Annotated in this window: 112 protein-coding genes (2 of these 112 running past the window's edge); 75 read left to right on the top strand and 37 right to left on the bottom strand. The window is 45.8% G+C overall.

Annotated elements, in window-relative coordinates; genetic code table 11:
- The 9 genes from OH459_RS01050 to OH459_RS01010 form a co-directional block, all read left to right on the top strand.
- Positions 1-918: the 3' portion of a LysR family transcriptional regulator gene (locus OH459_RS01050; protein WP_009699803.1), read on the top strand. Its footprint begins 3 nt before the window's first position; 918 of the gene's 921 nt are visible here — the last part of the coding sequence; the start codon falls outside the window, past its left edge; its stop codon occupies positions 916-918.
- An 84-nt stretch (positions 919-1,002) separates the two neighbouring features.
- Complete coding sequence (locus tag OH459_RS01045; RefSeq protein ID WP_017189795.1) at positions 1,003-1,671, top strand: hypothetical protein; 669 nt, start codon at positions 1,003-1,005, stop codon at positions 1,669-1,671.
- Positions 1,672-1,680: 9 nt separating this feature from the next.
- Positions 1,681-2,379 carry an ABC transporter ATP-binding protein gene (locus OH459_RS01040; protein ID WP_005374479.1) on the top strand — a complete coding sequence of 233 codons (699 nt, stop codon included), beginning with the start codon at positions 1,681-1,683 and terminating at the stop codon, positions 2,377-2,379.
- On the top strand, positions 2,367-3,635 hold the full coding sequence (locus OH459_RS01035) for an ABC transporter permease (RefSeq protein WP_252045492.1): 1,269 nt from the start codon (positions 2,367-2,369) through the stop codon (positions 3,633-3,635). Before OH459_RS01040 ends, OH459_RS01035 begins: the two co-directional genes overlap by 13 nt.
- Positions 3,628-4,413 carry an outer membrane lipoprotein-sorting protein gene (locus tag OH459_RS01030; RefSeq protein ID WP_269984671.1) on the top strand — a complete coding sequence of 262 codons (786 nt, stop codon included), beginning with the start codon at positions 3,628-3,630 and terminating at the stop codon, positions 4,411-4,413. Before OH459_RS01035 ends, OH459_RS01030 begins: the two co-directional genes overlap by 8 nt.
- A gap of 45 nt (positions 4,414-4,458) precedes the next feature.
- Positions 4,459-5,805, top strand: coding sequence for a hypothetical protein (locus OH459_RS01025; RefSeq protein ID WP_269984670.1), 1,347 nt, complete (start codon positions 4,459-4,461; stop codon positions 5,803-5,805).
- Positions 5,806-6,828 (top strand): sensor histidine kinase, encoded by a 1,023-nt coding sequence (locus tag OH459_RS01020; RefSeq protein WP_269984669.1) that lies wholly within the window; start codon positions 5,806-5,808, stop codon positions 6,826-6,828.
- A 15-nt stretch (positions 6,829-6,843) separates the two neighbouring features.
- A complete protein-coding gene (locus OH459_RS01015; RefSeq protein ID WP_269984668.1) occupies positions 6,844-7,635 on the top strand; it encodes a LytR/AlgR family response regulator transcription factor in 792 nt (263 codons plus the stop codon).
- 68 nt (positions 7,636-7,703) lie between these two features.
- Positions 7,704-8,369 (top strand): DUF2268 domain-containing putative Zn-dependent protease, encoded by a 666-nt coding sequence (locus tag OH459_RS01010; protein ID WP_269984667.1) that lies wholly within the window; start codon positions 7,704-7,706, stop codon positions 8,367-8,369.
- A gap of 117 nt (positions 8,370-8,486) precedes the next feature.
- Here OH459_RS01010 and OH459_RS01005 read toward each other — a convergent pair whose 3' ends face one another.
- From OH459_RS01005 to OH459_RS00990, 4 genes are all read right to left on the bottom strand, one after another.
- Positions 8,487-8,981, bottom strand: a complete 495-nt coding sequence (locus OH459_RS01005) for a peptidylprolyl isomerase (RefSeq protein ID WP_005448882.1) — start codon at positions 8,979-8,981, stop codon at positions 8,487-8,489.
- Positions 8,982-9,103: 122 nt separating this feature from the next.
- Positions 9,104-10,765 (bottom strand): methyl-accepting chemotaxis protein, encoded by a 1,662-nt coding sequence (locus tag OH459_RS01000; RefSeq protein WP_045485989.1) that lies wholly within the window; start codon positions 10,763-10,765, stop codon positions 9,104-9,106.
- A gap of 175 nt (positions 10,766-10,940) precedes the next feature.
- Positions 10,941-11,327, bottom strand: coding sequence for a thiol-disulfide oxidoreductase DCC family protein (locus OH459_RS00995; RefSeq protein ID WP_269984666.1), 387 nt, complete (start codon positions 11,325-11,327; stop codon positions 10,941-10,943).
- A gap of 41 nt (positions 11,328-11,368) precedes the next feature.
- A complete protein-coding gene (locus OH459_RS00990) occupies positions 11,369-12,142 on the bottom strand; it encodes a DUF4344 domain-containing metallopeptidase (protein ID WP_269984665.1) in 774 nt (257 codons plus the stop codon).
- Between the two features lie 198 nt (positions 12,143-12,340).
- Between OH459_RS00990 and OH459_RS00985 the strand changes: the two genes are divergently transcribed.
- Positions 12,341-12,973 (top strand): CatB-related O-acetyltransferase, encoded by a 633-nt coding sequence (locus OH459_RS00985; RefSeq protein ID WP_009696547.1) that lies wholly within the window; start codon positions 12,341-12,343, stop codon positions 12,971-12,973.
- 560 nt (positions 12,974-13,533) lie between these two features.
- On the top strand, positions 13,534-14,769 hold the full coding sequence (gene gltS, locus OH459_RS00980) for a sodium/glutamate symporter (RefSeq protein WP_005428854.1): 1,236 nt from the start codon (positions 13,534-13,536) through the stop codon (positions 14,767-14,769).
- Positions 14,770-14,859: 90 nt separating this feature from the next.
- Here the strand turns inward: gltS (OH459_RS00980) and OH459_RS00975 are convergent, their stop codons facing one another.
- From OH459_RS00975 to OH459_RS00960, 4 genes are all read right to left on the bottom strand, one after another.
- Positions 14,860-15,378 carry an RNA methyltransferase gene (locus OH459_RS00975; RefSeq protein WP_154203008.1) on the bottom strand — a complete coding sequence of 173 codons (519 nt, stop codon included), beginning with the start codon at positions 15,376-15,378 and terminating at the stop codon, positions 14,860-14,862.
- Between the two features lie 192 nt (positions 15,379-15,570).
- Positions 15,571-16,401 (bottom strand): membrane protein, encoded by an 831-nt coding sequence (locus OH459_RS00970; RefSeq protein WP_009696549.1) that lies wholly within the window; start codon positions 16,399-16,401, stop codon positions 15,571-15,573.
- A complete protein-coding gene (locus tag OH459_RS00965; RefSeq protein ID WP_045396413.1) occupies positions 16,401-17,258 on the bottom strand; it encodes an ABC transporter ATP-binding protein in 858 nt (285 codons plus the stop codon). The genes OH459_RS00970 and OH459_RS00965 overlap by 1 nt, the downstream gene beginning before the upstream one ends.
- Entirely contained in the window at positions 17,255-17,626 is a 372-nt protein-coding gene (locus OH459_RS00960) for a GntR family transcriptional regulator (RefSeq protein WP_269984664.1), read from the bottom strand. The genes OH459_RS00965 and OH459_RS00960 overlap by 4 nt, the downstream gene beginning before the upstream one ends.
- Before the next feature lie 447 nt (positions 17,627-18,073).
- On the opposite strand from OH459_RS00960, the gene gltS (OH459_RS00955) reads away from it, so the two are divergent.
- On the top strand, positions 18,074-19,300 hold the full coding sequence (gene gltS, locus OH459_RS00955) for a sodium/glutamate symporter (RefSeq protein ID WP_020195065.1): 1,227 nt from the start codon (positions 18,074-18,076) through the stop codon (positions 19,298-19,300).
- 244 nt (positions 19,301-19,544) lie between these two features.
- Positions 19,545-20,300, top strand: coding sequence for a hypothetical protein (locus OH459_RS00950; protein ID WP_269984663.1), 756 nt, complete (start codon positions 19,545-19,547; stop codon positions 20,298-20,300).
- Between the two features lie 51 nt (positions 20,301-20,351).
- Here OH459_RS00950 and OH459_RS00945 read toward each other — a convergent pair whose 3' ends face one another.
- Positions 20,352-21,128, bottom strand: coding sequence for a hypothetical protein (locus OH459_RS00945; RefSeq protein ID WP_269984662.1), 777 nt, complete (start codon positions 21,126-21,128; stop codon positions 20,352-20,354).
- A gap of 659 nt (positions 21,129-21,787) precedes the next feature.
- Here OH459_RS00945 and OH459_RS00940 point away from each other — a divergent pair.
- From OH459_RS00940 to OH459_RS00885, 12 genes are all read left to right on the top strand, one after another.
- Complete coding sequence (locus OH459_RS00940) at positions 21,788-22,480, top strand: helix-turn-helix domain-containing protein (protein WP_269984661.1); 693 nt, start codon at positions 21,788-21,790, stop codon at positions 22,478-22,480.
- Between the two features lie 602 nt (positions 22,481-23,082).
- Complete coding sequence (locus tag OH459_RS00935; RefSeq protein WP_269984660.1) at positions 23,083-24,528, top strand: TrkH family potassium uptake protein; 1,446 nt, start codon at positions 23,083-23,085, stop codon at positions 24,526-24,528.
- A 69-nt stretch (positions 24,529-24,597) separates the two neighbouring features.
- Positions 24,598-25,698 (top strand): hypothetical protein, encoded by a 1,101-nt coding sequence (locus OH459_RS00930; RefSeq protein WP_269984659.1) that lies wholly within the window; start codon positions 24,598-24,600, stop codon positions 25,696-25,698.
- A gap of 170 nt (positions 25,699-25,868) precedes the next feature.
- On the top strand, positions 25,869-26,702 hold the full coding sequence (locus tag OH459_RS00925) for a helix-turn-helix transcriptional regulator (RefSeq protein WP_269984658.1): 834 nt from the start codon (positions 25,869-25,871) through the stop codon (positions 26,700-26,702).
- A gap of 460 nt (positions 26,703-27,162) precedes the next feature.
- Positions 27,163-28,071, top strand: coding sequence for an urease accessory protein UreD (locus OH459_RS00920; protein ID WP_045455679.1), 909 nt, complete (start codon positions 27,163-27,165; stop codon positions 28,069-28,071).
- A gap of 77 nt (positions 28,072-28,148) precedes the next feature.
- Positions 28,149-28,451, top strand: coding sequence for an urease subunit gamma (ureA, locus tag OH459_RS00915; protein WP_269984657.1), 303 nt, complete (start codon positions 28,149-28,151; stop codon positions 28,449-28,451).
- 10 nt (positions 28,452-28,461) lie between these two features.
- Positions 28,462-28,782, top strand: a complete 321-nt coding sequence (locus OH459_RS00910; RefSeq protein WP_017189778.1) for an urease subunit beta — start codon at positions 28,462-28,464, stop codon at positions 28,780-28,782.
- A gap of 11 nt (positions 28,783-28,793) precedes the next feature.
- On the top strand, positions 28,794-30,497 hold the full coding sequence (ureC, locus tag OH459_RS00905; protein ID WP_010453624.1) for an urease subunit alpha: 1,704 nt from the start codon (positions 28,794-28,796) through the stop codon (positions 30,495-30,497).
- A 19-nt stretch (positions 30,498-30,516) separates the two neighbouring features.
- Positions 30,517-31,026, top strand: coding sequence for an urease accessory protein UreE (gene ureE / locus OH459_RS00900; protein WP_009696562.1), 510 nt, complete (start codon positions 30,517-30,519; stop codon positions 31,024-31,026).
- Positions 30,977-31,723 (top strand): urease accessory protein UreF, encoded by a 747-nt coding sequence (locus OH459_RS00895; RefSeq protein WP_226982136.1) that lies wholly within the window; start codon positions 30,977-30,979, stop codon positions 31,721-31,723. Before ureE ends, OH459_RS00895 begins: the two co-directional genes overlap by 50 nt.
- Before the next feature lie 30 nt (positions 31,724-31,753).
- On the top strand, positions 31,754-32,368 hold the full coding sequence (ureG, locus tag OH459_RS00890) for an urease accessory protein UreG (protein WP_009696564.1): 615 nt from the start codon (positions 31,754-31,756) through the stop codon (positions 32,366-32,368).
- 198 nt (positions 32,369-32,566) lie between these two features.
- On the top strand, positions 32,567-33,619 hold the full coding sequence (locus OH459_RS00885) for a DMT family transporter (protein ID WP_269984656.1): 1,053 nt from the start codon (positions 32,567-32,569) through the stop codon (positions 33,617-33,619).
- A 113-nt stretch (positions 33,620-33,732) separates the two neighbouring features.
- Here OH459_RS00885 and OH459_RS00880 read toward each other — a convergent pair whose 3' ends face one another.
- Positions 33,733-34,509 carry an AraC family transcriptional regulator gene (locus OH459_RS00880; protein ID WP_260847471.1) on the bottom strand — a complete coding sequence of 259 codons (777 nt, stop codon included), beginning with the start codon at positions 34,507-34,509 and terminating at the stop codon, positions 33,733-33,735.
- 272 nt (positions 34,510-34,781) lie between these two features.
- On the opposite strand from OH459_RS00880, the gene OH459_RS00875 reads away from it, so the two are divergent.
- Genes OH459_RS00875 through OH459_RS00865 form a run of 3 tightly spaced genes read left to right on the top strand, consistent with a single transcriptional unit; the run spans position 34,782 to position 37,539 of the window.
- Complete coding sequence (locus tag OH459_RS00875) at positions 34,782-35,543, top strand: ABC transporter ATP-binding protein (protein WP_059678352.1); 762 nt, start codon at positions 34,782-34,784, stop codon at positions 35,541-35,543.
- A gap of 9 nt (positions 35,544-35,552) precedes the next feature.
- Positions 35,553-36,542, top strand: a complete 990-nt coding sequence (locus OH459_RS00870; protein ID WP_269984655.1) for an ABC transporter substrate-binding protein — start codon at positions 35,553-35,555, stop codon at positions 36,540-36,542.
- A complete protein-coding gene (locus OH459_RS00865) occupies positions 36,535-37,539 on the top strand; it encodes a FecCD family ABC transporter permease (protein ID WP_269984654.1) in 1,005 nt (334 codons plus the stop codon). The genes OH459_RS00870 and OH459_RS00865 overlap by 8 nt, the downstream gene beginning before the upstream one ends.
- 127 nt (positions 37,540-37,666) lie before the next feature.
- On the opposite strand, the gene OH459_RS00860 is transcribed toward OH459_RS00865, so the two are convergent.
- Positions 37,667-37,894, bottom strand: coding sequence for a PAS factor family protein (locus tag OH459_RS00860; protein ID WP_053052565.1), 228 nt, complete (start codon positions 37,892-37,894; stop codon positions 37,667-37,669).
- A 1,164-nt stretch (positions 37,895-39,058) separates the two neighbouring features.
- Between OH459_RS00860 and OH459_RS00855 the strand changes: the two genes are divergently transcribed.
- Together OH459_RS00855 and OH459_RS00850 are read left to right on the top strand one after the other, a co-directional pair.
- Positions 39,059-39,241 carry a hypothetical protein gene (locus tag OH459_RS00855; RefSeq protein ID WP_053052533.1) on the top strand — a complete coding sequence of 61 codons (183 nt, stop codon included), beginning with the start codon at positions 39,059-39,061 and terminating at the stop codon, positions 39,239-39,241.
- A gap of 117 nt (positions 39,242-39,358) precedes the next feature.
- Complete coding sequence (locus OH459_RS00850; RefSeq protein WP_152163959.1) at positions 39,359-40,624, top strand: RidA family protein; 1,266 nt, start codon at positions 39,359-39,361, stop codon at positions 40,622-40,624.
- A gap of 68 nt (positions 40,625-40,692) precedes the next feature.
- Here the strand turns inward: OH459_RS00850 and rnk are convergent, their stop codons facing one another.
- Together rnk and OH459_RS00840 are read right to left on the bottom strand one after the other, a co-directional pair.
- Positions 40,693-41,085: a nucleoside diphosphate kinase regulator gene (gene rnk, locus OH459_RS00845; protein ID WP_009696573.1), complete on the bottom strand. Its 393-nt coding sequence runs from the start codon at positions 41,083-41,085 to the stop codon at positions 40,693-40,695.
- A 224-nt stretch (positions 41,086-41,309) separates the two neighbouring features.
- Positions 41,310-42,134: an AraC family transcriptional regulator gene (locus tag OH459_RS00840; RefSeq protein ID WP_269984653.1), complete on the bottom strand. Its 825-nt coding sequence runs from the start codon at positions 42,132-42,134 to the stop codon at positions 41,310-41,312.
- Positions 42,135-42,933: 799 nt separating this feature from the next.
- Here OH459_RS00840 and ureG (OH459_RS00835) point away from each other — a divergent pair.
- Both ureG (OH459_RS00835) and OH459_RS00830 read left to right on the top strand, forming a co-directional pair.
- On the top strand, positions 42,934-43,557 hold the full coding sequence (gene ureG, locus OH459_RS00835) for an urease accessory protein UreG (RefSeq protein WP_033008130.1): 624 nt from the start codon (positions 42,934-42,936) through the stop codon (positions 43,555-43,557).
- Between the two features lie 867 nt (positions 43,558-44,424).
- The gene (locus OH459_RS00830; RefSeq protein WP_269984652.1) at positions 44,425-45,129 is read left to right on the top strand and encodes a carbonic anhydrase; all 705 of its coding nucleotides are present in this window, start codon (positions 44,425-44,427) and stop codon (positions 45,127-45,129) included.
- 565 nt (positions 45,130-45,694) lie between these two features.
- On the opposite strand, the gene ulaG is transcribed toward OH459_RS00830, so the two are convergent.
- Together ulaG and ulaR are read right to left on the bottom strand one after the other, a co-directional pair.
- Positions 45,695-46,762, bottom strand: coding sequence for an L-ascorbate 6-phosphate lactonase (ulaG, locus tag OH459_RS00825; RefSeq protein WP_005448892.1), 1,068 nt, complete (start codon positions 46,760-46,762; stop codon positions 45,695-45,697).
- A gap of 124 nt (positions 46,763-46,886) precedes the next feature.
- On the bottom strand, positions 46,887-47,642 hold the full coding sequence (gene ulaR, locus OH459_RS00820) for an HTH-type transcriptional regulator UlaR (protein WP_269984651.1): 756 nt from the start codon (positions 47,640-47,642) through the stop codon (positions 46,887-46,889).
- Between the two features lie 386 nt (positions 47,643-48,028).
- Between ulaR and OH459_RS00815 the strand changes: the two genes are divergently transcribed.
- The 8 genes from OH459_RS00815 to OH459_RS00780 all read left to right on the top strand — a co-directional run bounded on the left by OH459_RS00815 (position 48,029) and on the right by OH459_RS00780 (position 55,090).
- Positions 48,029-49,789, top strand: coding sequence for a PTS ascorbate-specific subunit IIBC (locus OH459_RS00815; RefSeq protein WP_005434683.1), 1,761 nt, complete (start codon positions 48,029-48,031; stop codon positions 49,787-49,789).
- A gap of 123 nt (positions 49,790-49,912) precedes the next feature.
- Positions 49,913-50,389, top strand: a complete 477-nt coding sequence (locus OH459_RS00810; protein WP_009702554.1) for a PTS sugar transporter subunit IIA — start codon at positions 49,913-49,915, stop codon at positions 50,387-50,389.
- Positions 50,390-50,398: 9 nt separating this feature from the next.
- Complete coding sequence (locus tag OH459_RS00805) at positions 50,399-51,091, top strand: L-ribulose-5-phosphate 4-epimerase (protein ID WP_269984650.1); 693 nt, start codon at positions 50,399-50,401, stop codon at positions 51,089-51,091.
- A 4-nt stretch (positions 51,092-51,095) separates the two neighbouring features.
- Positions 51,096-51,917 (top strand): Cof-type HAD-IIB family hydrolase, encoded by an 822-nt coding sequence (locus OH459_RS00800; protein WP_269984649.1) that lies wholly within the window; start codon positions 51,096-51,098, stop codon positions 51,915-51,917.
- A 5-nt stretch (positions 51,918-51,922) separates the two neighbouring features.
- Entirely contained in the window at positions 51,923-52,570 is a 648-nt protein-coding gene (locus OH459_RS00795) for a 3-keto-L-gulonate-6-phosphate decarboxylase UlaD (protein ID WP_005434690.1), read from the top strand.
- Between the two features lie 8 nt (positions 52,571-52,578).
- Positions 52,579-53,460: an L-ribulose-5-phosphate 3-epimerase gene (locus OH459_RS00790; protein WP_269984648.1), complete on the top strand. Its 882-nt coding sequence runs from the start codon at positions 52,579-52,581 to the stop codon at positions 53,458-53,460.
- 183 nt (positions 53,461-53,643) lie between these two features.
- A complete protein-coding gene (locus OH459_RS00785) occupies positions 53,644-54,072 on the top strand; it encodes a hypothetical protein (protein WP_005434695.1) in 429 nt (142 codons plus the stop codon).
- A 151-nt stretch (positions 54,073-54,223) separates the two neighbouring features.
- Positions 54,224-55,090, top strand: coding sequence for a phage antirepressor KilAC domain protein (locus tag OH459_RS00780; RefSeq protein ID WP_009706731.1), 867 nt, complete (start codon positions 54,224-54,226; stop codon positions 55,088-55,090).
- A gap of 126 nt (positions 55,091-55,216) precedes the next feature.
- Here the strand turns inward: OH459_RS00780 and nagB are convergent, their stop codons facing one another.
- A complete protein-coding gene (gene nagB, locus OH459_RS00775) occupies positions 55,217-56,017 on the bottom strand; it encodes a glucosamine-6-phosphate deaminase (protein ID WP_005448902.1) in 801 nt (266 codons plus the stop codon).
- Positions 56,018-56,391: 374 nt separating this feature from the next.
- On the opposite strand from nagB, the gene OH459_RS00770 reads away from it, so the two are divergent.
- A complete protein-coding gene (locus OH459_RS00770; protein WP_005448903.1) occupies positions 56,392-56,643 on the top strand; it encodes a DUF3081 domain-containing protein in 252 nt (83 codons plus the stop codon).
- Between the two features lie 150 nt (positions 56,644-56,793).
- Here the strand turns inward: OH459_RS00770 and OH459_RS00765 are convergent, their stop codons facing one another.
- Complete coding sequence (locus tag OH459_RS00765; RefSeq protein WP_005434702.1) at positions 56,794-57,147, bottom strand: DUF413 domain-containing protein; 354 nt, start codon at positions 57,145-57,147, stop codon at positions 56,794-56,796.
- 148 nt (positions 57,148-57,295) lie between these two features.
- Between OH459_RS00765 and OH459_RS00760 the strand changes: the two genes are divergently transcribed.
- Entirely contained in the window at positions 57,296-58,189 is an 894-nt protein-coding gene (locus OH459_RS00760; RefSeq protein ID WP_005448905.1) for a LysR family transcriptional regulator, read from the top strand.
- Between the two features lie 159 nt (positions 58,190-58,348).
- Here OH459_RS00760 and OH459_RS00755 read toward each other — a convergent pair whose 3' ends face one another.
- On the bottom strand, positions 58,349-58,792 hold the full coding sequence (locus OH459_RS00755; protein ID WP_269984647.1) for a DoxX family protein: 444 nt from the start codon (positions 58,790-58,792) through the stop codon (positions 58,349-58,351).
- A 348-nt stretch (positions 58,793-59,140) separates the two neighbouring features.
- Positions 59,141-59,344 carry a hypothetical protein gene (locus OH459_RS00750; RefSeq protein WP_005448910.1) on the bottom strand — a complete coding sequence of 68 codons (204 nt, stop codon included), beginning with the start codon at positions 59,342-59,344 and terminating at the stop codon, positions 59,141-59,143.
- A 203-nt stretch (positions 59,345-59,547) separates the two neighbouring features.
- On the opposite strand from OH459_RS00750, the gene OH459_RS00745 reads away from it, so the two are divergent.
- From OH459_RS00745 to OH459_RS00735, 3 genes are all read left to right on the top strand, one after another.
- The gene (locus OH459_RS00745; protein ID WP_269984646.1) at positions 59,548-60,915 is read left to right on the top strand and encodes an AlkA N-terminal domain-containing protein; all 1,368 of its coding nucleotides are present in this window, start codon (positions 59,548-59,550) and stop codon (positions 60,913-60,915) included.
- Positions 60,912-61,394, top strand: coding sequence for a methylated-DNA--[protein]-cysteine S-methyltransferase (locus tag OH459_RS00740; RefSeq protein WP_009696589.1), 483 nt, complete (start codon positions 60,912-60,914; stop codon positions 61,392-61,394). Before OH459_RS00745 ends, OH459_RS00740 begins: the two co-directional genes overlap by 4 nt.
- Positions 61,395-61,502: 108 nt before the next feature.
- On the top strand, positions 61,503-62,324 hold the full coding sequence (locus OH459_RS00735; RefSeq protein WP_009696590.1) for a hypothetical protein: 822 nt from the start codon (positions 61,503-61,505) through the stop codon (positions 62,322-62,324).
- 189 nt (positions 62,325-62,513) lie between these two features.
- Here the strand turns inward: OH459_RS00735 and OH459_RS00730 are convergent, their stop codons facing one another.
- The 7 genes from OH459_RS00730 to OH459_RS00700 form a co-directional block, all read right to left on the bottom strand.
- Entirely contained in the window at positions 62,514-62,780 is a 267-nt protein-coding gene (locus OH459_RS00730) for a DUF2999 family protein (protein ID WP_005448923.1), read from the bottom strand.
- A 66-nt stretch (positions 62,781-62,846) separates the two neighbouring features.
- Positions 62,847-64,199 carry an MATE family efflux transporter gene (locus OH459_RS00725; RefSeq protein WP_114320345.1) on the bottom strand — a complete coding sequence of 451 codons (1,353 nt, stop codon included), beginning with the start codon at positions 64,197-64,199 and terminating at the stop codon, positions 62,847-62,849.
- 86 nt (positions 64,200-64,285) lie between these two features.
- A complete protein-coding gene (locus tag OH459_RS00720; protein ID WP_080767298.1) occupies positions 64,286-65,137 on the bottom strand; it encodes a helix-turn-helix domain-containing protein in 852 nt (283 codons plus the stop codon).
- 82 nt (positions 65,138-65,219) lie between these two features.
- The gene (locus OH459_RS00715) at positions 65,220-66,353 is read right to left on the bottom strand and encodes a lipocalin-like domain-containing protein (protein WP_269984645.1); all 1,134 of its coding nucleotides are present in this window, start codon (positions 66,351-66,353) and stop codon (positions 65,220-65,222) included.
- Positions 66,353-68,878, bottom strand: coding sequence for an ABC transporter permease (locus OH459_RS00710; RefSeq protein ID WP_269984950.1), 2,526 nt, complete (start codon positions 68,876-68,878; stop codon positions 66,353-66,355). Before OH459_RS00710 ends, OH459_RS00715 begins: the two co-directional genes overlap by 1 nt.
- The gene (locus OH459_RS00705) at positions 68,865-69,575 is read right to left on the bottom strand and encodes an ABC transporter ATP-binding protein (RefSeq protein ID WP_269984644.1); all 711 of its coding nucleotides are present in this window, start codon (positions 69,573-69,575) and stop codon (positions 68,865-68,867) included. The genes OH459_RS00710 and OH459_RS00705 overlap by 14 nt, the downstream gene beginning before the upstream one ends.
- 225 nt (positions 69,576-69,800) lie before the next feature.
- Entirely contained in the window at positions 69,801-70,046 is a 246-nt protein-coding gene (locus tag OH459_RS00700; RefSeq protein ID WP_005448935.1) for a DUF3297 family protein, read from the bottom strand.
- Between the two features lie 235 nt (positions 70,047-70,281).
- On the opposite strand from OH459_RS00700, the gene agaR (OH459_RS00695) reads away from it, so the two are divergent.
- From agaR (OH459_RS00695) to OH459_RS00650, 10 genes are all read left to right on the top strand, one after another.
- Positions 70,282-71,052 (top strand): transcriptional repressor AgaR, encoded by a 771-nt coding sequence (agaR, locus tag OH459_RS00695; RefSeq protein ID WP_269984643.1) that lies wholly within the window; start codon positions 70,282-70,284, stop codon positions 71,050-71,052.
- A 447-nt stretch (positions 71,053-71,499) separates the two neighbouring features.
- Positions 71,500-72,276 carry a transcriptional repressor AgaR gene (agaR, locus tag OH459_RS00690; protein ID WP_005448941.1) on the top strand — a complete coding sequence of 259 codons (777 nt, stop codon included), beginning with the start codon at positions 71,500-71,502 and terminating at the stop codon, positions 72,274-72,276.
- Between the two features lie 8 nt (positions 72,277-72,284).
- A complete protein-coding gene (locus OH459_RS00685) occupies positions 72,285-73,595 on the top strand; it encodes a D-tagatose-bisphosphate aldolase, class II, non-catalytic subunit (protein WP_009702880.1) in 1,311 nt (436 codons plus the stop codon).
- Complete coding sequence (locus tag OH459_RS00680) at positions 73,592-74,749, top strand: SIS domain-containing protein (protein WP_047514507.1); 1,158 nt, start codon at positions 73,592-73,594, stop codon at positions 74,747-74,749. Before OH459_RS00685 ends, OH459_RS00680 begins: the two co-directional genes overlap by 4 nt.
- Positions 74,750-74,771: 22 nt before the next feature.
- A complete protein-coding gene (gene agaV, locus OH459_RS00675) occupies positions 74,772-75,245 on the top strand; it encodes a PTS N-acetylgalactosamine transporter subunit IIB (RefSeq protein ID WP_269984642.1) in 474 nt (157 codons plus the stop codon).
- A 16-nt stretch (positions 75,246-75,261) separates the two neighbouring features.
- A complete protein-coding gene (agaW, locus tag OH459_RS00670) occupies positions 75,262-76,038 on the top strand; it encodes a PTS N-acetylgalactosamine transporter subunit IIC (protein WP_269984641.1) in 777 nt (258 codons plus the stop codon).
- A complete protein-coding gene (agaE, locus tag OH459_RS00665) occupies positions 76,028-76,912 on the top strand; it encodes a PTS N-acetylgalactosamine transporter subunit IID (RefSeq protein ID WP_005448950.1) in 885 nt (294 codons plus the stop codon). Before agaW ends, agaE begins: the two co-directional genes overlap by 11 nt.
- 59 nt (positions 76,913-76,971) lie before the next feature.
- A complete protein-coding gene (gene agaF, locus OH459_RS00660; RefSeq protein WP_005448952.1) occupies positions 76,972-77,412 on the top strand; it encodes a PTS galactosamine/N-acetylgalactosamine transporter subunit IIA in 441 nt (146 codons plus the stop codon).
- Positions 77,402-78,607, top strand: a complete 1,206-nt coding sequence (gene nagA / locus OH459_RS00655) for an N-acetylglucosamine-6-phosphate deacetylase (RefSeq protein ID WP_053049931.1) — start codon at positions 77,402-77,404, stop codon at positions 78,605-78,607. The genes agaF and nagA overlap by 11 nt, the downstream gene beginning before the upstream one ends.
- Positions 78,598-79,452, top strand: a complete 855-nt coding sequence (locus tag OH459_RS00650) for a tagatose bisphosphate family class II aldolase (RefSeq protein ID WP_269984640.1) — start codon at positions 78,598-78,600, stop codon at positions 79,450-79,452. The genes nagA and OH459_RS00650 overlap by 10 nt, the downstream gene beginning before the upstream one ends.
- 123 nt (positions 79,453-79,575) lie before the next feature.
- Here OH459_RS00650 and OH459_RS00645 read toward each other — a convergent pair whose 3' ends face one another.
- On the bottom strand, positions 79,576-79,971 hold the full coding sequence (locus OH459_RS00645) for a hypothetical protein (RefSeq protein ID WP_333482888.1): 396 nt from the start codon (positions 79,969-79,971) through the stop codon (positions 79,576-79,578).
- A gap of 32 nt (positions 79,972-80,003) precedes the next feature.
- On the bottom strand, positions 80,004-81,995 hold the full coding sequence (locus OH459_RS00640; RefSeq protein ID WP_269984638.1) for a peptidase U32 family protein: 1,992 nt from the start codon (positions 81,993-81,995) through the stop codon (positions 80,004-80,006).
- Between the two features lie 212 nt (positions 81,996-82,207).
- On the opposite strand from OH459_RS00640, the gene OH459_RS00635 reads away from it, so the two are divergent.
- The gene (locus OH459_RS00635) at positions 82,208-82,657 is read left to right on the top strand and encodes a DUF302 domain-containing protein (protein ID WP_269984637.1); all 450 of its coding nucleotides are present in this window, start codon (positions 82,208-82,210) and stop codon (positions 82,655-82,657) included.
- A 151-nt stretch (positions 82,658-82,808) separates the two neighbouring features.
- Here OH459_RS00635 and OH459_RS00630 read toward each other — a convergent pair whose 3' ends face one another.
- On the bottom strand, positions 82,809-83,417 hold the full coding sequence (locus OH459_RS00630; protein WP_005448966.1) for a YitT family protein: 609 nt from the start codon (positions 83,415-83,417) through the stop codon (positions 82,809-82,811).
- A 541-nt stretch (positions 83,418-83,958) separates the two neighbouring features.
- Between OH459_RS00630 and OH459_RS00625 the strand changes: the two genes are divergently transcribed.
- The 3 genes from OH459_RS00625 to OH459_RS00615 all read left to right on the top strand — a co-directional run bounded on the left by OH459_RS00625 (position 83,959) and on the right by OH459_RS00615 (position 87,126).
- Entirely contained in the window at positions 83,959-84,423 is a 465-nt protein-coding gene (locus tag OH459_RS00625; protein WP_005448968.1) for a CesT family type III secretion system chaperone, read from the top strand.
- A gap of 9 nt (positions 84,424-84,432) precedes the next feature.
- Complete coding sequence (locus tag OH459_RS00620; RefSeq protein WP_252045472.1) at positions 84,433-86,166, top strand: hypothetical protein; 1,734 nt, start codon at positions 84,433-84,435, stop codon at positions 86,164-86,166.
- A gap of 564 nt (positions 86,167-86,730) precedes the next feature.
- A complete protein-coding gene (locus OH459_RS00615) occupies positions 86,731-87,126 on the top strand; it encodes a GFA family protein (protein WP_005448972.1) in 396 nt (131 codons plus the stop codon).
- A gap of 26 nt (positions 87,127-87,152) precedes the next feature.
- Here OH459_RS00615 and nhaD read toward each other — a convergent pair whose 3' ends face one another.
- Both nhaD and OH459_RS00605 read right to left on the bottom strand, forming a co-directional pair.
- Positions 87,153-88,583: a sodium:proton antiporter NhaD gene (nhaD, locus tag OH459_RS00610; protein WP_009696610.1), complete on the bottom strand. Its 1,431-nt coding sequence runs from the start codon at positions 88,581-88,583 to the stop codon at positions 87,153-87,155.
- A 420-nt stretch (positions 88,584-89,003) separates the two neighbouring features.
- Positions 89,004-90,029, bottom strand: coding sequence for an acyltransferase (locus OH459_RS00605; RefSeq protein WP_269984636.1), 1,026 nt, complete (start codon positions 90,027-90,029; stop codon positions 89,004-89,006).
- A 253-nt stretch (positions 90,030-90,282) separates the two neighbouring features.
- Here OH459_RS00605 and OH459_RS00600 point away from each other — a divergent pair, with 253 nt between their 5' ends.
- Together OH459_RS00600 and OH459_RS00595 are read left to right on the top strand one after the other, a co-directional pair.
- Positions 90,283-90,873 (top strand): TetR/AcrR family transcriptional regulator, encoded by a 591-nt coding sequence (locus OH459_RS00600; protein ID WP_005448982.1) that lies wholly within the window; start codon positions 90,283-90,285, stop codon positions 90,871-90,873.
- A gap of 122 nt (positions 90,874-90,995) precedes the next feature.
- On the top strand, positions 90,996-91,850 hold the full coding sequence (locus OH459_RS00595; RefSeq protein WP_009700204.1) for an alpha/beta fold hydrolase: 855 nt from the start codon (positions 90,996-90,998) through the stop codon (positions 91,848-91,850).
- 119 nt (positions 91,851-91,969) lie between these two features.
- Here the strand turns inward: OH459_RS00595 and OH459_RS00590 are convergent, their stop codons facing one another.
- Complete coding sequence (locus OH459_RS00590; RefSeq protein WP_026138283.1) at positions 91,970-94,510, bottom strand: glycosyl hydrolase family 18 protein; 2,541 nt, start codon at positions 94,508-94,510, stop codon at positions 91,970-91,972.
- 348 nt (positions 94,511-94,858) lie between these two features.
- Positions 94,859-95,362: a DUF2850 domain-containing protein gene (locus OH459_RS00585; protein WP_045486038.1), complete on the bottom strand. Its 504-nt coding sequence runs from the start codon at positions 95,360-95,362 to the stop codon at positions 94,859-94,861.
- 220 nt (positions 95,363-95,582) lie between these two features.
- On the opposite strand from OH459_RS00585, the gene ppnP reads away from it, so the two are divergent.
- The gene (gene ppnP / locus OH459_RS00580) at positions 95,583-95,867 is read left to right on the top strand and encodes a pyrimidine/purine nucleoside phosphorylase (protein WP_005448986.1); all 285 of its coding nucleotides are present in this window, start codon (positions 95,583-95,585) and stop codon (positions 95,865-95,867) included.
- Positions 95,868-96,008: 141 nt separating this feature from the next.
- Positions 96,009-96,290, top strand: a complete 282-nt coding sequence (locus OH459_RS00575) for a hypothetical protein (RefSeq protein ID WP_005448987.1) — start codon at positions 96,009-96,011, stop codon at positions 96,288-96,290.
- 51 nt (positions 96,291-96,341) lie between these two features.
- Here OH459_RS00575 and OH459_RS00570 read toward each other — a convergent pair whose 3' ends face one another.
- Positions 96,342-97,532: a GGDEF domain-containing protein gene (locus OH459_RS00570; protein WP_005448988.1), complete on the bottom strand. Its 1,191-nt coding sequence runs from the start codon at positions 97,530-97,532 to the stop codon at positions 96,342-96,344.
- A 446-nt stretch (positions 97,533-97,978) separates the two neighbouring features.
- Here OH459_RS00570 and OH459_RS00565 point away from each other — a divergent pair, with 446 nt between their 5' ends.
- The 9 genes from OH459_RS00565 to OH459_RS00525 all read left to right on the top strand — a co-directional run bounded on the left by OH459_RS00565 (position 97,979) and on the right by OH459_RS00525 (position 109,172).
- Positions 97,979-99,304, top strand: a complete 1,326-nt coding sequence (locus OH459_RS00565; protein WP_005448989.1) for a carbohydrate porin — start codon at positions 97,979-97,981, stop codon at positions 99,302-99,304.
- A 482-nt stretch (positions 99,305-99,786) separates the two neighbouring features.
- The gene (locus tag OH459_RS00560) at positions 99,787-100,791 is read left to right on the top strand and encodes a LacI family DNA-binding transcriptional regulator (protein ID WP_269984635.1); all 1,005 of its coding nucleotides are present in this window, start codon (positions 99,787-99,789) and stop codon (positions 100,789-100,791) included.
- Between the two features lie 22 nt (positions 100,792-100,813).
- Complete coding sequence (locus OH459_RS00555; RefSeq protein WP_005448993.1) at positions 100,814-102,061, top strand: ABC transporter substrate-binding protein; 1,248 nt, start codon at positions 100,814-100,816, stop codon at positions 102,059-102,061.
- A gap of 60 nt (positions 102,062-102,121) precedes the next feature.
- Positions 102,122-103,111, top strand: a complete 990-nt coding sequence (locus OH459_RS00550) for a carbohydrate ABC transporter permease (RefSeq protein WP_269984634.1) — start codon at positions 102,122-102,124, stop codon at positions 103,109-103,111.
- A gap of 1 nt (position 103,112) precedes the next feature.
- On the top strand, positions 103,113-103,997 hold the full coding sequence (locus OH459_RS00545) for a carbohydrate ABC transporter permease (protein WP_005448996.1): 885 nt from the start codon (positions 103,113-103,115) through the stop codon (positions 103,995-103,997).
- Between the two features lie 23 nt (positions 103,998-104,020).
- On the top strand, positions 104,021-105,370 hold the full coding sequence (locus OH459_RS00540) for a GH1 family beta-glucosidase (protein ID WP_269984633.1): 1,350 nt from the start codon (positions 104,021-104,023) through the stop codon (positions 105,368-105,370).
- On the top strand, positions 105,370-106,464 hold the full coding sequence (locus OH459_RS00535) for an ABC transporter ATP-binding protein (protein ID WP_005448999.1): 1,095 nt from the start codon (positions 105,370-105,372) through the stop codon (positions 106,462-106,464). The genes OH459_RS00540 and OH459_RS00535 overlap by 1 nt, the downstream gene beginning before the upstream one ends.
- Before the next feature lie 134 nt (positions 106,465-106,598).
- A complete protein-coding gene (locus tag OH459_RS00530) occupies positions 106,599-107,621 on the top strand; it encodes a LacI family DNA-binding transcriptional regulator (protein WP_009696617.1) in 1,023 nt (340 codons plus the stop codon).
- 210 nt (positions 107,622-107,831) lie between these two features.
- On the top strand, positions 107,832-109,172 hold the full coding sequence (locus OH459_RS00525) for an MATE family efflux transporter (protein WP_269984632.1): 1,341 nt from the start codon (positions 107,832-107,834) through the stop codon (positions 109,170-109,172).
- Positions 109,173-109,385: 213 nt separating this feature from the next.
- Here the strand turns inward: OH459_RS00525 and OH459_RS00520 are convergent, their stop codons facing one another.
- Positions 109,386-111,065 carry an RluA family pseudouridine synthase gene (locus OH459_RS00520; RefSeq protein ID WP_047514471.1) on the bottom strand — a complete coding sequence of 560 codons (1,680 nt, stop codon included), beginning with the start codon at positions 111,063-111,065 and terminating at the stop codon, positions 109,386-109,388.
- A gap of 511 nt (positions 111,066-111,576) precedes the next feature.
- On the opposite strand from OH459_RS00520, the gene yidD reads away from it, so the two are divergent.
- From yidD to OH459_RS00505, 3 genes are all read left to right on the top strand, one after another.
- On the top strand, positions 111,577-111,927 hold the full coding sequence (gene yidD, locus OH459_RS00515) for a membrane protein insertion efficiency factor YidD (protein ID WP_079401627.1): 351 nt from the start codon (positions 111,577-111,579) through the stop codon (positions 111,925-111,927).
- A gap of 31 nt (positions 111,928-111,958) precedes the next feature.
- Positions 111,959-112,924: a DUF3137 domain-containing protein gene (locus OH459_RS00510; RefSeq protein ID WP_005447272.1), complete on the top strand. Its 966-nt coding sequence runs from the start codon at positions 111,959-111,961 to the stop codon at positions 112,922-112,924.
- Positions 112,925-113,074: 150 nt separating this feature from the next.
- The gene (locus OH459_RS00505) at positions 113,075-113,872 is read left to right on the top strand and encodes a Cof-type HAD-IIB family hydrolase (RefSeq protein ID WP_269984631.1); all 798 of its coding nucleotides are present in this window, start codon (positions 113,075-113,077) and stop codon (positions 113,870-113,872) included.
- Between the two features lie 87 nt (positions 113,873-113,959).
- On the opposite strand, the gene OH459_RS00500 is transcribed toward OH459_RS00505, so the two are convergent.
- Both OH459_RS00500 and OH459_RS00495 read right to left on the bottom strand, forming a co-directional pair.
- The gene (locus tag OH459_RS00500) at positions 113,960-114,364 is read right to left on the bottom strand and encodes a hypothetical protein (protein ID WP_045486053.1); all 405 of its coding nucleotides are present in this window, start codon (positions 114,362-114,364) and stop codon (positions 113,960-113,962) included.
- Positions 114,365-114,374: 10 nt separating this feature from the next.
- A protein-coding gene (locus tag OH459_RS00495; protein ID WP_005447275.1) for a GGDEF domain-containing protein crosses the window boundary here: on the bottom strand, positions 114,375-115,343 show its 3' portion. Its footprint extends 123 nt past the window's final position; 969 of the gene's 1,092 nt are visible here — the last part of the coding sequence; its start codon lies beyond the right edge, outside the window; its stop codon occupies positions 114,375-114,377.

Raw genomic sequence — 115,343 nt, 5'->3', positions numbered from 1 at the left:
AATTCCATATTTGGAAACGTTGATGATCTGTACCTGTTTTGCTCAGTGGTTGAGCAAGGCTCTCTGCTCGCGGCGGCGAAAAAGCTCGAACTGCCGGTCTCTACTATGTCTCGTCGTTTATCGGCGCTGGAAGCGCGTCTAGGATTGAGATTGCTGGAGAAGAAAGGGCGTGAGTTGGTGGCAACCGAGACAGGCTTACAGGCGTTTGATCAGCTCAGCAGTGCGATGGCGCAGATTGAATCCGGTATCTTGCAGCTCAACCAACAAAGCCAACAAGTCGAAGGGCGAATCCGACTGGTGATGCCAAGCCGCTTCTACAATGACTTGGTCGATAAGGTGGTTGAGGACTACATCAAAACCTACCCAAAAGTGACCATTGATCTGCTGCTTAGCCAAGTGAATTCGATTCCAGAAACCGACCGCGATCTGGTGGTGACGTTCGATTTGGATGGTTTGGACGACATGATCGCGCGCCCATTGTTTAAAGTAGAGCACGCTTTCTTTGTTAGCCCTGAATATCTAGCGCAAGCGGGCGGCAATATTGAAACCTTACAAGATTTAGCCAAGCAAGACTGGGTAGCCAGCACACACACCACACAAGTGCCTATCTATCAGCAAGACAAGTTGGTGGACATGCTCAACTGCAAGCCGCGTTTAGTGGTCAATGACATCACCGCGGTGATCAAAGCGGTGGAAAACGGTTTGGGAATTGCGTCGATCCCATTACGCCACGTTAAGCCTGAATTGAATCTCGTGCGCGTCGCAACATCCTACAGCCGCGGGGATCGCGAAGCCTATTTGGTTTATCGTCAGCGTAACTATCAGCCTAAAGCGCTGACCTTAATGGTCGAAGCGATTTTGCAGGCTTCAGAGGAGCGAAACCATTCATCCTCTCTCAATACCATTCACTCCATATAACTGCCATTGGTCGCATGCAAAAGCAGCGTGCGATCTTCTCTCTTAATCTGAAACCATCAAATCACGTTCAACTAAGGACAGTACATGATGGTTTCTCAATCTCGCTCAATCAAAGCTCTTAAACTGGCAAGTACGTTTATCGCCGCATTTGCACTTAGCAGCAATCTGGCTCTGGCTAATCCAAGCGAGCGCACACTCAGTCAATTCAACCAAGCTGCGCAGGGTGACTCTGGCTTAGTTGATACCGTTTACGGCGAATTATCCAAACAACTCGAAGAGCAGGGCGCAACGCCGGTGACCTTGGTTTACTTAGGCAGTGCGGAGACGTTGCAAGGTCGTGAGGCGTTTATGCCTTGGAACAAGATGAAGTTCACCGAGCGCGGTCTTGCCACAATCCAAAAAGGTTTGGACCTAATGGCGAATCAGCCAGTACCACTGCAAGAGCAACAACGCTTACAAGGCTTACCTGAATACCAACTGGCCACCGCCATGGCAGCCACTACCTTTACCTCTCTGCCAGATATGTTCAATCACTTTGAGCGCGGCTACGAGCTGTACCTTTCTCTGCTCGATGAACCGAGTTTTAGTCAGCAACCTTTCGCCGCAACATCTTGGATTTATCGCTACGCCATTGAAGCGGCACTGCGTGCTGAAGACGTTCAACAAGCCAAAACATGGTTAGCGCAAATGGAGCAGTTGGGTGACAGCAATTTAGAAACGCAAACCGCGAAAGCGCTGCTAGCGAAATATTAGGGAGGCGTCATGATCGTTTTTAATCAACTTAGTCGCGATTACGCCCTTGGCAGCCAAACCGTACGTGCATTGCGAGACGTGTCTGGTGAAGTGTTTGCCGGCGAAATGGTGGCTCTGTGTGGACCGTCTGGCTCAGGCAAAAGCACCTTACTTAACGTGCTTGGTATGCTGGATACTCAATACCAAGGTCAGGTGACGTTTGCAGGCAGCCCATACCCAACCGGGCAAATGCAGGCGGCGAAAATGCGTCGTGAAAAGCTTGGTTTTGTGTTCCAAAAATTCAATCTTGTCCCCGTGATGACAGCGTTAGAGAACGTGGCGTATCCGTTACACCTCAACGGCTTTTCAAAAGCTGAACAAACCGAGCTCGCCACACAAATGCTAGAACACGTTGGCTTGGGCGAGTTTATTCATCACATGCCCGATAACCTATCAGGCGGTCAGCAACAACGCGTGGCAATTGCGCGCGCCTTAGTGCACAAACCAGCATTGGTGATTGCTGATGAGCCAACCGCAAGTCTTGATAGCCAAACTGCCAACAAGGTCATCGACATTATGAAAGGACTTGGACACGAGCTTGGAACCACTTTTATTGTCGCTACACACGACCCTCGTATGGCATCCCGCTGTGATCGCACCATTGAATTGGTGGATGGCAAGATTACCCAAACGCACGCAAGTGTGGAGGAGGTTTCATGGGCAAGCTAATTCCTGTTTCGGTTCGCCTTGCTTGGTTGAACCTGCAACGTAATCGTCGTCGCAGTTTGTTGTCGATGCTGATCATCGCTATTGCCGTGTTTGCGTTAACCAGTGCGGGCGGTTTTGGTCTGTACACCTATGACAGTTTGAAAGAATCGACAGCGCGTGACACGGGGCATCTGACGTTAACCACTCCGGGTTACTTCGCCAAAGAAGAAGAGATGCCGCTGAGTAACGGGTTAACTCACGCCGACGACATCACCAAGCAATTGATTGGCTTAAACGAAGTGCGAGGCGTGCAACCACGAGTTGAGTTCAGCGGTTTGATTTCCAACGGCAACAAGTCATCGATCTTTATCGGCATTGGTGTTAACGAACGCGAATTCGATATGAAAGGACCGTTTTTGGACGTGCGTGAAGGGCAAACACTTTCGAACATTCATGCATCGCGTTATGACCCAGCAGAGCCAGAAGTGATGCTCGGCGTTGATTTGGCGAACAACCTAAGCGTGCACGTTGGCGATTGGATTACCTTGCTGGCGACCACTACCGATGGCGCATTGAATGCGTATGACTTCAAAGTACGTGGCATCTACTCAACCGGCGTACCTGAGCTTGATAAACGCCAGTTGTACGTGCACATCAACAGCGCGCAATCGCTGCTCGGTTCAGACAAAGTCAGCGCGTTATCTGTCTTTCTGTTCGATACCAGTTTAACTAACCAAGTCGAGCAACAAGTTGCTTCGGTTCTGAGTAAGCAAAAACAGAACTTTGGTGATCAAGATATTGAAATTACGCCTTGGCAAGAACGTGCGTTCTTTTATCTCAAAGTGAAAGATTTGTACGACCGTATCTTCGGCATCATGGGGGCAGTGATGGCGCTAGTGGTCTTTGTTGCGCTGTTCAACACCATGACCATGTCGGTCACTGAGCGCACCCGTGAAATCGGCACCTTGTCGGCTCTTGGTAGCTACCCTAGCGAAATCATCGCTGGGTTCTTGCGCGAAGCAGGGTTACTTGCGGTGATTGGCAGCTTCATCGGCGCTTTGTTTACGGCACTAGTCACCATTTTACTGATGGTCGTGGATGTACAAATGCCGCCACCGCCAGGACGCACAGAAGGTTACCCATTGACGATTTACTTCTCTTGGGAGCTGGTAGCTGTCGCAGGATTCGCAGTATTGATGATTTGTTTAGTTGCGGCGTTTTTCTCGGCGCGCAAAGGGGTGAACAAGCCAATTACGGAGGCTCTGATTTATGTTTAATTTCAAATCACTATTACCAATTGCATTGCTGATGGTAATTGGCGTTGCAAGCATGAATGCCAGTGCGAATGAAACACCGCTAGATGCACAGCAAGTCGCGCAATTGATTGCAAAAGCGGACAGTTACCGCTTGCACGATGACTCCTCCAAAGTGGTGTCACTGGTGCGCTTATATCAAGACCAAGAGTTAGATAAAACCCGCCTTTACCACGTGTATACACGTCCAAATCGTGAATCGCTGGTGGTGTTCAAATCAGCAGTCGAAGCTGGGCAAAAGATGCTGATGATGGGCGACAACTACTGGCTGCAAATGCCAAAGAGCCGCCGCCCGATTCGCATTACGCCGATGCAAAAGCTGCTTGGTGAAGCGTCTATCGGCGACATCTCAACCCTGACGTGGAGCCAAGATTATCAAGGTGAATGGAAAGCGACAGAAACCGTCTCGGTGAACGGAGAGAGTGTCGCGGCTTATCACCTTGCCTTAACCGCGAAAACCAAAGGGGCGAGCTATCAGAAGATCGATTTATGGTTGTCTGAGCAAGATGCGTTTCCAATCAAAGCCGATCTCTACTTGCGCTCTGGCAAACTCGCCAAGCAAGCGCAATACGGACGCGCAACCGACAATGGCGAAGACTACGTCAGTGAGATGACCTTGCTTGATAGCATTCAGCCGAGCAAAAAGACCGTTATCGAGTACCAAGAAATCGTGCCTTGGCAACTGGATAACAAGTTCTACAACCCAAGCTATCTGCCTAAAGCCAACACGACTCAGCTTTAGTCTGAGCTTCGTAAATAGAACCATGAAAACGAGCAAGGAAGTCACATGAAATCGCACCAGCCTAACCTTAACAAAAGCACCAGTCTGTTGATTGCTGCGTCATTGTGTGTGGGCGCGTCAGCCCCTGCTTGTGCCAATGATGAACTGAGTTTTGAGTGGGATTGGGCTGTCAGTTACGAAACGGCCAAGCAGCGTGACAGCGCATTTATACAAGCGCAGAGCAGTTCTCGTGATTCACTTAATGCACTCTTGGATGTGCAGGTGAATTATCAAAACTTCAGTGGCTTGTTTGCTCTGTACAGCCAAGGTTTGTACCTCAATCAACAAGGAGAGAGTGATTGGTGGAGTGAAGCTGATAACCAGTTGTTGATTAGAGAGCTGGCTTGGCTAGGGGAGTGGCAAGTCGGTGACACTACGCTTGATGTGAGCTTAGGTAAGTTGCGCGTGGATTGGGGCGTGGGTTATGGCTACCGACCTTTGGATCTGTTTAAGCCGTATCGACAAAACCCTGTTGGCTTAGTCGCAGAAGAGGGCGCGGGCGTGTTTTCACTTTCACACTACGATATGGCCGGCGAATGGACCGTCATTGCGACCGATTCAAGCTGGGGGCAACAAGACCAAAGTTCACTTGATCAAGCCGCAGAGCAACAAGGTGTTGGTATTCGTCGTTATGCGCTGGTGGGTGACACCGAGTATCAACTTATTGGTTATTACGATGATGTGCGCCGAGGTTTACTCGGAGCCAGTGCCATTGCCGTGTGGGATGAATCCATCGCCATGCACGGTTCCATGCTGTGGCAAAAGCAAAGTGTCGGCTATCAGTTTCAGCAGGATGATCTTTACCAACCCGTTTCAGCTGAGGAGCAGGGAAGTGCATTCCAAGCTTTAGTTGGGGTGAACTGGGCAAACCAAGCTGGACACAACGTGATCGCTGAATATTGGTACGACAGTCGTGCATGGTCGAAAAGCGAATGGCAACAAGCAATAGAGCGTGGCGAATTACTCTCTCAGATCCCTGATCCTAACAACTCTCTGTTGGCTAGCAGCGCTCTACTTGCGACAAGCTACGCCCAAGGGTTTCAGCATGCCAATATCGTTCAGCATAACGTAATGCTGCACTGGAGTTGGGATGTGGAAGCATGGGCTGCATGGAACGGCAAAGGGGATATGGGCTGGCTAAGTGATGTAACCCCCACGTTGGATGTGATGTTGTCGCCGCAAGATGGTGGTGTGATTGTCACGCAGTGGCTCAACTACCAATGGATTGATACTGGCGATCAAAGTGTAGAAGTGGAAGTTGCCGCACGCTTTTTAACCGGAGACGACCAATCTGCTTACGCACAAATCAATGATAAGCATATGATTGTATTTAACATCAAAGGGAAATTCTAAATGTGTTCAGCAAAATCAGTGGTGAAAAGTGGATGGCCGCGTAGCTTATTAGTGACCACGGCATTTTGTCTCTTTATCGCAGCAATGACGCTCTCGGTTTGGGGCGGTCCATTCTACATTCATGTGGTGGTTAGCTTTGGATTTGGCTATTCGGCTATTTTCTTCTCATGGCTTGTCGACCGCCTGTTTCCTACCATTCCTCGTTTGGCGGAAGTGGCTATTTCGCTGACGGCTTGCCTATTGTTTGGTGTGGTGAACGCCCAGCTTTGGCTTGGGGAATACTTCGGTATCTCAAGTATGCTGTCGGTTGGTCTCATGGGGTTGTTATTCAGTGCCATGTGCTTTTTCTATTTCTATTCACGCGAGCAACATGCGATCGCTCAGCGAGAGTTGGAAGCCATCAAACGCGAGAAAGCAGAGCAAGATCGTGCGCTGTTGCTGAGTCAGCTTAAGCAGATGCAAAGCCAGATTGAACCGCATTTTTTATTCAATACCTTGGCAAATATCAGTGCGCTCATGTCACAAGATGTCGATAAAGCCAAGCTGATGCTAGAACAGTTAACCGCGCTGCTGCGTGCAACGCTTAAAAGCTCACGCGAAGAGCACACCACCATAGACAATGAAACGGCGTTAATTGAGGCTTACTTAGGTATTCAACAAACTCGTTTGGGTGATCGACTCAGTTACAAGATTGAGGTGGAAGAGGGGTTAGGCAGAACCGAATTACCGCCGATGATGCTACAACCCTTAATAGAAAACGCCATCATCCATGGTATTGAGCCAAAGCGTGAAGGTGGCGAAGTGAGTTTGCTCATTAAGCGCGAACAGCAGAACTTGAAGATTGAAGTCAGAGACTCAGGTGTTGGCTTAAATCACGTGAGTGGGCACATGGGCTCTGGCGTCGGTTTAAGTAATCTCAAGCAGCGAGTTGAAGCTTTGTTCGCAGGGCAAGGGGAGGTTTCTATCAGTGAGTCTGCTCAGGGTGGCGTTTGTGTTCGCTTGCGCTGGCCAATGGAATCGTAATCAAGGAAGAAAGGAATGAATACAGGGTTTACTGCCATTATTGCTGATGATGAACCGCTATTGAGGCGTCATCTTGATAAAAGCCTAGCTGAAGTGTGGTCAGAGCTAGAGGTAATAGCTAAAGTCGCCGATGGTGAACAAGCGTTGCAAGCCATTGAGCAAAGCCAACCTGACATTGCGTTTCTTGATATTCGTATGCCAGTTTTGGATGGTATGACATTAGCGCAAAAACTCAATCAACTCGCCAATCCACCTTTGATTGTGTTTGTCACCGCGTACGATGATTACGCCATCAAAGCTTTTGAGCAAAATGCCGCCGATTATTTGCTCAAGCCTATCTCGGATGAGCGCCTCCTGACGACGTGTGAAAGAGTGAAAGCACGCCTTGCTAAGCGAGAGCAAGAAAGCAGTAATGTGCAGATGAGCAGTCTGTTAGAACAGTTGCAGCAATTATCCGCGCCACAAACGCCGCAATATCTTCAGTGGATCAAAGCGACGCAAGGGGAAGATATTCATCTGATCGCCACGTCTGATGTGTTGTATTTCAAAGCGGAAGAAAAATACGTTTCTGTGTATGCCCAACAAGGACAAGGCAAAGTGCAGGAGTATTTGATTCGTACATCGTTGAAAGAGTTGATAGGGCAGCTTAACCCAGAACAGTTCTGGCAAGTGCACCGTTCAAGCGTGGTGCAAGTGTGCAAAATTAGCAAAGTAAACAAAGACTTTGCAGGCAGAATGTTTGTTCACGTTGGGGAAAACAAGCTTCCCGTGAGCCGTGCATATCAAAGTTTGTTCAAAGGGATGTAATCGCTAGAACTGCTCACTCTTTACACTGTAAACTCGCTGCTCCTAACCCCAATTATCAAGGAAGATAAATGAGTTATCGCGTAACCCTGTTAAATGCGACGGGAGAGTTGTCTCCACTCGCTGAGTATTTACATCAGAAACTTGATGATCTGAGCTCACAACTTTCTAGTTACTTTGATTTAAGTAACAAAGATTTAAGTAACAACGATTTAAGTAACGTCGACCTGACTGTTAGCCCGTTTAATCGCAATGACGTACCGCAGACGGGCATTGGTGGCTATTGCTTAAGTGCCTATCGTGTAGAGATTCTGCTTGATACTCAACGTGCTGATATTAAAAACGTTATTGAGAAAGAACTGGCTGCGGTGTTAGCGCATGAGTTGCATCACCTGTTTCGTATGCGAGCGGGAGAGAATGGCGTTGCGCTTGGTGATGTGCTTATTATGGAAGGGTTAGCTTGTCATTTCGAACGTAAGGTGAATGGCGGCGTCACTCCGAGCTTGTTTGAGCAAATCAAAGATCAAGATTGGCGCCCTTTCTATGCTGAGATGAAAGACAAGTTGACCAGCTTAGATTACAACTTCGACGCTTACTTTCTTGGCAGCGATGAAAGCCGCTGGCCGAAATACATGGGATATTGGGTTGGGTATAACCTTGTTGCTGAATATCTGGCTGATTTTCAAGGCTCTGAGCTTGATTTAGTCGGAGCAAAAGCCGAGCTTTTCTATCAATAACTCTGGCACAAGCCAAACTAATAGGCTGTGTCATAAAAACAAAAAGCGCCTAGGTCATAAGACGTTAGGCGCTTTTGTCGTTTTATAGCGACGATTTCTACCAAGAGGCGAATGGGCTTATTCGCTGACTGTCACTTTCTCAATAATGATTGGATCGCATGGCACATCATCGTGACCAAGCTTAGAGGTCGTTTTCACTTTCGCGATGCGGTTTACGACATCCATACCCGCAGTCACTTTACCAAACACGGCGTAGCCCCAGCCTAGGTTGGTAGTTGCGGTGTGGTCTAGGAAATCATTGTCTTCCAAGTTAATGAAGAACTGTGCCGTTGCAGAGTGCGGAGCATCGGTACGCGCCATTGCGATAGTGCCAACAAGATTCTTTAGACCACGGTTTGCTTCGTTCGCGATAGGGGCGCGTGTTGGCTTTTCTGCCATGTCTTCGGTATGACCGCCACCTTGGATCATAAAGCCGTCAATAACGCGGTGGAAAATGGTGCCGTTGTAGAAGCCATCTTCACAGTATTTTTTGAAGTTTTTTGAGCTAACTGGTGCTCGTTCTAGGTTCAGTTCAATCTCGATATCACCGAAATTGGTGGTCATGATAATCATCTGGTTTTGCCCTTGTAGGTGCTAAGTTGGCGGCATTATAGCTAAGTCGTATGAGGATAGCAGAAATAAAAACAGCGACGTTTTGGCGTCGCTGTTTGCATAGTAAATGGGTGAGGAAAGCGTTAAACCGTAAAGCGACCGACCAAGTCGTACAGCTCGTTAGCTTTGTGGTTAAGGTTGCCACTGCCTGCGCGGTTTTGGTTGGCAAGGTGTGCCGATTGGCTGCTTTGTTGAGAGATCACTTCAATACGTTGTGAAATCTCTTGCCCAACTTGGCTTTGCTCTTCGGTTGCCGTTGCGATCAAGGTGTTCATGTCCATGATGTTAGCAATTGCGGCTTGGATTTCTTGCAGTGCGGCAGAGGCTGCTCGTGCTTCCTCAACCGTTGCTTCACCACGCGCTTGGCTTGAACCCATGGCTTTCACTGCTGCATCCGAGCCAGACTTCAACTGCTCAATCATTTGGTGAATTTCGCCTGTGCTGTCTTGAGTGCGACTCGCCAGTTTACGAACCTCATCGGCAACGACCGCAAAGCCGCGACCTTGTTCGCCTGCACGTGCTGCTTCAATGGCTGCGTTTAATGCCAATAGGTTGGTTTGCTCGGCAATGTCTTGAATCACTTCTAGCGAAGAAGAAATGTTTTGTACATCGCTCTCTAAACGAGAAATTACCGTGCTGGCTTCCGACACCTCTAGCGCGAGCGCTTCGACAGAGCTCGCTGCGGAATCAACAATGTGTTTCGCTTGCTGTGAGTTATCATCGGCGTCTTTGGCGGATTGCGCCGCTTGGTTAGCGTTGCTGGAAATCTCGTGCGCCGTTGCTGTCATCTCGGTCATTGCCGCAGCGACCTGTTCGGTTTCTTCACGTTGACCTGAAGCCAATTCGTCCACTTGCGATGCTCGCTGTGACATGTCGTTGGTCTCTGAAACCACTTCTTGCCCTACGTGGCTAACACTCTTGATGATACCCTGCAGGCTTTCAACGAAGATATTGAAGTTACGGCTAAGCTGGGTGAACTCCGGTACGCTTGATTCTTCCATGCGTGCGGTTAAGTCGGCATCGCCTTGCGCGAAAGAGTGAATTGAAGCATCAAACTGTTCAATAGGCTTCATGATGCTCCGGTTAACAAACACCGCGAAGACCGCGACGATGGCTGCAATCGAGACACAGAACAGAGCAATTGCCGTCAGTGTGGTGTTGAGAGCCTGGTGCGCTTCTTCTTCCATGTTTGCCACAATAGCGTCGATATCGTCAGTATAGAAACCCGTTCCCAACATCAAATCCCATTCAGGAATAAAGACTGAGTAGCTGAGTTTCGGTAGTGCTTCGCTCTGACCGAGTTTCGGGAAGTAATAAGTCGTGAACTCACCAGTTTTGGAATTTTTGAGCAAATCCTGAATCAGGTAATTGCCTTTCTTATCCTGCAAGTTATAGAAGTTTTCCCCGATGCCTTTAGTGTTTTTACCCACTACGACGCGAACGCCTTTTGAATCGTAGCCAAAGATGTAGCCGGATTGACCGAACTCCAACTGTTTCAAGATCGGCAGTGCTTCTTCAAGTGGGGCATTTTGAGCGAGTAATGGCTCGACGGCGGAGCGCGCCATTTGGACGTAGTTTTTGAGCTCGGCTTTTTTCATCTCCATCATTTGACTTCGAGTCTGCTCAATCTCGTGTTCGTTGTAGGCTGTGGTTTGTAGATAGGTGAACCACATCATGCCTATTGCCATGGTTAGAATTGGAATTATTGAAAGGATATATAGTCGTTTTCTGATCGTCAGATTCATAGAGACGTCCTTCTCTCGGCGCAGCGTTACAAGTGACAAGCCGAATAAGCTTGCCTGATAAAATTATTAATACTTATTGTTGTAATGCTTAGAGATTAACCGAGTTAATCAATCAGAAGTACAGGAAGTTTATAAATTTAGACTAAGGTCGTAGCATTTTTAAGCGGGATCACAATTAACGTGAACACGAACCGTTATTGCAGCGAGAAGTGCCCGTTAACCAGTAGGAGACGCGGTAACGGTTTTTGGCAAATTTGAGGTAAAGCCAATCCGCAACAGGTTTGACAGCGCGCCAACGCAGCGGTGCATACAACCAACCGCGACCGACCAGTCGCCATGCGAGATGAGTCACATCCAACCCAAGCAGAAGCTCTCCCTTATCGTTGAGGGCATGCAAAATGGTGTTGGCTTGCTCCGGATCGATCTGCGGATAATCGGCGAACGCCTCGCTGTAGATATCGACGGTTTTGATCTGCTGCTTGGCATCGCGTTGTTTTAGCGCCTTCATCTCTTTGGCGCACAAGGGACAAGTGCCATCGTAAAATACGGTCAGTTTGGTCATGATTGAGCTCATTATTGGCGGTTCTTATCCCTTTTACGCGATTATTTTTCTTTTAGTTCATTGTTTTGCAAGTAATGCAGCCAATTATCGCGAATGTTGCCGTAATTGAATTGGCAGAACTCTTTACGATCGCGTAAGTAATCTTTTTCTACTTCATCCAACAAGGCTTTGTATTGCTCTGGATCGCTACCGTAGACCAGACACAGGGTAGAGAAGTAACGTTGCAGATCGAAACTGTGCTCATCAATGTATTCGCCAAAATCGTAGTAGTCCGGTCTGTCATCGGATTCGAATGCGAACATGTCTGCAGCACTGATCGCCACATCGGCACCGTCATCAACGTAATCAATTAACAAAATGGTGGCGAAGTTATCGACCGCATCTTCCTCTTTACCCAGTACTGGAATGTTTTGATCGGCAATGTAAGCGTGTCCGGCTTCGTGCAATAGTGTGTGCAGCAAAGTATCGAGCGCGCCCGTTTTCGGTGCTTTACCGTAACGTTCTTGGTACTTGTTGTTGGTGAAGTAGTTAAATGATTCCAGATAGAAGGTGTATGGGATATGGATGGTGTGGGTTTCTGGATCGTAAAGCGGACCGTCTTCGCCACCGTAGGTCAATGTCAGTGGGTTATCAAACGGGAAGTAATCATCAGAAAGCTGGACAAAGATGTCGTTCACTTCACTGCTTTCAATCACTTGCGCAGCAAAGCGATCATCGGCAGTTTCCGCTGGGAGGTATTCGATTTTAATGTTTTCGCTCGCAGACGCTGTGGCAGCAAACAGCAGCAGAGAGGCAAAGGCAGAGTGACTTTTCATTTTCGGAATCTTGTTATTTGTTTGGTTTGCTTGAAAATTATACATGCTTTTTATAGTGTGCGCGCTGGAGGACACATTCATGAATAATCCATTACTACTGCAACCCCGCATCCAATAGGCGTCGTTGACTGAGAACGCAGCAACAACGCCACGAGAAATCGTTCCGTGGCATACATTTACTTTATTGAGGTAATTGCCATGAAAAAACATTGGTCCAAATTTCAGTACCTGCACCAAGTGGTGCAAAACCAAAACATCCACATCAAAGGCACCCACAGTTATTACAGCGATTGTTGGGATAATGGCTTCGAAGATTCTGTTGTGCGTTATCTGCATGGCGATGAAGTCAGTAAAGCGTGGCAACCGAGGTGGGAAGTCGATCAGCTCTACATCGGTGATTACGTTTGTATCGCGGCTGAAGCGGTGATTTTGATGGGCGGCAACCATAATCACAGGACGGACTGGTTCTGTCTGTATCCGTTCCTTGATGACATCGAGCAATCTTACCAAGGCAAAGGCGATACCGTGATTGGTGACGCAGCTTGGATTGGCATGCGCGCGATGATCATGCCCGGTGTCACCATTGGGGAAGGCGCAGTGATTGCCGCAAACAGCGTCGTGACTAAAGATGTCCCACCTTACACTGTGGTGGCAGGATCTCCGGCAAAACCCGTTAAGCTTCGCTTTAAGCAAGACATCATTGATAAGCTGCTCGCCCTGCAAATCTACACGTGGGATGAAGCCAAGTTCGAGGCACTTCGCGCTTTCATCTGCAGTAATGATATTGAACAGTTGATCATTGCAGAAGCAAACTATGAAAGTGGCGAATAGCACTGAAATGAGGAAAATTTTCAGCGATATGTTATAATCTCGCTCCGTTGTAACGAGAACACTTGTTGCAAGCTTGAGAATTTCCCGGGATTCGGCTCGTTCCAAACACCATGAGTCAGAGTTTTTAACTACGATGGGATACAAGCAAACCCAGATGTTAGAGCGCCACCTCGGCGCTCTATTCGTTATGACGGGAAGGAACTTTGCTCGATAGTGATGATCACATTCTGTTTAAGTAAGGGAGCCCGATAGCGGTTCAGAAAGTGTCACTCGGACAATACTCACAATACGATATCCATCTCCTGCAAGCAGTCATTTCTGTTTGTCTATGAAGAGGATAAGAAGGAGCTTAACAGGCTCCTTTTACATTTTAGGGCTTGCGAATAGCGCGTAAATCAGAACATCGCTTAACGACCGTCCCTTAAACTAGCCTAAGGCGCATTTAACACAACCTTTTGAGTATTTTCGGAAAAATATAGCGAGAAAATTTGCTATTGAGCGAAGGTTAAACTAACACTCAATCATTACGGAGGATGAAGAGAACAATAATAAGAGGCGATATGAATCATTTAATATCTGTAGGTGCACTGGAGTCCTTTTTGGTTGCGATCAGTGTGCTTTTCCTGGGGCATTTCATTAATGCTAAGCTACCGATCTTAAAGAAATTCAACATACCTGAGCCGATTGTAGGGGGCTTAATCGTTGCCTGCATCATTACTGCTCTTCATTTTAACGGCGTCGATTTGGAGTTCGACTTACCGTTGCAAAACACATTCATGCTGATGTTCTTCGCTACCGTTGGTTTGGCAGCAAATTACACTCAGTTAATGAAAGGGGGCGCGAAGGTTTTCATCTTCTTAGCAGTCGCGTCGTTCTACATCATCATTCAAAACGGTGTTGGTGTTTCACTGGCAGCGGCATTGGGTTTAGATCCGCTGATGGGGCTTATCGCTGGTTCGATTACTCTATCAGGTGGTCACGGCACGGGGGCGGCGTGGTCACAAACTTTCCAAGACGTTTACGGTTTGAATAACGTATTGGAAATCGCGATGGCGTCAGCAACATTCGGTTTGATCATCGGTGGTATCATCGGTAGTCCGGTTGCGCAGCGTCTGGTCGAAAAGAACAACATCGAATCTGAGTATGGTCGTGGTGGTCGAGATGCCAAAACCCACGAGAAATTCCCGGAGTTGGTGACGTACAACGAGTACGAAGAAGACAAAGTAACCGCGAAAAAAGTGGTTGAGAAACTGTTCTTCCTATTGATCTGTGTAACAGGTGCTAAGTACGTAGAGCAATGGGTGAGCACTTACGACATTCAATGGCTGATGATTCCAGACTTCGTTTATGCGTTGTTCATTGGTGTGATCATCACTAACTTCTTGGAAGTGACCAAGATTCGTAAGTTGGATGCCGAAACGGTCGACATGTTAGGTACGGTGTCGCTGTCTCTGTTCCTAGCGATGGCTCTGATGAGCTTGAAACTATGGAACATCTTTGACCTAGCGATCCCATTCTTGGTGATTCTAGGCGTGCAGTCAGTGATTCTGGCTATCTTCACCTACTACGTAACGTTCAAGGTGATGGGTAGCAACTACGATGCTGCGGTTATCGCAGGTGGTCACTGTGGTTTCGGTTTGGGGGCAACCCCAACGGCGGTAATGAACATGGGTTCAATCGTTAACCGCTTTGGTCCATCACCACAAGCGTTCATGGTTGTGCCGATTGTTGGTGCCTTCTTCATCGACATCGTTAACTTGATCATTCTACAAGGCTACATCTCGTTCCTTGGCTAGATAGATTAAGACGCCAAATAAAACAAAAGGTCACAGTGTTGCTGTGACCTTTTTTGTATCTGGCGTTTGCCAACGACGAGCTGCGTTTGTCTAAACGCAAGCTTTCATTTTCAAGCGGTTCTTGTTGTCTCGATTAGCAAGCACTTGCTGGTGGTCATCAATCGCCCCCAGTGTTTTCGCCATGCGATCGTAAAGCACAACGTTCACCGTCGCGGCTAGGTTCATACAACCGTGAGTCGGTACGTACACCACGTGATGCGCCTTATCGACCATTTCTTGCGGCAGTGAGCCATCCTCAGGTCCAAACACATAAACCGCGTTCTCTGGGTGAGTGAAGTGGGGCAGTGCTGTTGCACCGACCACTAACTCAACACAAACAATTTCCACATCGTCGGCAACATTAGCAGTGAGGTCTTCCATCTCCACTAATTGAATGCGTTCTTGTGAGTTCTGGGTGTCGGTCTGAAACTTTACTGCGCGGCTGTAGCGTGTGCCGTTGTAACGAACTTGCGCAGCGTCGTAGCAGCCAGCGGCTCGCAATACAGCGCCAACGTTGGTTGGACTCTTTGGGTTGTACAGTCCAATAATGGCTGTTGGCTTGGTGGTCATGGTTGGTGTTCTGCTTTTCAAAAATTCTAGATAACAGCGCTGAGCGCATTAAGCGGGGGATTATGAACTTAACCACGCCGAAGCGCTATTGCTATAGGCTGATTATTTTTGCGTTGACGCAAACAGAGTGAAGATGGATGGTGCTGAAAATGAAAAAAGCGAGGACAGTACCTCGCTTTTGATGTGTGCTTGTTAGTTCACAGTGCGGCTGAACTTGATGCTAGCCGTCCAAGCAAGCACACCGATGAAGGCGTAAATCCCAACGTTCATCCAACCCGCATCTGGAATCGCGCTGAACGGGTTTGGCGCAAGAATCGCGTGCAGTGGTAGATAGAAAATTGCTGAGAAGAAATCATCCAGACCATAGAAGTTGAACATTGCAATTGGCATCCAACGTAGCGCGTAAATACCAATCAAGATCACCAACAGTGGTGAGTTCACTTTCTGTGAGATTGCCATTGCGGTTAGTGCGAGCGGCAATAACAACACCCCAGCCACCACCATTCGAAGCAAGAATTCAACCCAGTTCAGCAGTACGAAGCCCAGTGATGCTTGTCGATACAATAACGCCAACTGGTGGTCCGTTGAGACATTCAACATCCACAGCATAAAGTCCGCAGCGAAAACCAATACCGAACACACTAACGGAATCACCAATAAACCAAACGTCAGCTTCACCAGATGGGTTTTCACGTCACTGACAGGCATACTGCGCCAAAACATGATACTGCCCTCTGAGCGCTCTTTACGCAGCGTTCTCGGGAAGTATTGAGTGCCAAGCAGGATCGACAACAAACCAATGCCGCCGGTGATCAGCATGTTGACGTCATCGCCTAGCTCTTTGTGGATGTCACTGACATCACCACCAAAGCTCATTTGGAAGAACATATTGTGTTGCAGTGTCGAGCTGCTCATTAAGCTGACGAACAGCAGCACGCCACAGGCAAACATAAACAACGGTACGCGTGTAACCAATGGGTTCTCTAGCCATTCTTTACGCAACATCGCGACAATCGATTTCATTATGCTGCCTCCTTCTGCAATGCCAAGAACAGATCCGCAAGCTTGACGCCATACACATTACCCAGCCCAGCGACTTGCTCTGCGTATTGAGACGACAGCAACCATTTAGTTGTGCCCAAGCCTTTTTGTGATGACAGTGGCTTCAGCGCTTCGATTTGTGCGCGATGCTCATCACTGGCATCGAGAATGAAGTAATCTTCGCTGATGCTGTCCATTGAGGTTTGCAGAACAGGTCGACCGTGTTTAAGGATCAGCACGTCCGTCAGTAGATGTTCGATTTCCGATACTTCATGGCTCGCTATGATCAACACACGCTCGCCATCGTGGAACCATTCCAGCAAATGACGGTAGAAGGTATCGCGATAAACCAAATCCAAACCAAGCGTTGGCTCGTCCAGAATCAGAATTTGTGTATTGGTCGCGATGACGACAGCCAAGTGCAATTGCACCTTCATGCCTTTCGATAGGGATTTGATACGTGCACGCGGCTTGATGTCGGTTTGACGAAGCATGGCATCGGCTTTGCTGCGATTAAAACCTGGGTGTACGCCCTCGGTGTAATCGAGCAGCTGAGCAACCGTCATCCAGTTTGGCAGAACGTTCACATCCGAGATGTAAGACAAGCTCTGCATGATTTTGTCGCGTTGCATGATTGGCTCAAAGCCGTTGATGCGAATGGTGCCCTGATATTCGTGTGCACCGAGTAGGGCGTTAATGAGAGTCGATTTACCCGCACCGTTATGACCTAGCAAGCCAAGCACTTGACCCGCTTGTAGATCAAAGCTCACGTCATGAAGCGCTTCACCCTGCTGACGATATTGCTTGGAGACGTGTTTTACACTGACTAATGCGCTCATTGGTCACCTTCAATATGTGTTTGGATTTGTTGGATAAATTCATCAAGTGACATATCCAGACGTTGTAGTGTGTCGGCGATCTGCGGAATTTGTTGTTCAAGGAAACGGGCTTTTTCATCAGCAAGCAGCTGTTTTTTTGCACCTTGGGTGACAAACATGCCTTGCCCACGTTTCTTCTCAATCAATCCTTCATCAACTAATAACTGATAGCCCTTCATGACCGTCAGGTGGTTGATCTTCATATCCGCAGAGACACTGCGTACCGAAGGCAAAGCTTCGCCCTCTTGCCAGATGCCTTGCAATATTTGCTGGGTGATCTGGTCAGCCAACTGACGGAAAATCGGTTGGCGATCATGCCAATGCGTCATGATTGGTTTCCTTGGCTGAGTTGGTGTTATATATATGTATAACACCTTGGCGATGGGATAGAAAGCGCCAATCTTCTAGCGCTGTTTTCTCAATCACTTTTGTCGATGAAAACTCGACAAAGTTTGCACCAGAGTTTCACGCAAAATTTGCACGCAATCGCATACGCTTTTGCCCTCAAAAACTGGCAAAAAATTGTTCACTTCTCATGAGTTGAGAAGAGCGAAAAAAAACAGAAAATTGCGCCACAAAACTTGGTGAAAAAGTGTGTTTTTTCATTGAATGAGAATTGGGTGAATATCCGAGTTATTACTTTCTTATTTAATGAGAATTTAGTGGGTTTGGACCCTAGAAAACCACACGTTCAGTAGGCACTCTGACCTGCCTAAATACCGCTCAGCCGGCGAGTTGTTACTCAACGGATGAGAAAAAGGAGGCAAAGAGGTTTTATGAATCAGGTCATTTCTGTCGGTCCACAAGAGTCGTTTCTCGTCGCTATTTGTGTGTTGTTCTTGGGACAATTCGTTAACGCTAAATTACCGATCTTAAAGAAATTCAATATTCCCGAGCCAATCGTGGGTGGTTTGATTGTCGCTTGTGCGATCACCGCGATGCATTTCAATGGCGTGGATTTAGTTTTCGATTTACCGCTGCAAAACACTTTCATGTTGATGTTCTTCGCTACCGTTGGCTTAGCAGCGAACTACACCCAGTTGATTAAAGGCGGCGCTAAGGTATTTATCTTCTTAGCTGTAGCATCGGTGTACATCCTTATCCAAAATGCGGTCGGTGTCTCCTTGGCAACGGCGCTCGGCTTAGACCCGCTAATGGGCTTGATTGCAGGTTCGATTACGCTGTCTGGTGGTCACGGTACGGGCGCAGCATGGTCACAAACCTTCCAAGATATGTACGGCTTGCACAACGTTTTAGAAGTGGCAATGGCATCCGCTACCTTTGGTTTGGTGATTGGTGGCATCATTGGCAGCCCAGTAGCGCAGCGCTTGATCGATAAACGTAACCTTGAATCTGAATACGGGCGTACTAACCAAACTCACGAACGTTTCCCTGAATTGGTGACCTACAACGAGCACGAAGAAGACCGCGTAACCGCGAAAAAAGTGGTCGAGAGCTTGTCGATCATCCTGCTGTGTGTCACTGGTGCTGGCTACTTAGAAGGTTGGGTGAGCAGCTTTGGCATCAAATGGTTGATGATTCCAGATTTCGTTTACGCACTGTTTATCGGTGTGGTGATCACCAACATCATGGAAGTGACCAAAGTTCGCAAAGTGGATGTTGAGACGGTCGATATTCTTGGTACGGTTTCGCTGTCTCTGTTCCTAGCGATGGCGCTAATGAGTCTAAAACTATGGAACATCTTCGACTTAGCAATCCCGTTCCTCATCATTTTGGCGGTGCAATCGGTGATTCTGGCGGTTTTTGCTTACTACGTGACGTTCCGCGTGATGGGCAGCAACTACGATGCAGCGGTTATCGCAAGTGGTCACTGTGGCTTTGGTCTGGGCGCAACCCCAACGGCAGTCATGAACATGGGCTCTATCGTTAACCGCTTTGGTCCATCACCACAAGCCTTCATGGTGGTGCCTATTGTTGGCGCGTTCTTTATCGACATCGTCAACCTAGTGATTCTGCAAGGCTGTATTTCTTTTATTAAGTAACCAGCCTTGCTCCACAAAACAAAAGCCAGTCCCGAGAGACTGGCTTTTTTGATCTGACGTATGTCTCGTCCTGAATGAGTTGCGGCGCAGGACTGCTCTCCTTTAGATTCTCAAGCAAGTTACAGTGAAAAACTGTCAACTTCCGGTATGAGACCCAAATAAAAAATGAGCGTGCTAGGGTGCAGAGTCACCATTAAGTTTGTTTGTTAAGGATATCAACCTCTTGTAGGTCTTTAGGAGATTTATGGGCCTCTTAAAACGCATTTTGGGACACTCGTGCGAGAACACGCATTACCAGATCAACCGTGTCCAATCACACTATGTTTCTATACCTTGTGAAGCTTATTGTAAAACGACGGATGCCTGTCTGATTCATCTCTACAGGGATAAACATCAACGTTTGGCAGATCGCTTCATCAACCGCTCTACCTTTTATTACTCGGATAACGAAGATCCCAATGAACTTGTGACTTTATTGGACCTTGCTTGGCGTGGTTTATGCCCGAAGGCTAAAGTGCCAGCGGTGAGAAAGGCCATCTATGAAAAGCAGCAGGAAGTATTTGAGAGCCTTCAAGGTATGGACAGTTACATCTTGCTGGTCGGTTCATGGTTGGGTGTGGAAGTCAGTAATTTCAGACGCAATGTGCAAACCAAGCATCAAGAAATGATAGAAGATCGCTTGTTGATATTTGGCGAGGAAGCGGAGGCGTTCCCTATTACGGAGGAATATGGTAGTGAGCTGTATTTTTATAAGTACCAACTGCTGCTGGATATCACGATTAGGGCAAATGAACTTAACGTAAAAAACGTCGTCGCTCGGTGTACTTTCCGCTGGTTTGACGCGATATTAGCGGGCATTTTTCTGGGTAGCATGGAGCGAGAGGTGATTGAGGAAATCCTTGATATGCACAATTACCATCAGAACGTGCTTAATCAGATTTTTGAACTGGCGGGAATCGGTTCTCTAGAGCAGTTTCTTTTAAACGTTAAGCCAGCGTAGAAGTATGATAAGCGTATCAACCGTGGGTAGGATGATACGCTTTCACAAGTTCTAGCCTTTTCGATGCAATTTCTCATAGGTTGCAAAGCTAAAAGCGCAAGCTGAGGAGATCAGATCTTGCTTGATGATGGTGACGGCATTGGCATCACTATTGGCGTAGTGTTTAGTAAAGTGAACTTCTAGCGTCCCCTTGTCTCGATACCCACTCATTACTGGTTTTATCGATATCTCTTGGTTGAGTCCTTCTGCTTCGTTGGGCTCGCCTAAGCTGAGCACTTTCCCCACATATAACCTTCTATCTGATAGCGTCAGCATGACCATTTTGTCCCCTTTTTCTAAGGCTGATTTAAAGAGAAAGTCATCCAGTGAGCTGTCGGAAAAGACTCTCGCATTCAGTCGCTCTTTTGGGCTAAACGTCATGTAGCGAATGCAATATTTGATGTAAGCGAGCAGAGACCAAAATACAGGCACGAGCAACATCGAAAACGTAATCAGGGTCACCCAGGTGAGATTAATTACCTCTTGATTGGTAAAGGCATCAAGTTCATAGAGTAGGTTCGATGTAAACTCATAAGGCGTTTGTGCCAACAATGCGTCAGGCAACCATTTTATCGGAGCGACATGTACGATGGCTGCGAAAAAATACGCGTAGCGATTAATGATCAAGACTAAGCCTAAGGCGATAAACAAACATATCATGCCTAAGTTTGCGCTTTTTAAGTACAGGTACTGTCCTTCATAACGGTGCACCTTGTATCGATAGAACGGATGGATATGACAAACCAAAAAACCACTTACCAAGATTGGTAAGATTAGCAACAAAAACAACTATTTCTCCTCAACGAGTAACCGAGCTCTTTCATAAATATTGTTCATCATCAGGTCTTGATGAACCTCTTTGGCAGATATAAACACCGTCCCCCTGCCAACGACTTTTAATGATGTGTAAGAATGATTGATCTTTCTTGAAAGGTGTCGTTCTTCTTTCGTTCCCCAAAGACCGAAAGTAAAAAATCGAATAATTCGCTCCATAATTCCTTCGAAAATAGTGGTATATCTCAGGTGATTTAAAAAATACAAACAGAAACCCGGATAGTGTACCAACCTAGCTGTGTTATATCGAATGAGCGAATAATTAAATGGTTGTTATTATTAGGTGTTAAATAACAAGGGTAGGATTTTCTGTCTGTTTTCTATAATAAACAGACGCTTATCATGTTAACTGCGTTTTTTTACCAGAAAATACACCAATAAATACGAAATGTAGAAATACCATCATATTATTTTGAAAATATCTCATTGATTATGGCTCATGATGTTTTCAGTGGGAGGAGTGATACTCTCAGAAAAAAGCATCAGGTTATTCGTATATGTTTTTCCATCAAGTTCAATCAAAGAAAGTCACATTGAAGCCCTACCGTTCGAAAAGGAGCTTACTCGTTCGGATCTCCAATTACCAAGGGTTCATCGCCATCAACGGAAACGAAGTGCCATTGTTTAACAATAGCTTACTGGTTATCCCAGAAGGGGCTATGGTGGAGTGCGATCTGCTTAGGCAGGGGGATGAAAGCTCATTTGAGGTCGTGACTCTCAACAAGACTGACATCAAAAAGATGAAGGTGAAGCTCGAAAAGCTTAATGACCTCATCTTAAACAAAAACAAGAATGAGTCATTTATTCTGTATAAGAGTAAAGAGCTGTGCGAAATTTTTTACTCAAATAGACAACTTAATAATTGCCAAAAGCTGAAAAGCATTAAAAATATCGCACTGAAGCAGAGTATCTTTCACTTGGTATTACTGCTGTATAAAAAAGGTGTGGATGTCAGCATATTGTTTAACAGTGATTATCACATATCGCTGTCTTCTCGTTTAGCTAAGCTGTTTATGTCTGAACCAACGAAGAAATGGACGTTAGACTTGGCGGCGAGTTGTATGTTTACCAGCCCTTCTACGTTACGGAGAAACCTCTCGAAGGAAGGGGGAGCCTTCTCGCATATTCTCAATGATGTAAGGTTAGGTATCTCCATCAACTACTTAACGTTCACGTCATACAATGTTTTAAAAATCAGTGAACTCAGTGGTTTCAATAGCTCGGCGTACTTTTGTACGATCTTTAAGAAGAAGTATGGTGTAACGCCTCAGGAATTCAGAAAAAACTCCAAAGAAAACAATATCTAAAGATGATGGCTATATGTTGGATCAGCGTTAGTTTGAGAACTGAGACCTAAAAAAGTAGATGGCATGGGTAAGTAAATCTTTATCCATGGAAGATAGAGTATCGTCATTTTTCTTGAGCAGAATATCGAGTGAATTGATGAGTCCATTGCTCATGATGGAGCTTATTGGCAAACAAAACTTCGAGAGGTATAAATCAGTGGTGGTTTTGGATAACTTGATATAAACCGTTGTTAAGCATGATGTAATTTGAATCTTTTCACTGCAATTGCTCAAAGGGGATGAAAAGTCTGTGTTTATATAGCAGTTACTCGACATCGAATAACTCGGTAATAGAGGGATCTTTTTAGGCAGAAACATAAAGTTATAAGTATTAAGTCAGATTTTTTAATCAGTTGTTTATCTCAATGTAACGAAAGTATAAGAATAAGTCATTGCGCGATCTGCCTATTGTGTTTTGATGTTTCTTCCTAATAAATAGCATGATTTATATTTTTGCTCATATTATATCGGTCATTGATTTAACCTTATATATCAATTGAATTTAATTGGGAAAATTGAATAAATAATAAAGTTGTTGGTAAGAATAAATGAACTGATTTTTAATGATTAGCTATAAACCAGTGTTTCTCGTTTTGGGATTCCTGTTATCTAAACTCGCATTGTTTATGTATATCCCATTTTTGATGGCTGTAGTGACAGGGACTCAAGGGGCGTTAGATTTTGGTTTATCAGCAATCATTACCCATATCGGGGGATTAGTGTGCGTGGCGATTGGCGGAAAAACATCAATCGCTCTCAAAGTAAAAGATGCGTTTTTGATCACCACGCTAGTCTGGGTTCTAGGCAGCGCGTTTGCGTCACTTCCTTTTGTATTCATCAATGAAATTAGCTTCACCAACGCTTATTTTGAAACCATGTCTGGTATCACCACGACTGGGTCTACGGTTCTTGCTGGTCTTGATAACATGGCACCCAGCATATTGCTTTGGCGTTCGCTTCTCCAGTGGTTTGGTGGCGTAGGGTTTATCGTGATGGCTATCGCTATTCTACCCATGATCAATGTTGGTGGGATGCGACTCTTCCAAACCGAATCCTCTGATTGGTCAACAAAAAGTGCACCTCGAATGAAGAGTGTTGCCAAGAGTATTCTATCTGTTTATCTGCTGCTGACTTTTCTTTGTGTGATGAGCTACTTGCTATCTGGCATGACTGTATTTGATGCAATCAACCACGCACTGACCACTGTATCTACCGGAGGATATTCAACGACCGATGCCTCCATGAACGGCTTCTCGCCAATGGCTCATTGGGTGGCGATCATCTTTATGTTTGCGGGTGGTATGCCATTCATTCAGTTTGTGGCAGCAATCAACCAAAAGAGTCTGTCGTGTTTAGTGAAAGACGCTCAAATCAGAGCCTATTTTAAGTTGGTGGTAGTGTTAAGTTTGGTTGTTGCTTGCTGGTTGGCATTGAAGCTCGATTATCCGTTTATCGACGCGATTCGTATTGCGACCTTTAATATCGTTACGGTGATGACCACCACTGGCTTTGCATTGGACGATTTCTCCAGTTGGGGAAGTTTGCCAACCATTTTGTTTTGCTTCGTTCTGTTGATGGGAGCTTGCTCTGGTTCAACGTCAGGCGGCTTCAAAATCTTCCGAATCCAGATAGCGACCTCACTCCTTAAAAAGCAGGTTTTTCAGTTGGTACACCCTTCTGGCGTCTTTACCTTGCGTTACAACAAAGCGCGTTTGTCAGACAGTATTGTGCAAGGTGTAACGGCATTCGCTTTTGTTTATGCATTAACCATTATTTTTATCGCAATGTTATTGGCAATCATAGGCTTAGACCCTGTCACTAGCTTGTCTGGTGCCATTACTTCGGTGGCGAATGTCGGTCCTGGTCTCGGTTCTATTATTGGTCCTACTGGCAACTTCTCGACACTGCCGGATGCAGCAAAGTGGATTTTGAGCCTCGGAATGCTAATGGGACGCCTGGAAATCCTCACCATTGTGGTCGTTTTGTCTCCTTGTTTTTGGCGTATTTAACCTCGCCGATTTTTCTAACGCTCACTTGAAATGGTGAGCTCCTCAGGTTTTTATTTTTAAATGACGATTATGAAATTGGTATTTTTTGCGAAAGAGATTCATCACTTTATCTTGCGTGTTCATGCTGTGGATGGGAGAAAAAAGAAAGAAATTAGAACGTTAAGGCAAGGCTTATGTCGCACCCTACAGTTTGAAGGCGCGGGGTTTGAGCTCTATTCCTTGTTAGAACCAACGCATGATATCTCTAAGGCTCAAGTGATACGTCTGGCTAAAGATAAACTGAAAATCTTAGTCCGAAAATTCAAAAAGGAATTTGAGGAAAAAGAAAACGACACCCTTGATGCTTTAGAGAACCAAATCATTGATTATTTGTTTAACTCTGAGCAAAAGGTGAACCTAAAAGAGCTCTCTCAAAACCTCTATATCAAAGGTGCTTACGACCAAGAGACACTCGTTACCACCATGAGTCGGTTGGTAAAACGTAACAAAGTGAATGTGACCCACACGGCTCTGGGCAGTATGTATTACATCAATTATCGCAATAACTGGGTCTACGATGGTGACAACCAATCCTACGTCCAATGTAAATGTCATTATCACTGTGCAACCTGCGAGCTGAACTTAGACTGTGCCTATCAGCCAAAATACAAAATCGTGCGCGAGTTCTATAAGTTGATTGATGTTGGTTTGGCTGTCGCCACGGGCAAGTTGGAGAAAGAGAGCGATAGCTTGCTTGGTGACACCATTCGCTTCTACTCGAGTATAAAAACACCGAGCGAGACAAGAATATCGGAGGGCGTGGATTACACCGTGATCAACTCAACGGATGATCAGTTAGTGGTCATTGATAACTTGGGTGAGCCATATAGCGTGTTATTGGAAGACTTAAATTGGTTTCGTATGGATTTGGGTAGTCAATGTAAGAGTAAGAAAGAGAAGATCGCCGTCAAGAGGCGGTTTATCAGCAATTACGAGTCAAAGCGTAAGACCAGAAATTGCATTGTTCAGTGCTTGTCATCCATCGGCGACACTTCAGTATCGGTCGATACGTTAATGATAAAGCTAGGGTTGTTAAGACTGCCTATTGAAAAAGCGCTCACTCTGCTTGAAGAAGAAGGGGTAGTCAAAAGCCACACTGAGGCTAACACCAAGAAGTACTTGTTATGCTAGTTGAGTTTCTTGCTTTTACTGCGACCAGTTTTCTATAAGGGTAGGTGAGCGATTTAGATTTGAAGTCATATAACTTCATTTATGGATTGATTATCTATACACGTCGCACAAAGAATCGACTATCTTGCTAGTATGCTTGACAGTATATAGATGTTAATTATTTGATAGCAATGTTTTTTCATAATATTAATGCCAGCAATGTTAGGCTACACAATTACAGAACTAAAAAGACGATATTTGCCAGAGTCTCAGGTTATCAAGGAGACATTAGTATTAATGGCTCTCCAGTTCAAGAGTTTAACAATAGCTTAATTATCATTCCAAAAAACTCGTTTGTTCACGTTAATATATCAAAGTTAACTGAGCAGTCTGAATTAGATTTCATTAGCTTAAATGATTTTGATATTGGCTTTATTAAGCAAGACCTTTATGAGTTAAACAAGTTTATCTTTGATAAGAGAAATCGAAAGTTGTGTCGTTCGAGTGATGGCGGAAATTTCTTAAAAGCTCATAACAAAGATTTTTGTGATGTCTTTTTAATGAATCGGGTCGTTGATGGGCATCGTTGTATGGGGCGGTTGAATAAAGCGCTGCTTAGACAGAGTGTGGTTGAACTTCTGATTCACCTACACCTGGAAAACAAAGACATCAATATCGTCTTAAACATGAAAAGTGACCTGTCGGTTTCTGAGAGATTGTCCAATCTGCTTATGCGTGAACCGAGGAAGCATTGGACGCTTGAGGCGGCGGCTTTGTCTATGGCGACCAGTATCTCTACCTTGAGGAGAGGATTATCAGCAGAGCAGAAGTCTTTCTCTTGCATCCTCAACGAGGTGAGGCTCAATGTCGCGATTCGGTATCTGAAGTTTAGTAACTTCAGCATATTGAAGATAAGCAACCTGAGTGGATTTAAGAGCTCCGCCTATTTCTGCACTGTGTTTAAAAAAAATAAACTTACCACACCTCAGCAGTTCAGAAGCCGCTTCAGAAAATCCATTGTTTAAGTTTGGCGGTTTCCGGTAATTCACTCTTATCTCATCGTTTAGCAATGATAGAAATTGTGAGCAAATTCACTGTTTACATTTTTTATTTAGTAATGCAGAAATAGTTTTAAACATTCCATTAATAATGAAGTGATGCTGACATTTATATTGTAATCTTTTGGGCAAAATGTCTAATTTAGACTTCGCTTGATTCCTGTATATTGTGTCCATTCGTTACAGCATCGATATAGAAATCCATGTAATTGTGTAAGTTTATTAATAGTGACGCTATGGGTGAAATTAAAGAAGAGAATTATTAAGCCTCTCTTTTTTCACTAGGTGTTATTTATTACTCGTGATTTCTATTCCTATTCAGCGTTATTCGTTGAAGTTTGACCTATTTCACTCGTTACCAGTGAAACAGTAATAAGCATTTTAATCCTAATTTTTTATTTAAAGGTAGGTAGAAAGGTATGTTCATATGACAGATTTCCAAACGACAACGACTGACAAAACCAATACACCTCGTGTTGAACAAGGTTTTGGTCTCAATCGTCAGTGGTTAGCGTCTTTGACATTAAAATTTGGTGCTCATGCTGAAGGCAATTCTAGTGTCACACGATTAAATACCCTACGACACTTTGGACCCCTGATTGTCCAAAGACCTTTCTATCCTGAGGGCAAAGATGGCTGTTGCCATGTCTACATTCTGCACCCGCCTGGTGGCTTGGTGAGTGGTGACGAGCTGAACTTCAACATTGGTGTTCAAAGTGACGCTCACGCTCTAGTGACAACCCCCGCCGCAAACAAGCTGTACAAAGCCGACCGCAACTTGGTGCCGTGGAAACAACACACCAACTTGGATGTTGAGGATAACGCCATTTTAGAGTGGCTTCCTCAAGAGTCGATTGCTTTTGATGGTTCTATTGGTGACCAAACTTGCACGATCAACCTGGGTACAAATGCCAAGTGTCTTGGCTGGGAAATTACCGTTCTAGGGCGACCTGCCAGTGAGTTGCCATTCGAAAGTGGGTGCATCACTCAACAATTTAACCTCTACCAAAATGGCAAACCGCTGTGGCTTGAAAGACAAACGGTCGACCCGACTCATCCGCGTTTTACCGGTAAGTGGGGACAAGGTGGTTCAACGGTTCACGCCAATATGTGGGCGGTGGGTCTAGACGACCCAAAACAAGCCATCTTAGCACTTCGAGAGCACATGCCAGCATCCGATCGCTGGGCGGTGAGTGAGCGACGCGGCGTGTTAGTCATCCGCTATCTCGGTACCGAAAGAAACGAAGTTTGGGACTTATTCCAACAAGCGAGAGAAGTATTGCGTCCACTGCTCATTGGCATGGAACCGGTGATACCAAGAATCTGGCTGACTTAATCAAATTCGAATTATAACGCCTTATTAAACACCTAATAACGCGATTTTATATTGAAAATCATGAAACGGAGTAAACGATGGAATTAACACCTAGAGATAAAGACAAATTACTTTTGTTCACTGCAGGTCTGCTTGCTGAAAGACGCAAAGAAAAAGGCATCAAACTGAATTACCCAGAATCTGTTGCGCTGATCAGCTGCGCAATCATGGAAGGTGCACGTGAAGGGCGCACCGTTTCAGAAATGATGAGTGCAGGTCGTGAAATCTTAACTCGTGCTGATGTTCAGCCTGGCATTGCTGAAATGATTGAAACAGTACAAGTAGAAGCAACTTTCCCTGACGGCACAAAGCTAGTGACTGTGCATAACCCGATTATTTAAGGAGACCGTCATGTTTGCAGGTGAATACCAACTAAAAGCAGAAGACATTGAGCTGTGTACTGACCGCACAACCATCCCAGTGAAAGTTTCTAATACGGGTGACCGCCCTGTTCAGGTTGGCTCGCACTACCACTTTGCTGAAGCGAACCGCGCTTTATCTTTTGACCGAGAGCTTGCTTACGGTCACCGCCTAGCGATTGCCGCTGGCATGTCAATCCGATTCGAACCAGGTCAAACCCGCGAAGTGGAGCTGATTCCGTTCGCTGGCTTACGTCAAGTCTACGGTTTCCGTGGCGACGTGATGGGCTCACTAGATAACAATTCTAAGTAAAGGTAACAGTAATGAAGATTTCTAGACAAGCGTATGTAGACATGTACGGTCCTACAACGGGCGACAAAGTCCGTCTGGGTGATACAGAGCTATGGATTGAGATTGAAAAAGACCACACGCACTACGGTGAAGAAGTCGTATTTGGTGGCGGTAAAGTAATCCGTGACGGTATGGGTCAGAGCCAGCGTTGTGATGACGCAGTGATGGATACGGTTATTACTAACGTTATCATCATGGATTACTGGGGTATCGTTAAAGCTGACGTTGGTCTTAAGCAAGGTCGTATCGCAGCCATTGGTAAAGCAGGCAACCCAGACGTACAGCCTAACGTTGATATCATCATTGGTCCGGGTACTGAAATCATCGCAGGTGAGAACCAAATCCTAACTGCAGGTGGTATCGATACACACATCCACTTTATCTGTCCGCAACAGATTGATGAAGCGCTGATGAGCGGTGTAACGACCATGATTGGTGGCGGTACGGGTCCTGCAACGGGCAGTCTAGCGACAACCAGCACATCGGGTCCTTGGCACATCGGTAAGATGATGCAAGCGGTCGATGATCTACCAATGAACATCGGTCTACTGGGTAAAGGCAGTGCAAGTACGCCTGAAGCACTTGAGCTACAAGTAAAAGCAGGCGCGATGAGCCTGAAGATTCACGAAGACTTTGGTGCGACTGCTGCATGTATTCACAACGCCTTGAATGTTGCAGATCGCTACGATGTTCAGGTTGCGCTTCACTCAGATAGCTTGAACGAATCTGGCTTCCTGCAAGATACGCTGGCTGCATTTAAAGATCGTTGTATCCATACCTACCATACGGAAGGTGCGGGCGGTGGTCACGCTCCAGACATCATTGCAGCGTGTGCACTGCCAAATGTACTGCCGTCTTCAACAAACCCAACGCGTCCGTACACCATCAATACCGTTGATGAGCACTTGGATATGTTGATGGAGTGCCACCACCTAGATCCAAACATCCCTGAAGACGTTGCGTTTGCAGACTCTCGTATTCGTCGCGAAAGTATTGCCGCAGAAGACATTCTTCACGATATGGGCGTGATCTCGATGATGTCATCAGATTCACAAGCAATGGGACGTGTGGGTGAAGTGGTATGTCGTACTTGGCAGACAGCAAACAAGATGCGAGTCCAGCGCGGTCTACTTCCTGAAGACCAAGATCTTGGCGCAGATAACTTCCGTGCGAAGCGCTACATCGCGAAATACACCATTAACCCAGCCATCACTCACGGTATCGCACACGAAGTGGGCTCGATTGAAGTAGGTAAATTCGCTGACTTGGTGCTTTGGAAACCAGCATTCTTCGGCGTTAAGCCATCCATCATCTTGAAAGGTGGCATGATCGCAGGCGCTGCGATGGGCGATCCAAACGCGGCGATCTCAACGCCTCAGCCAGTTCACTACCGCAACATGTTCGGCTCATTAGGTCGTGCAGTATCAGCGACGCGCATGACGTTTGTTAGCCAAGCTGCGATGAACACAGGTCTAGAAGAAAAACTGGGTCTGAACAGCCCGCTTGTTGCGTGTAAAGACGTTCGTAACAAGACCAAACAAGATATGAAGCACAACGACGTGTGTCCTGAACTGACCGTTGATCCACAAACTTATGAAGTAAGTGCAGACGGCGTTCTATTGACGTGTGAACCAGCAACAGAAGTTCCGTTGGCTCAACGCTACCATTTGTTCTAATTAACAGTAAGGGCTTGCAATGCTTGAACTAACAAAACGATTAGATGCCAATACGGAATGTGAGGTATTCGATAGTCTTATTCTTCCTTATGAGCTGCGTATCCGAGGACGCCTGAAAGGAGTGACGGAAAAGGGACATGATGTCGGTTTGTTTCTCGATCGTGGACCAGTATTACGTGATGGCGACCTGCTAGAAGCGAAAACGGGTGAAGTGATTCGTGTCCATGCAGCGAACGAACCCGTCACGACGGCTTACATCAACGGCACGCTTCCTCTCGCTCGCCTTTGTTATCACCTAGGCAACCGCCACACATTGCTCGCGGTTGGTCAGGATGAAGACGGACGTTGTTGGGTACGAATGACACCGGACCATGTGCTTGAAGAATTGGCACTGCTGCTTGGTGCAACATTGACGCATCATCAAGCGCCTTTTGACCCAGAATCCGGTGCGTACGCGCATGTTGGTCGTGAGCAATCTCATGATCACTCTCATGGTCACCATCACCACGGGCATCAGCATGAACACTAATACTTCTGATCGTGAAGTCGGTGATCTAGCACTACTTGGTTTGATGCAATTTATTAGCCCAGCACTTCCTATTGGTGCGTTTGCTTGGTCGCAAGGGCTAGAAAGCGCTTTTGAGCTTGGTTGGGTGAAAAACGAAGAAGAGCTTGGTGCGTGGCTAGAAGGCGTGCTTGATGACGGTTTATCGCGTTGCGAATTACCTGTGCTAGCGCGCTTGTATCACTCGTGGGCGAATCGTGATTGCCAAGAAGTGACGTTTTGGAACGATTGGCTGTTAGCGAATCGCGAAACCTCTGAGTTATGTGAAGAAGACATTCGTCTTGGTCAAGCATTAATAGACTTACTGACCAATCTTGAAATGCACCCTCAGCTGCATGTTGAAGGGGCAAAACAGCTTCAAGAGCCTGGATACGTGACCATGTTTGCTTGGGTTACACAGCTTAACCATATTCCTGTTCGACAAAGCCTGCTTGGCTTTGCATGGGGATGGTTAGAAAACCAATTGGCGGTGGCATGTAAAGCACTACCGCTGGGGCATACCGCAGCACAGCGTCTGTGTATTCGACTGCAACCTAAGCTTGTTGAAGCGGTCGAATCAGCGCTCAGTTTAGAGGATTGGGAGCTAGGTCCAACGCTTCCTGGCTTAGCGCTAGGAAGTGCAAAACATGAAACGCAATATTCAAGACTATTTCGAAGCTAATTTGCTTTAAAGAACAAAAGGAAAATTAATATGACACAGTGTTTACGTGTTGGTGTAGGCGGTCCTGTTGGTTCTGGTAAAACAGCGCTGCTACGTAAATTGTGTAAAGCACTTAAAGATCATTACAACATCGCGGTTGTAACGAACGATATTTACACCCGTGAAGATGCGGACTTCTTGCTCAAGCATGACGCGCTGCCATCGGATCGTATTCTTGGCGTTGAAACAGGCGGCTGTCCACATACTGCTATCCGTGAAGACGCTTCGATGAACCTAGCGGCGGTGAACGACTTACAATCGCGTCATCCAGATCTTGAGTTAGTGATGATCGAATCTGGTGGTGATAACTTGGCTGCGACATTCAGTCCAGAGCTGTCTGACCTAACGATTTACGTTATTGATGTGTCTGCAGGTGACAAGATCCCACGTAAAGGTGGTCCGGGCATCACTAAGTCAGATCTATTGATCATTAATAAAATCGACATTGCTGAATATGTACACGCGTCTCTCGATATTATGGACCGTGATGCGAAGAAGATGCGTGGCGATCGTCCGTTTATTTTCGCGAACTTACATGACGGTGTTGGTTTAGAAGAAATTATTAGCTTTATTTTGAAAGAAGGCATGCTGCCTGACCGTAGATAGCATCCATCTTCTTTTAATATAAAAACGATATTTACCCTAGCGTTTCCCTACGCAAATTATTTAACTCTGTATTAATTAAGCCATACCAGTCATTGAGTACTGGTATGGCTTATTAATGCATATTTTTATTTTGCTAAATAACAATGTGCGTTAATTAAAAAATCCAATATTACTTTTATTTACATTCTGGGGCTATTTATGTCTGAAGTTAGAACCGCGTCCACATCTGGACCAGAGAAAAAAATGAGCAAACCACTTGCTTATATGTTTATTATGATTGGTATTTTCGCCTTAGCGTTCTCGGCAATCATGGTAAAAGAAGCAAACTTTGAACCAGCAACCAACGCCTTCTTACGTTGTTTTGTGGGCTTCTTAGTGTTGATTCCATTTGCCGTTGCTGAAATTAAAAAGAAAGGCTTAATTAATAAATCTGGTTTTGCTCTCGCTATTGTTGCCGGTATTTTCCTTGGTCTTGATATGACCTCTTGGAACTTTGCGATCTTCTTTATTGGTGCGGGCATCTCATCTATCTTGCTTAACCTACAGATCATCATCATGCCATTGCTTGCCATGACGTTTGATAAGTTTAAGCCAGAGAAAAGCTTCTGGTTCCTAGTACCGATTATGTTGTTCGGTATTGTTCTAGCGGGTGGTGTGCTAGAAGGTGGTCCATCTGAAGGTCCAAGCACCATGTGGGGCTACCCAATTGCGCTAGTGGGTACGATTCTGGGTATTAAATCGGGTATTTGTTACGCGCTATACCTCTACACTAGCCGTAAGTCGGGCACACTGAACGCAGGTCGTTACTTCCAGCCGCTAATGTGGGTATTCCTCGCTCAGCTTATCCCTGCTGCGATTGTTATGGCGACGACGCACGGTTTCAATATTACCACGGGTGTTCTTGTCGACGGCAAACTGCCACTATCAGCGGCTGATGGTTCGATTGCGGGTGATGCGATTAATATGAGCAACTGGATCTGGATTGTGATCTTAGGTGTTGTTGGTCATGCGGTTGCTTGGGTATTTGTACAAATTGGTTCGGTAAACTTGGACCCAACCGTTGTTGCAGGTCTATTGTTATTAAGCCCAATTACTACCGTTCTTGTTGCACCATTTACAAGTGGTGAGTCGGTGACGTTATTGCAGTCAATCGGTGTGGTGATTGTACTCGTTGCGGTGGCGTATCAGAATGGTCTGCATACTGCCGTGCTAAACAAGTTCAAAGGCGAGCCAGCGAAAGTGGAAGGCTAAGCTTCCGTTCTTATAAACATAATAGAAAGCCCAATATTAACGCCAATATTGGGCTTTTTTAAGTTTTGTGGACTCTGCGTTTTGATTGCGTTTGTTTGATTATGAGGAAGTGATTAGTACTTGAGTGTCAGCAGTGATGAGCCGTTGTTTTCTCTAGAATATTGTCTGAACTTTGAGGGCGTAAGATTGTACTTTCGTTTGAATGCATCACAGAAGTAAGCTGAACTACCAAAGCCACAACGATGGCTGATCTCACTGACATTGTAGGAAGTGAATGTCAGCATATTGAGTGCAATGCCCATTCTTACGTCTAACAGCAATTGGCTGAAAGAGACGTCTTCTTTATTCAAGTGTCTTCTTAGCGTGGAAGAGGAGATGAACAGCTTGCTGGCAACTTCTTCAATTTGCCACTTATGAGTCGGATCTTGGCTTATCATCCGAGTAATGACTTCTCGCTTTGACTGGTAATGATCGGACTTGAACATTCGAACAATATCCATTTCATAGTAACTCATTGTTAAGAATATAAAAAACAGAGATTCCTCAACCAGTAACGTCTTTAAGGTGTGGTTACTTAAGGTGTCATGCCCCTCTTTTAATATTTTGAATCTGTCCTTTATCTCGAAGTTGTCACTGATAGCGTAAGAGATATTATTGGCACCAAATGCCCGCTGTGGAACTTTAGCAATCAGAGAGTCGATCGTATGGTTGGATACAGTCAGTATTTGAACCTCAATGCACTGTGTCGGGCTCTCGCTGCGTAAGTCACACCAAACTCGGCTGTATTGAGGAATCATCAAGATAGTTGGGGAAGTAATGGCGATCTTACTGTCATTGATGGACACCAGCCCTTTGGCTTCAGAGAGATATATTATGTAATGATGTTCCACATAAAACTCTCTGAGCGTTATCGTTTTACAGTCAATTACTTTTCTATACTTCATATCTATTATCACGATTGAAAATTTAGCTATTTGATATAGTAGTTTTTCAATTAACTTTGCTATTCGTTTCACATGAATAAAGGATAGGGCTCTATTTCTAAGTAAAATGAATATATTTCTAAATCATAATTAAAAACATATTTTTTATTTTCTGTTTTTATTGACTACGGTTTTTTTATTTGATAATGGCTAAATATTAACTAGCAAGGCTTATTAATGTGAAAGAAGTGTTAACCATTAAGGGATTGTCACTGGGCATTAAAACGGAGTTAGTTAGGGATATTAGCTTTAGTCTAAAAGAGAAAGAGTTCTTAGCGGTTGTTGGTCCTAATGGGTGCGGAAAATCGACCTTTATTCGCACCATTATGGGAACGGTGAATATTTTCTCTGGTGAATTGAGTTTTCTTGGTAAACCACTTTCGAGTTATAACCATAAAATGCGATCAAGATATATTGCATTTATGGGGCAGAATAATACCGTCGACCCGCAAATGAGAGTGCTTGATTATATTTCACTGGGGCGATTCCCTCATTTTCACTATTCCACACGCCAATACGACAACGAATGCATTACCCGAGTGATCGCCGAGCTGGGACTGGAGACGTTAAGAGAGCAAAAAGTTGGGCAGCTTTCTGGTGGAGAGTTTCAGCGCGTCAACTTAGCGCGAGTGTTGGTGCAAGAGCCCAAGTTGCTGCTTTTAGATGAGCCGACGAATCACTTAGACCCTAAAGCGAGAATAGAGCTCCTCAAAATCGTTAAGGATAAGCAGATTACAACGATTGCCGTGTTACATGATTTAAACCTTGCCGAATACTTTGCCGACCAAGTGATGATCATTAATCGAGGCAAGATGCAGGTGTGCGATACGGTCGAAAACACGCTCAATGCTCACTGGATAAAAGATACTTTTGATTTGAATACCCTTCATTTCTTACATCCTACAACAGGAAAAGCGATCCGTTTTTTTGAAATAGATTAAGGAGTTACCGTGAAAAAAATATGCTTGATGCCGTTGTTTTTATCTGTCTCTGTTTACGCAAACACCAATGTACCGACGGAACCACATTACCCAGTCAGTGTTGAAAGCTGCGGGGACGTGTTGACGTTTGAACAAGCACCAAAACGAGCGGTATTCCAAGATCTCAATATGACGGAAATGGCGTTCGCATTGGGGCTACAACCTAACATGGTGGCGGTAAATGGTATTACAGGTTGGTATCAAGTATCCGATCAGTTCAAGGCAGACTTAGGTGATATTCCCGAAATCTCTGGGCGTTACTTAACGCTAGAACCTTTACTAGAAAAGAATCCGGACTTCCTGTTTGCTGGTTGGAACTACGGTCTAAAATTTGGCTCGGATCTGACGCCACAAAACTTGGCGCACTTTGGAGTAAAGACGCTGGTCCTCAGCGAAAGCTGCGCTCACATCACTAAGAAGAAACAAGAAGCTTCTATGGAGCTGCTTTACGGCGATGTTCTTAAGCTAGGCAAAGTCTTCGATAAGAGTGATAAAGCACAGAGCTTAGTCGAGAGCTGGAAGAAAGACCTCAACGAAATAGAGGCAAAGGTAGCCGCTTATCCAACCAAGAAAGTGTTCCTCTACGATTCAGGTATTGATCAGCCTTTTACCAGTGGGCGCTTTGCCATGCCTCATGCGCTGATCAAAGCGGCTGGTGGCGTCAACGTGATGGGCAACGAAAACTTTAGTTGGGGCACCACACCATGGGAAAAAGTCGCCATTCATAATCCCGATATGATCATTTTGGTGGATTATGGTAGCTCAGATGATGCAGCGATCAACAGTTCGATAAAAGCCCTGAGTGACAACCCTCTAATGCGCCAAACGAATGCGGTGAAAAATGGTCAATTTTTGCGGTTGAAGTACAGTGAGCTGACGCCTGGTCCCAACAATGTGGTTGCCATCAAGAAGATTGCAGCCAAGCTCCATCCCGAGGCTGGTATCGTGATTAATGAGTAATTCGAATGTAAAGTTTTGGCTTGCTATCGTGGCAAGCCTGATGCTGCTATCGGTCATACTGTTCCTTTCGCTCTCTTACGGAACAATAAATATACCCTTTTCCTCGGTTTATCAGTTTTTTACCTTTGACCACGCCTCGCTACCTGCAATGACCAACGTTATTTTGAGTGAGATTCGAATTCCTAGATTTCTGCTCGCGATTTTAGTTGGTGCTGGGCTTGCTATGGTGGGGGCGCTATTGCAGACCGTGACTAAGAACGACTTGGCTGATCCATTTTTGTTTGGGCTCTCCGCGGGTGCATCGGCTGGCGTTGTTGCGGTTATTAGCCATTTCGATTTAGCGTTAGGTCAATGGTCTTTACCTGTGGCAGCATTTGCTGGGGCAACCTTATCGGCGGCTTCGGTCATCCTCGTGTTCTTTCTGCAAAAGTCTCAAGGGGTTGAGCGCCTGATTTTATCTGGATTAGCGGTTTCGTTCCTGTTCAGTGCCATTACTGGGTACTTGATTTATACCGGCGATCAACGTTCGGCGAGTAATATTCTCTTTTGGTCGATGGGTGGTTTAGGGCTGGCAAAATGGGAAAATCTGCCGTTTGCCTCTGTTGGGGTTATTGTGCTCGCACTGTTTACCATGCTGCGCTGGCGTTCGCTCGATGCCATGTTGGTGGATGAGGACACCAGTAACTCACTGGGTGTAAGCGTCAAATTTCTCCGTGTGACCGTGTTTATTTTATCGGCACTCTCTACAGCCATCTTTGTCTCTTTAAGTGGCGTGATTGGCTTTGTTGGGCTCATCGTGCCGTATCTTGCGAAACCATTTTCCGGACCGAGTCATCGTTATCTATTGCCTTTATGTGCTTTTATTGGCGCGATGCTGCTCTCAGCCAGTGACTTAATGAGTCGAGTGCTGATCCCAGGTCAGGAGTTACCCATAGGTCTGATGACTTCAGCAATTGGCTCTATGTTTATTCTGTTTTTCGTACTTAGAAAGAAATGAGGCGAGATAGACCCCAATTGTCTTAGCGTTAACTCGGTATATAACAGTCGGTCTCGCTATGTATCCAAACGGCGAGACCGACTGTTTTTGGTTAAGCGGGAGTGAGAAAGCGACTTCTCGCCGTCGATTACTTGTTGTTTAGGATGATTCTTTCCGCATCGCCAACCGCTCTGGTTAAGCTCTGGTTGCTGGACAGCTGACCGGAACTTACTGGACCAAGAACATGGGTATATAGCGCTAACTGCTTCTCGAATGGCAGTTTTAGAGTGTTGTAGAGCTCCTGCCTAATTTGAACATGAGACTCTTGTGGGGCTGAGGATAAGCGTAATAGGGCTTCATGAATAACAGTCTTCATCTGTTGTTTGTCCTTTTGTTTTCTACATTGTTTGGGCTTAAATAAAGTACCACCACCGAGCATGTGCATACTCGGTGGTGGTTGTGTTCATCAGTATTGGTTTGGACGAGGTTGCTCGCTTTATCCAAGTTTTGGTGAGTGCTTCAAAGTGAAAGCACTTCTTTTGTTATGTTCTAACTCAAGAGCTTATTAATTCGGTTGATCACCGTTAGGTTCTGGTGTTGTCTGTCTTTTCTAATTTCGTTAACTAAGGTTTTTCTTAGTCTCGCTTTGGTGACTTTTAACGGAGGCATGCTCAATGAGCCCTTCACTCTGCATGAGATCGTATCGGGGCAATATATCTCACCTTTGGCTGTATTTCTTAGCAGCCAACGAAAGCAATTTGGACATAACTTATCTGTTTTCTCGTACATATTTTTTCGGCTTACTATCCGTTAAATAGATAAAAAATTAACACCATTCGAATATAAGCGAATGTTATACCCATCACTGGCGATAGACTTAAACTGACAAATAAAAACGTTATCGAAATTAAACTTGTATTTATTTGAATTTTCACAGTTGTAGAAGAGTAAGCTTGAGTCTAATTCGACAAAGACGTTGTCTTCTGAATCGCAAGAAAAGGAGGTGACATCATCAATAGAATTGAGAAAACTTAATATCTTGTTCCAGTATGTGGCATTGAAGGGCTTTAACCTAATCTCAAAGTCCTCAATCGATGAATAGTCAATCCTTTCTAAGTTCATTTTCTACCTCAAAAAAAGCCCTAACCAAAATTGGATAGGGCTAAGTTGTGCAAGAGCGGAATAAAGTTATCTGTGAGTAGGTTACTCAATTCATATGAGCGAGTGGACTCTATCAAATAGGAGGTTATATCGACAAGTGGGTGTGAAATATTTCTTATTATTTCAAAACATTATGACTTAATTGTTTAATTTATAAATCAAATGCAAGCCTTTTTCTGTTCTTCTTGGTTTCATATTATTAATGATATTAGAGATGAATTTTTGAGTAGGAAAAGGTGCATCAAGGCAATGGGAAAATTGAAATGTAAAGCGTGTAAAAATTAAACATAATGCGCGCATGTTGTAATGAAGTGCGTCTAAATAATCAGCATAATCTTATAGTTTTACTTACGATGTGATTGTTTGTGAAAGGAGAGGTATGAAAATATTTAGAGGCATATTAATTGATTTAGTCATCCTTGTTGGGGTTCTATCCGGGATGATTACTTTCTCTTTAAATAAAATCGATATATTAGGAACTATTCTGATTATCACCGCTTCTTTGTTGATCTTGGCTCTATTTATCTATGGTTTAAAAGATGGATATAACAGAAGCAGTTGATTCTATTATTATTCTATGTTGAATTGGAATGAAATATAGCTAATGGCTCTCCTTTCTAGCCTCAATGATGTTCACGTAAGTTAAATACTTTTATCATTAATTAAAGGTAACATTAAAATGACTGGCACCATTATTAAATGCTCTAGAAATACAGAAACTGCACCACTCAACAGCCATTCAACGCAAAGTGTTGCGTTTTCTCACTACAACAATATCTCCGCTCAACTTCCGATTGATCCTCAAACCAACCAGCTTGTCGAAGGCGGCATTCAGGAGCAAGCCAAACAATGTCTTTTGAACATTAAAAGAATTGTAGAGAGCATTGATCATGTAATGGATGATGTCGTTAAGATAAATGTCTACTTGACCAACATTCATGACGTTGAAGAAGTAAATAAGGTATATGCGACTTTCTTTACGAACCTTCTACCAACACGCACAGTGCTGGCGATTGAGGCGGTGCCTTTTGAAGGAGCGTTACTACAAATGGATGCGCTTATTTCTAATGGAGAGGGGACAACACCTCAAAAGCCATGTGACTTGATCAAGGTATCGCGTGATACTGATCTAGCACCGACCAATCCGATTTCTACACAAACGGTCGCATTCTCGCACTACAACAACATCTCCGCACAGTTGCCGGTAGATGCAGCGACAGGAAACTTGGTCGAAGGTGGCGTAAAAGAACAAACTCATCAATGTCTGCAAAACATCAAGAACATTCTAGAGAGCATTGATGTTCCGCTGGATGACATCGTAAAAACGACCGTTTACCTGCAAGATCTAGCAGATATTGAATCAGTAAACGAAGTGTACCGTACTTTCTTCCCAGATTCGGCGATCGCAAGAGCCGTGGCTTACATGCCTGCTCGCTCGGTTATTCAAGCTTCAGCGCTGCCAATGGGCGCAGCAGTACAAATTGATGCCGTGATTTCTCATGGTGATGGTACGCCTCCTCAAGAAGTTGAAGATCGCCATGGCATTGTGATTAAGGCAAACAACACGCTGAATGCTCCTCTTGATGCGCTGGCGACGCAAACTGTGGCGTTTTCTCACTATAACCACATTTCTGCGCAACTACCGATAGATGCGCTGAACCATGAACTGGTTCAAGGTGGGGCTAAAGAGCAAGCTGAGCAATGTTTGAAAAATATTAAAGCGATCGTTGAGAGTATTGGTCACGTGATGAATGACGCGGTTAAGGTCAATATTCAAGTGACTGACATTGCTGATATTGATGCAATCAACGAGGTGTACGCCACTTTCTTTGATGGCGATTTGCCGGCAAGAACCGTGATTGCTGTGTCTAATATTGCGCTAGGTGCCAAAGTTCAAATGGATTGTGTTCTGTCAAACGCAGAAGGCACACCGCCACAAGTGTAATCAAATACAAAGCCATCACTCTGGTTAGGAGTGATGGCTGATGATTGGGTTTAATCGCTGGATTATCTCTACTCTATATTTCTTTCTGGTTGAAAAACGACATCCAAGATCTCAATGGTTTTCTTGTTGCCATTTGGCAGTATCCAATCGATGCGTTGACCGACAGACAACCCGATAAGTGCCATGCCAATCGGCGCGAGTATGGAGATGTGAGAGTTATCTTTCACTTGGTTTGGGTAAACGAGCACTTTCTGAATCTGCTCTTCCTCACCAAGGAATTTAAACGTCACTTTAGAGTTCATCGTGACAATATTGTTGTCGATCTCGTGTGCATCGACAATCAATGCGCGGTCAATTTCATCTTCTAATTTAAGCAGTTCGTCACTGCAATTCGGAATGTTATCCAGTAATCGACAGATGTTGTTGTAGTCATCAGATGTAACGGTGATCGAATTAGACATAATATTTCCCTAAATCTAATTTTTATGACCCAGCCTTTGAGATGGCTTGGGTATATCGTGAAGTTTTCTAGTGCATAAAGCGAAACACCATACTCCTCAAGGACGAGAGAAAACGTTACCTGGACGCAATGATTGGTGATTTAGATGAAAAGCAAAATAGAGTGAGCAGAAAGCGCAAGGCTTCACGCTCGATCCGTTATCCATTGCCTTTTTCTGGAGCGTTGTTAGCTCACATCGTCACTTCTTGTGGAGACAAGTGACGCATCACTGGTCTTCTTAGACTGAGCTCGGAACTGTGATGGCGTTAAGTGATATTTTCTCTTGAAGGCATCACAAAAATAAGCGGCGCTACCAAATCCACAGCGGTTGCTGATCTGTGAAACGTTGTAGGAAGTGAACGTTAGCATGTTCAATGCAAGCCCCATTCTTACATCTACCAATAGCTGGCTAAATGACAGGTTCTCTTTCTGCAAATGCCTTCTTAATGTTGAGGTAGAGGTAAACAGCTGCTTGGCGACATCTTGAATTTGCCACTTTCTTTGTGGTTCTTTCGTGATCATTCGTGCGATGACTTCGCGTTTGCTTTCTTCGTAATTGAATTGAAAGACATTGAAAACATCGATACCCGACTCGCAAAGAGAGAGCAGTATGAAGTACAGAGTTTGCTCTAAGAACATGATCTTCAAAGCATCTCTACTTAAGGGGTCATACACTTCTTTGAGTAGCTGAAAGTTATTGTCCACATCCACTGGTGTTGGCAGTTGATGGGCGACAGTGTTTTTAATAAAGCTACGTTTTTGAGGCAGTTGAAGCAGTGAGGATTCGAGCATCTCATCGGTCACGATTAACAACTGAATCTGCAATGGTGAGAATGACGACTTTTGAGTCAAATTACACGACAAGCAGGTAAATTGAGGAATGATTAAGGTTGCTGGACCATCGATGGTGATTTGTTGTTCATTGATGTAAACCGTCCCCTTGGCAAAGGCGATGTTGACAATGTAGTGATACTCTACGTAAAACTCCTCAAGTTTTACGGGTTTGAACATTTCAATATATCTATATTCCACTATTGCTTATCTCATAATTGGGCTTACTACAGGCAGTAAGTTGGGCTAAAAGAAAAGCATCCATGCGACAGTACAATGCACAGTATAACGCTACTCCTTTGTTCTTTTCATAAATTCATCAAAGAAAGTGTCTTATCTCAGTAATTTGAGCTCAAATCTAAATAGGCGCTATTGATTTTTTCTTTAACTTATTGAAAGTAATGACGAATGTTTTTGTTTTTATCAATCATGAAAATTAAGATTACGAGTCACATAGCTGAATTGAGCATCAATAGCACACCTGATAATAGTGTTCTTTATGCAGAAATGGTGCTTGAAGTATTTTGAACATCTTAGGATGTAGATATGAAGTCACAATGTTCAGATAATTTAACCTGAATTCTAATTCTAAATTTTATGGGCTGATATCGTAATTGAATGGTGAGGCTTTTATTGTATATTTTGCTTCGAGAGTGGTTAGGAGACATAACCTACCAGTCGAATCATGTAGACATTGTTGATGATAAAAATTGCAAACCTTCGTTATCAATATTTACGGGTTAGTTAGTCAAAAACTTCGCCAATGAGTTTACCTAATCACTCTCAAACCATTCACAACTCAGTGCCTTATTCAATACTCCAATACTCAATAAAACAATCATCACCTGTTGCTTGATGAGCGCCATTTAAAATCATCCTCTTGATTGGTGACTTTCAATAACGTTCGGCTTTTTCATTATTAGCCATTAAATAATTACACATCGAATTTTTAACTCCATCCATAATTTGGACAACTCTTATGCAAGAAGACTACAAACAACCTTTGCGAATTGGCGTTGGTGGACCTGTTGGGTCTGGTAAAACGGCATTGCTAGAGGTTCTGTGCAAAACTCTCCGAGATCTTTATCAGATCGCTGTCGTCACTAACGATATCTACACACAAGAAGATGCAAAGATACTCACTCAGGCAGAAGCCTTAGATGCGGACCGTATTATCGGCGTTGAGACTGGTGGTTGCCCGCATACCGCGATTAGAGAAGACGCCTCTATGAATCTTGCTGCGGTAGAGGAACTCTCTACGCGGCACAAAAACCTAGACGTGGTATTTATCGAAAGTGGTGGTGACAATCTCAGTGCCACGTTTAGCCCTGAGCTGGCTGACTTGATGATCTATGTGATTGATGTATCGGAAGGGGAGAAAATTCCACGCAAAGGCGGACCGGGCATTACACGCTCTGATTTGCTTGTTATCAACAAAATAGACCTTGCGCCTTATGTTGGAGCATCATTAGAGGTCATGGAAGCGGATACTGCTCGAATGCGTCCAGAAAAACCTTATGTGTTTACCAACCTGAAAGAGGGTAAGGGGCTGCAAGAAATCATAGACTTCATTGTCGATAAAGGCATGCTTGAAAAAAGATAGCATCGAAGTACGCCATAGAAACTGCTGCGTATCATGAAGAATTATATTTATTCGCAGTCGTTTCTATGCCTAATATCCACATAGAGTCGATACTGAAAAAAAAGCAGCTTTAAATGATTAAAGCTGCAAAGAATCAATAGCAGGAAAAGTAGATGATTACATCTACGGAACCAAAGTGAAACCAAACAATTGTGTAGTAACGTTTGATGAACACTATAGTATACGACTCACGTTCTGTTTCAATGCGTTCAGCTGTGGTTGAAGCTGAATCTAAATATCTAGAGCAGATTATTAAATAGTCACTACTTCAATAATCTAATGATGTTCTTGGGTCTTCTTATATAATCATAAAACTCTTTTGCTTTAAGCCTACCGACTGAAAGTTCAATTTTAAGCTCATTGGCAAATAATCTTAATGTCGATCGATTAACCATATCTTTACGAGCATTCACTTTATCTAGGTATTCATCCAAGATTTTGTCATCATAAACGTAGATATATTCACTCATAATCGCATGTCTTTTTAAATGATAGTTTTAGTTGGCAGTAAACCCTGAATTAGAGTTTGGTTTTTATGACGAGGTAAATTGATGCCGTTTTAGACGATGTTTGTTGTGCGTTTGGATTATTAAGGTATAAGAATAAGGCTTCAAGCAGTTTTGCTGCGATTACTTTATGTTGAAATAATCTAGTCTTATGGTGAAATACAAACCTTACTATTAGTTCTGTTCCAAAGTGGTTTAAATATTTGCTTAATTCATTTTGATAAATGTTGATTATGGATGTGTTTATATTTATCTGACACTGTGATGACTTTGAGGTTTTACTAATTATCTGATTTTTCTTAATTTATTAAATGAGGATAAGATGAAGAAATCACTGTTAGCGATTAGCCTTTTATTGAGCTCTGCAGCACATGCTGCGCATTGGGGATACGAAGGCGAGAATGGACCTGAGTTTTGGGGCAAGTTCTCTGAAGATTGCCAGCAAGGTAAGAACCAAAGCCCTGTTAATATTCAATCAACCGTGTTGGGTATTATGGATGAAATCAACATCAACTATTTAGGTGATGCCGTTTCTGCTATTGATAATGGTCATACTCTGCAAGCCAAGGTTGAAGGCAATAACACGCTACTGGTTGACGATAAAAAGTTCACGCTTTCTCAGTTTCACTTCCATACGCCATCTGAAAATCACATCAACGGAAAAGAGTACCCGCTAGAGGCGCACTTTGTTCATGCTGATAAGGATGGCAATCTAGCGGTTGTGGCAGTCTTCTATAAGCTAGGAGATGAAAACTCAGCATTGGAGCAGTTGCTAAAGCATGACTTTGAAAAAGGCAAAACAACCAGCTTTGCACCAGTGAGTATCAAGTCTCTCATTCCTTCTAAGCACGGCTACTACCGATTCAATGGCTCGTTAACGACACCACCATGTTCTGAAGGCGTTCGTTGGTTGGTACTAAAAGAGGTTCAAACGGTATCTGCAGCGCAAGTGAAAGCGTTTATGGACATCATGGGCAAGAACAATCGTCCTATCCAGCCGATTAACGCTCGACTCATTCTCAACTAACCCATCAATGGCAAGTTGAAGTCTGACGCGGTTTACGTGCTATCTGAGATGAACGGTTGTCTAAACGAAAAAAAGGACTCTTAGTGAGTCCTTTTTGATATTAAAAATAAGAGCATACATCAAGTGGAACTTAAGTGCCTGATGGGTACTCCGTCCTTGGAGATTTGACACTTAAGCGACATCGAACGCAGTCACACATTGCACTCGGATGTACTAACCGAAACCAATTTAACATTGGACTTGTAAGCAGTACATCAAATGATTTTTGTCGATTAAAGATGCCTAAGTAGCTAAATTTTAAGTGGTTTATCTTCGAGGCTTTAGACGGGTATTGCCAATGTTGAGCGTAAATTGGAGCGAAGTTGGCATTTATTAGAATGCTTGTAGGTATGCACTAGGATCTAGGGTTTTTGAGAGCGTGAGTCTCTCTGAAAGCTCTCCTACTTATAGATAGTGAATGTTAATCGTCGTAGAAAATGCGCTCTGTATAATCTGCGGTTTCTGCAATAAAAAAGGACTCAATTGAGAGCCCTTTTGTTTTTCGCTGTCTGACGTTGCGACGGAATTACAAGAACGCTTTGTATGGCAATTCTGGTTCGTTTTTGAAGATGTCGCTAAAGCCACGGAAGTGTTGGTAGTGCATGCGACCTTTATCGGTAGGGAAGGTGTATTTGCCCCCAACTTGCCAGAAGAACGGTGCGAACTTGTATTGCAGGCGGTCTTTCTTCATGTTCCACAACACTTCGATTTCGCGTGGGTCGTTTTGGAAGTTCGCCCAAATATCGTGGTGGAATGGCATCACGACATCACAGTTCAACGATTCTGCTGCGCGTAGGATGTCAGAAGAGGTCATTTTGTCAGTCACGCCGCGAGGATTCTCACCGAATGACAACAGTGCCACGTCGATTTGGTATTCGTTGCCGTGCGCTGCGTAGTAGTTCGAGTAGTGCGAGTCACCAGAGTGGTAAACCGACCCGCCTGAAGTTTCAATCAGGTAGTTCACCGCGCGTTTGTCCATGCCGTCGAGGATTTCTTTATCGTAAGAAGAAGTGCCTTCTGGCAGCGTGACAAGTGCCGTACGGTCGAAAGAATCCAGGACGCGGATCTTCATGTCGCCGACCTCAAGCACATCGCCCACTTTCGCGACCACACAACGCTCTTCTGGTACGCCCCAGCCCATCCATAAATCGACACACGCTTGTGGACCGATGAACTTCACGTGATCACCACAGTTTTGCAGTACCGCTGCTGCGACGTTCACGTCGATATGGTCTGCATGGTCATGGGATGCCATCACAGCGTCGATCTCTTTGATAGCAAATGGGTCAAGCGGGAAGATAGCAGTACGTAGGTTTGGTTGCAGCGCTTCGACACCGCCCATACGCATCATTTGGTGCTGGTTCTTCATGAAGGCATTCTTTTGTGTCTTTTTACCCGTACCACACCAGAAGTCGATAGAGATGTTGGTGTTGCCCTCACTCTTCAACCAGATACCTGTACAACCTAGCCACCACATCGAGAATGTATTTGGTTCTACCACCGTATTTTCGATCTCTTCGTTCAGCCAGGTACCCCACTCAGGGAATGTATTTAGGATCCAAGATTCACGAGTGATTTCATTTACTTTACTCATAGCAACACCTTTTTATTTCACAATTTTTATTAAATTTGGGATGTAGGGAGCCGAGCGCCTTAATTTGTGGTTAAGGCACTGAGCTGAATTATTTTTATTTATTTGAGAAAGAGGCTAGGGCGCGTTAGACCAGAATGACTTGTGTCCCTTGTGCTTCTATCGCTTTGATGACCTCTGGGTTGGCGTTTTTGCCAGTGACCAGAATGTCGATTTTCTCGGTAGGACAGAACAACATGCCCGTTCTGTGACCCACTTTGGAGCTGTCTACCACGACGACGAGTTTGTCGATTTGCTCAAGCATTTGCTGCTCTGCCACCGCAGTTAACATGTCGGCTTTGTAGAGTCCGGCTTCGGTTAACCCTTTACCCGAGGTGAACATCCAATTGCCTGCGTAACTGCCAAGCGAATTGGGTGCCGGATTTAAGAACAGTTTTTGTGAACGGTTGTATTGACCGCCAATGATGATCACATCGTCATGGTCTTCATTGATCAGGTAGCTTGCCAATGGGAAGTAGTTGGTGACGATCTGCACGTCTTGCCCACATAGCTTCTGCCCAAGTAGGAAAGCGGTCGAACCGCAGTTGATGACCACGCTGTCGCCAGGCTGACAAAGCTCAGCGGCTTGCATCGCAATCAAGGATTTTTCTTCGTAATGCTCAGTGCTGTTGATGTTCAGCGGTGACCATTTTTTCTTTTCTGCTTCGACGCGTTCTGCGCCGTTGCGTACTTTGCGCAGTTTGCCTAGTTCATCCAGCTTAGAGATGTCACGGCGAGCCGTCGCAGGAGAGACGTTAAAGCTCTCAATAATGTGTGAGACGTTAATCGTCTGATTTTCTTCTAATAAAGACAGAATGCCATTGTGTCTTTGTACTTCATTCATACCCATCACCCTATTTGATTCAAATTCACCGAAATGTGTATCTAGTGATTATTTGGTGATTACTTGTGATTTGTTTTGATTCTATTAATCACGCTCTTGATTGTCAAATTCAAGACTGATGAAAATCTGAACTTCATCACAAGAATTTATAAGTTATTGTATTTATTGGTTATTTAATTTTTGTGTGTGATCGGCTTACCATTTGTAGGGTTTTTTGGAGGGCAAAATTGATAAATATCAAAATAATCACAAATGAGCATTGCGTGATTACTTTTGATTGTTAGAGTTTATTTCGTGAGCAAAAACTGAGTAGATTCTACGACATCAGATGGAATCACTCTGACCTACATACGATTACAAATAAAAAACACTCTAGGGGTAAAGATATGGAGTTCTTGTACGACATCTTCTATATTTTTTACAGCCAAGTTATGACCAAAGCCCCACTACTACTGGGTTTGGTAACATGCATTGGCTATTGGTTGCTGAGAAGAGACGCCACCACCATCATTAAAGGTTCCATCAAAACGATCGTGGGTTTCATGCTGGTTCAAGTGGGTGCGGGCACCCTAGTTGCTGGCTTCAAACCTGTGATTTCCAAACTTTCTGAATACCACGGGCTAACCGGCTCGGTCATTGACCCTTACACCTCCATGATGTCTACCATGGAAGCAATGGGCGACAATTACTCTTGGGTGGGTTACGCCGTTCTATTGGCATTAGGTATCAACATCCTCTTGGTACTGTTCCGCCGCTACACAGGTATCCGCACCATCATGCTGACTGGTCACATCATGTTCCAGCAAGCAGGTCTGATTGCGGTGTTCTACTTTGTGCTTGGCGCAAGCATGTGGGAAACCATCATTTACTCTGCGGTGTTAATGGCGCTGTACTGGGGTATCTCCTCCAACATCATGTTCAAGCCAACGGAAGAAGTCACCGGCGGGGCGGGTTTCTCTATTGGTCACCAACAACAGGTCGCGTCTTGGATTGCAACAAAAGTAGCGCCAAAACTGGGTGATAAGAACGACAGCGTTGACCACCTAGAACTGCCTAAATGGCTACACATCTTCCACGACAGCATCGCAGCTACAGCGATCGTGATGACGGTGTTCTTCGGCATCATTCTGCTTTCATTCGGTCTTGATAACCTTCAAGAAATGGCGGGCACCACACACTGGACTATCTACATCCTAGAAACGGGTCTGAAATTCGCTGTAGCGATTCAGGTGATTGTTGCCGGTGTACGTATGTTCGTTGCTGAGCTGTCTGAAGCGTTCAAAGGCATCTCTGAGCGCGTGATTCCAAATGCGGTATTGGCGATTGACTGTGCGGCTATCTATGCATTCTCTCCAAACGCAATGGTATTTGGTTTCATGTGGGGTGCGCTGGGTCAGTTCGCGGCAGTACTGGCGATGCTGGCATTCGATGCGCCAATCATGATCATCCCTGGCTTCATTCCAATGTTCTTCTCTAACGCGACCATCGGCGTATTTGCTAACCACTTCGGTGGCTGGAAAGCGGTGATGAAGATCTGTTTCGTGATGGGCATCATCGAGGTACTAGGTTCTGCTTGGGCTATCCACCTATTTAGCCAACACGGTACGGAGTTCAACGGCTGGATGGGCATGGCGGACTGGGCGCTTGTATTCCCACCAATCATGCAAGGTCTGTCTGCATCGAAAATGTTCTTCTTCGTTCTTGTTGGTCTGTCTCTGGTTTACATGTTCTTCGCTTCTCGCAAGCTACGTGCTGAAGAAGACGCGCAAGGCACAGTAGAAATCAGTGAAGAGCCAGAGGTGATTGAAGCGGTAGAGCAAGCAATCAAAGCGAGCGACGGTCTGCGCCCAGTAAGCATCCTAGCAGTATGTGGTAACGGTCAAGGCTCATCGATGATGATGAAAATGAAGATCGGTAAATACCTAGAGAAGAAAGGCATTCCTCACGTGATGGACTCATGCGCAGTGTCGGACTACAAGTCGAAGCTTGCGAGCACGGACATCATCGTATCGTCGAAGCACCTGTCTGCAGAGATGGAGCCAGGCGAAGGCAAGTTTGTACTCGGGGTGCAAAACATGCTTAACCCTAACTCCTTCGGTGACGAGCTACTCGACATCATCAATAAAAACTTTGTACCAGCAAAATAAAACAGCATGACCAAATATTTCTCTCAATGAAGAGATAAGAAACCAATAACAAACAGCGGATAACAATAGTGGTGCCGGGCTTCGAAAAACCAAAGTCACGGCACCCAAACTGGAGATAGAACAATGGGATTAAAACAATCACTGATCGACAACAACTCAATCAAACTGCAAGCAAAAGCCTCTAACTGGCGTGAAGCCATCAAGATTGGTACGGACATGTTGATTGCCTCTGGTGCGATTCAGCCTTCTTACCACGACGCCATCATCAGCAGCGTGGAAGAGTTAGGTCCTTACATCTGCATCGCGCCTAACTTAGCACTGCCACATGCACGCCCAGAAAACGGCGTAATTCGTACTGCTTTCGCACTGGTTACGCTAGAAGAGCCAATCTACTTTGAAGGCGAAGACGAGCCAGTTGATGTGCTAATCACGCTAGCGGGCAGCTCTTCAGATGAGCACATGGAAGGTCTGATGGAAGTGACCCAAGTGTTGGATGATGAAGACAGCGAAACGGGCGTGGATTTAGACAAACTTCGTCGTTGCCGCAGCAAAACCGATGTATTCAACGTGATTGATGAAGCTCTGGCTGTTACTGCCTAAGGAGAAATCATGTACAGCGAACTGAAACAACGTGTGCTCGAAGCCAACCTCAAACTGCCAAAATACGGCTTGGTGACCTTCACATGGGGCAACGTGTCTGAGATTGACCGCGAGCGCGGCGTGATTGCGATTAAACCGTCGGGGGTGGAATACGATGGTATGCGCGCTGAGCACATTGTGGTGGTCGATTTAGACGGCAATGTGGTGGAAGGCCGCATGAATCCATCCAGCGATACCGCGACCCATATTGAGATCTACAAAGCGTTCCCACAAGTGGGCGGCGTGGTGCATACCCACTCACGCAGCGCAACGATTTGGGCGCAAGCGGGGATTGATATTCCGGCACTGGGCACGACTCATGCCGACTACTTCTACGGCGACATTCCGTGTACTCGCAAGCTCTCACAACGTGAAATTGCCGAAGAGTACGAGAAGAACACTGGCTTAGTGATAGTGGAAGAGTTTCGTCAACGCCGCATCGACCCAATGGCTGTGCCAAGCGTGATTGTAGCAGGGCATGCGCCTTTCTCTTGGGGAACCAACGCTGACGATGCCGTGCACAACGCAGTGGTATTGGAAGAGATTTCTGCCATGGCATTAGCAACGCGTTCACTCAACAGCGGCATCAAGATCCAGCCTGAGCTTTCAGACAAACACTACCTGCGTAAGCACGGTGAAAACGCCTACTACGGGCAGAGGTAACGACATGTACAAAGTGCTTGCTTTAGATTTAGACGGAACCGTCCTCACCGATGACCACAGCATTCACCCAGAGGTGAAAAAAGCGATTCAAGAAGCGCAGCAGAAGTGTCACGTGGTGATTGTCACCGGACGCCATCACACCGCGGCACGCCCGTATTACGATGAGTTGGGTCTTACCACGCCTATCATCTGCTGCAACGGCACTTATGTTTATGACTACCACAATGACCGAGTGCTCAAGCACAACTCCATCGAGAAGGAAGATGCGCTGACGTTCATCGCCTTAGCGAAGGAGTTTCAGGTCAAGATGGTGATGTACGTAACCGATGCCATGACGTACTCAAACTACAACCCAATTCACTACATGGAAGCGTTGGAAAAGTGGGCGAAAACCGCGCCTGAGCACCTTCAACCTAAGATCTACAAAATCGACTCGTTCAGCGAAGAAGTGCGCAATACCGAGTTCGTGTGGAAATTCGTGGTGGAAGGCTTACCAAGCTCGGTAGAACGCTTGATTGAAAACCCATGGGTGAAAGAGAAATTTAACGGCGAACGCTCGTGGTCGAATCGCATCGACTTCGCAGCAAAAGGCAACTGCAAAGGCTTAAGACTGGCGGAATACGTTTCTGAGCTGGGTTATCACCCGAATCATGTCATTGCCGTGGGCGATAACCACAATGATATCTCCATGCTCCGTTACGCCGGATTAGGCGTTGCCATGAATAACGCAGACGAGACGGTACGTTCAAGCGCCCGTTTGGTGTGCGAAACCGATAACAATAACGACGGCTTAGCTCGTCTGATACGTGAAAAAATTCAAGGATAAGCATCATGACCAAACCAATGATTCAAATCGCTCTAGACCAAACTAACCTAACTGACGCCGTGGCGGTTGCAAGCAATGTACACAGCTATGTCGATGTGATTGAAGTGGGCACCATTCTCGCGTTCGCAGAAGGGATGAATGCGGTCTCGACGCTCCGTAAGAACCACCCGGACCACATCCTGGTGTGCGATATGAAAACCACTGATGGCGGCGCGATTTTGTCTCGCATGGCGTTTGAAGCGGGCGCTGACTGGATTACGGTTTCAGCCGCAGCGCACATTGCGACCATCGAAGCGTGTAAAAAAGTCGCGGATGAATTTAGTGGTGAAATCCAAATCGAAATCTACGGCAATTGGACGATGGAAGATGCGCAAGCGTGGGTGGATCTTGGCATCACTCAAGCGATTTACCACCGTTCTCGCGATGCAGAGTTGGCAGGGATTGGTTGGACAGACGCTGACATCAGCAAGATGCGTCAACTTTCTGAGCTAGGTATCGAGCTCTCTATCACTGGCGGCATCGTGCCAGAAGACATCTACCTGTTTGAAGGCATCAAAGCGAAAACCTTTATCGCAGGTCGTGCATTGGCTGGCGACAAAGGGCAAGAAACCGCAGAAGCACTGAAAGCGCAAATCGACCGTTACTGGAACTAGGGGGCGACATGTATCAGAACCTACAACGTCATCGTGTTGGCTTGTATGAGAAAGCGTTGCCGAACGAGTTGAGTTGGGAAGAAAAGCTCAGTGTGACCAAAGAATTGGGCTTCGACTTTCTAGAGATCTCGGTGGACGAATCAGACGAGCGCCGCAGCCGCTTAGATTGGGACGACGAGACGATTTATGCCCTGCGTCACCAGTGCGAACGTTACGGCATGCCATTGCAGTCAATGTGTTTGAGCGCGCACCGCAAATTCCCGTTTGGCTCGGCGGATCCTAAGCTCCGAGAGCAAGCCGTGCTGCACATGGAAAAGGCGATCGCATTGGCGTACAAACTTGGCGTCCGTACCATTCAATTAGCTGGCTACGATGTGTATTACGAGCCAGCAAACCGTGCCACGCATTTGCGCTTTATTGAAGGTATGAAGGAAGCGGCGAAACTGGCAGAGCGCGCAGGCGTGATGCTTGCTGTTGAAATCATGGACACCGATTACCTCAACTCATTGAGCAAGTTTGAGGTGCTTAATCGCGAAGTGAATTCGCCGTATTTCACTGCTTATCCAGACGTGGGCAATATCTCTGGTTGGAACTATGACGTGTGTACTGAGCTGAAATTGAGTAAGCCACACATTACCCAAATCCACCTTAAAGACACGTATCGCGTGACGCCAGAATACAAAGGTCAGTTCCGCGATCTAGTGATTGGCGATGGTGAAGTAAACTTCGATGCCATCTTCCGCACACTCAAAGAGACAGACTGCGTCGTGCCATTGGTGATTGAGATGTGGGCGCACGATGAACATTGGCGTGCGCACATTCAAACCGCCCAGCAGCGCTTAAATCAAGCGTGTGATCATGCGGAATTACCAAGGTTGTTTGCCGCATAATTCTTTCTGGGTCGTATAGACACTTACATGCTCCGGTGCTCGTTATTGGGCACCGTTTTCCCATCGTGGGAACGTGCAGTTTTTAACCCTCGTGAAAACTGCACTCTTTCGTTTCATTGGTTGACTTACCATCAGGGTTGGCGCAAAGTTGCGCTTTGTCGTTATGAAACCCCGTTAATCTGAATGAAATTACTCCATCTGCAACTTTTCTGGTACGAAAAACATCACACCCTATTGGAGATGGAAGACCTGCCAATTCTCACCCCAGCGCAAGAGCAAGAACTGCGTGAGTGGGCGAAAACACGCCGCAAAATCCTCAGCTACGAAGTGCATCAACAGCCTTGGGTAAAAGTGAATGTAGACGGTTTCTCGTCGATTTTAGAGCTCAAACCAAATGGTACGCTGGTGGAAAAAGACTTGTTCAGCGAGCGCGGTTTACAGGGTTTATGGAAGGTCAGCGACGGCTTCTTATTTATCAAAGTCATCAGCGGTGAATTCATCGTCGAATACCAAATTGTTGGTCACACCGAAAACAATGTGCACAGTGGTATCGAGTACATCAACGGCAAAATCAGCACCTACAGCAAATTTGCCAAACTCGCGAATAATTAAGCCGATTCAATTCGATGTAGAGAAAGGAGCCAAAGTGCTCCTTTTTTGTTGTGGATAGAAAATCCCAACTATTCTTACTTCAAGCAATGAAATCAATGCGTTAATATCCAAGTCATTACCTTATTTCAAACAGTAGCAGGAGGCATGAATCGTGTCTGAAAAAATATCGACGTCGGCGCTGGCAAAAATGCGTCAGATAGAAGCCAAGCTGCTGTTTGCTGATCTGAAACGCGCAGGCTACATCGTTCGCCAAGACGAGAAATGGATTTTGACCGAAGAGGGCGCCAAGTTTGGCGGTGAGTATGTCGATCACCCTAAATTTGGGCAGTTCATTGTTTGGCCGACCAACTTGCACATCGAGCTTGCCGCAACGTCTGGCAAAACTTACAGCGCAACCCAGTTGGGTGAGAAGCTTAAGCTCAATGCCAAGCGCATGAACCAGCTGTTAAGTGAATTAGGCTGGATCAGTAAATCCGAAGAAGGTTGGAGCTTAACCGAAGCCGGAATCCGCGCTGGTGGGCAGCAGAGAACCGATAAAGAGTCGCAGAATACCTTTGTGGTGTGGCACGACGTAGTGCTACGTAACAAGCGTCTCAAGCAGTCTGTGATTGAGTTTTTAGGTCAAGATGCCGAGTCCCATTCGACAGATAAGTCGTTTTCTAGTTTTCGCCAGAAGTTTGAAGCTAAGCACCGCACTTTAGACGGGCATTATGTTCGTTCTAAAGGAGAACTGCTGATCGATAACTGGCTGTATTTGGCAGGAGTAGTGCACGCTTATGAGCGTCAACTGCCGATCGACCAAGATGTGACAAGCGATTTCTACCTACCAGGCGGCAAAGTCTATCTTCAGTTTTGGGGTAGCGACACCGGTGAGATGTTAGAAGCGGAGCGAGAGAAGATTCGTGCGGTTTACGAGCAGCATAACTTCAACCTCATTGAGGTCGAACCGAGTGAGTTAGATAAGCTCGATGAGGTATTGCCGAAACGTCTGCGTCAGTTTGGTATTCAAGCTTATTAAACGCCTCGCTAGCGGTTGTTTAAATTCCTAAACCTTCAAACCTGCCAGTCTTTAAAAACGAAAAAACCCGTGATGACTCACGGGTTTTGTGTATTCAGCGTTTATCTTTGGTTGTTACCCGAAGGATTAGAAACCTTTGATGTTTTCCGCTTCTAGCTCAGAGAAGTACTTAACAGTCTTCACTTTAAGCTCTTGTTGTGAAGGCTCATCACAAACGATCACTGCTTTAGGGTGTAGTTGAAGTGCAGAAACCGTCCATAGGTGGTTTACGCTGCCTTCTACTGCTGCTTGTAGAGCAAGTGCTTTGTTGTGACCAGTTACTAGGATCATCACTTCTTCAGCGTCTAGTAGCGTGCCAACACCGATAGTTAGTGCGTACTTAGGAACTTGGTTGATGTCGCCATCGAAGAAACGAGAGTTCGCGATACGAGTGTCTTCAGTTAGTGTCTTGATGCGAGTACGAGAAGACAGAGAAGATGCTGGCTCGTTAAATGCGATGTGACCGTCGTTACCTACGCCGCCCATGAATAGGTTGATCTTGCCGTAAGACTTGATTTTGTCTTCGTAACGTTGGCATTCCGCTTCGTGATCTTCCGCGTTACCGTTAAGAAGGTTGATGTTCGCTTCTTGGATGTTTACGTGGTTGAAGAAGTTGTTGTACATGAATGAACGGTATGATTCTGGGTGATCCGCAGGGATACCGATGTACTCGTCCATGTTGAAAGTCACAACGTGTTCGAAGCTCACTTCACCTGCTTGGTAAAGTTCGATCAATGCTTTGTAAGTTGCTAGAGGAGTGCCACCAGTAGGTAGACCCAGAACGAACGGACGCTCAGCAGTTGGTTTGAAGTCGTTGATGCGCTTAGCGATGTGTGCTGCTGCCCACTTGCCTACTTGTGCTGCTTGAGCTAACGGGATAAGTCTCATTTTTTGCCCCTAGTTATTGGAATTTAAGATGTCCTGAAACATTAATTCGCATTATAAAATAAGTAATAGCGAACTGCTATTGTTTTAGGTCAAAATTTTGCTTTTTCTTTAACCAATGTTGCTTTTCTCAACAGTTTTACGTTTGCTTCTCGTGATTATCCTCTTATATAGAGGACATTAGGCTAGTTGATTAGCGTTTAAAATTTATGACTGAAATTAAGTTTTTGGGCTGAATGAGCGAGCTAAATTGAACCGAGTTGCGTAAGAGGAAGGGAAGAAAAGTGCCGAAGTTATGATCTCACGCAATCTATGGTGTGGCACGGCGTTTCTTCCTTAACCATACTTAAAGTGTGTTTATTGCTGAGGGAATCGCAATGAAAAACGAATTAGACGCAACCAAAGTGCTACAAGCATACGAATGTGTGATGAACAACGGCACGCCTACCGAGTTTGGCAAGATGTATGAAGGGGTAGAAGCCTTTTCTGATTACGACGGCTATAACGTGTTTCTGAGAGGCAATGGCGTGGAGCTGAAGGTAGGCTTCCACAACACCTATCAGTTGGAGTACGACCAAGAGCATCTTAAAGACAGCTTCTTGAAGAAGGTCGCCATGCTGGCGAAATGAGTGCTCGCCGTATAATAGGTCAACAGATCCTAAAAATGAAAAAGCCCTTTGGTGAAACACCTCTGGGCTTTTGGAAAAGAAAAATTTTTGCAACTCCACAGAATGAAACACTCTGAGGGTTCGCCAAGCATTAAGGCTTGGCAGCGTCGGTTAATCGTCTTCTGCTAGGCTCTCTTCTGCGTAGTCATCTGACGCTTCTGGTTTGTTACGACCGTTTAGCGTGTGGAAGCGTTTGCGACCACGAGCTAACTGTGTGTATTTTAACCAAGTGCGCTCGATCTTAGTTTTCGCTTTGCCTGGGTTTTCCAGAACTTTTACGAAGTGTTTCTCTTCGCTGTTCTCAGGTGTCAACTCGCCTGACTCTAGGCCAAGCATAGTATCCCCATAAATTGTTAGGATTTCCTCTTCCGAAAGAGTAAAATCGCCAGACTTTGCAAAGCCGCGTGGGAATTTTACGTTGTCGTAAAAACGTTTTTTGCCATGACGAAATTCAGTGTCAGACATATCAACAGCCTCTGTAACCGTTATTGATGAATGTGATGAATTACGGCGAAAATTAGGCGCAAAGCTAACAAAAGAAAAACAAAACTTTTTTGTCGTCAAAATTTTAATTAGTTGTTAATCTGGTTTTATATTGACCAGGAGATGGTTTATGGATGTAAAGGTCTTTCGAACATTTTTAGAGCTGGCAAAGGTTCGTCACTTCGGACGAGCTGCTGAGAACTTGTACATTACTCAAGCCGCTGTGAGCGCACGCATCAAACAACTCGAAAGTTATTTCGATACGCAGTTGTTTATTCGTGATCGAAATAACATAAAGTTGACCTCCGCAGGTGAACGTTTAATAGGCTATGCCGAGGTGATGGTGACCACCTTGCAGCAAGCCAAACTCGAATTATCCCTCGAAGATGGCAAAGCGTTGCAGCTCACCATGGGTGGTACGCCGAACATTTGGGATGCTTATCTGCAAAACTGTTTGAGTGTGGTAACAGACTCATTTGGTGGCTATGGCTTTATGGCAGAAGTCATGGGGCGTGAGATGCTCAGCCGCAGCCTGCTTGAGCGCACACTCGATATGGCATTCGCCTTCGATCAAATCAAAGCGGATGAGCTTAACTGCAAAAAAGTTGCTGACGTGGTGTTGGTGCTTGTGTCTACCGAACAAGATTCTCTTGATACGGTCTTTGATAAGAAATACGTTTACGTAGATTGGGGTACGCGCTTCGCTTCAGAACACGCAGAACGCCACCCGAAAATCCCAGCACCTTACCTTCGCACTTCTACCGCTCGTATCGCGTTAGACTTCGTTTTAGAGAAAGGTGGCAGCGCATACCTACCAGCGTCTCTGGTAGAGCCGTTTATTGCAAGTGGGCAGCTCCACAAGGTGTCTGGCGTAGAAGATTGGTACCGTCCTATCTATTTGAGCTATCGTAAAGCCAGCACGTCTGTAGAAGCGATTAAGCAGGTTGAAGAAATCGTAAAAGAGATTGACCCGTTAACGGCGTACAGTTTGCAGCAAATTGCGGACATTCCTGCAGACGAGTAATTTCTGCTTTTGCGATCCAGTGCAAAATTAAACGAAAACCCCTTGGTGTGATGCCAAGGGGTTTTTTGTATGGGTTTCCGGAAATGCCGATATGTTTATAAATAAGTCGCCTTCTTGAAGCGAGAGTTGTGGCACTGTGAAGGTCGTTTTTGCTCCCGTTTATGCCAGTTTCTGACGAAGTGTTTCATCCAATGCGGCTTTGCCTGCGCCAGAGAAAGCGAGAGAAACGCTTGCTGCCAGCAGTGCTAGACCAAACTCGTAACCGTTATTCGACATAAACAAACCGTTTTCAAAGTGAACCGAGAAAATGGCGATCACCATGGTGAATGCTAAAGCCACGGCTGCTGGGCGAGTAAGTAGACCAAGCAAGATGAACAAGCCGCCAAAAAACTCTGCACTGCCAGCTAAAAGTGCCATCAGCATGCCTGGACCTAAACCAATCGATGCCATCCATTGACCTGTACCTTCAAGACCATAACCGCCAAACCAGCCAAAAAGTTTTTGTGCGCCGTGCGCCATAAAGATGATGCCAACTGGAATGCGAAGTGCGAGTGCGCTGTAACCTGCATTTGAAGTAGTGATTTTCTGTAGTAGTGCTTTCATGACTTTATCCTTTCTCGAATTTTTCTGATGAGGAGTGCTGACTCCCTTACTGTTGAAACCAGTGTAGGTAGGAGGAGAGAAAGAAAAAATTGGGGCAATTTGATGTTCTCGTTCGATAAATTCGATGGAACGTTTTTTTGTTTTTAAATACATTAACTTAAAATGTTAAAAGTATTTGTTTTTAGTGCTCATACGTGCTGGATTTGATCAAGGAATTGGTAAAATTTTGAATGACATTCTTTACTTTTGTTGGTCTTTTGGAAGGGCGCCTGTGTACTACGGGCAAAAAAAAGAACACAGGGGGCTGTGCTCTTTTGCTTTTACGATTAACAAGGGAGAAAGGAGTTTTTATAGATTCATTAAGCTTTCAAGCGAGTCTTCCACACTACTGTAGTGATAAGTGCGAATATTCACACCATCAGTCGCATTGATTTGAATTTCTGAAATCTCGTTATCAGAGTCACGTTCGATAATCCCTATCGAGTGCTCGACTGATTTACTGGTAATAACCTTGTGATTTCTAAGTACAATCACGCACGTATGTAAGTCCATGCCAATTCCCTTTAGCCGACGTTGTTGTGTTGTTCTGATCTAACTTTAGTGCACAAATTTACTAATGCCAAAATTTCTCAATATTGAGTTCCGAAAATGGCTAATCTACAGTAACTCCTCGTTCTACAATGAAGTTATACCGATCGAGTGGCGAGCAAGTTACCCACTCGTTAAACACACACTGTGTACGCAAGGACAGCACTATGCTCATCCACCCACACACATCGTTGACCTTCGAACAATGTCAAAAAGCACGCATGGCACGTGATAGCCGTTTTGATGGGCGCTTTTACATTGCGGTGAAAACCACAGGGATCTTTTGTCGCCCGATCTGCCCAGCCAATTTGCCCAAAGAGGAAAACGTCGAGTACTTCACTGACAAGACGCAAGCTTTGAAGGCAGGTTATCGTCCGTGTTTGCGTTGTCGCCCGGACAGTGCGCCAGGATCATGGGCTTGGAAAGGGGTTGAAACCACATTCCAACGTGCGATCAAAATGATCGATCAAGGCGAGTTACATCATCACTCCCTTGCAGTTCTCTCCGATCGTCTTGGGATCTCGGATCGTTACTTGCGCATGCTGTTCGAGCAATATTTGGGGATGTCACCTAAGCAATATGCGCAGTATCAGCAATTGATGTTTGCCAAACAGCTTCTGCATTCGAGTTCGATGTCTGTCACTGAAGTCGGTTTTGCCGCGGGTTTTAACAGCACTCGACGTTTCAATGATGCGTTCCAAAAGATCCTTCAGCTAACGCCTTCTCAAGTGCGTAGAAAAGAGTTTGATGGCGTAGGGACGAATCGAATCGTGCTACCTTATCGCGGCGCTTTGCACTGGCAACACATGCTCGATTTTTATCGTCTGCGTGCGATTGAGGGAATGGAAGAAGTTACACAAGACGCATACCAGCGCAATGTTTTACTCGATGATTGCCATGCGCGATTCAAGGTCACTCAAGGGGAGGGTTACCTTGAGATGGAGTTTGAGATTGAAGACGTCACGAAATTGCAGAATTTGGTGTCTGGTGTACGTCGCATGTTCGACCTTGATGCGGATATTTGCACGGTGGAGCAGCACCTTAATTACATCGCGCCAGGGTTGGTGAAAACCCAAGGGATTCGCATTCCGGGCGTCTGGAGTGCGTGGGAAGCCGGTGTACGCGCTGTGTTGGGGCAGCAAGTGTCGGTCAGAGCGGCTATCGGACAACTTAATTTGTTGGTAGAAACGCTCAGTAACGATCAGCAAGCGCGCCACTTTCCAACGCCAGAAGCCATTGCGAATGCCGATGTTAGCTTCTTGCGTATGCCGCAAAGCCGTAAAGACACACTCGTGCGATTTGCTCAGTACATGCAGCAAAACCCAGAAGCCGATCCGCAGCAATGGCTGGAATTAAAGGGCATTGGTCCGTGGACGGTGAGCTATGCGCAACTGCGTGGTCAGTCTCAGCCCGATTGTTTTCTAGATAAAGACTTGGTGGTGAAGAAAGCCATGCCAAACTATCCGTCATTGAATGCTCATACTGCGTCGCCTTGGGGCAGTTACGCGACTTTTCACTTATGGAATCAATCATGAAATCACTTTATACGGTAATGCCAAGTCCGTTAGGCGCTGTGACCATTCAAGCTAACGATCAAGGTTTGCTGGGAATTTGGTTTGAAACGTGTACCACCAAACCAGACGAGTTGGGTGAGCGTGATGATCAACATGCAGTGCTCAGCCAGACTGTTACTCAATTGGAAGAATACTTTGCTGGGCTGCGTAACGAATTCGACTTGCCCCTTGCAGCGACAGGTACGGCTTTCCAAACTCAAGTTTGGGATGCGCTAACGACTATTCCTTACGGTGAGACATGGAGCTACCAAGACTTGGCAAATGCCATCGGTAATCCCAAAGCGGTACGTGCGGTGGGGCTGGCGAATGGTAAAAATCCGATTTCGATTGTGGTGCCATGCCATCGTGTGATCGGCAAAAGTGGCAAGCTTACGGGCTATGCAGGCGGGGTAGAGCGAAAGCAACGATTACTCGCATTGGAGAAGGGCACGCCACTTTAAGTGAGACCATTCTCAGAATCCGGCAAGGTTTATCTTATTTGGCTAAATTTTGTGTAGGGTTGTTGTGCTAATAAACAATCCAGAGCAATGAAAAAGGATAATAAGGATATGTCTTTCAATACGGATTTTGATGCATTCATAAACCAAAGCTGGCAGCAACATGAAGCGCAGCCACAACAAACATACAATCAATTAGAACAAGCGCTTAGCGAGGTGGAAGACACTAACCATGCTGAGCGCATCTTACCCTTGATGTTGCACACATCCATTGGTCATCTGCACGACCCAAGCCAGTTTCTCTCCAGTTTAGATAAGCTCGAAAATGGCGTAGCGACTCAGTGTCTAGCGCGTCAGAGAGCCAAAGCCGTTGCACAGTACTTCGTTGACCAAAATAAAGACCCGATTACGGATCTAGATGATGTCGATCAGCGTCGCGTGTTTGCTCAAATTGCTAACGAGCTGTCAGCAATGAATGAACTAGAGCAAGCGAGCACGTGGTTAGCAAAAGCAGCCAACGGTATAGATTCAGATCAAGCTGCCGAGCCTTTAGCGCGTTCAATTGCCATTACGGGTAACAACCTTGCCTGCCAATATGAAGAGCTTGAAACCTGCTCTGAGGTGCAAGTAGAACACATGCTAGAGGCTGCTACATTGGCGCTGGAGTATTGGAAGGTAGCGGGAGGTTGGATGCAAGAAGAGCGCGCAGAATATCGCTTAGCAATGAGTTTGCTCAAAGCAGGAAACCCACTCAAAGCCAAAGTGCACGCTGATCGCTGTGAAGCAATCTGTCGACAAAATGGAGAGGACGCTTTTGAGCTTTTCTACGCGCATGATTTATTGATGTTGGTGCACTACCACTTAAGCCAAGCGAGTAAGCAAAAACTGACTGCGGATGACCAGAAGTATTGTGAGAACTCACCATTGGCGTAGCTAGAATACGTGAGAATAGAAAGTAGCAAATAACGGCTTGAACCTGATAACAAAAAGGCAGTTAAGCCCACTCAATTAGGATTAACTGCCTTCTGTTTTCTACTATGCCCAAGCGACTTCAAACGCAGGTTTCAAATCAAGTGATTCTCACTTAACTAAGCATCCGAGGTGACCTAGGTATACAAGGAATTAGTTGCCTTGATTTTGGCTTTGAAGCTTCTCTTTTGCTTCTTCAACTTTTGAGAAATCCAATCCCAACTCATCCACCGCTTCTTTGATTAGCACTGGGTTTTGCATCACTTGCGCCATCAGCATTTGTAGTTTGTCTTGTGGTAGACCTAGCTGGCTGATTGTTGCCATTGCCGCAAGAGGGTTTTGGGTCAGAGTCTGAAAAATCTCGTTGATTTGTTCGTCGCTGATATTGTTCTCTTTCAACAGCGCAATAATCGGGTTCATCGCATTTCCTTTTAATCACAGAATGAAATAGAACCCGAGTTTATCATTTGGCTGGGTTTGGTTGAACTAAGAACTGCTCGCGAAAGCATTTGTTGGTTCTACCGCGCGTTTCCGGTAATTGAATAACATGCTCAAGCTGATCACCGCGGTGAGAGACTCTGCGAAGAGAATGCTTGCCCAAATACCGTTGTGCGGGAAGAACTTAGGCAGTATCAAAACACCCAACGCAACAAAAACAAACCCTCGGCTCAATGAAATGAGTGTTGCTTGCTTTGGTTTGGCAATGGCTTGGAACAAATTAGCAATCACCATGTTTAACCCCATCAAAGGCACGCCGAAGAAGTAGAAGGTGAGCGCAGTTGCGGCAAGTGGGATCAAGTCGTTGCTGTTACCTAAGTACACCGATGCAATCATGGGCGCCAATAACCAAATCCCCATTAGGAAGACGGTGCCGCTACCAATTGCCGTTTTTAACCCTAGTTTTAAGATCTCATCAATGCGCTCTGGGCGAGCTGCGCCGTGGTTAAAGCTGATGATTGGCTGACACGCTTGCGCGATGCCGACCATGACAAAGAGGGCGAACACACCGACGTTTGTAGTCAAGCCGTAGGCAATGATATGACTCTCACCAAATTGAGTCAGCAAGACATAATTAAACAAAACAATGGTCATTGCAGACGTGACTTCGATAAAGAATGTCGGAGTACCGATGCTTAAGATCTCTTTAGTCTTGCTGAATCCGATGCCTTTTAAGCTCAGTATCAAAGCGCCTTTCTTTTGCACAAAGTGAGTCAACAAAATCAGTGCGATGACCGCTTGAGCTATGGCCGTACCATACGCTGCGCCTTTCATCCCCATGTTCATCTCGATGATAAATAGGTAATCAAATGCGAGATTAGTAATGGCACCAATCGACATCGCATAGGTTGCCAATTTGGGGTTGGTGTCGTTACGTACAAAGCAAGACAGTACCCAAGCGAGGGAATAGAGAGTAAAAAACGGCAACAGTACAACAAGGTAATCATGAGCAAGCTGAGCCAAGTGGCCTGAAGCGCCCATCAAGGCAATCAATTCATCTAACCAAATGAGAGCGAGCGTCACCGTGATAGTGGATAGCAAAGTGGTAATCAACATGGATTGGCTAAACCACATCTGGCTGGACTCGGAGTTGCCTTTACCAATTTCGATCGACATTTTTGCGGCGCCACCAATGCCAACCATCATGGCGATGGCAGTAAAAATCGAAAACGGTGGAATGACTAAGGCAATAGCACCAAGTCCATCGGGACCAACGCCCAAACCGATAAATAACGCATCGCCCATGATGAACAAAGATTTGATCACCATGCCAGTGAGAGCAGGCCACAGGTACTGATAAAAGGATTTTGAAATGGGATCAGTTTTTAGATTGATAGCCATGGAATAGAAAAATACCCGAATGTGGTGGATTTATGTTCGGGTATTATCAGTACATTTAAGCGTAGCGAAAAGGGATTATCCGCCCATTATATTGCACTATCTAAACATCGGAGACGAAATTCCGCTGGTGTTTCTCCTTTTTGTTTCCGATAGAAGCGGCTGAAATAGGCAGGGTCATCAAAGCCTAATTCAAATGCTATGGTCTTGACGGTTTTCGTCGAAAACACCAGTTCTCGGTTGGCTTCTAATATGATTCGGTCATGAATCAGTTGCGTGACCGTCTTGCCTCTGTCGGCTTTCACTAACTCGTTTAGACGTTTGCTGGTGAGAGCTAAGGCATCGGAGTAGAACTGGCATTTCTTTTGTTCGCGATAATGCAGCTCAATTAATTCGGTCAACTGTACGATGCGAGCGTCTTTCTGCTCCCCTTTTTGAGACGGTGTTTTAGCAAAGCGTAATGCATAACGTAGAAAGCTGTTGATGAGTGATTCGACAAGATCCCAATCACAATCCTCTCTTTCACATTCTTCTTTGATTAGGGTGTAAATTGATTCTAGGTAGGGAAACCCTTCGTCGCTGCAATCGAGGTATGGCGGTCGTTCAATCGTAGAAAATACGCTATTCACCAACTGGGTGCTGCGTGGATTGGTTTCAGCAAAGCCGGGACGGAATATCAACATGCGAATGTTTTTGCCCATGAACTCGGAATGGTGAACCTGCCCTGGTGATATGGTAAATAAGCGACCCAGGCGGTTTTGGTATTCGACGAAATCGATGCTCTGTGTTCCGCTATTATCTAAACACCAGACAATTTCCCAGTACTCGTGACGATGCGGTTCGATGTATGGGTCTTCTTGGATGTCCGAAAATTCAAGCGCTCGACACGGTTCACCTAAAATGAGTCGCACTTGTCGAATTGGCGAAATCATATTGCTCATGAGGGCATTCAACAGCTCTTGGGGATTATGATTTCATCATTATGAATCGAATAATCAAGATTGTGCACGGAAATTTTTGTCCTCAGTAGCCAGTAAGTTCCATATAACCAGTCCCAGAATGAGAGCCATCAATACGCACCGGGCCTTCCCAATAAGGCACTGAAAGCGGCATTTTCGCGTTCGGGTTGAGTGCAGAAACCGTAAGCTCGATTTGCTGCTTAGGAATCGACACTTGCCACTGGGTTGGATACTTTCGCCCTTGGATTTCTGTTTGATTGGTTGCCTCTAACTGAATGTCTTTTTGTGGGATAGCGATGCCAGAACCATCTTGCTGCATCAGCCTTGCGCTGGAGTAACTGGCTTGACCGGTTTTGGAATCTCGCAATTGGAACACTACCAAGCTGGTCTCGTCACTCAACCTTAGGGCAAACCAGTCCCAGCCTTGTTGTGAGTCGAGTAAGAATTGCGAGCTCCACTCTCGGTCTATCCAACCTTTGCCCGACACTTGATGGATTTCGCCGTCGATAGTGACTTCACCGGAAACATCAATAAATGGTTGGCTGTAGTAATACGAAGCCACCTGTCCATCGGCACTTTTGGTGCTGTAACCTTGTTCGCCTTGCTTTTGATAAGGTGCGCTGTTGGTAAGCGTCAGCAAATAGCCAAACTGTTCCGAGTTCGCCTTCAATGTTGCAGGGAAGAGATCGGTGGTTGAAGAAGTCCACTGCCAATCATCGAGATAAACCCGAAATGGTGAAGTGTCGACGCCGGCTAGAGAGGCTTGATCGCGTGACCATTTTTCATCGGCGTAGTGTTTGTCGGTTGTGGTGACCGCGCTGTGTGCCATGAAGATTTGCTGAGTCTGCCATTCGGTTTTCTTTACGTCATCTTCGCCCTTTGGCGGTGGCGGCGGTGCAGCAGCAAAGCGAAATTGTGTCCATTGGACGCCAAGTGGGTTGCTGTCTTCATCAATTAAGTTAGCGGTTAAGTACCACCATTCATGACGAAAATTCGGGTGCGCTTGATGGTCTGCTGGGAAGGTTAGTTCAACCCCTTTTTCCACGGGTGTGAATGGGTTGCTCTCACTTTGCGTATCTCCACTGCCCAGCAACGTGCCCATATTTTGTGTGCTCATATTTTTTTGTTGGGGATCTTCACATCCAAATAGGAATAGACTACCTATGAACAGAGTAAGTTTGCTTGCTAATCGAACCATCACAACACCTCGCTTTGCAAACTGGACACGACAGGCTTACTGACTAATCGCCACAGCGGAATCAAGGTCGCAATCACTGCCACCAAGATGGTGATCGCCGCAATGCTGAGGGCATCACTCCAATTCCACAGATAATTTAAGCTCCAACCAAAAGCGCGCAAGGTGACGATGTCTGTCAGCACATAACCCACTATGGCTCCGAGGGGTAGGGCGATAACCAGAGTAAAACTGACCAAAGCGACGATCTGTCCGACCACCATGGTCATTAATTTTCGACGGCTGACGCCAAGTGCATATAGCCTTGCGATGGCGGCTTTGCGCGCGTCGAGCAACATGAAACAAGCACTGAACAAACCAATCACCGCGACCATCAACGTCACGCCGTTGAGTGCGCGTGTAATGGCGAAGGTCTGCGAGAAAATATCCAACGCGATGGATTTGATTTGCGCCTGATCGTAGAGCTGACTTGGATGCAGATTCAGTTGCTCGCGCAGTTGGTCGTATACGATTTGTGGGTCACCAGATACTTTAATGCCAAGGCTTGTTGGCAGGTCGGTAAAGCCACTATCTTGCCATAATTTGGGTGCCAATAACACTTCACCATTGGGTGAACCGTAATCGTGAAATATCGCCCCCACAAGCAGGTTCTTATTTGGAACAGCATCAAGTGTGAGCTCGCTACCCAGTGATAAACCCAATTTGACCGCGGTTGGTTCACTGATCGCGACTGACTCACCTTGGTAAAAACGCTGCCAGAAGTTCTCCAAATGCGATTTGAACACCATGGTTTGCTCTAAGGTGTCTTTGTCTTTGGTACCAAGCAAAATCGGTAAGCCTTGCAGGTTATCGTCGACGTAGTATTGCTTGTAGACGGTCTCAACCTTGTCGAACTGTCCTAATGCGCGCTCTACATCTGCGATTTCCCCTTGGGCAGGGCTGACGTAAATATCGGCGTGCAACCTTTGTTCTAACCACTGTTTTAGGGTGGATTCAAAGCTGCCCACTAAGGTGTTCATCCCCATATTGGCAGTAACGGCGAGTAGCAGTGCCATCATGGCGAGAGAAAGCGGAGAAATCAGCTCGCGCAACTCAGCAAACAGATACTGCATCAAACCAGAAGTGGTGCGCTTTTCACACCAATTGGCTAATACGCTGAGTGTTTTGGGCAAGTACAAAGGAATCGACACTACAAGCACGCCGAGCCACGCCATGGTGAAGCGGTGATGCCCACTCAGCCATAACCCTGCGAGTGCGAGAGCCGTCAACGCAGCACCTATCACGAACAATTGGTTTTCGTTAGAGGCTTCTGGTGCTTGATAAAATCCGCCATGAGAGGAGAGCGGTTGGCGCACTCGTTGTTTAAAGTGCTGCCAACATGCCAATAGGGTGGCGGCTAATGTGAGCAGAAGCGCTTGCGCCCACCATTGCCATTGCCAAGTGCCAGGCAGCAGTGTCGCACCATAAAGTTGCTCTAAAGTCAGTGCCACGGTCGGATGCAACCAATGGCTAAGTTGCATCCCCAATACAAAACCCAGCGAAGCACCGATGGTAACGAGAATAGTGAGTTCAACCAACAGCGCAGAGAACACAATGCTCGGCGCAACACCTGCCTGTTGGATTTGTACTAACAGACGATTGCGTTTCAGCAAGCTGTATTTTACGCCGTTGTAGGCAATGAACAGCCCGACTAAAAAGGCAAGTAAGCTCATTGCTGTGAGATTGAGGTGAAAGCTGTCGGTCAGCGAGCCAAGGTCTGTACTTTGATTATTGGAAATCCATTGTCCTTGTTCACCAATGATGCTTTGCCAATTTGCTTGCGTGTCTTTATTCCCTTTATCACCCGAATGGAAAACCGCAATGTAACTGAGCTGCCCTTGTTTATTGAGCAGTTGCTGGGCAAAACCAATGTCCATCAACATTCGGCTACCTAACTGCCATTCGTCGGGTAGCACCACCACTTGGGTTGGAATGTCGTCCAGAGTTAGGGTTTCTACCTCTCCTAAGTTTTGATGTTGAGATTGACTCATCATCACGATTGGCTTGCCGGCTAAAAGCTCAGGCAAAGGTAAAGCACTGTCGAACAAAGAGACGTTCTGTTGGTTTTCTGATGACTTTCCGTTTGCAGAATACCGAGAACGCGAAGAGATGGCGGCAATCAACTCGCTACCTTGCACTGACCAGCGACGCCCTTGTTCGTCTCTCACTCGCCCTTCGATTACAGGTAGTGCTGCACTGAGCCCGTTTTGTCTAAGGGTGAAGTAGAGTGATTCAGGCAGATAGTTTTGCCCTGCTGGTGGAATAATTAAGTTCTGAGCTTGTGCGCTAAGCTGCTCGGTAGACTCTGCATAACTGCGCTTGGCATTGAGGTTGATGGCTTGTACCGCAACAAACAAGGTCACAGCCAACACGATACCGATCAGAATCGCGGCGGCTTGCAGTGGTGCCTGCCGATAGTGCGCCGCAAACAGATTCAGGGCGAGTCGAGTATGCGTGAATCTGGTGTTTTGGAGCTTAGCTTGCTTCATGGTGAAGCTCATGTTTGTTTACTTGATGACTGTTCTGTAGCTGATTATTATCCAATCGCAGCCGTGTTTTCATAAACTCAGCGCAGTCAGGACTGTGGGTGACTAACAGCACTGCCGTATTGCCTTGGGTGGTGATTTCACTCAGTAGTTTCATCACTTCCAAACCAGCTTTTTGGTCGAGGTTACCTGTGGGTTCATCAGCAAGCAGCAGTTTAGGTTTGTGGGCTAATGCGCGCGCAATCGCAACTCGTTGTTGTTGACCACCGGAAAGGGCAGAAACATGTCTATCGAGCAGTTGGCTGATGCCCAGAGTCTCGACCAAGTAATCGCACCAGTCGTTCCATTTCTGTTGATTCAAATGCAGAGGGAAGGCGATGTTTTGCTGCACGTTGAGCGGTGTTAACAGATTGAATTGCTGGAAGATAACACCGAGCTTTTGGTGTCGAAATCGGCTCCATTGTGGGTCTTTCCAAGCCGTCGTGTTATCGCCATCTAACCACAACTCACCTTCGGAAAGCGGCTCAAAGCCAGCGATGATATTGAGTAGGGTACTTTTGCCGCTACCACTGGCGCCCGTCAGCGCAACACTCGCTCCTGTGTTCAACCTAAAGTCGACGCCTTCCAACACGCGATGTGTCTCTTTACCATCGACAAAGCTTTTACTCGCATGTTTAAGTGTGACAAGTGGGCTTTCCATTTCCTCTCCTTGTGTTCAAAGGTGTCGTTTCTTTTGGCAATGGTTATTACAGTAAGTTCTATAGAAACTTTAGACAACAATAAGATAAAAACAGCGATTTACATCGATTTCTTAATAACTTGTACTGAAAAGAAGAGGGATTGGATTAAACGAGGAGGGGATATGGCAGGCATTAAAAAAGCCCGAGTCAGACTCGAGCTTTCAAAGAAATTTAGCGTGGTCAGCTTACACGTAGTACGCTTCAACTTCGCCTTTAAGTTTGATAAGCATTGGGTTACCGAAACGGTCTTTTGCTTTAGGAGAAGCAATTTTTACCCAACCTTCGCTGATGCAGTATTCTTCTACGTCAGTACGCTCTTTGCCGTTAAAACGGATACCGATTTGGTGATCGAAACATTCTTTGATGAAGAATGGGCTACGTGGGTTACCCGCTAGGCGATCTGGTAGAGCTGGTTTAGCTGTATCTGTCATTTTGTGTGACCTTGAAGTCCGTAAAAAAAGTGCGCCATTGTAGTCAGTGCAAGGCGAGTGTTCAAGAAATGTTGATGTGAGTTTGAAGCGTATAACACTCACAGCCATGCTATCGTCTTTTTTGGCGTGAATACGCTCTCGATTTCAATTTGATAGCATTAAAGAAAGGTTGCATTATAAACAGATACGAGTACCTATCATTACATCTATAGCTTGTTACCGGTGATCAACTTTTATGAAATTAAACGTATCATTAAGGCGCAAAGAGATTTTGCGGTTCATCCAGAACGCCCAGCGAGGTGAAGTGAGTGACTTTGCCAAGCAATATGATGTGTCAGAAGTGACCATTCGAAATGACCTCAACTATCTAGAGAAACAAGGCTGCGTCAAACGTTGTTATGGCGGAGCACTGTTGAATAATCAGTTTGCGTTTGAACGTCCTCTCAATGATAAAAAGCAGCTCAACAGTAATATCAAGGCGAAGCTCGGAGAGTATGCTGCCTCGTTGATTGCGGACGGCGATAAAATCATTCTCGACTCTGGTTCAACCACAGAGCAAATTGCTTATCATTTGAAAGGCAAGAATGATCTTGTCGTCATGACTAATGGCATTAACATCGCCTATCACCTTGCCAATCAAAGTAATGTCTCTGTTATGGTCACTGGAGGCACCATGCGTGAGAATTCTTATTCCGTCCACGGTTTGAGTGGTGAGGACTTCCTCGCAGGCTATCGCTTTAACAAGCTCTTTTTAGGTGTTGATGGCTTTGACAAATCTACTGGCGTCACGACTCCTCATCAGGGTGAGGCTGACATTAATCGAAGAATGCTTGACGCGGCACAAGTCGTTATTGCTGTAACTGACTCATCAAAGTTTTCTCGTCAGAGTTTTTGCCTTATTGCCCGACCAGAGCAACTTGATATGCTCATTACTGACAGTGGCATCCCGTCCGATTACCTTGAACATCTCACTTCAATGGGCGTTGATGTACGTATTGTTGATTAGTGATTAGTGATTAGTGATATTGGTTTTTCTATCAATATCGTGACGATTATTTCTGATCGACTTAAACCTTTGTGCAACTTCAGCATCAAAAAAACGCCTTCTAACGACTTCATCGACCTTCAAAAAAATAACCGATATTGCATTTTGTGATCTCGCGCAGGCTGTAGTTCGAAACGACAGCTGTTAACTCTATTTCATCCTGCCTTTCACTTTCCTTGTATCGAAAGTGAGTTTTTATGCGCCCCTTTGTGATTACTTTCAATTTAATAACGAAAGAAAAGCCTTTCGTTTTTCATGAAGTGAAAGGTTTTTTGGGGTGAAAACGAAAGAAAAATGACTGTGATCTAGCTTTCACTTTTCCTAACTTCGCCCTGTTTTAATACCAACGAAAAGAAAATCGAAACATTTCTAACGGAAAGCGAAATGGAACGAAAGGAGAGTTGGTGAATGAACAGTGCAGAACGAAGACAGCAAATCATGGCTCATATTTGTCGTCATGGTTCAGGAAAAGTGGACGACTTTGTCGAGCATTACAATGTATCGGCTGTCACCATTCGCCACGACCTCAATCTTCTAGAAAAAGAAGGCTGTGTTTTTCGCTGTTATGGTGGCGCAACACTCAACCCTAACTTTGCCTTTGACCAACCGCTCTACCGCAAAGATCAACTTAATCGCAGTGCGAAACAAGCGATAGCACAGGCTGCTGCGAGCCTTATTCAAGATGGTGAAGCGATCATTTTGGATTCCGGTACCACGATAGGTCTTATGCCGCAGTACTTGGTCAATAAGCAACAATTGGTTGTGATGACCAATGCCCTCAATACCGCCTACCAACTTAGCAAGATGGAAAACGTCGAGTTACATGTGGTTGGAGGTAGCCTGCGTCGCGCTTCTTGTTCACTGATAGGTAACCATGGTGAACAACAAATTCGATCTTACCTTTTTGACAAGCTGTTTTTGGGCGTGGATGGATTCGACCTGCTTGCTGGCGTGACTACGCCGGACAATCAAGAAGCTCAGGTGAATCGCGCCATGTGTGAGGTTGCTCGCCAAGTCATTGCTGTCACCGATTCAAGCAAATTTGGTCGCAAAAGCTTTTGCATGATCCGAGCTGCAAGCCAGATCGACGTCTTGGTCACAGATCGCAACATTCCCCATAACACGCACCAATCCCTTATTGAACTTGGCGTAGATGTCGTCATTGCGGATCAAATCGTTAACTAGGAATCAAAATGAAAGCGTTACTTTCCCTAATCGAGCAACACAAACAAGGTCAGCTTACCGGTATTTATGCTGTGTGTTCTGCTCATCCCTTAGTACTTGAAGCTGCGATAAAGCAGGCTGCGCAAAATGAGCAACTGGTTTTGATTGAGGCAACGTCAAATCAAGTTAATCAGTTTGGTGGCTACACCGGAATGACGCCACAAGATTTCGCGAGCCACGTATTTGATTTGGCTGAGCGGGTTAATTTTCCCGCTGAGAACGTGGTATTGGGTGGCGATCATCTTGGTCCTAACTGTTGGCAGCACTTACCAGCAAGCCAAGCAATGGAATATTCAGCGCAAATGATTCGAGACTATGTTTGCGCGGGCTTTAAGAAGATTCATCTCGATTGTTCAATGCCTTGTGCCGATGACGAGGTACCGCTGAGTGAAGAGCTAATGGCGCAGCGTGCTGCCCAGTTATGTTTGGTGGCAGAGCAAGCATGGAAAACGGTCGGTGGTGAAGCGCCAGTGTATGTGGTTGGCACGGAAGTTCCAACGCCAGGTGGTGCTCTTGAGTCGCTTGAAGAAGAAGGTATTCAAGTGACGAAAGCGGAAGAAGCATTGGCAACGCTAAATGCTCATCATCAAACGTTCAGTGATATCGGGCTTAGCTATGTTTGGCCTCGTGTGATTGGCTTAGTGGTGCAACCAGGAGTGGAATTTGATCACCACTCAGTACATCACTACCACAGTGCGGCAGCGCGATCGTTAAGCAATATGATCGACAGCCAACCAAACCTGGTCTTCGAAGCGCATTCTACGGATTACCAAAACCCAGAGGCATATCACCAACTGATTCGCGATCATTTTGCGATTCTCAAAGTCGGTCCAGCTCTCACATTTGCTTTGCGTGAAGCCTTGTATGGTCTGGACTCTGCGGAGAAAGAGTGGTTAGGCGCTCATCATGCTTCTCACTTACGCGAAACCATAGAACAAGTGATGAGAGAGCAACCTAATTATTGGCGTTCTCACTACTCCAGCAAAGGGCATCAACAATATCTCGATTGCAGCTACAGCTTGAGTGATCGCATCCGTTACTACTGGAATCATCCAGAGGTTAAAGCGGCGCAGCAAGCTCTGTTTGACAACTTAGCTGCTCACCCTCTGCCAATCACAATCCTTAGCCAATATTTACCCAACCAAGCTAAGGCAATTTCTCAACATCAAATTCAAAATCAACCTGCTGAGATTGTCGTGCACAAGATAATGGAAGTGACACAAGTCTATTCCGAAGCCTGTTACGCCAATTCAGTGGCTAGCAAGGAGACGACCAAATGAGTTCAGTTTTAGGCTATGAGTTGCCATGGTTAGAACAACGTAATGGTGTTCATACGGCTCAAGAAATCAGTCATCAACCTCAGTTATGGCGAGCACTTTCTACCATTCTAGAAGAGCAGTATGAGGCAATCCGCGATTTTCTAACGCCTCTGCTTGAGCAGCCAGACCTACGCATTATTTTGACTGGTGCGGGCACATCTGCATTTGTCGGCGATGCGGCAGCACCATTTATTCAAGAGGGGCTGAGATTTCAAGTTGAGTCCATCCCAACCACGGATTTAGTGTCAAACCCGGAACAGTATCTGGACCCGAGTCGTCCGACGTTGGTCGTTTCTTACGCCCGCTCTGGTAATAGCCCGGAAAGCGTTGCTGCTGTTGCTCTTGTCGATCAGCTTGTTCCTCATTGTCATCACTTGCTCTTGACGTGTAACCGTGACGGGGAACTCTCTCATTACGCTCGAACTGCACAAAATGCTTGCTGCGTGATCATGCCTGAAGGCTCAAATGATAAGAGCTTTGCGATGACATCAAGCTTCAGTTGTATGTTGATGTCTACGCTGACGTTATTTGGTGGTCAATCTCCAAAGCAATGGCATGAACAAATTGAAGTGGTAGCAGCACTTTGCGAAGCCAAGTTAGAGCAATGGGAGTCTGCTATTAAGGCGCTCGCCAGCCAGCCTTATGAGCGTTTAATCGTAATTGGTAGTGGTGGTTTTGCAGGGCTTGCCCGTGAAGCATCACTCAAATCGCTTGAGCTAAGTGCAGGTAAAGTGATGACGGCTTTCGACTCATCTCTTGGCTTCCGCCATGGCCCTAAATTCACCATTAACGATAAAGCGGTCGTGATCCAGTTGCTATCAAGTGACGCTTATACCCGTGGGTACGATCTGGATTTATTCAATGAGATCCGTCGCGACAAACAAGCATTAGCTCATATTGCTCTCACAGAACTGTCTCTCAACGAAGACGATGTTTTTGAATTTGGGAGATTGGACTTGGGCGATCAGTGGCTGTGCTTCCCATTCATTCTCTTTTGCCAAATGTTGGCATTTGAAAAATCACTTCAACTGGGATTTGGACCGGACAATCCGTGCCCAACCGGTGAAGTCAATCGTGTGGTGCAAGGTGTCACCATCTACCCATTCAACAAGTAACGGATTCGAAAAGGAATAGACCATGCCAAATATCGTGTTAAGTCGTATTGATGAGCGCCTCGTCCATGGGCAAGTGGGTGTGCAATGGGTAGGTTTTGCGGATGCCAACATTATTGTCGTTGTGAACGATGAGGTAGCAGAAGACACCATTCAACAGAACTTAATGGAGATGGTGCTAGCAGATGGCATCGCAATCCGATTTTGGACGGTGAAAAAGACCATCGACACCATCCATAAAGCGGCTGAACGCCAACGAATTCTAATGGTTTGTCGCACACCAAAAGATTTCCGCCAATTGGTGGAAGGTGGTGTGCCAATTAGCAATATCAACGTCGGAAACATGCACTACGTTGAGGGGAAAAAGCAAATTGCCAAGACGGTTTCAGTCGGAATTGAAGACGTTGCGGAGTTTGAAAAATTAAAAGCACTAGGGGTGAAATGCACGATCCAAGGGGTGCCAACTGAAAGTGCGACTGACCTCTTTACTCTTATCTAACAATAGGAAAGAAATCATGGAAATAGGACTCTTACAGGCCTTGATGCTCGGCATCTTAGCCTTTTTTGCTGGCCTAGATTTATTTAATGGTCTTACTCACTTCCACCGTCCGGTGGTGCTTGGTCCACTTGTTGGTCTGATTTTAGGCGACTTGCAAACCGGTATCTTGGTCGGCGGTACGCTTGAATTGATTTGGATGGGACTTGCCCCTCTTGCGGGGGCTCAACCACCAAACGTTATCATCGGCACCATCGTGGGTACGGCTTTTGCGATTACAACCAAAGTCGAGCCAAATGTTGCGGTTGGTGTCGCTGTGCCTTTCGCCGTTGCCGTACAGATGGGCATTACGCTGCTCTTTTCTGCAATGTCTGCGGTCATGTCTAAGTGTGACGAGTACGCACAAAATGCGGATAACAATGGTATTGAACGCGTGAACTATATGGCACTTGCTGTACTCGGTTCTTTCTACTTTCTGTGTGCATTCTTACCCGTTTATCTTGGGGCTGAACATGCAGGGAAAATCGTTGAAGTACTACCGAAAGATCTCATTGATGGCTTAGGCGTCGCTGGTGGCATCATGCCTGCAATAGGCTTTGCTGTCTTGATGAAAATCATGATGAAGAACGCCTACATCCCTTACTTCATCCTTGGTTTCGTCGCTGCTGCTTGGCTTCAACTGCCAATCTTAGCGATTGCCGCGGCTGCGACGGCCATGGCCATTATCGACTTCATGCGTAAAACGGAACCCACTCCTGTAACTGCACCTGCTGAGGACTTTGAAGATGGAATCTAATGTAAGTAACGAACTCGACCTTCGTAGCCAAAATGTTGATGTGCAGCCAGCTCCTGGCGTGGCTGAAGATGAGTATGAAAATAAAGAGATTGGTGCAGATCTAACCAAAGCAGACATCAATCGTATGGCGTGGCGCTCGCTGTTACTCCAAGCGTCTTTCAACTACGAACGTATGCAGGCTTCTGGTTGGTTGTACGGACTACTGCCTGCGTTGAAGAAGATTCACACCAATAAAGCTGACCTATCTAAAGCAATGCAAGGTCATATGGGGTTCTTCAATACTCACCCGTTCTTGGTGACATTTGTCATGGGGATCGTTCTGGCGATGGAACGCTCCAAGCAAAACGTCAGCAGTATTCAGAGCACTAAGATTGCGGTTGGTGCACCAATGGGTGGCATCGGTGATGCGATGTTCTGGCTGACTCTTCTTCCTATTTGTGGCGGTATCGGTGCAGACCTTGCGCTGCAAGGCTCCATCATGGGGGCGGTGTTCTTTATTGTGCTGTTTAACGTGGTGCATTTTGGTCTGCGATTTGGTCTCGCACATTATGCGTATCGCATGGGGGTTGCTGCTATCCCTGTTATCAAAGCCAACACGAAGAAAGTCGGACACGCGGCTTCGATGGTAGGTATGACGGTGATAGGTGCTTTGGTGGCGACTTATGTTCGTCTATCGACGACCGCAGAAATTACCGCCGGTGATGCCGTGGTGAAACTGCAAGGCGATGTGATCGATAAACTCATGCCAGCGTTTCTTCCATTGGTCTACACCCTAGCTATGTACGCGCTCGTCAAGCGTGGTTGGAGCCCGCTAAAACTTATCGGTATCACCGTGGTGTTAGGCGTTGTTGGGCGTTTTATGGGTTTCTTATAAATCACATTGGATACACAAAACATTGGGGTGGAGTGCTCTGCCCCATTAAGGAAACGTAAATGATTGCTGTAATTCTATCTGGTCACGGAGGGTTTGCTTCCGGTCTTGCCAAAGCGGTGTTTCAGGTTATTGGGGAGCAACCTCAATTTAAGTTTATCGACTTTCCAGAAGAGGCAACGACTCCGCAACTGGAAGTGTCAATGCGCGAGGCGATTAATGAAGTTGATTCTGGCGAAGGTATTGTTTTCTTGACTGATTTGTTGGGAGGTACACCTTTTCGTACTGCATCACTGATCAGTCAAGAGCGTGACGATGTCCAGGTTGTAACGGGAACAAACATGCAGATGGCGGCTGAGATGCTTTTGGAACGTGATGAACTCGATCTCGCTGAGTTTCGCGATCAAGCGCTGGCTTGTGGGCATCGTGGCATTACCTCGTTGAGTGCTGAAATGGCTGAGAAAGCTAAACATGTGGGAACGGTAGAAGAAGATGGCATCTGAACAAGATCGTGCAAGGCATTCTTGCTACCGAGCTCAGCGTGTATTGCAAGGTGATAGATGGCTTGATGATGGGCTAATTCGCATCGACGAAAATGGGGTGATTGATTCTGTTGAGCCATTCAACCCTCATGAACATATTGATTTTATTGACTTAGGTGAGGTGAGCATACTACCCGGCCTGATTGACAGTCATGTGCATGGAGCCAAAGGCTGTGACGTTATGGATGCCGAGCATGACAGCCTCAATACGATGTCTCGCTATTTCGCGAGCTTGGGCGTTACCGCATTTGTTGCCACAACCGTAACCGCTCCTGTGGCAAAAATTCGTGCCGCGTTAAAGCAAGTTGCTGTGAGTAAACGACATGGCGTTGATGGTGCTGAGATCTTAGGTGCGTATCTAGAGGGACCTTATTTCACCGAGAAGAATCGCGGCGCGCACCCGACGACATGGTTTAGAGATTTATCGCTCGAAGAGTTGGAGCAGTGGATTTCTTATTGTGATGACCAGCTCGTCACCGTCGCACTGGCTCCAGAAAAAGACGGGGCAATCGATGCGATTCGTTACCTGAATAAACAGGGTATTAACGTGATGCTTGGGCATACCGATGCGAGTTACGACCAAGTGAAACAGGCGTTGGATGCTGGCGCAAATGGCATTGTCCACTGCTACAACGGCATGCGTGGTCTACATCACCGAGATCCAGGAGTCGTTGGGGCAGGGCTTATCCACCCTAATAGCTATGTCGAAATGATTGCCGATGGGCATCACGTTCACTCTGCTGCTATAGATGTCGCGCATCGCTGTTGTGGTCAACGCATGACGCTGATTACCGATGCTATGAGTGCGACAGGCATGCCTGATGGCCGCTACACGCTTGGTGAATACGAAGTGCAAATGAAAGGCGGCGTCGTTACTACAGAAAGTGGAAGTTTGGCAGGCAGCACTTTGACCTTGCCGCAAGCAGTTAAAAATATTCATAAATGGCTAAACATCCCACTAGAGCAAGCTTGGTTGATGGCATCGTTAACTCCGGCTCAATCGTTAGGTTTGCAACACCAATTAGGCACCCTAGAAGCCGGAAAGCGCGCATCTATGGTCGCTGTTAAATCAGATTTCTCAATTGTAAAAACTTGGGTCAATGGGCGTCTTGTGTTTGATGCATCCGTACCAAGTCAGGAGGCTTTATGTATCTAATTTCTTCCCGTGAAATGCTAAAACGTGCTCAACAAGCTGGTTATGCGGTGCCTGCATTTAATATTCATAACTTAGAGACGGTCCAAGTCATTGTTGGAACCGCTTCAGAGATGGGCTCTCCAGTGATTCTCGCAGGCACGCCGGGAACTTTTGATTATGCGGGTACCGATTACCTGATCAGTATTTGTAAAGAAGCTGCACATAAGCATTCGATCCCGTTAGTTCTTCATCTTGATCACCATGAAGACCTACAAGACATTTGTACTAAGGTCGATCACGGTATTCGTTCTGTAATGATTGATGGTTCGCATTATGCGTTTGATCAGAACATAGAGATTGTGCGCTCGGTGGTTCAATACTGTAACCGATTCGACGCAAGTGTCGAAGCTGAGTTAGGTCGTTTAGGCGGTCAAGAAGACGATCTGATTGTCGACAGTGCCGATGCACTAATGACCGACCCAGCTTCTGCCGCAGAGTTTGTTCGTCGTACTGGTATTGATTCGTTAGCTGTGGCAATTGGCACAGCTCATGGCTTGTATAAAGCGGAGCCTAAACTCGACTTTAACCGCTTAGATAAAATCCGTGGTGTTGTCGATATTCCGTTAGTACTGCATGGCGCATCAGGTGTTCCTGATGAAATGGTTCGTCGTTGTATTGACCTTGGCGTGTGCAAGGTGAACGTGGCGACTGAGCTGAAGATCGCGTTCTCAAATGCTGTCAAACAACATTTTGCGCATCACCCTGACGCAAACGACCCTCGTAAATACATCACGCCTGGTAAAGCGGCGATGAAACAGGTGGTGATGGATAAGATCCATATGTGCGGAAGTGAAGGAAAGCTCTAGGGTCTGTTGACCCTAACAACTGATTATATTTGGTAAACTCCCCCCGATGACATGTTTACCTAGGTGCTAGGTCTTCTAGCACCTTTTTATCTTTATGGCATTTTAACCGTTATGATGTGGGTATTAAGCCCGATAGAACTTACTGTCGTTGAACACGTCACGATCACGTGGATCATTCGATAAGAACATCCATATCTCTTTCATGCTTTGTTCAAAGAATTCTTCCTCAAACACCACCATGGAACAATGTTCATTCAGCCTGATGACAAAAGATTCGAGTGCATCAAAACCGATGTTTTCGATGTCATCAATATCGATAAAATAAAGTTTCTTATCAGTTTTTTGCGCGCTTTCTGCGGGCAATTCGCCTTTACCAAGAGCAGAGAAGTTGAGCTCTACCGTCAACCCCGTGCGGTTTTGCGTGAGCTCATAGACGTCTTCTGATTGCGTCACAACGCTGTAATTCAGATCATCAAAGTAGCTGAGCGTTTCTTGCTTCATTGGGTATAAGTCTTCCATAAATTGTGCGAGTGCAATCTTGCTCTATTCGCTTATAAGCCTTTTAAATACTGAGCATTAGCAGTAGGGTGAATCGCAACATTCAGAGTGTCTAGATTCTGCTCATTGTGTTCATCAAGCAGCGTTGAAAAAGCCTCTATTAGCTCAGGTTTGGTGATTGTGACTTTGGTTTCTGTCTGGATATCACGTAGGTCAATCAACACGTCTGTAAACAGTTGCGGCAAATCTTGCAGTACTTGCAGGTTCAGCACGTTATGTTCGCTGTAAATTGCGTTATGGCTGCCTTTTTGCTTTTGTACCACATATGGGTTGTCTTTGAGGTTGATGATTGATGTGCGTTTATCACAACGCTTCAAACAACCTTTGTTAACCTTGATTTTGCGGCAACCTTCGGTTTGTTGGAACAAACATTGGCGACTGGTTAAGAGCGTATTTGGGTGGTAAATGCTGTAGTAACTGCGCATGTTGTGTGGGCGTTTAATATGACGCATTTGCTTCATGTTCAGCTCGTTTGAGATAAATGCTCCGCGTGCCGCGAATTCTTCTTGCAAACACTTAAACGAGTATGAGTTCACCGTATTCATTTGTGGACCTGCAACCCAACCTAATCCAAGCTCTTGAGCGAGTAAGCCTACGCCAGAGTTGTTGGTGATCAGCAGCTCTGGTTGGATAATGTCTAAGAACTTGCGTGCAGCTTGGTAATCGTCACCAATCAAAATTGCAGGGAACCAAGGCTTCAACGCCGTGTTTTCTTGGAATAAGTCGACCATAGCGTTTAACTCGCTCGCTAATCCCATTGGTAGTTGAAAGTACACATCGACATCGCGATATTTGCACAGCGAAGCATCTTCTAGCGACGAAATCAGTACCGATAGTTTTGCTGTCCCTTCACGCTCTTGTGGCTGAGGTAGCGTCGGTAAACTTGGTACATCAATTGCGCCTTTTAAACTACTGCCTGAGCTTTGTGTAGCCGTGACGTCGAAGTTTTGAGTCTTCTCGGCGACTTTTTCAATGATTGCGGTTTTGTCGTCGTATAGCTTCTTCTTCACTGTTTGCACATCGTCCGCGGATTCGCATTTGTATATCTTTGAGAAGTGTTTCACCGCATGGTCGCGTGGGTTGTCGATATACATCGCTTTACCGAAGTCGCCTTGCAAAAATGCGTTGGAGAAATCACGGTTGAATACGGTGTACAACTCTGTGGTGTCGCTCGACAGCTCTACGCCATCACATAAGCGATCAATCTGCTTACGCCAATTATCGACGACGGTGTAAACGTAGTGGGACTTCTTGATGCGACCTTCTACTTTCAATGAATACACACCTGCATCGGCAAGTGCTTCTAGATCGCCAAAAGCTGAGTTGTCTTTCATGTTGAGCGGGTAGCTGTTGCCTGTCTTGGTTGTCTCGTATTGCTCACGACAAGGCTGACTACAGCGTCCACGGTTGCCCGATGCACCATTACGCGCTGAGCTAATGTAGCAAATGCCAGAGAAACCAATGCAGTAAGAGCCGTGAACGAACACTTCCATCATCACGTTGTGCTGACGACCGAACTGAGCCAAGTGTTTTATTTCATGGATATTGAGTTCACGAGAGAGGTTCACGCGGCTCGCTGTCAACTGATTGAGGAACAGAATCTGTCCTTCATTGTGAGTGTTGAGCTGGGTTGAAGCGTGTACATCTAACTCTGGGAAGTGGTTCTTGAGAATGTAAGCAAGACCAAGATCCTGCACGATTACGCCGTCAATCGCGGTGTTGTTCAACTGGCTAAGTAAGCGAACGATAGCAGGAATTTCGCTTTCTAGAATTAACACGTTCAACGTGAGGAAAATTTTACAATTGTGCTGATGCGCCAACTGTAATACGCCGTTCAAGTTATCTAAGGTGAGGTTGGTTGCGCGGTTACGTGCATTAAAGCGGTCAAGTCCGCAGTAGATGGCATCGGCACCTGCAGCAATAGCCGCTTTAATGGAATCTAAATCGCCACCTGGCGCTAATAACTCAAATTGATCGCGTGTCACTAGTTAACTCTTACTCAATAAAATAGGTTGCGTATTTTATGTGCTTCACAGTTTTAATGTTGGATTGATTAACGCTTTATTAATCTGAATCAATTATTGCCTGTTGGTCGGTCTATTGTGATTACGGGAAGTCATGACCTGAGTCCACATGCTCGCGAGTCGGTGACTTGGGTATATAATTTTTGGATATAGTAAAAATAAGGAACTGGCAGATGGTAAAAGTAATCACAGTTGGGTTGGTTGTTGCTCTGGCGTCATTTTCGACCCTAGCAGAAGAGAGTGTTATCCGCGTTGCAAGCCAACATTCGGTGCAAGATACAGCGAATAAATTTGTTCAGATTGCTCAGGGTAAAGGTTTGAATGTGTTTGCTCGCGTGAACCATCAAGAGAATGCGGCGAAGGTCGATATGACGCTACGACCAACAGAAGTGATCGTGTTTGGCAACCCAAAAGTAGGGACGCCATTGATGCAATGTGCACAAGAAGTGGCGATTGATTTACCGCAAAAAGTGCTGATTTATGAGGATGCAGAAGGTAAGACATGGCTTGCTTACAACAACCCAATGTATCTAAAAGAGCGCCACGGTATTGAAGGGTGTGATGAAGTGCTGACGAAGGTGAGTGGTGTACTCAGTAAGCTAACCGGTGCAGCGGCAAAATAGTGCTTGTAGAATAGGGGCTTATCATCGCTATCTAAGCTTACGACGCTATCATCTACATTAATTTTGAAAACAAAAATCCCCGAGATATTGCTCGGGGATTTTATTTTTAGCTGCTGTTGAACGCTAAGACTAAGTTCGTCGTTTATTGCGTTTATACTGGCTGCGGCTTGGGCTGATAACGCCCAGGTTTGTGGTTCATCGCCAAGATCAAGTTGGTCGCCACAGCGCCAAGTACAGAAAGAGCAATCAAGTAAACATCAACGATAAACAGCGACATCACTACGATGGTGCAGTCTAGAGCCATTTGTACTTTACCTGCTCGAATACCAAAGCGTTCCTGAAGAAAAAGCGCCAAGATGTTGAAGCCACCTAAACTCATCTTGTGGCGGAAAATTACCAGCATGCCCATGCCAATCAAACCACCACCGAGTAGCGCTGCGTACACGGGCTCAATACGAGAAATCTCAATCACATGGTGCAAATGGTCTACCGCAAAAGACACGATCGAAACCGCAATAAAAGTGTTGATGGTAAAACGCCAACCCATGCGCATCACAGAGAGAATGTAGAACGGCAGGTTCAGTGCAAAGAATATCTGGCCAAAACTGAAGTCACTGACTTTGGTAAGGAAGATCGCCAAACCGGCCGTTCCGCCAGTGAGCAATCCCACCTTGCTGAAGAAGATAACCCCAAGTGACACCAACGCACTACCGAGCGTCAAGGCCAAGAGGTTTTCTCTAAGGCTATGATCTTTATCCATAAAAGTATTTTCCTTGGTATTAAAGCCGTTTTAGCTGTAAGAACGAAACCAAAACGGATGCGGTTAGCAAAACGCCAACCAAATAGTGATAAATCGCTGAATAAAATGTCGTGAAAAGTGATTGATGTCGAGTTTTCGACCTAGATTGCGCGGATGTTAACTGTTTAACAGACTTTACACATTAAGCTAGGGCATGTTGCTCTTTTCTGTACGTATTTTGTTCAACAGCGCATCGGCAACCACCTTACTACCTTTCCTTGCTTCCACATTACAAGTCCGCTGCGCACCAGCACAAGAACTAACACGCCTTTAGCCAGCGTCTCTGATATCCAGGGTGAGTAGAGGTAAGTACCAAGCTGCAGAGCCGCAATATTATGTATCCAGCGCAACAGCAGGCTTGCGATAAACGGTCAAATAGCGCGCCCACTGGCATCAGCGTTTGCTTAATAAACCTAAAAAACCTTGCCTAATAATGAAAGAAATTCCCCTTGCATGCGCGGTAGTCTGAACACTCATTCCCCGACTGTATCTGGAGGTGCTGATGACGGCCGACCAAACCTTTCTGAACAACCTGCTTCTCGAGTTGGGTAACACTTGGCAACTGGACTGCTTAGAGCTTGATAACTTTGGACGTTGTGCACTGCTGACTGAAGAAGGCATCGAGCTGGCAATCGATATGGCAGCGGGAAGCAACCACCTTCAGTTTCTTGCAGAGTTAGGGGCTCTGTCGGAGGTGCAGAGAGAGCGTCACCTGACCCGTCTTCTTATGCACAACTTTGAAAATCCCGTCTTGCGTCAGGCACACTACGCCCTGAGTCCGCAAGGCGATCAGGTTCTGCTGCGCTACCAGCACCCGATTGAAGGGTTGGAGCTGGAACTACTGGCGAACCTGCTTGGCAACTTTATTACCACAGCGACTGATGCCAGAAACGCTCTTCAAGCCCCTTTAAAGGAAGAGGCTAAAGCACCTTCTCTGTTTTGCGACGCGCACCTGTTAAAAGGTTAAGGAGTCATTATGCCGGTAACTAAACTTCTCAACACCTTGTTTAAAGGTGTCTCTCAGGTACATCAGAGTGCACCGAAACAGGCGCCGAAACTGGAAAAATCTAAATCAGAACTTCCGGGGGCTGCGCATTCAACACAGAGTATGAGTGAGCCGCTAAGCCAGAACCCTGTAGGTTTGCAGAGTGCGCCTCGCATCCATGATGAGGATCTCACGCCACTTGCCAAAGCTTTTAGCAGCGCACTGCAACAATACGTAGACAATAAACCGGAGAAGCATGGCGAGTTTCTGCGCGGATATTGTGAGATGGAAGAGATCAAGGGACGGATCACCATAGATGATCAGGAAAAAGTCAGGGTCATCAGACTGCCCCGCTCGCCGCAAAAACTGGCAGAAATGTTTAACCTGATGCTAGAAGGTCACTCAAGGTTCGGCTCTATGTATAAAGCGTTAACCCGACCTTTAGAGAGCAAAGACAATATTCTGGGTTCGTACCTGCGCCTTTCTCACGGCAAGGTAAAAGCCGCTAAAACACTGCCTGCCGAAGCGGTGACTAAAGCGGAGCAGACAACCAAAGCTAAGCCTCAGGAAACAAAAGCTGAAGCAGTGCCAAAAAACGCGCCGGCTCCTGCTGCCGAGCCACCGAAAACTGAGATTAAATTTACTTCCAGTGAACGTAATATGATCTCAGACGGTATCAACCAGATACTGTCCGACTACCTGCTCACTGGCAAGAAAGCGACCTCACACCAGGAGAAACTGAAAACGCAACTGGAAAGCGGCGATCCCATGATCAGCCGTTTCTTAAATGTGGCAAACGGCGAAATGAAGCTGAGTTGTCCTAAAGATCGCCAGGAGTTGAAAGGATTTCTCGAAGCGCTGCTTAAAGGTCACCGGGGCTTTGATACCCGTTTTTCTGCTGGCTCAAGCAGCCTGGTAAATCTGGTCAAACAAGCGGTGCAGAGTGAAACTGGCGCACTGCGCCACTACCTGAAGTGGGACAGCAGCAACCGGCTGACAACTCGCGCGCCGAGTGATGAGGCGATTAAAGCAGCAGAAAAGGCCGAACAACAAAAGCTTCTGATACTTGAGAACCGTGAAAAAGCCGCGCTGACCAAAGAGATCAAACTCTCTCGGGATCAACAGCCCGCTTTGATGGCTCGGGTTAAACTCGCCCGTCATCTGCAGGTGCACGCCAGAACAAATTGGCCGGAGCTAGAGTTCCGCTCGGTCCCTATAACTAGAATGACCAGCGCCCCGCTGCACGGTGACGAATCACTAACGCAACTGCGGGATATGGTCAAAGCTGTCAGCGGAGAAAACCGCGGTCTTGCCGGAGAGATAGAACTCAACCTAGAGCAGTTGCCGATAACAGCAGAGATCAGAGAGAAAGGCCTTCCGGTTACCCGGCTTCCTGTAAAGCAGGCGCTGACAGAACTTAGAGATAAAGTCACCAACATGGAGAAGGCTTCTTCAAACTGGTTCACCCGGTTGCTGTTTAAACCACAGCATCAGGCGCTGAACGAGATCAAAGGTCGCCTGAACGAGCTGGATAATCTGCGTCAGCAGCTCACCGAGTATTGGCCCGGAATGCCTAATCAGATCTGGTTTAGCAGCTTTGTGGCCAGAGAGGTAGAAAGGCTGAGTGATAAAATCATCCCAGAGCGTACGTTTGGTCCTATCCACCTGACCACACCCGAGCATAAAGCGTGGCAGGCTGTTAAGGCTGAGATGCTCACTAAGTAACTTAACCCCCTTGAGCGTGTTGAACTTTATATGGTCAGCACGCTCTACCTCTTCTTTCTAGCTCGGGCAACCTTCCCGAAATCTATACCCAGGTCACTTTCGCTGAACCATACACTCGGCTTTTCCAATACATTCACTGCCCCTTGGTGCAGCACCGGTACTGTGTTGATGAGCTTTAACAATCCAGCCATCAGCAACCCCTCTCGTAATCTGGATTCTTGGCTAATTCATTGAATAAGCGGGTTAAAACACCGTTGTTGGACCAGTGATTGGAGTGACGATAAACAGCGCTCACTCACTAAACGCTGCAGATAAATCACGCTAGGGAATGCCTGTGTGAAGTCGGTATAGTCTTCGAAGGTCATTCTATGTTTGGGCTTGTTGTATACACGGTCGGTGCTCTTCATAAGCTGAAGTGGTTTTTCCCACCGCTTATCAGTTACATTAGTCTAGGCATAATTTGGAGTGTTTTTTGCTCATGATACCTCCTTACCATGCAGTTCAAGAAAACATCATGAAAGAACAACACACTTTAGGTGAACAGGGAAGGAACAAGGAAAAATCATGATTAAACAAGTGGGTAGTACGACAATTCAGCCTTTGCATAAGCTTTCTTGTCATTGTGGAAAAGTGCAAATCGAACTGTCATTACCGAATGGAATCGAGAAGCCTCGACGCTGTGATTGTTCCATGTGCCGACGTCGCGGTGCGATTGTGGCATCGGTACCGTTGAACGGAATTCGTATCACTCAAGGTGAGGAAGTACTCAAGCTTTATCAGTTTAATACCAACACAGCTAAGCATTTCTTCTGTGGAGAATGTGGCATCTACACTCACCATCAGCGCCGCTCTAATCCGAGTGAATATGGCTATAACGTTGGCTGCTTAGAGGGCGTAAATCCGTATGAGCTGGGAGAGATAGAGGTGATGGATGGCGTGAACCACCCATCAGACCGATAAGAATTATTCCGATGGATTAAGGCAGTTTAAGTGAACAAGCTGCCATTCATCCAAAGGTGCGCGGCAATACTCGCTGCGTACCCAAGAGCAATCACCGGTGCCCATTTGAGATGACCAAAGAAAGTATATTGCCCCCTCGCAGCGCCCATGAGAGCCACGCCAGCAGCAGAACCAATCGACAGTAAGCTACCGCCAACACCTGCTGTTAGTGTCACCAACAACCAGTTACCCATCGACATGCTTGGGTCCATCGTTAACACAGCAAACATCACTGGAATGTTATCGACGATGGCAGAAAGTATCCCCACCATGACGTTCGCCCAAATTGGATTCCACTCGGTGTACATCACGTTGGAAACCAGTTCGAGATAGCCAAGCAAACTCAAACCGCCAACACACATCACTACGCCGTAGAAGAACAATAAGGTGTCCCACTCGGCGCGAGACACACGGTGGAAGACATCAAATGGTACAACAGAACCCAGACGCTTCAGCGCGTAGTCATCCCCGTTGGCAATCGCCATTGCGGCTTTTTTGGCAAGAGAATGTTTGAGTGTTTTTCGCAGGAAGTAGCCAAAAAATTGCAGATAAGCGAGGCCCATCATCATGCCGACCACTGGAGGGAAGTGTAAAACGGCGTGGAAGGAAACCGCTGTTGCAATGGTCAGGATAAACAAGCCAACGATACGTCTTGCACCACGTTTCAGTTCGATGTGCTCATGAACCGTATCTGGCTTTGTGTTTGGTACAAACAACGACATGATGAATGCAGGTATGACGTAGTTGATTAGAGAAGGTACAAACAACGGCATAAACTCAGCAAAGCTGACGTGTCCTGCCTGCCAAACCATCAGAGTCGTAATATCGCCAAATGGGCTGAATGCACCGCCAGCGTTTGCGGCAATGACGATGTTAATACAGGCAAGATTGACAAATCTTGGGTTGTCGCCAGAAACTTTCATCACTACTGCACACATTAATAGCGCTGTGGTCAAGTTATCGGCAATAGGAGAAATCACAAATGCAAGACTACCTGTGAGCCAAAATAACTTTTTGAAATCAAAACCTTTACCAACCATCCACGCTTGCAGTGCATCAAACAGTCTGCGTTCTTCCATCGCATTGATGTAGGTCATCGCCACTAATAGGAACAATAAAAGTTCAGCGTATTCCAAAAGGTTGTGTTCCAGTGCGGCTTTAGCAACGTCAGCTTGGTTGTGTTGGGCAAAGGTATAGCCAATTAAAATCCAGATTAATCCCGCGGCGAGCAGTACAGGCTTGGATTTTCGCATTTGTAGGTATTCTTCCAGCATTACCAGAATGTAGGCAATGGTGAAGAAAATCAGTGCGGCATAGCCGACGGTGGAATTGACGAGGTTAAGTTCACTGGTCGCAGCTGCAAACGTGGAGCTAGAAAATATCAAACAGCAAAACGCGACAATTGGGTAGATTGGCATAGACATTTCTCCTTGTCTGACTGGAGAAATTTTAGCCACATATTAATAGGTTAAGTGTGAGTAAGCTCGAATTAACGGTAGGAGTTTTGAATTGATGTAGCTTGCGCCACTACTTTCTGAGTGACGCAATGCTCGCCGCGCCAAATAGGATTACTGCAGCGTATAAACCATAGGTTAACCAATGGCTAATTTCTAAAAAAGGAACGAGTCCCTGACCTGCCCACATACCGCCTCCGTTTAATGAGCATTTTGTTGATGTCGGATAAATCTAAAGTAAATGAACAATGTTTTTTGTGAGTGAAAGCAAATTACAAAGTATTAGAAATGATAATTTTGGTGAGTGAGAGAGAGCTCTCATTTTTATAAAGTCTGCACTAGCCAAAAAGTGGTAGTACAGACCATACATAATGCTGAATGGATTTAGCGCAGTAATAGTTTTTTCAGCGGCGTAGCTTCAATGCTTTTTACAAGCAGCAGGGTTACCACAATGGTTGCTGGGTAAATAAAGGCGTCTTTAGCTAAGTTTTCTAGCCCTAATATACCTGCCATGTTCATCATGATGATGATCACCAGCAAATGACTCACGTAGATACCTAAAATGCTCGGTGACCACTTAAACACCCATGGCATATTGCCAAAGTTTGGATGGGCAAGAAGCCACATGAATACGCCTAAAGACCAGATCACAGTGCCAAATAAGAAGTCGTGTGAATTAAAAGCGATCTCGTCGTTCATCAAATAATAGGCTTCGGCAAAGTGCAGTGCCATACCAACCAAAATCAAGCGAATGGTGTTATTACGAGACCATTGCCACTGGTGTTGTCTCGCTAAGTAACCAAGCACAACCAACAATGTGCTGAAGAACGGACCATTGCGAGTAAAGAAGGGCGCTGGTAGCTCAGTCAGTGTGATGTAACTGCCTGCGAGTACCCCATAGACGTACAACAATATTGCCGTCGGGAGCAGCAACTGCGCCATGCCAACGCGAACCAGCAATGCAATGATAGCGACGGCAATCACAAGTGCAGGAATGAACCACAAATGAACTAAGCCGCCTTCTAACAGCGAGTTAATTGGGTTCGACATCAGGTAGCCCAAATAGCCTTGTCGCTCAGCGAGATAGCCTGCCTCCGCAACCACTTGCCAACGGAACGGCATTAACAGACAAATCGCACTCCAAACCAGCCATATCTTAAGCAAGGGCTTAGCGTAGTTTTTCAGTGTTTCAACGGGATTTGCGCTGAGTTTAGGCTGGATTAGATAACCGGAGATGAGGAAAAACAGTGGTACAGCAAAGCGAGCCAATTGGTTAAGCATGTACCCAACCCAAGGTACTTCATCCCATTGCCAGTACGTGAGTGCCATTTGACAGTGAAGCCCAACGATCGCGAACATTGCGATGATGCGGGCGAACTCTAAACTGGCAATTTTCTTTGTGGTTGCCATAAATACTTACCTAAAAAAGTGAAAAATCGCTGCGAAATTAACAGCTAATGGCTTGTTCATCGCGGTAAAAAATCAACTCATGTGCAATTGATAGTAACCAGTTTGTGAAATTCAGACCCATCTCAAATTTCGAAAATTCGTATTCATTGAGTTGCTCAATGTATTGCGATCGTGAGTGTGTCAGAGGGTATACATTGGTTTGACCAGTAAACTTTATATTGTAAAAAAGTACGACCGTGCTAAAAATGTATTTATGAAAAAAGGAAAAGTAACCAAAGAGCTAATACTGCAGCGTGCATTCCAACTGGCGAGTGAAAACGGGTTGGAAAGTCTCACTATAGGTGAGTTGGCGAAGCAGTGTGGCATGTCGAAAAGTGGCTTGTTTGCTCACTTCAATTCCAAGTTGAACCTTCAACTATCGGTGTTGGAGTTTGCCAATCAAGTATTCGCAGAGCGGGTTATTGCGCCTGCGCGTGAGTTGGGTGACAGCAATATCGAACGTAAAGTACGTGGTCTGTTGGACACTTGGATGACGTGGAATCACTCTTTTCAAGGTAGCTGTATGTTCCTTGATGCTTGGAACGACACCGCAGAAGAAGGCTGTGCGTTGCAAGCTGCATTACGTAAATCGATTGATACTTGGCTGAATTATCTTGAAATTCAAATCAAGAAAGGCAAAGAGAACCAAGAGTTTGTCGCCGATTTAGATACGCGACAAGCGACCTTTGATTTATACGGGCAGTATTTAAGTGCGCACGTGTTTTATTCGATTAAAGGGCAAGAAGAGAGCCAGAGATTGTTTTGGCAAGGCATCGATAATTTATTTATTCGATGGAAGCGCTAGCCCCGCGGTAACGGGCATAGTACGAGATTCATAATGAAGAGCGACATAGAGCGCTCTTTCTTATCAGTATAAAAAGCACGACCGTTCTATTTTGTGCAAAGCTGATAGTTAAGGAAAAGATCATGAGTGAGAAAATCTACTTCAATACTTCGCAGCGCTTCAGTGTTAAGCGTAGCTTGGTCAATATCAGTACGCGTTTGCACCATACGTTGGCACCGTCACATGCAAAAAAGACCGCGCGTAAGCTGTTGCTCACCCCAGCACGTACTCAGCCTAAAAATGCAGAGCCACAGGGGCTGATTAAAAGTGAAGTACAAGGTCATGCTGGTGCAATCAAAACTTATCAGCTTGGTAATGGTCCGGTATGGGTGCTGACTCACGGTTGGTCGGGGACAGCAAGTCAGTTCTATCCGTTGATGGAGCACATCGCCGCATCGGGTTACACCGCTTTGGCTTACGATCACCCTGCTCATGGTGAAAGTGATGGTCAGTATGGGCATATCCCGGGGTTTGTTCGTGGTCTAGAGGACGTGTTGGATTCTGTTGATGATGTTGCAGGTTTGGTGGGGCACAGTATGGGTACTGCGTCGGCGTTAGAATGTCGTCACAGCAAATTAGAAAACAAGCCATTGCTGTTGATTGCGCCTGTGCTTAACTACGTAGAAAACTTGTTTGGCAGCATTGCGCGTTCGGGTTATTCAATGAAGCTATTCAAAGCCGTGGTTTCGGAAGTGGAAGAGCAGTTTGGTTACCCATTGCAATCCATTGACCCTGAAAAGCGTCTCGCTGAGCGAAAAGCAAAAACTATCATTGTTCATGATGAACAAGACAAATTCACCAAACACGGTGTATCTGCGAAAGCTGCTAATGAGATTGAGCGAGTCGAATTGGTGACGACGCAAGGGCAGGGTCATGGTCGCGTCATGAAGTGTGATGAGGTATTCCAGAGTTTTGACCGTTTAGTTGACGCTCGTTGATCGTAGCGATGGCGCTTGTGAATCAAAATCTAGAATAACAAAAGGACAGCTGATGCTGTCCTTTTCTATTTTACAATTTTGATAGCGGTAGGTGCTGAATAACAACACCTTAGCAGTGTTTAGTTACAGTTAGCTGGACCAACTTCTTTCCAAACACCCCATTCGCCAGACTTGCTAGGATCTTGACCTTGAGTCCACCATTTCGCTTCCCAAGTTTTACCTGCGTAAGTCACTTGATCACCACCAGTGTAAACTGCCGTTGCATCCCATGCGTTAGTACAAGTACCACCGCCTGTGCTGTGCTTCGCTACAACAACGGTTGCACTTGCAGTTGATACTGCTTGACCATCACTTACGCTTACCGTGAAGCTTAAGCTTGTGTCTTGTGGGTATTCTGCTGCTGTGAACGTTACTTTCGCACCGTTGACCGTAGCATTTAGACCTTGTGGTAGCGTCCAATCGAACGTTAGTGTGTCGTTGTCAGCATCGCTAGAAGCTGAAGCATCAATCACAACCACGTCACCAGCGCTTGCCGTTGCTGGTGCAGAAACCTGTGCAACTGGCGCTGTGTTTGGTGGATCAATCACGCCTGCTGGCTTAACGGTGACTACAACAAGATCAGAAGCCGTTGCGCCTTCGTTATCTGTTACGGTCAGCTTAAACGTTAGTTGCTCTTCAGCTGCGACTTCTACCGCATCAAAGCTTGCTGTTGCTGTGTTCGCGCCAGATAGAACGACTGCAGTACCTGATACTTGCTCCCAAGCGTAACTTGCGATTGTACCGTCAGAGTCAGTTGAGTTGCTGCCATCAAGCACAACGCTTGCAGGACCTGTTACTGCTTGGTCTGCGCCTGCTGCTGCCGTTGGTTTACGGTTTGGTGGGGTAACGACGCCGCCAGCCATACCTTCGTGCATTGCATTAAGGATGTCGCCGTTATCTGCATCAATCTCCCAAGAGAATAGACCTGCTAGACCTAGAGATTTTGCGTAGTTGCCTTTCGCTAACACAGAACGATGATCGTCAAATGTGATTAGCTCACCAGTCGAACGGTTCCACACCCAAGGTGCTTCTGCTTGCGCATCATAGCCGTATTCAAAGCCGTTGATGCCAGTGTTGTTCGCACCTAGCATAAATGACTTAATACCTTTGTAGTCGATTACGCCATCTTCCCAAACACCTTGAGCTGTGCTGCCTTTCAGTTTGCCTGTTGCAGTACCGGTCATTGGGTCATTTGGATCTGTTAGCGTATCAGGTGTTACACCTTCCCAACCACGACCATACATCGCTGTACCAAGAACCAGTTTATTTGCAGGAACACCTTGCGCTAGAAGAAGCTGGATACCGTTATCTGCAGTGTATGCTGGACCTTTGTACGGTTCGCCATTTTCATCCACGCCGCTGCCATCACACTGACCAGGACGCATGAATGAGCCACAGTAAAGAGCAGTTTGGTGACCTGGAACGTTGTTCCAGCCGCCGTAGAAGTCGTAAGTCATCGCAAAGATGTAGTCCATGTACTGAACCGCGTCTGCGTAATCTACGTCTTCAATCTTGTCGTAACCAACACCGATTGCTGAAGTTAGCTCGTAAGTACGACCTGTTTCTGCTTCAAGTTCATCTAGCATTACACGTAGTTCACGCATCAATGCAATGTATGCAGGACCATCGTTTACAGGGTCACCCTTATCTGCTGCAGCGCCGCCGCCACCTGGGAATTCCCAGTCAATATCTACGCCGTCGTAAAATTTCCAAGTTTTCAGGAATTTCTTAACTGACGCGACAAAGGTGTCACGATTCTTCTTATCAACGAAGTCGTAGAATGGGTCAGAAAGTGTCCAACCACCGATAGATGGGATAATTTTTAGATCCGGGTTACGTTGTTTCAACGCCATTAGCATTGCGTAGTTACCCTTGATTGGCGTGCTGTATTCATGACCGGCTTGAGGGAAGCTCTTCTGATAAGCAGCCCACGGGTCATGGATAACCACTTCGTAATCATTCACACCACGACATGCCGTTTGCAGTGCATTAAAGCTGTTACCACCAACTGATTTTACTGATTCGTTTGGACCACAAATTGGGATAAAGCCGTAAAGGATGTGAGTTAGGTTATCAACTGGCATGTTGTCGACAGTGTAATCACGACCGTAGATGCCCCATTCAACAAAATAAGTACCCATCACGATACTTGGATCGGTGTTGTAGCTCTTGTTGTTCGGATCAACATTCATCGTCAGAGGCTTCAAGTGTGAGCCGTCTGTATCTGCAATGGTAATTTCTACCGGAGCGCTTTTAGAACAACCTGTTGCGTCACACGCTTCGATTTCCATTTGGTACAAGCCGCCTTGACCATATTCAAATGAAGCCGTGGTTTGACTGCCAGTGATAGCGCCTGTTGCCACTTTTACACCGTCAAAGTAGACGTTGTAAGTGTCGCCAGATGTGCCACTCCACTGGTTAAATTTCACTTTGATCTTAGCCAGTTCATGGTATTTGACCATGTCGTTGTAGCCAGATGTGGTTTCCATTGCCAATTCAATTTTAGAAAATTGAAGGTTATTGGAACCGTACATATCGATACTTGGTGCGGTTGGAGCCGCGTTTGCAGCGCCAGATAGTGCTAGGGCAACCCCAGCTGCACATAGGTTAAATCGAATCATAACTTCTCTCTCAATCCTTGAATTCATGCTCGTTTAGGAACATAAGCTGCTCTTGCGACAGAAAAGACAATCAATTCACACACTGTGCAAAAGCATCCCTTTGAGCATTTCAGAGGCTTATTTTTTTTCAAAAAAAAATAAATCAAGATTCGACCGTGTTACACAAAACTCACTACAAGAAACATAGTTTTGCATAGAAAATACAATATTGAGCCAAGATTTTATAAATATTTTGCATGTATTTAATTAATCGCTTACTCAGTCCGTAGGGGTTATTTTGCGAGTGAAATTAAACTTTTCTGATGAAACAGAAAGAGTTACGACATAGAGGTAGCGTTGAAAAGGAGGTTATTTGCGACTGAAGTGTTCGCTCAACGCTGCTCTGCGTTTGGAAGCTGCGCCAGTTTCTGAGCCCTGAACCGTGTGTTCGAAGCCTTTTAGGATAAAGCGTTGGTCAGGGATTCGAGGTTCAATGCGTCGTATCTGTGGAGAGAGATGAGACCCTGAGATTTGGTACTCAGTTTTGCCAAGTCCGGTGTTCAGTGTGACGACTTTGCCATCAAACTCGAATTGAGTGGCGATAAGGCGATGGTTGCGAAAGACACCTTCGGGTGTAAAAGAAAGCTGTTCGGTTTGATAAGGTGGCGCACCGATCTCTATCCATTCACCGTAGATTTTGTTTGGGTCGATGTAATCTAAGTAAGATGCGTACAACTGGTAACCAAGTACACTAATCAACGAGCAACCGAAAACAGCAAAGCCCCCTTTAATGATTTTGAACTGATGACGAGCCCAAAATGAGGGTTGCGGTTCTGGCTTCTGTTTCCTTTTCCTGCGCGCAGTGGTGGTCATGATTCCTACTTACCTTCCTTTTTTATTATGGTGAGAAGCTTGAGCTACAAAAACAAACAATCTAGCTTTTGAGACGGTGAAACTATGATCTGATGTCCACTTTTACATTCCGAAACACAGTTATTGAGAATTTGCTCTTTCAACTAAGACCCATTTAGAGACTTGAGTCGTAAACCGAAACAGGGTAAAAAAGAGCTGATTTTTGATAAGGAAACCAATAATGAGTATTAAGGAAAACAGTTATTTTGCTGGTGGCGTAAAGTCACTAGGTTTTAGTCAACAAGGGCAGGATGTCAGTGTTGGCGTAATGCTACCAGGTGAATACACGTTCGGCACACAAGCGCCGGAGCGTATGAGTGTTGTTAAAGGTGCGTTGATCGTAAAGAAAGCGGGTGAAGTGGATTGGGTCACCTACAATAGTGGTGAGTTCTTCGAAGTTGAAGGTAATTCATCATTCGAACTGCAAGTGAAAGACGCGACCGCGTACTTATGTGAGTACCTCTAAGCACTAAATAGAATTGAGATAAAAGCCACCTTTTGGGTGGCTTTTTTCATGCATGTTGTTCAGATACAAACGTTTTTTAACAACAAACTGATAACTTTGTATATACTTAATACAGGTGCAATCATCAACAAGGAGGAAGTGATGGCAGTACAACCTAAACATTCTGATCTCCCTCCTCGCTTTGAGGCGACGGAATTTACGACAGAGCAAAGGCACCGTTTCACGAAAGTTGCGAATGCGGCACAAAAGCGTCGTGCTTTCTATAAACGAGCGATTGAAAACAGTCTGGTCGGAAAAATTAAGGAACGGGCACTGAAACCCGTTATTCGTCCTAGAGAGGATAAACCAAGTAAAACACGCCAAGTGATTTGGTTGATTACGTTTTTGCTCGGCGGTTTATGGGCGATGTACATGTTTGCTTAACATGTGTGATAACGACCATTTGCACTTGCCATGATGCTAAGCAATTGGTCGTTATAAACTGGCATCGCGTTGTAACGAGGTCACATTTTCACTTCCCATTGCGCCAACAAGCGAATGTCTTTGATGGCGTAACTCTTCTGCATGCGAGCAATGCTCATAATAGGCGTACTGGTTTTTACCCGTGTGCTTTGCCGCGTACATGGCTTTATCCGCACAACGAGTCAGCTCAGATAGGTCATTCGCATCCTGATGATAGATAGCAACGCCAATGCTCATTGTAAGCTCATTAATCGTGTCTTCCGATTGATAGCCAGTTTTAAATAGATTGACGATGCGATCCATGATGGTGTCTAAGTCCTTTTTACAGCGTACATCGTAGAGCATGAGTACAAACTCATCACCCGCAAAGCGAGCGATCGAATAATCGTGTTTGTCTGTCTTTCGGTCTTTGTTGCGAATGTTGTTTTTCAAGCGTGTCGCGAAGTGTTTTAGTACGCGGTCACCCACATCATGACCATAGTTATCATTGATGTGTTTGAAGTTATCAATATCAAGGAAGACCAATGCGGTAACCGTATTACTATGGGTTTGATCTAGCTCCTCTAGCTTGGCGCGAGCCCAAGTTTCAAAACTCCAGCGATTCGCTAAGCCTGTCAATTGATCGAGATAAGCGAGTTCTTCAATCCCTTCTCGATAGAGAGTTTGGATGTAATTAACCACTTTTGAGTAGTAATAAGAAAACGTATGGCACACAAAGCAGATCGCCACTAAGGTGAACATAAAGCGACGCTCAGTCATTTCACTTGCAGTGGGAACACTTTCTAGAAAGGTTAAACCAAAAAAAATGATGAGTGTGTAACTGACACTGAATAGTAAGCCGACCTTAAATTCATTAATTAGAATAATGGCAGCCACAATGGGATAGAGCCAAAGCAACCTGCCGGATGGCGCGTCGTTATAGAGCAGCAGTAGTAAACCATCGAACATCAATACCGCGGTGAGCAGTAAATCTGCGTATTGATGATGCCCACGTACTTTAATTAAATAACTGATGGCTAAACATGCCACAGCACACAGACCAATTAAAAAGCTAAGCCCCCAGTTCCCTTCAAAGTAATGCAGCACAGAGCCATAGGCTAAAAATGCCGTCGCAATGCTGGAACAGAGAAATACAATCTTCTTTTTTCTTGTCGATCGGATATCCGCCATTTCCTCTAGGCGTGCTCCGGCCAATTTCGACATTGTGTATCCCTACTTTAGAATTATTTAATGCCTATTCTAGGTGGTAATTTAGTACTACATGGAATAGCAATACGTTTAATTGTGATATGAATCATGTTTGGCATGAATGTGAGTTATTGAATTTGTAAGAAATTTACGACCTGTGAAAGTTTTCAGGATTATGAAAACTTTCAAAAAACCAAGTATGAATTGCGCTTATTTTGAACAAATTAACGTGATTATTCTTAAACATTTCTGTGAAATGAAAGCGATTTCAAAATATGAATGACAAATTAGAATCTAATAACATTATGATTTTAATTAACAAAATACGGCGCTAGTTTCATGCGTTGTTTCATGTCATTTCGAGTGCTTGTGCCATGTGAAGCAGTAGCGACTTTTCAAACGTTTCATTCCTTAAGATCCCTATTGAAATAATTACACCTACAAAAACTTAGGGAAATCACATGAAAAACTTAAAGGTTTTACCTCTCACTCTTGCAGTGGCCACTTCGCTTGCTTCTCTTTCTACTTTTGCTGCCGATTCTGATGTAGAAGCTTTGGAAAAACGTATTCAAGAGCTGGAGAAACGCATTGACCCAACTTATGTCGATGACCAACAACCAGCGGTATTAACGCCGGACATTGAGATTCCTTATGGCGTTGTGTTCTCTGGTTATGCTCGTTACGGTGCTCACTACCAAGGGGGCGACCAAAAGTACGTGATGGTTGATGGCTCTTTTAACGGCTCATCCGCTATTGGTCGATTAGGTAACGAAGGCAATGGCGGTGAATTCCAGTTAGCTAAAGCATTTAAGAATGACAGTGGCGCAATCTGGGATGTTGTGGTGATGTTCGATCACTGGGGTGACGAGGTGAACCTGAAAAAGGCTTATGCAGGCGTTACGAATGTACTAGAGAGTCAGCCGAACGCTTACATTTGGGCTGGTCGTGATTTCCATCAGCGTCCACAACAGGGCATCAACGATTACTTTTGGATGATGCACGATGGTCAAGGTGGCGGTATCAACAACCTTGAGCTTGGTTCCGTCAAACTTGACCTTGGTGTGGTTGCTTCGGTTGAAAGCTGTAACCCGGAAATCACTCCGGGATCCAACCCTTCAATCTCTTGTACTGGTGGCTCTGGAACGGGTGATAGCGGTGCGTATGCATTCACATCTAAACTGCACGGCATTGATATGGGCTTTGCTGATTTAGAGCTTTACGCGAACTATGGTTTTGATTCAGAAGCAATTGAGAGCTCAGAACACATTGATGCTTACCAGCTGGGTGCGGTGATTTCTCGTGCACACGACAGCGGATCAAACCGTTTAGTGTTGCGTTATTCTGATAACGCTGACAACGGCGTATTCTGGAAAACAGAAGACTTAACAACTATTTACGCAAGCTTTGAAGGTAATGCAAACCTTGGTGAAAACGCTGCGGTTGAATACCTATTGGCATATCACGATTACTCAATTGACGGTTCAAACAAGCTTGAAGATGAGCGTACTAACTACAGTGCTATCGTCCGTCCGATGTACTTCTGGAATGATGTTCACTCGACTTGGCTAGAAGCGGGTTACCAAATGGTTGATTACGCACGTGCCGATGATGACAACACAGGCTGGAAAGTGACGCTATCGCAAAATATCTCGTTTGATTGGGGTGCTGGCGCTCGTCCGATGCTCCGCTTCTACGCGACGGCAGGTGAGGTCGACAACAAAGCAACCAACAATGACCCTAAGCAAGACACATTTAGCGTAGGTGCTATGTGGGAAGCTTGGTGGTAAATCGAGTCTAATTAATTACTGTCCATGTAACAGTGGTAGGTACTGAAGGCAGATTTATTAGGTCTCTACCACTGATTTATTTCTTAACTCTCTCTATTTAGTCATGGCGTTCATTGCAGCCAGTGAACACCGTACAGTCCATTATTGACCCTATTTTGAGCCGCATTTGCGGCTCTTTTTTTTGTTTCTATGCTTTAAAAAACTGCGCAGAGATCTTTATTAAAGAGTTGTGAAATCAATGCCTTTATTGAATCTCATTTGAACGTGAAATGACCGTTTCATGAAACAGTTTCATGGCGTGAAAGGAAACTGCCTACCGCTTCATTTTTTCCGATATTGCCCGAATCTAAAGGGATTTCGGTGTGATTTCTCTCACGATAACACCCTAGTGGATAAGAAATACTAGCTGCCATGAAAGCGGTTTCGAGAAATGCATCTCGAAGCAAAATTGAATCTTGATGCTCAGGTGGAAGAGGTTTCTTGTGGCGACGATTAAAGATGTATCTGAATACGCAGGGGTTTCTCAGGCAACGGTTTCTCGTGTGATCAATGGCACTAGCCGTGTAAGTCACGATAAGAAGCTGAAAGTCGAGAAAGCGATTCAAGAACTTTGCTATCGTCCAAACTCAATCGCTCAGGCTTTGGCGTCTAGTCGCACTGGCAGTATTGGCATCATCGTGCCAGAGCTTGGTGGTCCATTTTACTCTGGCATTTTGCACAGCATGGAAGAGCGTCTGCGCCGTTTCGGTTACCACGTGGTGGTGACTGCAGGTTCAAACTCTGAGCAAAGTCAGCGTGAGTCAGTGGAATTTCTGCTTGGACGACGCGTGGATGCCATCATTTTGCATGCACAAAACCTGACGGATGATTATTTAATCGATCTTAAAGAAAAAGGCATTCCGGTGGTACTGGTGAATCGCTTTATTCCAGAAATGGCGCAATGCTGTATTGAGATCGATAACGAATTTGGTGGTCAGTTGGCGACCGAATACTTGTTGCGAATGGGGCATCGCAACATAGCGTGTATCACCGGTCCTCTGGACAAATCTGACGCACGGGGGCGTCTACAAGGTTACCGCAAGGCTCTTGAAGAAGCGGGAATCGAGTATGACGAAGCGTTGGTGTCCGAGGCCGGTTTTACCGAAGAATCAGGGGAAAGCGCAATGCGTAAACTGTTGAAGCGCGATTGTCATTTTACTGCTGTATTTGCGTGTAATGATCATATGGCGTTTGGTGCTTACGAAGTGCTGAAAGCCAATGGTGTCAACGTTCCGGAGCAAATCTCTTTGGTGGGGTTTGATGACATTTTATTTGCACGTTACCTCACGCCAGCCCTAACCACAGTTAACTTCCCTATTGAGCAAATGAGCGCTGAAGCTGTCCAGCTCGTGATTCAAATTCTCAATAAAAATAAACGAGATGTGAACTTCAAATTGTCGCCAAGCTTGGTGCCAAGAAGTTCAGTCAAGGAACTGCATACCCTATAAAACGATAATTAAGGACAACAACATGAAACTGAAAACTTTGACGCTTGCCATGACCGCTGCTTTGGGTGTTGCTGCAACGGTAAATGCGGCTGATGAAACCAAAATTCGCTTCGATGGTTTCCCTGATTTTGATAGTAGCTTGAAAGTGCTGCTACCGGATTTCGAGAAGGAAACTGGCATTAAAGTGGATTACCTAATGAATAACCACGGTGACCACCATACCAAGCTGACAACCAACTTGGCGACGGGGTCTGGCGCAGGTGATGTGATTGTTGTTGATGTAGAAAAAATCGGTCCATTTGTGGCGTCTGGCGGCTTAGTTAATCTGTCTGAAAACTATGGTGCAGACAAATACGCAGAAAACTTTGCGCCTTATGCATGGGCGCAGGGTAAAGGAGCAGATGGCGATGTGTATGGTATGCCAGTCGATTTAGGACCGGGTGTGATGTACTACCGCACTGACATTTTTGAAAAAGCGGGCATTGATATCAATGAAGCGATCAAAGATTGGGACTCTTATATTGCGGCGGGTGAAAAGCTGAAGCAACAAAACGTACAACTGATCGCGTCTGCTGCGGATGTGGCACAAGCGATTATCTTTACCACAGTGCCAGAAGGTGAAGGTCTATACTTCGATAAAGATGGCAACCCAGTCGTGACCTCTGAGCGTTTTGTGCACGCGTTTGAAGTGGCGAAAGAGATTCGTGATAAAGGTTTAGATGGTCGTATTCTTGCGTGGTCAAACGAATGGTACGAAGGCTTCCGTAACGGCACATTTGCTACTCAGCTTTCGGGGGCTTGGCTACTTGGTCACCTAAACAACTGGATTGCTCCTGAGACTGCAGGTAGCTGGGGTGTATCTAACCTTCCTGATGGTATTTACGGTAGTTGGGGTGGCTCATTCCTATCGATTCCAACCCAATCTAAGCATCAAGACGAAGCGTGGAAGCTGATCGAATACATGACAACTCGTCGCGATATTCAGCTTAAACACTTCGAAACTATCGCAGCATTCCCTGCAAACACAACAACTTACGACGACCCTATGTTTGAAGAGAAAGTCGAGTTCCTTGGTGGGCAGCAAGCGCGCTTATTGTTTGCTGAGGTGGCACAAAACATCAAGCCAGTGGCACCAGCAAAAGGCGACCACGTTGCTCGCTCTATCATCCTAGAAAACGCACTGATGGAAGTGCTGGATGAAGGCAAAGACATTGAAACGGCATTGAAAGAAGCGGAACGCATGATTAAGCGCCGCACCCGTAATTTGTAAGCATTTCGCCATTTGGTAAGCAAGGAGGGCGAATCGCCCTCCTGAGTAGAGGTCGTTACTATGAATCATGCAGCGAGCAAGGTTATGGAAACATCACAACGTGAGAGCATTTTTTCTCGTCTAAGTTTGAAAGCGCTTACACCGTATGGATTCCTATTGCCGTTTTTGATTATTTTTTCTGTTTTCGGGATCTTCCCGTTACTGTTTTCAATTTTTCTTTCTTTCCATGAGTGGAACCCAGTCGAAGGTTTGGGTGCGATGGATTACGTCGGGCTAGAGAACTACCACATTGCTCTGACTGACCCGTGGCTGTGGCGCTCATTGAAGAACACCCTTTGGCTAGCCATTACGTCTGGTGTGGCGCAGCACTTGGTTGCTCTGCCGGTGGCGTATATTCTGGTGTCTTTGGGTGACCGTTTTCGTCATTGGTTGACGTCGGCTTATTTCCTGCCGTTCATTACGTCAACGGTGGCTGCGTCACTTATCTTCTTCAACATGTACTCGCCAAACTCAGGGATCATCAACCAAAGCTTAATAGCATTGGCAGACAGCACACTATTTGGTTGGGCATTCTCTTGGGTGAACGACTTCCAGCCAATCCGTTGGTTAGATGACGCAACCATGGTGAAGCCTTCTATCGCCATTATGGTGTTCTGGAAATACACCGGTTTTAACATCGTGCTATACACCACTGGTTTGATGACGATTCCTAAAGACATCCTAGAAGCGGCTCGTATGGATGGTGCAAACGCATGGCGTCGATTCTGGAGCATTTCACTACCAATGATTCGTCCATTCATCTTCTTTGCGGTCACCATGACCATCATCGGTAACTTGCAGTTGTTCGAAGAACCCTTCGTTCTAACGCGCGGTACGGGTGGTACAGGTCAGTCTGGTTTAACCATCTCAATGTACCTCTACAAAGTGGGCTGGGAATGGCTAGAGATGGGTACAGCGTCAGCGATTTCGTGGCTGCTGTTTACCTTGATTGCAGGCTGTACAGCGGTTCAATTCTTCTTCTTCGGTAAGAAAGGTCTAGGGGAGCAATAAGATGAGTACTAACACTTTACCTGCGGCGCAGCGTTGGCGTCCAAGCGATCGCAGTATCGAGATCTTCACCAAAATACTGATGGTGATGCTCGGGTCGATCCTGATTGTTTCTGCCATCATGACCGTATTTCCGTTCATTTGGTCGGCGCTGCTATCAACCCGTGACCGTACCGAAATCTTTGGCACTGGGATTAGCTTTGCGATTGGCGACAGCTTAGCAGTCAACTACGCAAAACTACTGGAAATCATGCCGTTTTGGCAGGCGATGTTTAACTCTATCTACATCGCATTCCTAGGCACCACAATTTCACTGCTGTTTTGTAGCATGGGCGGCTATGCGTTTGCGGTGTACAAGTTCAAGGGCAAAAACGTGCTGTTTGGTATGTTGGTTGGCTCAATGATGATTCCGCCAGTGCTGAGTTTGATCCCTTACTTCATGATCGTGAAGTTCCTCGGCTTACTCGATAACCACTTAGCGGTTTGGTTACCATTCACAACGACACCATTTGGCATCTTTTTGATGCGCCAGCACGTGGTGGCATCGATTCCAAAAGAGCTGTTAGAAGCGGCGAAGCTCGATGGTGCGGGTGAATTTAGAACTTACTGGAGTGTGGTATTGCCACTGATGAAACCGGCGCTTGCAACTTTGGCTATCGTGCAGTTTGTCTTCTTCTGGAACATGTTCATGCAACCACTCGTGGTACTTACAACGCCAGAAAACTACGTGATTACGCAGGCACTGCGAAGCGTGCAGGGCATTCCGAATACGCCGTGGGGAGCGGTGATGCTCGGAACAACCATCTCCATTTTACCGTTAGTGATTACTTACTTATTTGCCTCTAAACAGATGATCAGCGGCTTGACCTCTGGTGCCGTCAAGGGCTAAGCGAAACAAAAGGTTTTATAACAATGAATAAATTCCAATTACCACAAGATTCAAAATTACGTAGCCCAGAGTTCCTATTTGGTGTCGCAACCTCTTCTTATCAGATTGAAGGCGGTGCCCAGTTAGGTGGTCGTACGCCTTCGATTTGGGACACGTTTTGTAATAAGCCAGGTGCAGTCGACAACGCAGATAACGGTGACGTGGCATGTGATCACTATCATTTGTGGAAGCAAGACATCGAGATGATTCAAGGTTTGGGGGTGGGCGCTTACCGTCTATCGATGGCGTGGCCGCGCATCATCCCTGAAGATGGCAAAGTGAATGAAGAAGGTTTGAAGTTTTACGAGCAAATCATCGATGAATGCCACGCTCGCGGTTTGAAGGTTTTCGTTACGCTTTACCACTGGGATCTACCGCAATGCCTAGAAGACAAAGGCGGTTGGCTTAACCGAGAAACGGCTTACAAGTTTGAGGAATACGCGAAGGTAGTTAGTGCTTACTTCGGTGATAAGATTGATTCATACGCGACATTGAACGAACCGTTCTGCTCTGCTTATCTAGGCTACCGTTGGGGTGAACATGCTCCTGGCCTTAAGGGCGAGCGTGAAGGATTCTTGTCTGCGCACCACTTGATGCTGGCACATGGTCTGGCGATTCCACACATGCGCAAGAACGCACCAAATGCGATGCACGGTTGTGTGTTCAATGCGACACCCGCGTACCCATACAGCGATGCAGACATCGGTGCGGCAGAATACAGCGATGCGGAAGGTTACCACTGGTTTATGGATCCGGTATTAAAAGGCGAATACCCGCAGCTTGTCTTGGAGCGTCAATCGCACAACATGCCAATGATTCTGGAAGGCGATCTCGACATCATCCAGACCGATTTGGACTTTATCGGCATTAACTTCTACACCCGTTGTGTCGTGCGCTACAACGAACATGGCGATATTGAAACGGTACCTCAACCAGAACAAGAGCACACATTCATTGGTTGGGAGATTCACCCTCAAGCACTGACAGATTTGCTTCTGCGTTTGAACGACCGTTACCCGAACTTGCCACCACTTTACATCACTGAAAACGGCGCAGCTGGCGATGACCATTGCATTGCTGGTGAAGTGAATGATGAGCAACGTGTTCGTTACTTCCAACTGCATCTAGAAGCGTTGGATGCTGCGATTAAAGCAGGTGTGAATGTGAATGGTTACTTCGCTTGGAGCTTAATGGATAACTTCGAGTGGGCTTACGGGTACAAGCAGCGCTTCGGCATTGTCCACGTGGATTACCAAACACAAAAACGCACCTTAAAAGCGAGCGCAATTGCTTACCGTAACATGCTGCTAGATCGAGCAGAGGAGAACCAGTAATGGCAAAAGTCGAATTCAAAAACATCAAGAAATCCTACGATGATGTTGAGGTAGTGAAACACTTCGACTTCACGGTGCAAGATGGAGAGTTTGTGGTTTTCCTTGGTCCATCGGGCTGCGGTAAATCGACCACGCTACGTATGCTTGCTGGGCTGGAAAGCATAACGGGTGGTGAGATTTACGTTGGCGATAAGCTGATGAATAAAATCGATGCGAAAGATCGTGACCTTGCGATGGTGTTTCAAAGCTATGCGCTGTACCCACATATGACGGTATACGAGAACATCGCTTTTGCACTGAAACTGAAAGGCATGCCAAAAGACCAAATCGATGTTGAAGTGCGTAAAGCGGCAAAAATGCTTGAGTTGGACGCACTGTTAGATCGCAAACCAAAAGAGCTGTCTGGTGGTCAACGCCAACGTGTTGCGATGGGGCGTGCCATGGTTCGCACGCCTAAGGTGTTTTTGTTTGATGAGCCATTATCGAACCTAGATGCCAAGTTGCGTGGTGTAATGCGTGAAGAGATCAAACAGCTTCATCGTGAGCTAAAAACCACCACGATTTACGTAACCCACGATCAAATTGAAGCGATGACACTGGCAGACCGTATCGTGATCTTGAAAGATGGTTATGTAGCTCAAGTTGGCACACCAACGGAAGTGTTCCAACGCCCGGCCAACAAGTTTGTGGCGCAATTCATTGGCAACCCATCCATGAACATGTTGGATGCCAAGCTGATTGGTGAAGACGGTAACTGGGAAGTGGAATTGGGTGATGTTCGTATTCCTCTACCAGAGCGTTTCAAAGCACACGCATCGAAGAACTTAGCACTGCACTTTGGTGTACGTCCTACGGACATTCATCTACGTGCTGAGCAAGTGGATCATGACCGCGTGCTGCCATTCCCTGTCAAAATTAAAGACAAGGAGCTACTAGGTGCAAGTATTCTACTGAAAACGGAAATTGCTGGTCAGCCATTAATGGTTGAAACACAAGCTGCGGAAGTGGATGTGGATAGTTTAACTCTCTACTTGGATTTAGATGCGATTCATCTGTTTGATGCACTGAGTGAAAACTCGCTAGCGACATTCTAAACCCTCGATATGAAAGCCAGTGCGCGCTTGCGTACTGGCAAATTATCTAGCTCTCATTTCCCATATCCAAACGTTGTCGCGTTCCCCGGCGCAACTTATATTTTTGTTATTAGCTTGCTGGGAAAATTCCTACAATGAAAAAGAAAAAAAGAGCAGCATCTATTTACGATGTGGCTAAGTTGGCTGGGGTATCACCGAGCACCGTTTCACGTTTCCTCAACCGTACAACTTTTGTCTCGGACGATAAAAGCCAAAACATAGAGAAAGCGATCAAGTCACTGGGCTATAAGCCGAACTATCAAATGGGACAAGGCACCAATACGCGTTCCATGACGATTGGCGTTCTTATCCAACATCCAGAAAGTCCGCACACCAGTCGTATCCTTAACGATATGGAAAAGGTTCTGAATGCTCAGGGGTACTCGTTGGTGATTGCGACGGGACATTGGCAGCGTTCATTGGAATCGCATGCTTTGGAGTATTTGGCGAAGAGTAATGTCGATGGCGTCATCATTGTAACGGGCAGTTTGACGGAAGCGCAGATACTGGAATATGCAGAGCGAATTCCGGTTGTTGCGGTTGGATACAATGTCATTGGCGATAAGGTTCGATCCATAAATATAGATAATGTATTGGGTGGATATATGGCGACACTGCATTTGATGCAGCAAGGTCACGTGAATATCGCGCATATTAAAGGGCTTTTGAATCAACCAGACGCCGTTGCTCGCTTTGTTGGCTACAAGAACGCACTGCAAGAGGCTGGCATTAAAGTGCTACCAAAATTGGTTAAGCAAGGCGACTTCAGCAGTGAGTCCGGTTACGCCAAAACCGTTGAGTTGATCGAATCTAAAGTGCATTTCTCCGCGTTGTTTGCTGCCAATGACCAAACGGCTTATGGAGCAATAAAAGCTCTGCATGACCATGGTTTTCGTGTACCAGAAGATGTATCCGTGATCGGTTTTGATGATTTGCCGACCTCACAGTATTTTACGCCAGCATTAACCACGTTGCGTCAGCCAATTGAAGAAGTCGGAGCGCTCAGTGCAGAGTCCATTCTTAATTTATTGAGTGGTGAGAGACACGAGGTGCGTTTGCCACCTATTGAGTTGATTGTTCGTCAATCTACCGCTTCAAAGTTTCGTCAGTCAAGCTAAGGCAATCCGTCGAATGCATTAGAAAATATTTTCCGAAACTCGACGAAATTTTGTTGTATTTGTGACCAAACTCCGTCTAGAATTCGCGCCTGCATTTTGGTGGTTAAGTGTTCAATTGCCGAAATGTCCAAATTCTAATAAATCTAATTTTTTGAACTGCCTCACAGTTTTCTGTGGGGCAGTTTTTAGTTGTAGGAAAGGTCTCAATTCATGCCTAAAAGCCAGAATATCAACCAGCGTATGTCTATCGTGGCATTGGCTTGGCCGATACTTGTCGAAATATTGCTACGGACGGCTTTAGGAACCAGTGATGTATTCATGCTGAGTGGTTACTCGGATAAAGCCGTCTCTGCGGTTGGGGTTATCACGCAGCTCACGTTCTTCCTGATCATCGTATCCACCTTTGTGAGTAGTGGCACGGGCATCTTGATCGCGCAATACAACGGTGCAGGGCGTGAGAAAGACTCCGTTGATGTTGGCGTTGCCAGCGTAGTTTTGTCCGTTATTGTTGGTGCATTTTTGAGTGTGCTTGCTGTGATCGGTGCGGTGTTCTTCTTACCTTACTACGGGTTAGAGGCGCAGGTTGAGCAATACGCAAGAGAATACTTGCTGATCAGCGGTGCGATGACGTTCAACGTGACGATTGGTATCGTCTTCACCACAATTCTGCGCAGCCATGGTTACTCACGCTCACCAATGGTGGTGAACCTTATCTCTGGTGTATTCAATATCATTGGTAACTACCTTGCTTTGTATCAGCCTTTTGGTTTGCCTGTGTATGGCGTTGAAGGCGTTGCGGTGGCGACTGTCGTCAGCCAAGTGATCGGTACTTTGCTATTAGGCGTGATTTTGAAACGCAGCAGTATTGAATTGCCAATGTCTAAGCTCAAACAAGTTCCGAAAGAGGTCTACAAAAAGATCTTAAAAATCGGTGGCATGAACGCGGGCGAAGTACTGTCTTACAACATGGCGCAAATCTGCATCGTGTACTTTGTGGTGCAAATGGGTACCTCTTCGCTAGCGGCATTTACCTATGCGCAAAACATCGCACGTTTCTCTTTCGCGTTTGCGCTCGCGATTGGTCAGGCAGCGCAAATCCAGACAGGGTACTACATAGGCAAAGGTTGGGTGACCAGCATTTTGAAACGCGTGCAGATCTACTTTTTGATTGGCTTTGCGGCGTCAACAGCAGCGACGTGTTTGATCTACCTATTCCATGAAGAGATTCTGAGCGTGTTTACCGATCAGCCAGAAATCTTGGCATTGGCGGGCGCATTGGTCATGGGGTCAATCGTGCTCGAGGCAGGACGCGTGTTTAACCTGATCTTCATTTCGGCACTCAAGGGGGCGGGCGACATCAAGTTCCCCGTACAGATGGGTATTCTGAGCATGTGGGGATTAGGTGTGGTGTTTTCTTACATCTTCGGCATTCACATGGGTTATGGCGTGATTGGTGCTTGGATGGCAATTGCTCTAGATGAATGGGTGCGCGGTATCATTATGGCAAGACGCTGGCGCTCTCAAGTGTGGACGAAGTTTAAAGTCAGTTAACTTCCGTTCATAAAAACCAGAGATTCCAGACATCTCGTTCCTCGATTCTGGAATGACAATGTTTAGTTATGGTGATTGGAAACCTAACTCTATAACGCGTCATTCCCGATAGCGACGGAGGAGCGCAGTCGGGAATCTCTTACTTGCTCTAAACGTAAAAAAGGCGCTGTAACTCAGCGCCTTTTTGCTATCTGCTTTTCACGTAGAGTCACTTTAAAACTCACACTCTGCTTGGAAACACATACGCTCCTTGCTGTACGGATGATCCAACTCTAACATCTCTGCATGCAAATGCAGACGGTTGGCTTTCTCGCCATATAAGCCGTCGCCAACCATCGCCATGTTCAAGCCCATGTGGTGGGCACTGTGTACACGCAATTGGTGGGTACGCCCCGTTTTCGGGTACATGTACACCTTGCTGCGTCCGTCTTTTATTTCAATCAGTTGCCAGTAAGTTTCGGCAGGTTTACCGTGCTCAAAGCACACAAGTTGACGTGGACGGTCATCTGGATCGCCACGCATAGGGAGCGAGATTTCACCTTCAGGCTCAGTTAATACACCTTCAAGCAGTGCCATATAACGCTTTTGTACGCCGCGTGTAATGAACTGCTTTTGCAAGCTCTTGTTCGCGCGTTTGGTTAAAGCAAACACCAAAATCCCCGAAGTCGCCATATCTAAGCGATGAATCACAAATGGTCCTTCGGCATCTGGGAACATTGTTTGAAGACGTGTGTACGCGGAATCCTTGATAGTTTTACCCGGAACAGAAAGCAGACCCGATGGCTTGTTGACGATCACCATGGCTTCATCTTGGAACAGTATTTCTAACTCTTTATCTTCTGCCCAATTTTCTGCCAATGGGTTTGGCTCCACATCCAAGCCTTGCAGCATGTGCCCCAAAATCGGCTGACACTTGCTGTTGCAAGATGGGTAAAACTTTTTGTGTTGGCGCACTTCCGATTTCGGCGATACGCCCCACCAAAACTCAGCTAATGCTAGTGGTTGGTAGCCATGCTTGTATGCGAACTGAAGCAGTTTCGGAGCGGCACATTCACCAGAACCGGCTGGTGGTACTGGATTGGTAGTAGGAGCAAAAATGTCCACCAAGTCGCGCTCTGCGTTGCGGTTGTCCAAGAAGCGGTATTGCTTATGCAGTTTGTGTTGTAGAGCATTAGACAAATCTTTGCGCTGCTCTTTGAGCCCTGCCAGTGTTTGTTCTAGCTCGGCTAAGCGTGCTTCTTTGATTGCCAGCCTTTCGTTCCAAGCTTGTTTGAGGTACTTGAGCACATTCTTCTCAGCAACGCTTTGTTTACCCAAATCATCCAGTAGCGCTTTTAGATCTTCTGGATTTAAGGTTTGCTCGCCTTGCGTACGTTGCTGTTTTCGTTCTGCACGACCGGTAATCATCACTTGGCGCTGGGCATTCTCTTCTTGTTGATACGCTTCGCGGTCGGCTTTAATTTCTGCTTTCAGTTGTGCCAGTTCTGGATTAGCAGCAAAGGCTTTGTATTCCGCATTCGCCGCGTTAATAGCATCTGTCTCGCCACGAAAGAAACCTTCTTCCGTCAACATGTCGAATACGGGTGGAACAAAACCAGGGAGCAAGTTTTGATCGGCAATCTTGCCAGAGAACGCACTGAAGTAGCCAATCTCACCTTGTGGATTACGCACTAGCAAAACACCGAACATCTTACCGCGTCCACTTTGCTCATCCTCAAGACCAAAATCGTGCTCAAAGTCAGTTTGTGTCATGAGGTGCTGCTGTAATTGCTCGGCAGCCAATACACACAATGGGTGAGGGGTGTAGTAGAACGGAAACGTAAACTGCGCTGGCAAGTTATAGCCAGAAATGTCTGCAGAAAATCGAGTAAAGCATTGTTCAGGCGAGTGCATGAGAGTGAGTCCGCGCGAAATAAAAATCGAGCACGGATTGTACCTGTTTTGGCTGTGATTGCTATTCGAAGGCGCTCCTGGGCTGACGGTATCGGCTCGCTATGACTCCTTATCTCAATGATTTTCATCGCTTAGAACGCAGAAATTAGGATTGCGTTTGAAATGATTAATTTGAGTGATGTACTGTTTTGATTGATATACCCAAGTGACTTCAAGATGCAGGATTCAGAGCATTGTCATTGATTCGAGTTCAAGGAAAACAACACCGTGTAATAGCCAGCTCTTTCCAAGTTGTTTGACGCAGAAATCGGGGCAATGACACGCTCCCGAAGGGCGAGTTGTCTTGGCTTGTATACTTTGTTGCCGATTCTTGATTTAGAGTGACTAGATCTTTAAATCGTCGCCGCGTCTACAAACCAAGTCATTCTCGCTGAACCTAGCATCTCGAGGTTACTTGGGTATAAGAAAGAGCGTTGTTCTCGAATGATTTATTAGATGCAAAAGGAAAAGCATGTCGAAACTGGTGTTGGCATTGATACGATTTTATCAACGCTATTTATCCCCACACAAAGGGTTCCGTTGTGCTCATGCGGTGTACTACGGCACGGATTCTTGTTCTGCAGCCATCAGCAAAATAATTCAACGTAAAGGCGTGTTTTCTAGCTATACCAGTGTTCAAGACCAGTTTACACGCTGTAGACATGCTCATCAGCGTCTTCAAACTGAGGAACCTTCCCGTAATCGCAAGCGGCGTAAGAACAAAGACTCATCTTGTGTAACGGATATGGGATGCAACTCTTTGGATTGCGTCCCGAGTGATGCCTGTAGCGGTGGCAATGATTCACCTTGCAATTGTTGGTAATGGACTCTGTACGTAAATAAAAAGGAATGTGATGACCACTGATCAACTCAAAACTCTGTTTGAAAATGATTTGCGACATAAGCTCGAACCGCTGGAAGCTTTACGTTTAGAAGCGCTTCGTCGCCGCAAGTTTCTTGGTGTCGCGGTGTGTGTTTTCTTTGGAGCAGTGGCTTTTGATATTGCCACCTTCGCTACCATGTTTGTGCTCTTGGCATTGTTGCTCGGCGGTTGGGCTTACTTCAACAAAAAGCACAATGAGTATCGTACAACCTACAAGCAATACATTATGCAGAGTTTGTTGGCACACATTGAGCCTTCACTGACTTGGGACCCAAGCCGCAAGCTTGACAAAGATACCTTTGAACGTAGTGGTTTGTACTTAGACCGCTGTGATGGTTTCGAAAGTGATGATTTTATTTCAGGTACCATCGGTGAAGCCAAAGTGGTGATGTCTGAGATTCAAGCATCAAAGCTCATCAGCTCTGGAAGTGACAGTTCGAGTAAGCATCACGTATTTTTTGCGGGGCTGTTTTGCGAAATCGACGTTCCGATGAATGAAGACATTTGCACCTTTGTGCTGACTGATCGTGATGATACGCCAACCTTGCGCGAAAAGTTGTGGGATAGCTTCTTCAAGATTCAAATAGGTAAACGAGTCCGGCTGGGCAATCCAGAATTTGACCAGCAGTATGAAGTGTATAGCGACGATTTAGACACGGCAAAGCAATTGTTAACGGATGAATTGATTGAGCGTGTGCTGACTTTTCGTCGTGAAAGTGAGTTTTCTAGCTTGTCGCTTTCTCAAGTAAACGGAAAGCTCTACATTGCCATCTCGCATTGGAAAGAGCTGTTTGAGCCTAAATTGGATGAACCTGCGGGTGAGTTTGAAGCGGTCGCGGAGATTTATCGTGAGTTGGATTTCTTGATTGGCACGGTTCGCAGTTTAGATCTTATGCGACCAATGATGGAGCCTGATAGTGTCGTAGAAACGGCGTAATCCCCTGTTATTCTCAAGCTGAAACTCGGTAAAGACTCGGTGATTTCAGCTTGAGATTCATCCAAGATCCTGTACCTTAGCGTGACTATTTTTTGCAGCTTGTTTTCATTCAAAGAGTGACCTGAGCTGCTTCACTTTTGAGTTAAAGTCATGTCACAAGCTAGCATCAAATTCATCGCCACCGATATGGATGGCACCTTACTTGACCAATATGGTCGTCTAGACCCAGAGTTTTTTGATCTGTTTTTACAGCTTGAAGAGAAGGGCATTTTATTCTCCGCAGCGTCAGGTCGTCAGTACTACAGTTTGCGTGATACGTTTGCGCCAATTCAAGACCGTATGATTTACGTGGCAGAAAATGGCACCTTGGTGATGCACCAAGACAAAGAGCTTTATAGCTGCACCATTCCGAAATCGGAAATCGATGAGATAGTAAAAGCGGCACGTGCGGTAGAAGGCACACACCTTGTACTGTGTGGTAAGCGTTCGGCTTACATCGAAACCAAAGATCCAAAAGCGTTAGAAGAGTTCCAGAAATACTACCACCGTTGTGAATACGTGCCGAATTTGCTGGCAGTAGAGGACGAATTTATCAAGGTCGCAATCTGTCACTTTGGTGGCTCAGAAGAATTGGTATTCCCTACAATGAGTGAGAAGTTTGGTCACAGTCATCAAGTGGTGGTGAGTGCGAAGATCTGGCTTGATGTGATGAACGCAGAAGCGTCAAAAGGGGCGGCGATCAAGCACCTTCAACAAACCATGGGTTTCGGTCCTGAAGAGACGATGACGTTTGGTGATTACCTCAATGACCTAGAAATGCTGCAAGTGAGTGAGCATTCCTATGCGATGGAAAACGCACATGAAGCAGTAAAAAAAGTGGCGCGCTTCTCAGCACCAAGTAACCGTGATTCGGGTGTGATGAAGGTCATCAAAGAAAAAGTGCTTTAATCGCCGCTTAGCGAATCTCAAGCATAAAAAAGCCCCGCCATTTGATGAGCGGGGCTTTTGTTTGTCTAAGGCTCAAACAGGTATAAGTTAGCGTACGTATTTCGCTGTCGCACTTACAAACCAGTGTTGTAGCTTGCCATCTGGGTTTTCTACCCACAAATCATTGTGATAACGGTAAATACGACCATTCACGGTTAGAGTTAGCATGTTGTCGCTGGTTTGCTCCATACGAATAAACTGGTCAGAAGTTACCAAAAACGGCTCTAGGTCTTCGGTGCTTGCGCCTTTGTATACAACAAAGTAACCGAACATGTTACCCGCGTCAGGGTCTGTAGAGTGAATGCGATGACCGACTAGTGTGTAGTTGTCGTTGAGCGCCTCTTTGAGGGTTTGTGCGCCCACTGTCTCGTGGGATGGGATAAAGACCCAAGCCAACACACCAAGCGCGATCACTAGCAGTAATAACACCGCTCGCATGAAATTTTTCATCATGGTTATCCGTTTAACGTTGGAATTTCATTTTGTACATGCGCTTATCCGCTAAATTGATTAGGAAGTCAATGTTGTCGGCATCTTGCGGGTAGCTCGCTGCACCTAAACTGGTGGATAGGGCTCCGGCTTGGTCGGAGGCGAGAATCGGTTTCTCAAACACTACATGGACGTGGTGCGTTGCTTCGGTAATTTTGTTCTCGTCGGTTGTGTTGATGATTACGGCAAACTCGTCACCACCCATGCGATAGACAGTAAAGTCATCCAATGCCATGTCGTTTAAGCGCTTTGCTATCTCGATTAAAGCGATGTCACCCGCTTGGTGTCCCAACGTATCGTTTATGTTCTTAAAGCCGTTCAGATCGAGTAGGAGCAGCGAAAACGGGGTTTTGGTTTCTTCCTTGCGATGTAAATCGAGAAACAAAGCACTGCGGTTGGCAAGATTCGTCAGTGGATCACTTAACGCGAGTTGTTTGTGGAACTTCGATTCTTGCTTATAGAAGTAGGTCAGCAGCGCCACGGTAAGTACGAAAATGCCCAACAAGATGTATTGCGCTTGCAGTAAATTGTACGCACGAACTTGCTGTTGCTGATAAAGCGGGCTTGCAACACGGAAGTTCTGGGTGACGTAGTCAATCATCTCCATGTATAGATTTTGCGTTGCGCGGTAAAACTGATTAGCAGCCACGCTGCTGCCTGTTTTGGCTTCAACTAAGATGGGTTCGAGTTGTTGAAATTTATCGAATAGAGAGACAAAGTACACGCGTACTTCTTCTCTTGATAGGAAAGAGTCCGCTTCTTTGTTGTTGATCAGCAAATCAAAACGGCTCCAAGCTAACTCATATTGCAGCTCGGCTCCATCAATGTTCATCACGCTCTCATTGAGCCGACGCGCTTCACCCACTAATTCCGATAACTCTTTAGATAAATGAAATAAAAACCAAGTCGCTTGGTTTTGTTGGGCAGAGTAGCTTTGGGTAAG

Origin of the sequence: Vibrio sp. MM46 (assembly GCF_027587135.1) — a bacterium.
Lineage (GTDB): Bacteria > Pseudomonadota > Gammaproteobacteria > Enterobacterales > Vibrionaceae > Vibrio > Vibrio harveyi.
Note: the sequence above shows the minus strand (reverse complement) of the source record. Positions and strands in the feature narration are given on the sequence as shown.

What these genes read in the sequence shown, in the direction of transcription:
- OH459_RS01045 (WP_017189795.1), top strand. Translation starts at nt 1,003, where the DNA reads ATGATGGTTTCTCAATCTCGCTCAATCAAAGCTCTTAAACTGGCAAGT.
- OH459_RS01040 (WP_005374479.1), top strand. Translation starts at nt 1,681, where the DNA reads ATGATCGTTTTTAATCAACTTAGTCGCGATTACGCCCTTGGCAGCCAA.
- OH459_RS01035 (WP_252045492.1), top strand. Translation starts at nt 2,367, where the DNA reads ATGGGCAAGCTAATTCCTGTTTCGGTTCGCCTTGCTTGGTTGAACCTG.
- OH459_RS01030 (WP_269984671.1), top strand. Translation starts at nt 3,628, where the DNA reads ATGTTTAATTTCAAATCACTATTACCAATTGCATTGCTGATGGTAATT.
- OH459_RS01025 (WP_269984670.1), top strand. Translation starts at nt 4,459, where the DNA reads ATGAAATCGCACCAGCCTAACCTTAACAAAAGCACCAGTCTGTTGATT.
- OH459_RS01020 (WP_269984669.1), top strand. Translation starts at nt 5,806, where the DNA reads ATGTGTTCAGCAAAATCAGTGGTGAAAAGTGGATGGCCGCGTAGCTTA.
- OH459_RS01015 (WP_269984668.1), top strand. Translation starts at nt 6,844, where the DNA reads ATGAATACAGGGTTTACTGCCATTATTGCTGATGATGAACCGCTATTG.
- OH459_RS01010 (WP_269984667.1), top strand. Translation starts at nt 7,704, where the DNA reads ATGAGTTATCGCGTAACCCTGTTAAATGCGACGGGAGAGTTGTCTCCA.
- OH459_RS01005 (WP_005448882.1), bottom strand. Translation starts at nt 8,981, where the DNA reads ATGATTATCATGACCACCAATTTCGGTGATATCGAGATTGAACTGAAC.
- OH459_RS01000 (WP_045485989.1), bottom strand. Translation starts at nt 10,765, where the DNA reads ATGAATCTGACGATCAGAAAACGACTATATATCCTTTCAATAATTCCA.
- OH459_RS00995 (WP_269984666.1), bottom strand. Translation starts at nt 11,327, where the DNA reads ATGACCAAACTGACCGTATTTTACGATGGCACTTGTCCCTTGTGCGCC.
- OH459_RS00990 (WP_269984665.1), bottom strand. Translation starts at nt 12,142, where the DNA reads ATGAAAAGTCACTCTGCCTTTGCCTCTCTGCTGCTGTTTGCTGCCACA.
- OH459_RS00985 (WP_009696547.1), top strand. Translation starts at nt 12,341, where the DNA reads ATGAAAAAACATTGGTCCAAATTTCAGTACCTGCACCAAGTGGTGCAA.
- gltS (WP_005428854.1), top strand. Translation starts at nt 13,534, where the DNA reads ATGAATCATTTAATATCTGTAGGTGCACTGGAGTCCTTTTTGGTTGCG.
- OH459_RS00975 (WP_154203008.1), bottom strand. Translation starts at nt 15,378, where the DNA reads ATGACCACCAAGCCAACAGCCATTATTGGACTGTACAACCCAAAGAGT.
- OH459_RS00970 (WP_009696549.1), bottom strand. Translation starts at nt 16,401, where the DNA reads ATGAAATCGATTGTCGCGATGTTGCGTAAAGAATGGCTAGAGAACCCA.
- OH459_RS00965 (WP_045396413.1), bottom strand. Translation starts at nt 17,258, where the DNA reads ATGAGCGCATTAGTCAGTGTAAAACACGTCTCCAAGCAATATCGTCAG.
- OH459_RS00960 (WP_269984664.1), bottom strand. Translation starts at nt 17,626, where the DNA reads ATGACGCATTGGCATGATCGCCAACCGATTTTCCGTCAGTTGGCTGAC.
- gltS (WP_020195065.1), top strand. Translation starts at nt 18,074, where the DNA reads ATGAATCAGGTCATTTCTGTCGGTCCACAAGAGTCGTTTCTCGTCGCT.
- OH459_RS00950 (WP_269984663.1), top strand. Translation starts at nt 19,545, where the DNA reads ATGGGCCTCTTAAAACGCATTTTGGGACACTCGTGCGAGAACACGCAT.
- OH459_RS00935 (WP_269984660.1), top strand. Translation starts at nt 23,083, where the DNA reads ATGATTAGCTATAAACCAGTGTTTCTCGTTTTGGGATTCCTGTTATCT.
- OH459_RS00930 (WP_269984659.1), top strand. Translation starts at nt 24,598, where the DNA reads ATGAAATTGGTATTTTTTGCGAAAGAGATTCATCACTTTATCTTGCGT.
- OH459_RS00925 (WP_269984658.1), top strand. Translation starts at nt 25,869, where the DNA reads ATGTTTTTTCATAATATTAATGCCAGCAATGTTAGGCTACACAATTAC.
- OH459_RS00920 (WP_045455679.1), top strand. Translation starts at nt 27,163, where the DNA reads ATGACAGATTTCCAAACGACAACGACTGACAAAACCAATACACCTCGT.
- ureA (WP_269984657.1), top strand. Translation starts at nt 28,149, where the DNA reads ATGGAATTAACACCTAGAGATAAAGACAAATTACTTTTGTTCACTGCA.
- OH459_RS00910 (WP_017189778.1), top strand. Translation starts at nt 28,462, where the DNA reads ATGTTTGCAGGTGAATACCAACTAAAAGCAGAAGACATTGAGCTGTGT.
- ureC (WP_010453624.1), top strand. Translation starts at nt 28,794, where the DNA reads ATGAAGATTTCTAGACAAGCGTATGTAGACATGTACGGTCCTACAACG.
- ureE (WP_009696562.1), top strand. Translation starts at nt 30,517, where the DNA reads ATGCTTGAACTAACAAAACGATTAGATGCCAATACGGAATGTGAGGTA.
- OH459_RS00895 (WP_226982136.1), top strand. Translation starts at nt 30,977, where the DNA reads ATGATCACTCTCATGGTCACCATCACCACGGGCATCAGCATGAACACT.
- ureG (WP_009696564.1), top strand. Translation starts at nt 31,754, where the DNA reads ATGACACAGTGTTTACGTGTTGGTGTAGGCGGTCCTGTTGGTTCTGGT.
- OH459_RS00885 (WP_269984656.1), top strand. Translation starts at nt 32,567, where the DNA reads ATGTCTGAAGTTAGAACCGCGTCCACATCTGGACCAGAGAAAAAAATG.
- OH459_RS00865 (WP_269984654.1), top strand. Translation starts at nt 36,535, where the DNA reads ATGAGTAATTCGAATGTAAAGTTTTGGCTTGCTATCGTGGCAAGCCTG.
- OH459_RS00860 (WP_053052565.1), bottom strand. Translation starts at nt 37,894, where the DNA reads ATGAAGACTGTTATTCATGAAGCCCTATTACGCTTATCCTCAGCCCCA.
- OH459_RS00855 (WP_053052533.1), top strand. Translation starts at nt 39,059, where the DNA reads ATGAAAATATTTAGAGGCATATTAATTGATTTAGTCATCCTTGTTGGG.
- OH459_RS00850 (WP_152163959.1), top strand. Translation starts at nt 39,359, where the DNA reads ATGACTGGCACCATTATTAAATGCTCTAGAAATACAGAAACTGCACCA.
- rnk (WP_009696573.1), bottom strand. Translation starts at nt 41,085, where the DNA reads ATGTCTAATTCGATCACCGTTACATCTGATGACTACAACAACATCTGT.
- OH459_RS00840 (WP_269984653.1), bottom strand. Translation starts at nt 42,134, where the DNA reads ATGTTCAAACCCGTAAAACTTGAGGAGTTTTACGTAGAGTATCACTAC.
- ureG (WP_033008130.1), top strand. Translation starts at nt 42,934, where the DNA reads ATGCAAGAAGACTACAAACAACCTTTGCGAATTGGCGTTGGTGGACCT.
- OH459_RS00830 (WP_269984652.1), top strand. Translation starts at nt 44,425, where the DNA reads ATGAAGAAATCACTGTTAGCGATTAGCCTTTTATTGAGCTCTGCAGCA.
- ulaG (WP_005448892.1), bottom strand. Translation starts at nt 46,762, where the DNA reads ATGAGTAAAGTAAATGAAATCACTCGTGAATCTTGGATCCTAAATACA.
- ulaR (WP_269984651.1), bottom strand. Translation starts at nt 47,642, where the DNA reads ATGAATGAAGTACAAAGACACAATGGCATTCTGTCTTTATTAGAAGAA.
- OH459_RS00815 (WP_005434683.1), top strand. Translation starts at nt 48,029, where the DNA reads ATGGAGTTCTTGTACGACATCTTCTATATTTTTTACAGCCAAGTTATG.
- OH459_RS00810 (WP_009702554.1), top strand. Translation starts at nt 49,913, where the DNA reads ATGGGATTAAAACAATCACTGATCGACAACAACTCAATCAAACTGCAA.
- OH459_RS00805 (WP_269984650.1), top strand. Translation starts at nt 50,399, where the DNA reads ATGTACAGCGAACTGAAACAACGTGTGCTCGAAGCCAACCTCAAACTG.
- OH459_RS00800 (WP_269984649.1), top strand. Translation starts at nt 51,096, where the DNA reads ATGTACAAAGTGCTTGCTTTAGATTTAGACGGAACCGTCCTCACCGAT.
- OH459_RS00795 (WP_005434690.1), top strand. Translation starts at nt 51,923, where the DNA reads ATGACCAAACCAATGATTCAAATCGCTCTAGACCAAACTAACCTAACT.
- OH459_RS00790 (WP_269984648.1), top strand. Translation starts at nt 52,579, where the DNA reads ATGTATCAGAACCTACAACGTCATCGTGTTGGCTTGTATGAGAAAGCG.
- OH459_RS00785 (WP_005434695.1), top strand. Translation starts at nt 53,644, where the DNA reads ATGAAATTACTCCATCTGCAACTTTTCTGGTACGAAAAACATCACACC.
- nagB (WP_005448902.1), bottom strand. Translation starts at nt 56,017, where the DNA reads ATGAGACTTATCCCGTTAGCTCAAGCAGCACAAGTAGGCAAGTGGGCA.
- OH459_RS00770 (WP_005448903.1), top strand. Translation starts at nt 56,392, where the DNA reads ATGAAAAACGAATTAGACGCAACCAAAGTGCTACAAGCATACGAATGT.
- OH459_RS00765 (WP_005434702.1), bottom strand. Translation starts at nt 57,147, where the DNA reads ATGTCTGACACTGAATTTCGTCATGGCAAAAAACGTTTTTACGACAAC.
- OH459_RS00760 (WP_005448905.1), top strand. Translation starts at nt 57,296, where the DNA reads ATGGATGTAAAGGTCTTTCGAACATTTTTAGAGCTGGCAAAGGTTCGT.
- OH459_RS00755 (WP_269984647.1), bottom strand. Translation starts at nt 58,792, where the DNA reads ATGAAAGCACTACTACAGAAAATCACTACTTCAAATGCAGGTTACAGC.
- OH459_RS00750 (WP_005448910.1), bottom strand. Translation starts at nt 59,344, where the DNA reads ATGGACTTACATACGTGCGTGATTGTACTTAGAAATCACAAGGTTATT.
- OH459_RS00745 (WP_269984646.1), top strand. Translation starts at nt 59,548, where the DNA reads ATGCTCATCCACCCACACACATCGTTGACCTTCGAACAATGTCAAAAA.
- OH459_RS00740 (WP_009696589.1), top strand. Translation starts at nt 60,912, where the DNA reads ATGAAATCACTTTATACGGTAATGCCAAGTCCGTTAGGCGCTGTGACC.
- OH459_RS00735 (WP_009696590.1), top strand. Translation starts at nt 61,503, where the DNA reads ATGTCTTTCAATACGGATTTTGATGCATTCATAAACCAAAGCTGGCAG.
- OH459_RS00730 (WP_005448923.1), bottom strand. Translation starts at nt 62,780, where the DNA reads ATGAACCCGATTATTGCGCTGTTGAAAGAGAACAATATCAGCGACGAA.
- OH459_RS00725 (WP_114320345.1), bottom strand. Translation starts at nt 64,199, where the DNA reads ATGGCTATCAATCTAAAAACTGATCCCATTTCAAAATCCTTTTATCAG.
- OH459_RS00720 (WP_080767298.1), bottom strand. Translation starts at nt 65,137, where the DNA reads ATGAGCAATATGATTTCGCCAATTCGACAAGTGCGACTCATTTTAGGT.
- OH459_RS00715 (WP_269984645.1), bottom strand. Translation starts at nt 66,353, where the DNA reads ATGGTTCGATTAGCAAGCAAACTTACTCTGTTCATAGGTAGTCTATTC.
- OH459_RS00710 (WP_269984950.1), bottom strand. Translation starts at nt 68,878, where the DNA reads ATGAAGCAAGCTAAGCTCCAAAACACCAGATTCACGCATACTCGACTC.
- OH459_RS00705 (WP_269984644.1), bottom strand. Translation starts at nt 69,575, where the DNA reads ATGGAAAGCCCACTTGTCACACTTAAACATGCGAGTAAAAGCTTTGTC.
- OH459_RS00700 (WP_005448935.1), bottom strand. Translation starts at nt 70,046, where the DNA reads ATGACAGATACAGCTAAACCAGCTCTACCAGATCGCCTAGCGGGTAAC.
- agaR (WP_269984643.1), top strand. Translation starts at nt 70,282, where the DNA reads ATGAAATTAAACGTATCATTAAGGCGCAAAGAGATTTTGCGGTTCATC.
- agaR (WP_005448941.1), top strand. Translation starts at nt 71,500, where the DNA reads ATGAACAGTGCAGAACGAAGACAGCAAATCATGGCTCATATTTGTCGT.
- OH459_RS00685 (WP_009702880.1), top strand. Translation starts at nt 72,285, where the DNA reads ATGAAAGCGTTACTTTCCCTAATCGAGCAACACAAACAAGGTCAGCTT.
- OH459_RS00680 (WP_047514507.1), top strand. Translation starts at nt 73,592, where the DNA reads ATGAGTTCAGTTTTAGGCTATGAGTTGCCATGGTTAGAACAACGTAAT.
- agaV (WP_269984642.1), top strand. Translation starts at nt 74,772, where the DNA reads ATGCCAAATATCGTGTTAAGTCGTATTGATGAGCGCCTCGTCCATGGG.
- agaW (WP_269984641.1), top strand. Translation starts at nt 75,262, where the DNA reads ATGGAAATAGGACTCTTACAGGCCTTGATGCTCGGCATCTTAGCCTTT.
- agaE (WP_005448950.1), top strand. Translation starts at nt 76,028, where the DNA reads ATGGAATCTAATGTAAGTAACGAACTCGACCTTCGTAGCCAAAATGTT.
- agaF (WP_005448952.1), top strand. Translation starts at nt 76,972, where the DNA reads ATGATTGCTGTAATTCTATCTGGTCACGGAGGGTTTGCTTCCGGTCTT.
- nagA (WP_053049931.1), top strand. Translation starts at nt 77,402, where the DNA reads ATGGCATCTGAACAAGATCGTGCAAGGCATTCTTGCTACCGAGCTCAG.
- OH459_RS00650 (WP_269984640.1), top strand. Translation starts at nt 78,598, where the DNA reads ATGTATCTAATTTCTTCCCGTGAAATGCTAAAACGTGCTCAACAAGCT.
- OH459_RS00645 (WP_333482888.1), bottom strand. Translation starts at nt 79,971, where the DNA reads ATGGAAGACTTATACCCAATGAAGCAAGAAACGCTCAGCTACTTTGAT.
- OH459_RS00635 (WP_269984637.1), top strand. Translation starts at nt 82,208, where the DNA reads ATGGTAAAAGTAATCACAGTTGGGTTGGTTGTTGCTCTGGCGTCATTT.
- OH459_RS00630 (WP_005448966.1), bottom strand. Translation starts at nt 83,417, where the DNA reads ATGGATAAAGATCATAGCCTTAGAGAAAACCTCTTGGCCTTGACGCTC.
- OH459_RS00625 (WP_005448968.1), top strand. Translation starts at nt 83,959, where the DNA reads ATGACGGCCGACCAAACCTTTCTGAACAACCTGCTTCTCGAGTTGGGT.
- OH459_RS00620 (WP_252045472.1), top strand. Translation starts at nt 84,433, where the DNA reads ATGCCGGTAACTAAACTTCTCAACACCTTGTTTAAAGGTGTCTCTCAG.
- OH459_RS00615 (WP_005448972.1), top strand. Translation starts at nt 86,731, where the DNA reads ATGATTAAACAAGTGGGTAGTACGACAATTCAGCCTTTGCATAAGCTT.
- nhaD (WP_009696610.1), bottom strand. Translation starts at nt 88,583, where the DNA reads ATGCCAATCTACCCAATTGTCGCGTTTTGCTGTTTGATATTTTCTAGC.
- OH459_RS00605 (WP_269984636.1), bottom strand. Translation starts at nt 90,029, where the DNA reads ATGGCAACCACAAAGAAAATTGCCAGTTTAGAGTTCGCCCGCATCATC.
- OH459_RS00600 (WP_005448982.1), top strand. Translation starts at nt 90,283, where the DNA reads ATGAAAAAAGGAAAAGTAACCAAAGAGCTAATACTGCAGCGTGCATTC.
- OH459_RS00595 (WP_009700204.1), top strand. Translation starts at nt 90,996, where the DNA reads ATGAGTGAGAAAATCTACTTCAATACTTCGCAGCGCTTCAGTGTTAAG.
- OH459_RS00590 (WP_026138283.1), bottom strand. Translation starts at nt 94,510, where the DNA reads ATGATTCGATTTAACCTATGTGCAGCTGGGGTTGCCCTAGCACTATCT.
- OH459_RS00585 (WP_045486038.1), bottom strand. Translation starts at nt 95,362, where the DNA reads ATGACCACCACTGCGCGCAGGAAAAGGAAACAGAAGCCAGAACCGCAA.
- ppnP (WP_005448986.1), top strand. Translation starts at nt 95,583, where the DNA reads ATGAGTATTAAGGAAAACAGTTATTTTGCTGGTGGCGTAAAGTCACTA.
- OH459_RS00575 (WP_005448987.1), top strand. Translation starts at nt 96,009, where the DNA reads ATGGCAGTACAACCTAAACATTCTGATCTCCCTCCTCGCTTTGAGGCG.
- OH459_RS00570 (WP_005448988.1), bottom strand. Translation starts at nt 97,532, where the DNA reads ATGTCGAAATTGGCCGGAGCACGCCTAGAGGAAATGGCGGATATCCGA.
- OH459_RS00565 (WP_005448989.1), top strand. Translation starts at nt 97,979, where the DNA reads ATGAAAAACTTAAAGGTTTTACCTCTCACTCTTGCAGTGGCCACTTCG.
- OH459_RS00555 (WP_005448993.1), top strand. Translation starts at nt 100,814, where the DNA reads ATGAAACTGAAAACTTTGACGCTTGCCATGACCGCTGCTTTGGGTGTT.
- OH459_RS00550 (WP_269984634.1), top strand. Translation starts at nt 102,122, where the DNA reads ATGAATCATGCAGCGAGCAAGGTTATGGAAACATCACAACGTGAGAGC.
- OH459_RS00545 (WP_005448996.1), top strand. Translation starts at nt 103,113, where the DNA reads ATGAGTACTAACACTTTACCTGCGGCGCAGCGTTGGCGTCCAAGCGAT.
- OH459_RS00540 (WP_269984633.1), top strand. Translation starts at nt 104,021, where the DNA reads ATGAATAAATTCCAATTACCACAAGATTCAAAATTACGTAGCCCAGAG.
- OH459_RS00535 (WP_005448999.1), top strand. Translation starts at nt 105,370, where the DNA reads ATGGCAAAAGTCGAATTCAAAAACATCAAGAAATCCTACGATGATGTT.
- OH459_RS00530 (WP_009696617.1), top strand. Translation starts at nt 106,599, where the DNA reads ATGAAAAAGAAAAAAAGAGCAGCATCTATTTACGATGTGGCTAAGTTG.
- OH459_RS00525 (WP_269984632.1), top strand. Translation starts at nt 107,832, where the DNA reads ATGCCTAAAAGCCAGAATATCAACCAGCGTATGTCTATCGTGGCATTG.
- OH459_RS00520 (WP_047514471.1), bottom strand. Translation starts at nt 111,065, where the DNA reads ATGCACTCGCCTGAACAATGCTTTACTCGATTTTCTGCAGACATTTCT.
- yidD (WP_079401627.1), top strand. Translation starts at nt 111,577, where the DNA reads ATGTCGAAACTGGTGTTGGCATTGATACGATTTTATCAACGCTATTTA.
- OH459_RS00510 (WP_005447272.1), top strand. Translation starts at nt 111,959, where the DNA reads ATGACCACTGATCAACTCAAAACTCTGTTTGAAAATGATTTGCGACAT.
- OH459_RS00505 (WP_269984631.1), top strand. Translation starts at nt 113,075, where the DNA reads ATGTCACAAGCTAGCATCAAATTCATCGCCACCGATATGGATGGCACC.
- OH459_RS00500 (WP_045486053.1), bottom strand. Translation starts at nt 114,364, where the DNA reads ATGATGAAAAATTTCATGCGAGCGGTGTTATTACTGCTAGTGATCGCG.